General features: G+C 70.4%; 113 protein-coding genes and 2 pseudogenes (1 of these 115 only partly in view). 52 read left to right on the top strand and 63 right to left on the bottom strand.

Going from position 1 to position 111522, the window contains the following annotated elements; translation table 11 throughout:
• On the top strand, positions 1-562 hold the final stretch of the coding sequence (locus B2W79_RS02810; RefSeq protein ID WP_292786814.1) for an ROK family protein. The gene continues 653 nt to the left of window position 1, outside the view; 562 of the gene's 1215 nt are visible here — the last part of the coding sequence; the start codon falls outside the window, past its left edge; its stop codon occupies positions 560-562.
• A gap of 292 nt (positions 563-854) precedes the next feature.
• On the opposite strand, the gene B2W79_RS02805 is transcribed toward B2W79_RS02810, so the two are convergent.
• The 5 genes from B2W79_RS02805 to B2W79_RS02785 form a co-directional block, all read right to left on the bottom strand.
• Positions 855-4427, bottom strand: coding sequence for a DUF7507 domain-containing protein (locus B2W79_RS02805; RefSeq protein WP_292786811.1), 3573 nt, complete (start codon positions 4425-4427; stop codon positions 855-857).
• A gap of 249 nt (positions 4428-4676) precedes the next feature.
• A complete protein-coding gene (locus B2W79_RS02800) occupies positions 4677-6038 on the bottom strand; it encodes a dihydrolipoamide acetyltransferase family protein (RefSeq protein WP_292786808.1) in 1362 nt (453 codons plus the stop codon).
• A gap of 122 nt (positions 6039-6160) precedes the next feature.
• Positions 6161-7126 (bottom strand): alpha-ketoacid dehydrogenase subunit beta, encoded by a 966-nt coding sequence (locus tag B2W79_RS02795; protein WP_029989147.1) that lies wholly within the window; start codon positions 7124-7126, stop codon positions 6161-6163.
• Positions 7127-7137: 11 nt separating this feature from the next.
• Positions 7138-8265 carry a thiamine pyrophosphate-dependent dehydrogenase E1 component subunit alpha gene (locus tag B2W79_RS02790; RefSeq protein WP_292786805.1) on the bottom strand — a complete coding sequence of 376 codons (1128 nt, stop codon included), beginning with the start codon at positions 8263-8265 and terminating at the stop codon, positions 7138-7140.
• A 105-nt stretch (positions 8266-8370) separates the two neighbouring features.
• Positions 8371-9438, bottom strand: a complete 1068-nt coding sequence (locus tag B2W79_RS02785; protein ID WP_071329355.1) for a histidinol-phosphate transaminase — start codon at positions 9436-9438, stop codon at positions 8371-8373.
• A 67-nt stretch (positions 9439-9505) separates the two neighbouring features.
• Between B2W79_RS02785 and B2W79_RS02780 the strand changes: the two genes are divergently transcribed.
• From B2W79_RS02780 to B2W79_RS02770, 3 genes are read left to right on the top strand one after another with little or no spacing between them, the layout of a single operon-like run.
• Positions 9506-9712 carry a hypothetical protein gene (locus tag B2W79_RS02780; RefSeq protein ID WP_292786800.1) on the top strand — a complete coding sequence of 69 codons (207 nt, stop codon included), beginning with the start codon at positions 9506-9508 and terminating at the stop codon, positions 9710-9712.
• Positions 9709-10089: a type II toxin-antitoxin system death-on-curing family toxin gene (locus B2W79_RS02775; protein ID WP_187662696.1), complete on the top strand. Its 381-nt coding sequence runs from the start codon at positions 9709-9711 to the stop codon at positions 10087-10089. Before B2W79_RS02780 ends, B2W79_RS02775 begins: the two co-directional genes overlap by 4 nt.
• A gap of 34 nt (positions 10090-10123) precedes the next feature.
• Positions 10124-10528 carry a phage holin family protein gene (locus B2W79_RS02770; RefSeq protein ID WP_060922580.1) on the top strand — a complete coding sequence of 135 codons (405 nt, stop codon included), beginning with the start codon at positions 10124-10126 and terminating at the stop codon, positions 10526-10528.
• 25 nt (positions 10529-10553) lie between these two features.
• On the opposite strand, the gene B2W79_RS02765 is transcribed toward B2W79_RS02770, so the two are convergent.
• The gene (locus tag B2W79_RS02765; protein ID WP_292786793.1) at positions 10554-11849 is read right to left on the bottom strand and encodes a hypothetical protein; all 1296 of its coding nucleotides are present in this window, start codon (positions 11847-11849) and stop codon (positions 10554-10556) included.
• Positions 11846-12100, bottom strand: a complete 255-nt coding sequence (locus B2W79_RS02760) for a hypothetical protein (RefSeq protein ID WP_071329359.1) — start codon at positions 12098-12100, stop codon at positions 11846-11848. The genes B2W79_RS02765 and B2W79_RS02760 overlap by 4 nt, the downstream gene beginning before the upstream one ends.
• Before the next feature lie 227 nt (positions 12101-12327).
• Here B2W79_RS02760 and B2W79_RS02755 point away from each other — a divergent pair, with 227 nt between their 5' ends.
• On the top strand, positions 12328-12786 hold the full coding sequence (locus B2W79_RS02755) for a low molecular weight protein-tyrosine-phosphatase (protein ID WP_371259847.1): 459 nt from the start codon (positions 12328-12330) through the stop codon (positions 12784-12786).
• Positions 12786-14183, top strand: coding sequence for an adenylosuccinate lyase (gene purB, locus B2W79_RS02750; RefSeq protein WP_396654755.1), 1398 nt, complete (start codon positions 12786-12788; stop codon positions 14181-14183). The genes B2W79_RS02755 and purB overlap by 1 nt, the downstream gene beginning before the upstream one ends.
• A 12-nt stretch (positions 14184-14195) precedes the next feature.
• Here purB and B2W79_RS02745 read toward each other — a convergent pair whose 3' ends face one another.
• From B2W79_RS02745 to B2W79_RS02735, 3 genes are read right to left on the bottom strand one after another with little or no spacing between them, the layout of a single operon-like run.
• Positions 14196-15629, bottom strand: coding sequence for an MFS transporter (locus B2W79_RS02745; RefSeq protein WP_292786787.1), 1434 nt, complete (start codon positions 15627-15629; stop codon positions 14196-14198).
• A gap of 49 nt (positions 15630-15678) precedes the next feature.
• The gene (locus tag B2W79_RS02740) at positions 15679-16038 is read right to left on the bottom strand and encodes a hypothetical protein (protein ID WP_071329362.1); all 360 of its coding nucleotides are present in this window, start codon (positions 16036-16038) and stop codon (positions 15679-15681) included.
• The gene (locus tag B2W79_RS02735; protein WP_292786784.1) at positions 16035-16685 is read right to left on the bottom strand and encodes an acyl-CoA synthetase; all 651 of its coding nucleotides are present in this window, start codon (positions 16683-16685) and stop codon (positions 16035-16037) included. Before B2W79_RS02735 ends, B2W79_RS02740 begins: the two co-directional genes overlap by 4 nt.
• Before the next feature lie 290 nt (positions 16686-16975).
• Here B2W79_RS02735 and B2W79_RS02730 point away from each other — a divergent pair, with 290 nt between their 5' ends.
• Entirely contained in the window at positions 16976-17902 is a 927-nt protein-coding gene (locus tag B2W79_RS02730; protein ID WP_292786781.1) for a hypothetical protein, read from the top strand.
• Here B2W79_RS02730 and B2W79_RS02725 read toward each other — a convergent pair.
• Complete coding sequence (locus B2W79_RS02725; protein ID WP_071329365.1) at positions 17890-18729, bottom strand: sulfurtransferase; 840 nt, start codon at positions 18727-18729, stop codon at positions 17890-17892. The genes B2W79_RS02730 and B2W79_RS02725 overlap by 13 nt on opposite strands.
• 107 nt (positions 18730-18836) lie before the next feature.
• Between B2W79_RS02725 and B2W79_RS02720 the strand changes: the two genes are divergently transcribed.
• The 3 genes from B2W79_RS02720 to B2W79_RS02710 all read left to right on the top strand — a co-directional run bounded on the left by B2W79_RS02720 (position 18837) and on the right by B2W79_RS02710 (position 20388).
• Positions 18837-19487 carry a GTP cyclohydrolase II gene (locus B2W79_RS02720; protein WP_071329366.1) on the top strand — a complete coding sequence of 217 codons (651 nt, stop codon included), beginning with the start codon at positions 18837-18839 and terminating at the stop codon, positions 19485-19487.
• Positions 19488-19504: 17 nt separating this feature from the next.
• Positions 19505-19975, top strand: coding sequence for a MarR family winged helix-turn-helix transcriptional regulator (locus B2W79_RS02715; protein ID WP_071329367.1), 471 nt, complete (start codon positions 19505-19507; stop codon positions 19973-19975).
• A gap of 62 nt (positions 19976-20037) precedes the next feature.
• Positions 20038-20388 carry a helix-turn-helix domain-containing protein gene (locus tag B2W79_RS02710; protein WP_071329368.1) on the top strand — a complete coding sequence of 117 codons (351 nt, stop codon included), beginning with the start codon at positions 20038-20040 and terminating at the stop codon, positions 20386-20388.
• Between the two features lie 70 nt (positions 20389-20458).
• Here B2W79_RS02710 and B2W79_RS02705 read toward each other — a convergent pair whose 3' ends face one another.
• Positions 20459-21061 carry a ClpP family protease gene (locus B2W79_RS02705; protein WP_292786774.1) on the bottom strand — a complete coding sequence of 201 codons (603 nt, stop codon included), beginning with the start codon at positions 21059-21061 and terminating at the stop codon, positions 20459-20461.
• Positions 21058-21672 carry a ClpP family protease gene (locus tag B2W79_RS02700; RefSeq protein ID WP_071329370.1) on the bottom strand — a complete coding sequence of 205 codons (615 nt, stop codon included), beginning with the start codon at positions 21670-21672 and terminating at the stop codon, positions 21058-21060. The genes B2W79_RS02705 and B2W79_RS02700 overlap by 4 nt, the downstream gene beginning before the upstream one ends.
• A 136-nt stretch (positions 21673-21808) precedes the next feature.
• On the opposite strand from B2W79_RS02700, the gene B2W79_RS02695 reads away from it, so the two are divergent.
• Positions 21809-22279, top strand: coding sequence for an acyl-CoA thioesterase (locus B2W79_RS02695; protein WP_081811533.1), 471 nt, complete (start codon positions 21809-21811; stop codon positions 22277-22279).
• A 94-nt stretch (positions 22280-22373) separates the two neighbouring features.
• On the opposite strand, the gene B2W79_RS02690 is transcribed toward B2W79_RS02695, so the two are convergent.
• The gene (locus B2W79_RS02690) at positions 22374-23801 is read right to left on the bottom strand and encodes a hypothetical protein (RefSeq protein WP_083391771.1); all 1428 of its coding nucleotides are present in this window, start codon (positions 23799-23801) and stop codon (positions 22374-22376) included.
• A 150-nt stretch (positions 23802-23951) separates the two neighbouring features.
• Positions 23952-25190 carry a trans-sulfuration enzyme family protein gene (locus tag B2W79_RS02685; protein ID WP_292786765.1) on the bottom strand — a complete coding sequence of 413 codons (1239 nt, stop codon included), beginning with the start codon at positions 25188-25190 and terminating at the stop codon, positions 23952-23954.
• A 112-nt stretch (positions 25191-25302) separates the two neighbouring features.
• On the opposite strand from B2W79_RS02685, the gene B2W79_RS02680 reads away from it, so the two are divergent.
• Both B2W79_RS02680 and B2W79_RS02675 read left to right on the top strand, forming a co-directional pair.
• Positions 25303-25770 carry an Lrp/AsnC family transcriptional regulator gene (locus B2W79_RS02680; RefSeq protein WP_292786763.1) on the top strand — a complete coding sequence of 156 codons (468 nt, stop codon included), beginning with the start codon at positions 25303-25305 and terminating at the stop codon, positions 25768-25770.
• Positions 25771-25812: 42 nt separating this feature from the next.
• Positions 25813-27522: an AMP-binding protein gene (locus B2W79_RS02675; protein WP_292786760.1), complete on the top strand. Its 1710-nt coding sequence runs from the start codon at positions 25813-25815 to the stop codon at positions 27520-27522.
• Between the two features lie 3 nt (positions 27523-27525).
• On the opposite strand, the gene B2W79_RS02670 is transcribed toward B2W79_RS02675, so the two are convergent.
• On the bottom strand, positions 27526-27927 hold the full coding sequence (locus tag B2W79_RS02670; RefSeq protein WP_143049293.1) for a hypothetical protein: 402 nt from the start codon (positions 27925-27927) through the stop codon (positions 27526-27528).
• Between the two features lie 114 nt (positions 27928-28041).
• Positions 28042-29514: an MATE family efflux transporter gene (locus B2W79_RS02665; RefSeq protein WP_025102772.1), complete on the bottom strand. Its 1473-nt coding sequence runs from the start codon at positions 29512-29514 to the stop codon at positions 28042-28044.
• Between the two features lie 171 nt (positions 29515-29685).
• Here B2W79_RS02665 and cycA point away from each other — a divergent pair, with 171 nt between their 5' ends.
• Positions 29686-31155 (top strand): D-serine/D-alanine/glycine transporter, encoded by a 1470-nt coding sequence (gene cycA, locus B2W79_RS02660; protein WP_071329376.1) that lies wholly within the window; start codon positions 29686-29688, stop codon positions 31153-31155.
• Positions 31156-31158: 3 nt separating this feature from the next.
• Here the strand turns inward: cycA and B2W79_RS02655 are convergent, their stop codons facing one another.
• The 3 genes from B2W79_RS02655 to B2W79_RS02645 form a co-directional block, all read right to left on the bottom strand.
• Positions 31159-31611, bottom strand: coding sequence for a DUF2871 domain-containing protein (locus B2W79_RS02655; protein WP_025102774.1), 453 nt, complete (start codon positions 31609-31611; stop codon positions 31159-31161).
• A 78-nt stretch (positions 31612-31689) separates the two neighbouring features.
• Entirely contained in the window at positions 31690-32313 is a 624-nt protein-coding gene (locus B2W79_RS02650) for a response regulator (RefSeq protein WP_071329377.1), read from the bottom strand.
• Positions 32310-33554, bottom strand: coding sequence for a sensor histidine kinase (locus B2W79_RS02645; RefSeq protein WP_292786751.1), 1245 nt, complete (start codon positions 33552-33554; stop codon positions 32310-32312). Before B2W79_RS02645 ends, B2W79_RS02650 begins: the two co-directional genes overlap by 4 nt.
• Before the next feature lie 133 nt (positions 33555-33687).
• Here B2W79_RS02645 and B2W79_RS02640 point away from each other — a divergent pair, with 133 nt between their 5' ends.
• The 5 genes from B2W79_RS02640 to B2W79_RS02620 all read left to right on the top strand — a co-directional run bounded on the left by B2W79_RS02640 (position 33688) and on the right by B2W79_RS02620 (position 38265).
• On the top strand, positions 33688-34341 hold the full coding sequence (locus tag B2W79_RS02640; protein WP_071329378.1) for an IMPACT family protein: 654 nt from the start codon (positions 33688-33690) through the stop codon (positions 34339-34341).
• Between the two features lie 65 nt (positions 34342-34406).
• Positions 34407-35324 (top strand): J domain-containing protein, encoded by a 918-nt coding sequence (locus tag B2W79_RS02635; protein ID WP_292786747.1) that lies wholly within the window; start codon positions 34407-34409, stop codon positions 35322-35324.
• A gap of 69 nt (positions 35325-35393) precedes the next feature.
• The gene (locus B2W79_RS02630) at positions 35394-35813 is read left to right on the top strand and encodes a Fur family transcriptional regulator (protein WP_025102779.1); all 420 of its coding nucleotides are present in this window, start codon (positions 35394-35396) and stop codon (positions 35811-35813) included.
• Between the two features lie 64 nt (positions 35814-35877).
• On the top strand, positions 35878-37347 hold the full coding sequence (locus B2W79_RS02625; RefSeq protein WP_071329380.1) for a catalase: 1470 nt from the start codon (positions 35878-35880) through the stop codon (positions 37345-37347).
• A 117-nt stretch (positions 37348-37464) separates the two neighbouring features.
• Positions 37465-38265, top strand: a complete 801-nt coding sequence (locus B2W79_RS02620) for an alpha/beta fold hydrolase (RefSeq protein ID WP_292786740.1) — start codon at positions 37465-37467, stop codon at positions 38263-38265.
• Positions 38266-38353: 88 nt separating this feature from the next.
• On the opposite strand, the gene msrA is transcribed toward B2W79_RS02620, so the two are convergent.
• From msrA to B2W79_RS02570, 10 genes and pseudogenes are all read right to left on the bottom strand, one after another.
• Positions 38354-38896, bottom strand: a complete 543-nt coding sequence (msrA, locus tag B2W79_RS02615; protein ID WP_025102782.1) for a peptide-methionine (S)-S-oxide reductase MsrA — start codon at positions 38894-38896, stop codon at positions 38354-38356.
• Entirely contained in the window at positions 38893-39360 is a 468-nt protein-coding gene (gene msrB / locus B2W79_RS02610; protein WP_062637836.1) for a peptide-methionine (R)-S-oxide reductase MsrB, read from the bottom strand. Before msrB ends, msrA begins: the two co-directional genes overlap by 4 nt.
• Positions 39361-39467: 107 nt before the next feature.
• Positions 39468-40375, bottom strand: a pseudogene (locus B2W79_RS02605) (DUF4862 family protein).
• Positions 40376-40380: 5 nt separating this feature from the next.
• A complete protein-coding gene (locus B2W79_RS02600) occupies positions 40381-41067 on the bottom strand; it encodes an N-acetylmannosamine-6-phosphate 2-epimerase (protein ID WP_071329382.1) in 687 nt (228 codons plus the stop codon).
• Positions 41064-41996, bottom strand: a complete 933-nt coding sequence (locus B2W79_RS02595) for an ROK family protein (protein WP_292786732.1) — start codon at positions 41994-41996, stop codon at positions 41064-41066. Before B2W79_RS02595 ends, B2W79_RS02600 begins: the two co-directional genes overlap by 4 nt.
• Positions 41996-42940 (bottom strand): dihydrodipicolinate synthase family protein, encoded by a 945-nt coding sequence (locus tag B2W79_RS02590; protein WP_292786729.1) that lies wholly within the window; start codon positions 42938-42940, stop codon positions 41996-41998. Before B2W79_RS02590 ends, B2W79_RS02595 begins: the two co-directional genes overlap by 1 nt.
• A 15-nt stretch (positions 42941-42955) precedes the next feature.
• Positions 42956-43756: an ABC transporter ATP-binding protein gene (locus tag B2W79_RS02585; protein WP_292786726.1), complete on the bottom strand. Its 801-nt coding sequence runs from the start codon at positions 43754-43756 to the stop codon at positions 42956-42958.
• Complete coding sequence (locus B2W79_RS02580) at positions 43753-45804, bottom strand: dipeptide/oligopeptide/nickel ABC transporter permease/ATP-binding protein (protein ID WP_292786723.1); 2052 nt, start codon at positions 45802-45804, stop codon at positions 43753-43755. Before B2W79_RS02580 ends, B2W79_RS02585 begins: the two co-directional genes overlap by 4 nt.
• 1 nt (position 45805) lies before the next feature.
• Positions 45806-46762: an ABC transporter permease gene (locus B2W79_RS02575; protein WP_151458430.1), complete on the bottom strand. Its 957-nt coding sequence runs from the start codon at positions 46760-46762 to the stop codon at positions 45806-45808.
• Between the two features lie 76 nt (positions 46763-46838).
• Positions 46839-48434, bottom strand: a complete 1596-nt coding sequence (locus tag B2W79_RS02570; protein ID WP_151458429.1) for an ABC transporter substrate-binding protein — start codon at positions 48432-48434, stop codon at positions 46839-46841.
• Between the two features lie 128 nt (positions 48435-48562).
• Here B2W79_RS02570 and B2W79_RS02565 point away from each other — a divergent pair, with 128 nt between their 5' ends.
• From B2W79_RS02565 to B2W79_RS02545, 5 genes are all read left to right on the top strand, one after another.
• Entirely contained in the window at positions 48563-49285 is a 723-nt protein-coding gene (locus B2W79_RS02565; protein ID WP_292786712.1) for a FadR/GntR family transcriptional regulator, read from the top strand.
• 48 nt (positions 49286-49333) lie between these two features.
• Entirely contained in the window at positions 49334-50251 is a 918-nt protein-coding gene (locus tag B2W79_RS02560; RefSeq protein WP_071329389.1) for a DUF808 domain-containing protein, read from the top strand.
• A 2-nt stretch (positions 50252-50253) separates the two neighbouring features.
• Positions 50254-50781 (top strand): GNAT family N-acetyltransferase, encoded by a 528-nt coding sequence (locus tag B2W79_RS02555; protein WP_143049294.1) that lies wholly within the window; start codon positions 50254-50256, stop codon positions 50779-50781.
• A gap of 2 nt (positions 50782-50783) precedes the next feature.
• Positions 50784-51491: a nicotinamide riboside transporter PnuC gene (pnuC, locus tag B2W79_RS02550; RefSeq protein WP_071329390.1), complete on the top strand. Its 708-nt coding sequence runs from the start codon at positions 50784-50786 to the stop codon at positions 51489-51491.
• Positions 51492-51565: 74 nt separating this feature from the next.
• The gene (locus B2W79_RS02545) at positions 51566-52930 is read left to right on the top strand and encodes an LLM class flavin-dependent oxidoreductase (RefSeq protein ID WP_292786703.1); all 1365 of its coding nucleotides are present in this window, start codon (positions 51566-51568) and stop codon (positions 52928-52930) included.
• Positions 52931-53000: 70 nt separating this feature from the next.
• Here the strand turns inward: B2W79_RS02545 and B2W79_RS02540 are convergent, their stop codons facing one another.
• Both B2W79_RS02540 and B2W79_RS02535 read right to left on the bottom strand, forming a co-directional pair.
• Entirely contained in the window at positions 53001-53177 is a 177-nt protein-coding gene (locus B2W79_RS02540; RefSeq protein WP_177173840.1) for a hypothetical protein, read from the bottom strand.
• 9 nt (positions 53178-53186) lie between these two features.
• A complete protein-coding gene (locus B2W79_RS02535; RefSeq protein WP_292786698.1) occupies positions 53187-53552 on the bottom strand; it encodes a DUF4406 domain-containing protein in 366 nt (121 codons plus the stop codon).
• Between the two features lie 54 nt (positions 53553-53606).
• Between B2W79_RS02535 and B2W79_RS02530 the strand changes: the two genes are divergently transcribed.
• On the top strand, positions 53607-54356 hold the full coding sequence (locus B2W79_RS02530; RefSeq protein ID WP_292786695.1) for a DeoR/GlpR family DNA-binding transcription regulator: 750 nt from the start codon (positions 53607-53609) through the stop codon (positions 54354-54356).
• On the opposite strand, the gene B2W79_RS02525 is transcribed toward B2W79_RS02530, so the two are convergent.
• Positions 54289-55089 carry a MerR family transcriptional regulator gene (locus B2W79_RS02525; RefSeq protein ID WP_292786692.1) on the bottom strand — a complete coding sequence of 267 codons (801 nt, stop codon included), beginning with the start codon at positions 55087-55089 and terminating at the stop codon, positions 54289-54291. The genes B2W79_RS02530 and B2W79_RS02525 overlap by 68 nt on opposite strands.
• Before the next feature lie 61 nt (positions 55090-55150).
• Here B2W79_RS02525 and B2W79_RS02520 point away from each other — a divergent pair, with 61 nt between their 5' ends.
• The 6 genes from B2W79_RS02520 (at position 55151) to B2W79_RS02495 (ending at position 59617) form a co-directional block, all read left to right on the top strand.
• Entirely contained in the window at positions 55151-55609 is a 459-nt protein-coding gene (locus B2W79_RS02520; protein WP_292786689.1) for a DUF6194 family protein, read from the top strand.
• Positions 55610-55614: 5 nt separating this feature from the next.
• Positions 55615-56172, top strand: a complete 558-nt coding sequence (locus B2W79_RS02515; RefSeq protein WP_292786686.1) for a putative immunity protein — start codon at positions 55615-55617, stop codon at positions 56170-56172.
• 120 nt (positions 56173-56292) lie between these two features.
• A complete protein-coding gene (locus B2W79_RS02510; protein ID WP_292786683.1) occupies positions 56293-56970 on the top strand; it encodes a response regulator transcription factor in 678 nt (225 codons plus the stop codon).
• The gene (locus B2W79_RS02505) at positions 56963-58288 is read left to right on the top strand and encodes a sensor histidine kinase (RefSeq protein ID WP_292786680.1); all 1326 of its coding nucleotides are present in this window, start codon (positions 56963-56965) and stop codon (positions 58286-58288) included. Before B2W79_RS02510 ends, B2W79_RS02505 begins: the two co-directional genes overlap by 8 nt.
• Positions 58289-58458: 170 nt before the next feature.
• Complete coding sequence (locus tag B2W79_RS02500; protein WP_292786677.1) at positions 58459-59361, top strand: hypothetical protein; 903 nt, start codon at positions 58459-58461, stop codon at positions 59359-59361.
• Between the two features lie 28 nt (positions 59362-59389).
• The gene (locus B2W79_RS02495) at positions 59390-59617 is read left to right on the top strand and encodes an RNA-binding S4 domain-containing protein (protein WP_025102805.1); all 228 of its coding nucleotides are present in this window, start codon (positions 59390-59392) and stop codon (positions 59615-59617) included.
• Here the strand turns inward: B2W79_RS02495 and B2W79_RS02490 are convergent.
• Positions 59557-60549 carry a DMT family transporter gene (locus B2W79_RS02490; protein ID WP_292786672.1) on the bottom strand — a complete coding sequence of 331 codons (993 nt, stop codon included), beginning with the start codon at positions 60547-60549 and terminating at the stop codon, positions 59557-59559. The genes B2W79_RS02495 and B2W79_RS02490 overlap by 61 nt on opposite strands.
• A 32-nt stretch (positions 60550-60581) precedes the next feature.
• On the opposite strand from B2W79_RS02490, the gene B2W79_RS02485 reads away from it, so the two are divergent.
• Entirely contained in the window at positions 60582-61187 is a 606-nt protein-coding gene (locus B2W79_RS02485; RefSeq protein ID WP_292786669.1) for a TetR/AcrR family transcriptional regulator, read from the top strand.
• Here B2W79_RS02485 and B2W79_RS02480 read toward each other — a convergent pair.
• Positions 61184-61660 carry a hypothetical protein gene (locus B2W79_RS02480; protein ID WP_292786666.1) on the bottom strand — a complete coding sequence of 159 codons (477 nt, stop codon included), beginning with the start codon at positions 61658-61660 and terminating at the stop codon, positions 61184-61186. The two genes, B2W79_RS02485 and B2W79_RS02480, sit on opposite strands and share 4 nt — an antisense overlap.
• Positions 61661-61751: 91 nt before the next feature.
• Here B2W79_RS02480 and B2W79_RS02475 point away from each other — a divergent pair, with 91 nt between their 5' ends.
• On the top strand, positions 61752-62384 hold the full coding sequence (locus B2W79_RS02475) for a winged helix-turn-helix transcriptional regulator (RefSeq protein WP_143049295.1): 633 nt from the start codon (positions 61752-61754) through the stop codon (positions 62382-62384).
• 9 nt (positions 62385-62393) lie between these two features.
• Here the strand turns inward: B2W79_RS02475 and dnaB are convergent, their stop codons facing one another.
• Positions 62394-63767 carry a replicative DNA helicase gene (gene dnaB, locus B2W79_RS02470; protein ID WP_025102810.1) on the bottom strand — a complete coding sequence of 458 codons (1374 nt, stop codon included), beginning with the start codon at positions 63765-63767 and terminating at the stop codon, positions 62394-62396.
• Between the two features lie 516 nt (positions 63768-64283).
• Here dnaB and B2W79_RS02465 point away from each other — a divergent pair.
• Together B2W79_RS02465 and B2W79_RS02460 are read left to right on the top strand one after the other, a co-directional pair.
• On the top strand, positions 64284-65348 hold the full coding sequence (locus B2W79_RS02465) for a hypothetical protein (protein WP_292786663.1): 1065 nt from the start codon (positions 64284-64286) through the stop codon (positions 65346-65348).
• Positions 65349-65450: 102 nt separating this feature from the next.
• Positions 65451-67121 (top strand): hypothetical protein, encoded by a 1671-nt coding sequence (locus tag B2W79_RS02460; protein ID WP_292786660.1) that lies wholly within the window; start codon positions 65451-65453, stop codon positions 67119-67121.
• A gap of 254 nt (positions 67122-67375) precedes the next feature.
• On the opposite strand, the gene B2W79_RS02455 is transcribed toward B2W79_RS02460, so the two are convergent.
• Positions 67376-67759, bottom strand: coding sequence for a hypothetical protein (locus B2W79_RS02455; RefSeq protein ID WP_292786657.1), 384 nt, complete (start codon positions 67757-67759; stop codon positions 67376-67378).
• Positions 67760-68081: 322 nt separating this feature from the next.
• Complete coding sequence (locus B2W79_RS02450) at positions 68082-68855, bottom strand: hypothetical protein (RefSeq protein ID WP_292786655.1); 774 nt, start codon at positions 68853-68855, stop codon at positions 68082-68084.
• A 331-nt stretch (positions 68856-69186) separates the two neighbouring features.
• Between B2W79_RS02450 and cmtR the strand changes: the two genes are divergently transcribed.
• Genes cmtR through B2W79_RS02425 form a run of 5 tightly spaced genes read left to right on the top strand, consistent with a single transcriptional unit; the run spans position 69187 to position 72923 of the window.
• Positions 69187-69546 carry a Cd(II)/Pb(II)-sensing metalloregulatory transcriptional regulator CmtR gene (gene cmtR / locus B2W79_RS02445; RefSeq protein WP_036297877.1) on the top strand — a complete coding sequence of 120 codons (360 nt, stop codon included), beginning with the start codon at positions 69187-69189 and terminating at the stop codon, positions 69544-69546.
• Positions 69543-71459: a heavy metal translocating P-type ATPase gene (locus B2W79_RS02440; RefSeq protein WP_374206603.1), complete on the top strand. Its 1917-nt coding sequence runs from the start codon at positions 69543-69545 to the stop codon at positions 71457-71459. Before cmtR ends, B2W79_RS02440 begins: the two co-directional genes overlap by 4 nt.
• Positions 71459-72067 carry a cadmium resistance transporter gene (locus tag B2W79_RS02435; protein ID WP_036297875.1) on the top strand — a complete coding sequence of 203 codons (609 nt, stop codon included), beginning with the start codon at positions 71459-71461 and terminating at the stop codon, positions 72065-72067. Before B2W79_RS02440 ends, B2W79_RS02435 begins: the two co-directional genes overlap by 1 nt.
• Positions 72064-72594, top strand: a complete 531-nt coding sequence (locus tag B2W79_RS02430) for a signal peptidase II (protein ID WP_036297873.1) — start codon at positions 72064-72066, stop codon at positions 72592-72594. Before B2W79_RS02435 ends, B2W79_RS02430 begins: the two co-directional genes overlap by 4 nt.
• An 11-nt stretch (positions 72595-72605) precedes the next feature.
• Positions 72606-72923, top strand: coding sequence for a hypothetical protein (locus B2W79_RS02425; protein WP_058631820.1), 318 nt, complete (start codon positions 72606-72608; stop codon positions 72921-72923).
• On the opposite strand, the gene B2W79_RS02420 is transcribed toward B2W79_RS02425, so the two are convergent.
• From B2W79_RS02420 to rpsF, 9 genes are all read right to left on the bottom strand, one after another.
• Positions 72924-74873 carry a hypothetical protein gene (locus B2W79_RS02420; RefSeq protein WP_292786635.1) on the bottom strand — a complete coding sequence of 650 codons (1950 nt, stop codon included), beginning with the start codon at positions 74871-74873 and terminating at the stop codon, positions 72924-72926.
• Positions 74874-74878: 5 nt separating this feature from the next.
• The gene (locus B2W79_RS02415) at positions 74879-75214 is read right to left on the bottom strand and encodes a helix-turn-helix domain-containing protein (RefSeq protein ID WP_058631822.1); all 336 of its coding nucleotides are present in this window, start codon (positions 75212-75214) and stop codon (positions 74879-74881) included.
• Positions 75204-76322: a tyrosine-type recombinase/integrase gene (locus tag B2W79_RS02410; protein ID WP_292786628.1), complete on the bottom strand. Its 1119-nt coding sequence runs from the start codon at positions 76320-76322 to the stop codon at positions 75204-75206. Before B2W79_RS02410 ends, B2W79_RS02415 begins: the two co-directional genes overlap by 11 nt.
• A gap of 348 nt (positions 76323-76670) precedes the next feature.
• On the bottom strand, positions 76671-77036 hold the full coding sequence (locus tag B2W79_RS02405; protein ID WP_071329808.1) for a cupin domain-containing protein: 366 nt from the start codon (positions 77034-77036) through the stop codon (positions 76671-76673).
• Positions 77037-77052: 16 nt separating this feature from the next.
• A complete protein-coding gene (locus B2W79_RS02400; RefSeq protein ID WP_177173852.1) occupies positions 77053-79188 on the bottom strand; it encodes a CapA family protein in 2136 nt (711 codons plus the stop codon).
• Positions 79189-79325: 137 nt separating this feature from the next.
• On the bottom strand, positions 79326-79778 hold the full coding sequence (gene rplI / locus B2W79_RS02395; protein WP_025102814.1) for a 50S ribosomal protein L9: 453 nt from the start codon (positions 79776-79778) through the stop codon (positions 79326-79328).
• An 11-nt stretch (positions 79779-79789) separates the two neighbouring features.
• Positions 79790-80044, bottom strand: a complete 255-nt coding sequence (rpsR, locus tag B2W79_RS02390; protein ID WP_017203799.1) for a 30S ribosomal protein S18 — start codon at positions 80042-80044, stop codon at positions 79790-79792.
• Positions 80045-80115: 71 nt separating this feature from the next.
• On the bottom strand, positions 80116-80619 hold the full coding sequence (locus tag B2W79_RS02385; RefSeq protein WP_025102815.1) for a single-stranded DNA-binding protein: 504 nt from the start codon (positions 80617-80619) through the stop codon (positions 80116-80118).
• Between the two features lie 5 nt (positions 80620-80624).
• Positions 80625-80993, bottom strand: a complete 369-nt coding sequence (gene rpsF / locus B2W79_RS02380) for a 30S ribosomal protein S6 (protein ID WP_021201450.1) — start codon at positions 80991-80993, stop codon at positions 80625-80627.
• A gap of 225 nt (positions 80994-81218) precedes the next feature.
• Here rpsF and B2W79_RS02375 point away from each other — a divergent pair, with 225 nt between their 5' ends.
• A complete protein-coding gene (locus B2W79_RS02375; protein WP_292786618.1) occupies positions 81219-81923 on the top strand; it encodes a hypothetical protein in 705 nt (234 codons plus the stop codon).
• Between the two features lie 59 nt (positions 81924-81982).
• On the opposite strand, the gene B2W79_RS02370 is transcribed toward B2W79_RS02375, so the two are convergent.
• Genes B2W79_RS02370 through B2W79_RS02350 form a run of 5 tightly spaced genes read right to left on the bottom strand, consistent with a single transcriptional unit; the run spans position 81983 to position 87190 of the window.
• Entirely contained in the window at positions 81983-82822 is an 840-nt protein-coding gene (locus B2W79_RS02370) for an ABC transporter ATP-binding protein (protein ID WP_136051264.1), read from the bottom strand.
• Entirely contained in the window at positions 82815-83630 is an 816-nt protein-coding gene (locus B2W79_RS02365; protein ID WP_292786613.1) for an ABC transporter ATP-binding protein, read from the bottom strand. Before B2W79_RS02365 ends, B2W79_RS02370 begins: the two co-directional genes overlap by 8 nt.
• Positions 83627-84538, bottom strand: coding sequence for an ABC transporter permease (locus B2W79_RS02360; protein ID WP_025102819.1), 912 nt, complete (start codon positions 84536-84538; stop codon positions 83627-83629). The genes B2W79_RS02365 and B2W79_RS02360 overlap by 4 nt, the downstream gene beginning before the upstream one ends.
• The gene (locus tag B2W79_RS02355; RefSeq protein WP_058631931.1) at positions 84535-85596 is read right to left on the bottom strand and encodes an ABC transporter permease; all 1062 of its coding nucleotides are present in this window, start codon (positions 85594-85596) and stop codon (positions 84535-84537) included. The genes B2W79_RS02360 and B2W79_RS02355 overlap by 4 nt, the downstream gene beginning before the upstream one ends.
• A 10-nt stretch (positions 85597-85606) precedes the next feature.
• Positions 85607-87190, bottom strand: coding sequence for an ABC transporter substrate-binding protein (locus tag B2W79_RS02350; RefSeq protein WP_292786607.1), 1584 nt, complete (start codon positions 87188-87190; stop codon positions 85607-85609).
• Positions 87191-87341: 151 nt separating this feature from the next.
• Here B2W79_RS02350 and B2W79_RS02345 point away from each other — a divergent pair, with 151 nt between their 5' ends.
• Positions 87342-87929, top strand: coding sequence for an Lrp/AsnC family transcriptional regulator (locus B2W79_RS02345; RefSeq protein ID WP_234024180.1), 588 nt, complete (start codon positions 87342-87344; stop codon positions 87927-87929).
• A 1-nt stretch (position 87930) separates the two neighbouring features.
• On the opposite strand, the gene B2W79_RS02340 is transcribed toward B2W79_RS02345, so the two are convergent.
• On the bottom strand, positions 87931-88290 hold the full coding sequence (locus tag B2W79_RS02340; protein ID WP_256209484.1) for a hypothetical protein: 360 nt from the start codon (positions 88288-88290) through the stop codon (positions 87931-87933).
• Between the two features lie 109 nt (positions 88291-88399).
• Between B2W79_RS02340 and B2W79_RS02335 the strand changes: the two genes are divergently transcribed.
• The 3 genes from B2W79_RS02335 to B2W79_RS02325 all read left to right on the top strand — a co-directional run bounded on the left by B2W79_RS02335 (position 88400) and on the right by B2W79_RS02325 (position 91245).
• Positions 88400-89176: a VOC family protein gene (locus tag B2W79_RS02335; protein ID WP_071329801.1), complete on the top strand. Its 777-nt coding sequence runs from the start codon at positions 88400-88402 to the stop codon at positions 89174-89176.
• A 78-nt stretch (positions 89177-89254) separates the two neighbouring features.
• Positions 89255-90160, top strand: a complete 906-nt coding sequence (locus B2W79_RS02330; protein WP_071329800.1) for a hypothetical protein — start codon at positions 89255-89257, stop codon at positions 90158-90160.
• Positions 90157-91245, top strand: coding sequence for a hypothetical protein (locus tag B2W79_RS02325; protein WP_071329799.1), 1089 nt, complete (start codon positions 90157-90159; stop codon positions 91243-91245). Before B2W79_RS02330 ends, B2W79_RS02325 begins: the two co-directional genes overlap by 4 nt.
• A gap of 10 nt (positions 91246-91255) precedes the next feature.
• Here the strand turns inward: B2W79_RS02325 and B2W79_RS02320 are convergent, their stop codons facing one another.
• Together B2W79_RS02320 and B2W79_RS02315 are read right to left on the bottom strand one after the other, a co-directional pair.
• Complete coding sequence (locus B2W79_RS02320; protein WP_143049324.1) at positions 91256-92758, bottom strand: hypothetical protein; 1503 nt, start codon at positions 92756-92758, stop codon at positions 91256-91258.
• A gap of 720 nt (positions 92759-93478) precedes the next feature.
• Complete coding sequence (locus tag B2W79_RS02315; protein WP_071329797.1) at positions 93479-94792, bottom strand: glycosyltransferase; 1314 nt, start codon at positions 94790-94792, stop codon at positions 93479-93481.
• A gap of 63 nt (positions 94793-94855) precedes the next feature.
• On the opposite strand from B2W79_RS02315, the gene B2W79_RS02310 reads away from it, so the two are divergent.
• Positions 94856-95494 carry a TetR/AcrR family transcriptional regulator gene (locus B2W79_RS02310; RefSeq protein WP_071329796.1) on the top strand — a complete coding sequence of 213 codons (639 nt, stop codon included), beginning with the start codon at positions 94856-94858 and terminating at the stop codon, positions 95492-95494.
• Between the two features lie 4 nt (positions 95495-95498).
• On the opposite strand, the gene B2W79_RS02305 is transcribed toward B2W79_RS02310, so the two are convergent.
• Both B2W79_RS02305 and B2W79_RS02300 read right to left on the bottom strand, forming a co-directional pair.
• Positions 95499-96245: a 3-hydroxybutyrate dehydrogenase gene (locus tag B2W79_RS02305; protein ID WP_292786592.1), complete on the bottom strand. Its 747-nt coding sequence runs from the start codon at positions 96243-96245 to the stop codon at positions 95499-95501.
• Positions 96242-97627: an MFS transporter gene (locus tag B2W79_RS02300; RefSeq protein ID WP_071329794.1), complete on the bottom strand. Its 1386-nt coding sequence runs from the start codon at positions 97625-97627 to the stop codon at positions 96242-96244. Before B2W79_RS02300 ends, B2W79_RS02305 begins: the two co-directional genes overlap by 4 nt.
• A 103-nt stretch (positions 97628-97730) precedes the next feature.
• Between B2W79_RS02300 and B2W79_RS02295 the strand changes: the two genes are divergently transcribed.
• Positions 97731-98642, top strand: a complete 912-nt coding sequence (locus B2W79_RS02295; RefSeq protein ID WP_071329793.1) for a LysR family transcriptional regulator — start codon at positions 97731-97733, stop codon at positions 98640-98642.
• A 7-nt stretch (positions 98643-98649) separates the two neighbouring features.
• Here the strand turns inward: B2W79_RS02295 and B2W79_RS02290 are convergent, their stop codons facing one another.
• The 6 genes and pseudogenes from B2W79_RS02290 to B2W79_RS02265 form a co-directional block, all read right to left on the bottom strand.
• Positions 98650-99042, bottom strand: a complete 393-nt coding sequence (locus B2W79_RS02290; protein ID WP_292786588.1) for an arsenate reductase ArsC — start codon at positions 99040-99042, stop codon at positions 98650-98652.
• 78 nt (positions 99043-99120) lie between these two features.
• On the bottom strand, positions 99121-99819 hold the full coding sequence (locus tag B2W79_RS02285; RefSeq protein WP_292786586.1) for a hypothetical protein: 699 nt from the start codon (positions 99817-99819) through the stop codon (positions 99121-99123).
• A 184-nt stretch (positions 99820-100003) separates the two neighbouring features.
• Positions 100004-100393 (bottom strand): DUF779 domain-containing protein, encoded by a 390-nt coding sequence (locus tag B2W79_RS02280; RefSeq protein WP_292786583.1) that lies wholly within the window; start codon positions 100391-100393, stop codon positions 100004-100006.
• A 71-nt stretch (positions 100394-100464) separates the two neighbouring features.
• Positions 100465-102015: pseudogene (locus B2W79_RS02275) on the bottom strand (aldehyde dehydrogenase family protein).
• A 171-nt stretch (positions 102016-102186) separates the two neighbouring features.
• Positions 102187-103509, bottom strand: a complete 1323-nt coding sequence (locus B2W79_RS02270) for a GAF domain-containing protein (RefSeq protein WP_292786580.1) — start codon at positions 103507-103509, stop codon at positions 102187-102189.
• Between the two features lie 80 nt (positions 103510-103589).
• On the bottom strand, positions 103590-104156 hold the full coding sequence (locus tag B2W79_RS02265; protein ID WP_071329788.1) for a TetR/AcrR family transcriptional regulator: 567 nt from the start codon (positions 104154-104156) through the stop codon (positions 103590-103592).
• Positions 104157-104226: 70 nt separating this feature from the next.
• On the opposite strand from B2W79_RS02265, the gene B2W79_RS02260 reads away from it, so the two are divergent.
• The 5 genes from B2W79_RS02260 to treZ all read left to right on the top strand — a co-directional run.
• Positions 104227-104796 (top strand): dihydrofolate reductase family protein, encoded by a 570-nt coding sequence (locus B2W79_RS02260; protein ID WP_071329787.1) that lies wholly within the window; start codon positions 104227-104229, stop codon positions 104794-104796.
• Between the two features lie 104 nt (positions 104797-104900).
• Positions 104901-105185 carry a hypothetical protein gene (locus tag B2W79_RS02255; protein WP_071329786.1) on the top strand — a complete coding sequence of 95 codons (285 nt, stop codon included), beginning with the start codon at positions 104901-104903 and terminating at the stop codon, positions 105183-105185.
• Complete coding sequence (gene glgX, locus B2W79_RS02250; protein WP_071329785.1) at positions 105182-107356, top strand: glycogen debranching protein GlgX; 2175 nt, start codon at positions 105182-105184, stop codon at positions 107354-107356. Before B2W79_RS02255 ends, glgX begins: the two co-directional genes overlap by 4 nt.
• Positions 107353-109701, top strand: a complete 2349-nt coding sequence (treY, locus tag B2W79_RS02245; protein WP_292786566.1) for a malto-oligosyltrehalose synthase — start codon at positions 107353-107355, stop codon at positions 109699-109701. Before glgX ends, treY begins: the two co-directional genes overlap by 4 nt.
• On the top strand, positions 109698-111522 hold a 1825-nt coding region (treZ, locus tag B2W79_RS02240), incomplete at its 3' end, for a malto-oligosyltrehalose trehalohydrolase (protein ID WP_292786563.1). The genes treY and treZ, both read left to right, overlap by 4 nt.

The following is a 111522-nucleotide window of genomic DNA, read 5'->3' as shown; positions in this document are numbered from 1 at the left end:
GCTCGCCAGCGAGCGCTTCGGCGGCGGCGTGGTCGTCGACGGGCACGTGCTCCACGGCGCCCACGGCGGCGTCGGCGAGGGCGTGGTGTTCGATCACATCATCGGCGTCGGCTCGGCGGTCGGGCTGCGGTACGCGCTGGAAGAGCAGGCCCGGGCCGCCGTCGCGGAGGGCGAGGCCCCCGCCGACGGAGCCCTCGGCCGGCTCGTGGCGGACGGGCCGGTCGACCCCCGACTGGTGCTGACGCTCGCCGCCTCCGGAGACCCCGACGCCCTCCACGTCGCCGAGCGCGTGGGCGCCACGCTCGCCCGGGTCGTCGGCGTGCTCGGCAGCATGTACGACCCCGCGCGCGTGATCATCTGCGGGGCCGTGGCGGAGAGCATCGAACCCGTGCTGGCCACCGCCCGCCGGATACTCCCGGACGAGCTGCACCTGCCCGCACCGGAGATCCTCGCCTCGACGCTCGGCGCGGAGGTCGTGTCGGCCGGGGCCATCGCGACCGCCCGGAAGGCCGCTCGGGAACGTGCCGTCCCGCGCCTCGCGGAACAGCGTCTCACCGCCTGACCTCCTCCCCTGGCGAGAACAGGCACGCGCGCGAGTTCAGGCCCCTCCCTCCCTGGCAGCCTGCTCTCGCGCGAACGCCTGGGTCCACCACCCGAGTGCGATGTACGGCCCTCCGTGAGGGGGAGCACGGCCGCAGAGTCGACCTGCCTGGTCCCCTCCCGCCCTCCCGCCAGAACAGGCGCACGCGCGACATCAGCAGCTCCCCCGCTCTCCTGCCTGATCTCGCGCGATTGCCTGTTGGTCGCCACTCTCTAGCTGGTCAACCCGAGGACTCAATCCCGGTCCCCGTGATCTAGTGATCTTGGTTCCGCGTGACCTTCCTCCGTCGAGCTGCGACAGCAAGCCCGCTGCCGACGACAAGAAGGCACACGGCGGCAGCCAGGGCGACGAGCGGCACGGTCCCTCCGGTGTCGGAGAGCCCGCCCGTGCTCGGCGCCGGGGTCGGGCTCGGTGTCGGCTCCGGGGTCACGACGAGGTCGGTCGTCGTCGTCGCGGGGTCGGATTCGATGGGGTCCCCTGTCGGGGGTGTGCCGGTGGCCGTCGCGTTGTTCGTGACTGTGCCCCGGGCGATGTCGGCGGCGGTGATCGCGTAGGTGCTGGTGGCGGTGGCCTCCTCGCCGGGGAGCAGCACCCCCTCCGCCGCGGGCCAGGTGTAGGTCAAGGCAGGCAGCCCTGCCAGCTCGTCCACGATGATGACGTCCGTGAGAGTGGTGTTGCCGGTGTTCGTGACCGTGAAGGTGTAGACGATGGGCTGTCCGACCTCGGCGGGGTCCGTGATCCCGGATCCATCCGCGCTCTTACGGAGCTCCAGTGCAGACTCCTGCTCGAGCGGTGTGGTGGTCGACTGCGGATCGGACTCGAGGGGGTCGCCCGTCGGGGGCCGCCCGGTGGCTGTCGCGTTGTTGGTCACGCTGCCCCTGTCGATGTCGGCGGTCGTGATCGGGTAGGAGCTCGTCGCGGTGGCTTCCTCGCCGGCACGCAGCACTCCCGCCTCGCCGGGCCAGGTGTACCGCAGCGGCGGGAGGCCCGCGAGTTCGTCGGAGACGGCGACGTCGGTGAGGGTCGTGTTTCCGGTATTGGTCACGGTGAAGGAATAGACGATGGGCTGTCCGGCTTCTGCCGGATCAGTGATCCCGCTCGCGTCAGCGGTCTTGACGAGGCTGAGTGACGAGGCCTGCGTCAATGGCGTGGTCGTGGTCGCGGGGTCCGAATCGATGGGGTCGCCGGCCGGTGGTTGCCCGGTGGCGGTGGCGTTGTTGGTGACCTCTCCGTTGTCGATGTCGGCGGCGGTGGTGGAGTAGGTGCTGGTGGCGGTGGCTTCCTGGCCCGGCAGGAGGACGCCGTCTGCCGCGGGCCAGGTGTAGGTCAACGGCGGCAGGCCGGAGAGCTGGTCCGTGATGGCCACCGCGGTGAGGGTCGTGTTCCCCGAGTTGGTCACCGTGAACGAGTAGACGATGGGCTGCCCCGGCTCGGCGGGGTCGGTGATCCCGGCTCCGTCGGCTGTCTTCACGAGGGTGAGGGCCGGTGCCCGTTCCAGGGGAGTAGAGGTGTCGGCCTCGTTGGAGGGGACGTTGGCTCCTGCTTCCGTGGTGCCGTTCGCGACGGCGGTGTTCGCCACGACACCGGCGTCGATATCGGCCTGTGTGATCGCGTAGGTGGCCGTCCCCGTGCCTTCCTGGCCGGGGAACAGCACCCCGGCGTCGCCCGGCCATGTGTAGGTGATGGCGGACAGGCCCGGAAGCCGGTCGGTGATCGCCACCTCGCGGAGGTCGAGGTTCCCGGTGTTGCTGACGGTGAACGAGAACGTGATGAGGTCGCCGGGTGCCGGCGGCGTGCTGAGCGCCGGGGACGCGGACTTGACCAGCGCGAGGGCCGGAGCCTGGTCCAGCGGCGTCGTCGTGGATTGCGGCCCGGCCGGCACCTCGGCGCCGTTGGGGTCGCGAGAGGTGGCGGTGGCGGTGTTCGTCACCGCGCCGGTCTCGATGTCGAGGGCGGTGACCTCGTGCGTTCCGGTGGCTGTCGCGCTCTGCCCGGGCGCAAGGGTGCCCGCCGCCCCCGGCCAGGTATACGTGATGGCGCTTCCGAGGAGCGTGTCGGTGACGGCGACGTCGGTGAGCGTGACGTTGCCGGTGTTCGTCACGAGGATCGTGTAGGCGATGGGATCGCCGACGCGAGTCGGGGATTGCACGCCGCTCGCGTCAGCCGTCTTCACGAGGGAGAGCTGCGGTGCCTCGCTCCCGGAGATAACGGCATCGTCCGTCGCAGTGACCGGATCCCCCTCCGGTGGAGTGCCGGTCGCCTGAGCGGTGTTGGTCACCTCTCCCGCGTCGATGTCTGCTTGCGTGAGCGTGTACTCAGCCGTGCACGTCGTCGATTCCCCTGGTGCAAGCGTGGTCTGCGGACACGCGGCGACCGGTGGGCTCCCCGTGCCGCTGAAGGCCGTCTCGGAGACGGCGACCGCGGTCAGGTCGACGTTTCCGGTGTTGGTGACCAGGAACGAGTACGTCACCGGGGCGTTCAGTACGTACTGCGCCGGGTCGGTGAGGCTCGAAGACTTCACGAGGCTGATCGCGGGCGCGTCCGCGGCGGTAAAGACCACCGTGCTGTTGCCCGGCTCGAGCAGACCGCTGATCGGGCCGATGTTCGACGGGCCGTTCGTGTAGGAACCCTCGGTGTCGGAGGTGATCGGAACCGTGAATGTGCACGAGACCGTGCCCGCGTCCATGTTCCCGGTCCCGCTGATGCGCGTCCCGTCGACCGTCGCCGCTCCCGCCGGGCAGTCGGTGGTGGGATCGCCCGCGAAACGCAGCCCCGCCGGGAGGGTGTCGGTGAACGACCATCCGTTCTTCGCCTCGAGATCGTCCGTGTTGGTGATGGTGAACGTCAGCGTGGAGGTCTGCCCGACCTTCACCGTCGTCGGACTGAACACCTTGTCGAGCTGCGGTGTCGCGTCGACGATCTGCGGGTCGTCGAAACCGCTGTCGTTCCCACGGAACCCGCCCGCCGCGTTGAACAGCTGCACGCCGAGCGAGGTGGTCGTGGCGTCGGCGCGGAATCCCGCGGACTGCAGCTCCGCGACATGGAAGAGCCTCCCGCCCACCGTGATCTCTCGCGCTGCCGGATCAGTGCATGGATTGAGGCCGCTGGCGAGGGTGGTGACCGTGCCCCCACCCGTACCGGGCGCGGGCCCGCTGCCGGTCTGGTTCACGATCAGGTTGAAGCTCAGCCGCGGATCCACACGGTTCAACGTCGGCCCCTCGGACACGCAGTTCGCGGCACCGTACACCGCGCTGATGAGGTAGAAGTGCCCGGGAACGATCCCTGCGGTGATGGGCTTGGCGGTCTGGAACTCGACGCCGGGGCCGGGCGCGGAGCCGCCGTTGGTGTACTCCGACAGGATCTGGTTCTGCTGAGCCGCCGCCAGCGGTTGACCCTTGTACAGACCGATGGCTGTCGCCATCCCCTGGAGATACGCCCAGGCCGTGGCGTCGCAGCCCGAGTCCACGCCGGTCACCACCGCGTTCCGCGGTGTCGTCGAGCGCAGGACCCAGCCGTTGCACTGGTCGGCGACCGGAGCCCAGTTCGGGCTCGTCACGTAGGTCTCCGTGTTCGCCGCCGCCCCGCCGGTGTACTGACCGATCCGGATGCCGTTGGTCGCCGTCTGGTTCTCGAAGGTCTCCAGGTAGACCGCGGTCGCCGGCGCCTGCGGCACCCCGGGGCTCCCCGGTGCCGCCACCGCGGCGGACGCGCCCACGAGGCCCGCGACGCCGAGGAGCGCCGCCAACGCTGCCGAGAGCAGCAGACGCGCGCGACGACGAGCGCCCTGCGTGTTTCGGACCAGCACCTGCGATGTACGACTGGACATCTCGACTCATCTCGGTCGGATATCTCCCCCAGCCGGAGAGTAGACCCGGGCCGGAACACCAGGCAAGAGGTCTCACCCGTCCCGGGCGAGCGTGCGTCCCGACCGAAGAGTGACCTTTGGCCCTGATTCGTCTCGAGCGCATGGCGCAGGTGCCACTCGAACACCGGGGATGATGCCGACGCGCGGGAGCAGGCTCTCCCCCACGCCAGAGCCTGATCTCGCGCGATTGCCTGTTGCGGCGCAGGGACCTCAGTCCACCAGCAGCGCGGGCTCCTCGAGGATGGAGGCGACGTCGGCGATGAAGCGGCTCATGCCGTCGCCGTCGATCACGCGGTGGTCGAACGAGCCGGCGACCGTGGTCACCCAGCGCGGGCGCACCTCGCCGTCGACGACCCAGGGCTTCTGGCTGATCGTGCCCATGGCGACGATGCCGGCCTCGCCCGGGTTGATGATTGGAGTGCCGGCGTCCATCCCGAATACGCCGATGTTCGTGATGGTGATCGTGCCGTTCTGCTGGTCGGCCGGCGGGGTCTTGCCCTCACGCGCCGTGAGCGTGAGCCGGTTCAGGGCGCGGGCGAGGTCCTTCATGCTGAGGTCCTGCGCGTCCTTGATGTTCGGCACGAGCAGGCCGCGGGGCGTGGCGGCGGCGATGCCGAGGTTCACGTAGTGGCGCACGGCGATCTCGGCCCCGGCCTCGGTGTCGATCCAGGCCGCGTTGACCATCGGCGTCCGGCGCACCGCCCAGATCACCGCGCGGGCCATGATGAGCAGCGGCGAGACCTTGATGTCGGCGTAGTCGGGCGAGGCCTTGAGGCGCTTGACGAGCTCCATCGTGCGGGTGGCGTCGATCTCCTTCCACACCGTCACGTGCGGGGCGGAGTACGCGCTCTGCACCATCGCCGACGACGTCGCCTTGCGCACGCCCTTCACCGGGATGGACTCGGTGCGGTCGTCGCCGGCCGCCGACGGGCGCACGGGCGCGAGGCCACGCGCCAGGCCGGACGGGGCCTGCGGCGCCGGCACCGTCTCCTCCCGCACGCTCCCCCACTCCGGGGTCTCGATGTTGCGGAAGACGCTGGCCTGGGAGGCGTGCTTCATCACGTCGTCGCGGGTGACCTCGCCGTCGGCGCCCGTGGGCGTCACGCTCGTGAGGTCGACGCCGAGGTCGCGGGCGAGCTTGCGGATCGGCGGCTTCGCGATCACGCCGACCGACGACCGCACCGGGCGCTCGGCCGGGCGCTTGCGTCGCGAGGTCGCGCCGCTTCCGGAGCCGTAGCCGACGAGCACCGACCCGCCGCCCTCCTCGGGCGCGGGCGCCTCGGCCGTCGCAACGGTGCCGGGCGCGACCGCACCGGTCCCCGAGCCGGCCGCGTCGGTCACAAAGGTGATGATCGGGGTGCCGACCTCGACCGTCGCCCCCTCGTCGACGAGCAGCTCGCCGACCACGCCCGCATGCGGGGAGGGCAGCTCGACGAGGGACTTCGCGGTCTCGATCTCGCAGATGACGTCGTTGATGGCGACCCGGTCGCCCGGGGCCACCTTCCAGGCGACGATCTCGGCCTCGGTCAGCCCTTCGCCGACGTCCGGAAGGGGGAAGTTCTGCGTGCTCATGCGGAGTCCTTTCGTGGGCCGCGTTCATAACTCAGGAGACTCGAACCGGTGCGCGCCCCTGCGCCCGCGCTGGACGGGTGAAGGGGGCGATTGTCCTGAGTTGTGAACATGGAACGTCGGTGTCAGTAGGCCAGGGAGCGGTCGACGGCTTCGAGGATGCGATCGGCATCCGGCAGGTAGGCGCCCTCGAGCTTCGCGGGCGGGAACGGGGTGTCGTACCCCGAGACCCGCAGCACCGGAGCCTCGAGGGCGTAGAACGCGCGCTCCATGACGGTCGCGGCGATCTCGCTGCCGAGGCTCGTGAACCCCGGAGCCTCCTGCGCGTAGACCATGCGTCCGGTCTTGCGCACCGACCCGAGGATCGGCTCGTAATCCACCGGCGACAGCGAGCGCACGTCGACGACCTCGCAGCTCGTGCCCTCGGCCTCGGCGAGCGCGGCGGCCTGGAGCAGAGTCGTGACCATGGCGCCGTGTCCGACGAGCGTCACGTCGGTCCCGGTCCGCACCACCCGCGAGGAGTGCAGCGGGACGGCGGGCGCGTCGAGCTCGACCTCGCCCTTCGGCCAGTACCGGCTCTTCGGCTCCAGGAAGATCACCGGGTCGTCCGACGCGATGGCCTCCTGGATCATCCAGTAGGCGTCGTTCGCGGTGGACGGCGACACCACGCGCAGACCGGGGGTGTGGGTGAAGTAGGCCTCCGGGCTCTCCTGGTGGTGCTCGACCGCGCCGATGTGCCCGCCGTACGGGATGCGGATCACGACGGGCAGCCGCAGCGACCCCTCGTGCCGGTTGGTGAGCTTGGCGAGCTGGGTGGTGATCTGGTCGAACGCGGGGAAGACGAAGCCGTCGAACTGGATCTCGACGACGGGACGGAACCCGGCCATCGCGAGGCCGATCGCGGTTCCCACGAGGGCCGACTCCGCGAGCGGGGTGTCCAGCACGCGCTGCTCCCCGAAGTCGCGCTGCAGGTGCTCGGTGATGCGGAAGACGCCGCCGAGCTTGCCGATGTCCTCGCCCATGAGGAGGACCTTCGGGTCGTCCTCCATCGCCTTGCGCATTCCGGCGTTCAGCGCCTTGCCCAGCGGCATGGTCTCCCGGGTCACTGGCCCTCTCCTTCGAACGACGCCTCGTAGCGGGCGCGCCACGCTTTCTGCTCCTCAATCAGCGGATGCGGCTCGCTGTACACGTGGTCGAACATGAGGTCGGCGCGGGGCGGGCCGAGCTGCACGGTGCGGGCGCGGAGGTCTTCCGCGGCATCGGCGGCCTCGGCGTCGACCTCGGCGAAGAAGCTCTCCTCGGCGCCGCGGTTCTCCAGGAAGGCGCGCATGCGGACGATCGGGTCGCGCCCGGCCCACGCGAGCTCCTCGTCGTCGCCGCGGTACTTCGTGGGATCGTCGCTGGTCGTGTGCGCGCCGAGCCGGTAGGTCACGGCCTCGATGGCGCGAGGGCCGCCGCCGGCGCGCGCATCGTCGAGGGCCACGCGGGACACCGCGTAGCTGGCGAGGACGTCGTTGCCGTCCACGCGGACGCTCGGGATGCCGTACCCGGCGCTGCGCTGCACGAGCGGCACCCGCGACTGCGTGGTGACGGGGACCGAGATCGCCCAGTGGTTGTTCTGCAGGAAGAACAGCGTCGGGGCCTGGTAGCTCGCCGCGAACACCATGGCCTCGTGCACGTCACCCTGGCTGGAGGCGCCGTCGCCGTAGTACACGACGACGGCCTCGTCGCGCTCGGGGTCGCCGGTGCCGGTGCGGCCGTCGAACGTGAGGCCCATCGCGTAGCCCGCGGCGTGGAGCACCTGGGAGCCGAGGACGAGCGTGTAGAGCCGGGTGTTGCCGTTCTTCGGGTCGGTCGGGTCCCAGCCGCCGTGGGAGACGCCGCGCATGAGCTTGATGATGTCGACCGGGTCCACGCCGCGGATCCGGGTGACGGCGTGCTCGCGGTACGAGGGGAAGATCGTGTCCTGCGCGCGGGCGGCACGGCCGGAGCCGACCTGCGCCGCCTCCTGTCCGCGGCTCGGCGGCCACAGGGCGAGCTGGCCCTGCCGCTGCAGGTTGGTGGCCTGGGTGTCGATCGCGCGGATGCCCACCATGTCGCGGTAGAACTGCGCGAGCTCGTCGTCGGGGATGGCCTCGATGAGCGGCAGGTACTGCTCCGCGGCCGGCGTCGGGGCGACCTTTCCGGTCTCGTCCAGAACGCGCACGAGGGGGGTCTCAGAGGTGCTCACGGCCCCCACGCTACCCGCGCCGGCATGCCGGGTCACGCATACCTAGGACGCCCTCGTATCTCCCCGGAACCCCGAGATTCCGCGGTTCGTGGGGCGAGGGCGCGCTCAGCGGAGGGTCGCTGCGACCTCGAGCACGCGGGCGACGGCCTCCTCCTCGCCGACGGAGATCCGGATGCCGTCGCCGGAGAACGGGCGCACGATCAGGTCGGCGTCGACGAAGGCCGCCGCGACCTCGTCGGTGCGCGCACCGGTCGGCAGCCAGACGAAGTTGCCCTGGGCGTCCGGCACCTCCCAGCCCTGCGCTCGGAGCCCCTCGACGAGACGGGCGCGGCGCTCGACGATCACGGCGACGCGCTCCAGGAGCTCGGCTTCCGCATCGAGGCTCGCGATGGCGGCGTTCTCGGCCGCGGAGGTGACCGACAGCGGGATCCCGGTCGTCCGTGCCGCGTCGAGCACCTTCTCGTGACCGATCGCATAGCCGACCCGGAGGCCGGCCAGACCGTAGGCCTTGGAGAACGTGCGGAGGACGACCACGTTCGGGTGCGCCTCGAAGACGCGCCCGGCCAGGCCGTCGACGGCGTCGGGGGCGGTGACGAACTCGGCGTAGGCCTCGTCGAGGATGATGAGCACGTCGGACGGCACACGGTCCACGAACGCCGCGAACTCGGCGGAGGTGACGATGGGTCCGGTCGGGTTGTTCGGCGTGCAGACGATGATCGCCCGCGTGCGGTCGGTCACGGCGTCGGCCATCGCATCGAGGTCGTGACGGGCGTCGGCCGTCAGCGGCACCTGCACCCCTGTCGCCCCGGCGACGAGCGGCAGGCTGGGGTACGCCTCGAACGATCGCCAGGCGTAGACGACCTCGTCGCCGACGGACGCCGTGGCGAGCACGAGCTGGTGCAGGATCGCGACGCTGCCGGAGGCGACATGGACCCGCTCGGGCTCGACCCCGTAGCGGGCGCCGAGCCGTGCGCGGAGACGGCCAGCCGTGGCGTCGGGATACCGGTTCATCGGGGTCGTGTGCTGCAGCGCGTCGAGGACCGAGGGCAGCGGGTCGAACGGGTTCTCGTTGCTGGAGAGCTTGAAGGCTTCGGGACCGGCCTGCTTACCCTGGCGGTACGGCGCGAGGGAGGCGATGGCGGGACGGATGCGGGGCAGGGTCGGCTCGGTCACGCGTCGAGTCTAGGACGTGCGGCCCGCCACCCTTTCGGGGCCGAGGGTGCGGTGATACCATTCTGGTATGGCTATGACGGTGCGACTCCCTGCGGAACTCGATGCGCGGCTGGGCGAGGTCGCCGCCCAGCGACACACGTCCAAGCATGCGCTGCTCATCGAGGCGGCCGACCGCTTCGTCGCGGACACTCATCGGTCGGCCCTCGTCGACGCCGCCGTCGACTTCGTGTTCGACAACGACAAGGTCCTCCTCGAGCGACTCGAAGACGCGTGACCGAGTATCTGACTCTGGAGGACGGCCTCCGCATCGTCGGCCGCCTGGGGTTCCACGTCCGGGACGCCGGACTCCTGGCGTCAGCTCTCGCGCGCCCTGCCGCGTCGCTGTTCGGGGAGGACGCCTACGGCACGCTGGACCGGAAGGCGGCCGCCCTCCTCGAGTCTCTGGCCCGCAACCATCCCCTGTTCGACGGGAACAAGCGCACGGCGTGGACGAGTTTCGTGGCATTCCTCTGGATCAACGGATGGAAGCACCGCTTCACGACGGACGATGCCTTCGATCTGGTCATCGGCGTCGCATCAGGCAGCATCGACCTCGACGAGTCGGAGCGACGCATCCGCGAGAACCGGATCCCCGTGGACGACCGCGGCTGACACCGCGAGCCCCGCGTGGGAGACTGAACGCATCATGCGCTTCATCATCCGGGTCGTCGTCAACGCGTTCGCCATCTGGGTCGTCACGCTCATCCCCGTGCTCCAGGTCACGGTGCGCGCCTTCCCGCCGGGCGAGACGCTGCAGCTCGTCCTGACGCTGCTCGCGGTCGGAGCCCTCTTCGCGCTGGTGAACACCATCATCGGCACGGTCGTGAAGATCGTCGCCTTCCCGCTGTACATCCTCACGTTCGGCCTCATCGGCTTCCTCATCAACGGCTTCCTGCTCTGGCTGACCGCCTGGATCACCAGCAGCTTCGGGTGGGGCCTGACGGTCGAGTCGTTCTGGTGGGGCGTTCTCGCCGCCCTGATCATCTCGATCATCAACGGCATCTTCGGCTTCATCCTGCGCCCGCAGAACAAGCGCTCCCGCCGCGACTGACCCGTCTGCCGGCGGCGCGTACGGCTCACGGATCGGGGAGCACACGCTCCGCGCGGTACTCGGTGCGTTCGACGGTGACGGCGCGATCGAGGTCCGCCCAGTAGGCGTCGAGAGCCACCGCCCGCGGGTCGGTGGAGGCGTCTACCATCGCCGCGGTCTCGACATAGCTCTCCAGCGAATGCGTCGCGAGTGCGAGGTCCTGGCGCCCGGGGTCGGGGTCACCCACCCGACGGGCGGTGAAGCTGTCGGCGGACCCCGTGCCCTCCCTCGCCCCTCCTGCGGCGAGCGCGGACACCACGTCGTCGGTGTGCCGGAGCTGCACGAGCGTCTGGTCGGCGGACAGCGTCGGCTCGACCGGGCTCCCGGCGGTGATCTGGGTCGTCACCGTGAACGCGCTCTCCATCGCCAGGTGCGCCGCGATCATTCCGCCCTGCGAGTGGGCGACGACGTCCACCCGATCGCCGGGTCTCGCGCCCGCCGCGGCCAGCGCGTCGAGAGTCGCCTGATACGACGCGGACCGGCCCCCGGTGTAGAGCTCGATGTTCGACTTCATGTCCCAGGCCTCGACACCGCCGCCTTCCCGGAGGGACATCGAGCGGCTGCCCGAGACGTAGGCGACGTAGCGCGGGGACTCGCCCGGAACCGTGTACTTCTCGATCGCCACCTGTGCACCGGAAGCGGAGGGCATGCGGCGGAAGGCGCTCGCCAAGCCGCTCGGCGCCCCGGCCGGACGCGAGTGGGAGGCCGCGGAGACGCGCACCGGATCCGCCGTCGCACCGAGGAGCATCCCGGGCCGCACACGCCCCAGCCCCGACGTCACGCCGACGACAGCGCCGCCCAGGAACATCGGCGGGAGCAGCCCTCCGGCGTCGAACTGATCGCCCAAGCCCCGGAAGCGCCGCTCGTCCGCGGTCCGTTCCTGCAGGTCTGCGAGCGGGGCCAGACGCTCGTCGGCGGCGAGGAGCAGCCGCAACCGCGCCTCCACTGCGGCAGCCGCAGCGGCATCGGTGTGCGACAGCACCTCCGCCCGCGCCCGCAGCTCGACCACCTCGTAGACCTCGGCCATGAGGTCGAGATCGGCGGCCGTCTCGTGGACGCGGGCCGTCAGCGTCTGCACCGCCATCACGGCGGAGCGGAGGGACCAGGCCGCGGAGGCCAGCGGGGTCCACGCTGCCGAGCCGAGCAGCGCCTCGACCCGCTCCACCGATTCCTCCACCTCCGCGCAGACCGGCACGACAGCCCGCACCCGCTCCGCGAGCTCGCGGAGCTGCGTCGTATCCACCGCGATCGCGCCGCCGTGATCGATGTTGAGCCCGCTCATGCGCCCTCGACCTCCCCGCGGCACGCCTGCAGCGTCCGGTGCACCGTCGCCGTGTCGTCCGACAGCCGCCAGAGGGCCCACCGCAGCGCCTCGACGCCGTCGGACTCCCAGGCGCACGCGTCACGCAGCGCCGTCAGCGTGGAAGCGAGATCGTCGAGCCCCGCGAGAGCGGCGTCCAGCTCGGACAGCGCTCCGGCCCGCAGCGCAGGATCGACGCCGGGAGAGAGCGCGGTGAGGACGAAGGACGGCATGAACTCAGCCTTCCGCCGGGCGGCGTCCGGTGGGGCCAGGGCCCCTCGGGCGGCAACGACCGGTGGACAGCCGGACCGGGCACGCGACGGTGCAGGGAGGGTCGAGGGCCGGCCGCGAACCGGCCCCGCTGTGCAGGAACGGCATCGACCGGCAGAATGGATCCGTGACAGCCCGAGATCCCTTCCGTGTGATCTTCGTCTGCACGGGGAACATCTGCCGCTCTCCGATGGCGGAGGTCGTGTTCCGGGACCTCGCTGAGCGGCAGGGTCTCGGCTCTCAGATCGTCTCGCGCAGCGCGGGCACCGGGGACTGGCACCTCGGAGAGCGCGCCGACCACCGCACCATCGACGCCCTCGCCCGCCGCGGGTACGACGGCTCCCTGCATCGCGCCCGCCAGTTCACCGCCGCCTCCTTCGCCGAGAACGACCTCGTGGTGGCCCTGGACCGCACGCATGAGCGCATCCTCCGCGAATGGGCCAGGGACGAGGATGAGGACGGCAAGGTGACCCTCCTCCTCGCGTTCGACCCGGACGCCTCGACCCATGACGTCCCCGACCCGTACTACGCCGGCCCGGAGATGTTCGATTCGGTGCTCGGTATGATCGAGACGGCGACTCGCGGCTTGTTCCGCCAGCTCGAACCCGCCCTGCGCCTGCCCCGCACGCCCCGAATCCTCGGGGCCTGATCAGGAGGACTCCCCTGACTTTCCAGCCCTCGCTTCCGCCTCAGCCCCTCAGCCCCCTCGACGGCCGTTACCGCGCCGCCGTCACCGGGCTCGCCGACTTCCTCTCCGAGGCCGGGCTCAACCGCGCCAGGGTCGAGGTGGAGGTCGAGTGGCTGATCGCCCTCACCGACCGCTCGCTGTTCGAGACGAGCCCGCTGTCGGACGGCGACAAGGAGCGCCTTCGCGCGCTGTACCGCGACTTCGGGCAGGCCGAGGTCGACTGGCTCGCCGAGAAGGAAGCCGTCACGCAGCACGACGTGAAGGCGATCGAGTACCTCGTGCGCGACCGGCTCTCGACGCTCGGCCTCGACCGCATCGCCGAACTCACGCACTTCGCCGCGACGAGCGAGGACATCAACTCCGCGTCCTACGCCCTCACCGTCAAGCGCGCGGTCGAGGAGGTCTGGCTCCCGGCCCTCGACACCGTGATCGCGAAGCTGCGCGAGCTCGCGGTCGAGCACGCCGACGCCGCGATGCTCTCGCGCACGCACGGCCAGCCCGCCACACCCTCGACCATGGGCAAGGAGCTCGCGGTCTTCGCCTGGCGCCTGGAGCGCGTGCGTGCGCAGATCGCCGGCTCCGAGTACCTCGCGAAGTTCTCCGGCGCGACCGGCACGTGGTCCGCCCACCTCGCGGCCGACCCGGACGCCGACTGGCCGACCATCGCCCGCGAGTACATCGAGGGACTGGGCCTGGGCTTCAACCCGCTCACGACGCAGATCGAGTCGCACGACTGGCAGGTCGAGCTCTACGACCGCGTGCGTCACGCCGGCGGGATCCTGCACAACCTCGCGACGGACATCTGGACCTACATCTCGCTCGGCTACTTCGCGCAGATCCCGGTCGCCGGCGCCACCGGCTCGTCGACCATGCCGCACAAGATCAACCCGATCCGCTTCGAGAACGCCGAGGCCAACCTCGAGATCTCGGGCGCCCTGCTCGCGTCGCTGGGCCAGACGCTGGTCACGAGCCGCCTGCAGCGCGACCTCACCGACTCCACGACGCAGCGCAACATCGGCGTCGCGTTCGGGCACTCGCTGCTCGCTCTCGACAACCTGCGCCGCGGCCTGAACGCGATCTCGCTCTCGCGCGATGTGCTGCTCGCCGACCTCGACGTGAACTGGGAGGTGCTGGCCGAGGCGATCCAGACGGTGATCCGCGCCGAGGTCGTCGCCGGCCGGTCGAGCATCCAGGACCCGTACGCGCTCCTCAAGGAACTCACGCGCGGTCACCGGGTCGGCGCCGCCGACCTCGCCGAGTTCGTGGAGGGTCTGGAGATCGGGGACGCGGCCAAGCAGCGCCTGCTCGCGCTGACCCCGGCGACCTACACGGGCATCGCGGCGCGCCTCGCCCGCTGAATCCGGCAGGAGCTAGGAGCCCGACTCCCCGGAGTGCTCCTCGACTCTGTCCTTCGGCATGAACGACGCCGCCAGGAGCGTGAGCGCGGCGGTCACCGCGACCGCCACGAACACCCACACCGAGGCGTGGACGATCGTGGTGGGGTCGTCCGGTCCCGCCCCCTGCGCGATGACCGCGTTCGAGATCGCCCCGAACACCGCCACGCCCACGGCGCTTCCCGCAGACCGTGCGAAGGCGTTCATCCCGGTCACCGCGCCGCGCTCGCCCCAGCCCACCGAGGCCTGCGCAGCGATGAGGGTCGGGGCCGCACTCCACCCGAGTCCGAAGCCGAGGAGGAACGCGATGCCGGCGACGACGAACGGGTTGGGCCAGGAGGCGACGGCGGCGAGCGCGATGGCGGCGACGGTCGTGATGCTCATACCGATGAGCGTGGTGCGTCGGAAGCCGATGCGCAGGTACAGCCGTCCGGCGTTCGCGGCGGCGAGCGGCCAGCCGAGGGTCAGGGCCGCGACCGCGAGACCCGACAGCAGCGGAGCGATGCCGATGGACCCCTCGAGGTAGGCCGGGGCGAAGCTGGTCACTCCGAGCATCAGCGCGCCGATGCCGAGGGAAACCAACGTGGTCGTGAGGATGAGCCGACGGGTCACGAGGCGCAGATCGACGATCGGCTCCGCCACCCGGCGCTCGACGAACCCGAAGGCCACCAGCGCGACCACCCCGATCCCGAAGCAGAGGGCACTCTGCACGGACAGCCAGGCCCAGGCGTTCCCACCCTCCAGCATGCCGAGGATGAGCGCTGTGAGCCCGATGGTCAGCAGCACCGCTCCCCCGTAGTCGATGCTGTGCCGCTGGGTCTGCTTCTGCTCCGTGTAGGTGCGTAGCAGCATCCATCCGGCGATCAGACACAGGGGCACGTTGATCCAGAAGATCCAGCGCCAGGCGTCGAGCTGGGCGAAGATGCCGCCGAGCGCCGGTCCGACGACCGAGGAGATGGCCCACACGCTGGCGACGTATCCCTGCACCTTCGCGCGTTCGGCGACTGTGTAGATGTCACCGACGATGGTCATCGACATCGGCGCGACGGCCCCGGCGCCGATCCCCTGGATGATGCGGAACACGATCAGTGCCGGCATGCTCCAGGCGAAGCCGCAGAGGATGGACCCGAGCAGGAACAGGGCGATGCCGAGCAGGATGATCGGCTTGCGGCCCACCGTGTCGGCGAACCGCGAGTAGATCGGCACGCTCACGGCCTGGGCCAGGAGATACACCGAGAACAGCCACGGGAACTGCTGATAGCTGCCGAGGTCGCGCACGATGCTCGGCACCGCGGTGGCGAGGATCGTCGCGTCGATGGCGATGAGGCCGGTGGCGAGCATGAGCGCGCCGAGGATGGGTCCCCGCTCCGACCGGAGTCCGATGGAGGCGCGGTCGACGGAGGCAGTCACTCCAGGGACAAGCGGAACGACCCCACCGATATTCCGCCGGGTGTCTCCGTCACGACGAGGCGGGGCGTCCCTGCTCGTCGGTGGTGCCGTCGCTCGCAGCGTCGTCCTCCGCGTCGTACAGCACGGGGCGGTCGACGGGCTTGGTGACGTCGGCGGGATCGACGGCGAGCATGAGCATCGCGAGGATCAGGAGGGTCGCGATGAAGGCGCCACCACCCACGACGAGGCTCAGCGCCACCGGGGTGAGGCCCTCATAGGTCCCGTTCGCGATGGCGGTGTTCACGCGGAGGGTGAAGGCGCCGGTGGAGACGAGGGTGACGACCATGGCGAACACGCCGCAGCCGAGCGCGATGCCGAGCAGGTGCAGGGGCCGCAGGATGTCCCGTCGAGTGGGCTTGTCGTCGCTCATCGCTCTCCTCCGTGCTCCACAGGAGCCGCATCGTTCTCGGGGGCGGCAGCGACGTCGTCGGCGTCCGCGCGCTTCGGGGTGAGGCCGGCGATGCCGAGGAAGACCGCGACGATGGCCGCATACCCTCCGAACATCCCCACGCCGAGGATGATGCCGGACAGCTCGAACGTGCCCGCCTTCTCGATCGTGTACTCCTGGACGAAGCCCGACGGGATCAGCAGCAGGACGACGGCGAGGAGCACGCCCAGCGCTCCGACGGTGATCGCGTCGGTGGCGAGCGCTCCCCCGGTGCGGCGGGCGCGGATGCCTGCGAGCAGTTCCAGGCCGCCGCTGAGCACGCCCCAGGTGATGAGCACGATGAAGAACATGTCGTCCGTGCGCCAGGCCGGCACGCCGCCGGCCATGCCGGCGATCACGCTCACGACCGCGAGGAGGATCGCCGACCAGCGCGACCCCGCCGGGAGGACGAGCCACGCGGCGAGGATGTGCACGAGGGCGGTGACCAGCGCGAAACCGCTGAAGACGGCGAGACCGACCGCCGCGGAGTGATCCGAGGAGAAGGTGATCATCAGGGCGGCGACGGCGGCGAACAGCGCGCGCAGCAATTGCACGTGGCGCATGGTGAACGCGCGAGCAGGGACAGACATGACGGCCAGATCCTCCGGGGTTTCCCTACCAGTCTACGCGGGGCCAGGAGCCGGAAGCGCCCGGGGATGCTCGTGAAGCCCGGCGGATCTCCCCAGATCGATTGCCGGGCTTCACGACATACGCAGCAAGGGGGGCATCACTGCGTCGGGCCACTGCCGCAGGGTCGGGCACCCTCCCCGCGACATCGCAGCCCCGTGACCCACTTGCTCACCTGGTCCCCTGAGGTGTGCGCGTGCGGTCGTATGCTCACTCTAGAGATGTGTTCTTCACATACCGGGTGGGGGCTGTGATGGGTTTTGGGGACGGCGAGAACAGAGGGGCGACGCCGGATGCGTTCGCCGCGGCACTGCGCGACGCGATCAACGCGAGACCCGTGACGCTGTCGTGGTTGCAGCGGCAGCTCCGCGACCGGGGCAACCGCGTCTCGATGGCCACGCTGAGCTACTGGCGGTCCGGGGCCCGCCGCCCGGAAGGACCGCAGTCGCTCGCCGCTCTCGCCGACATCGAGGATCTGCTGGGCCTCGATACCGGGGCGTTGAGCCGGCTCCTGCGCCCGCATCGCACGGGGCCGCTGGGCCCGCAGGGGTTCCCGCTGGAGCAGGTCGACATGGAGCGGGCGGTCCGTGAGGTCTACGCCGCCCTCGGCGCCACCTATCCGGACACGTCGCGGGAGCTCACCGTCCACTCGGTCACGGACGTGGACGCCGACGGCGAGGTGTCCTCCTGCCTCACCCGCAGCATCGTGCAGTCCACCACCGGGGTCATCACGGCCATCCCCGTCCTCGACCTCACCCCCGGCGTCCCCGGACCTCCGCCGCTCCTGACGGCCGTGGCGGGCGGACGGGTCACCGCCCGCTACTCCCACCCGAACGGCGAGGCGCACGGTGCGCTGATCGAGCTCGACGAGCCCCTCACGGCCCCGGACACCGCGGTGGTCGAGTGGTCGGTGCAATACGCGCCCGGACATCCCTCGGATCGGGAGACCGGGCACGCCTTGTCCCGCCAGGCGCGGGAGCTGCTCGTGTGGACGCGCTTCCACCCGGATGCCGTGCCGGACTGGTGCGACGAGCTCGTCGAGACCGCCGGGGGCACCGTCGTCACCGCGCTCCCCCGGCCTCGGGGCACGTCGGTGCATCAGGTCCGCCGGGCGTTCGGTCCCGGCGCCCTCGGCCTGCGCTGGGGGTACGGACCTCGCGAGGGTGCTCAGCCCGGCTGATCGCCCGTCGCGACCGGCCGGCCCGGCGTGTTCGACCACTGGCTCCAGGAGCCGGGGAAGACCCTCGCGGGGATGCCCACCTCGTGCAGGACCAGAGCCGTGTGCGCCGCCGTGATGCCGGACCCGCAGTAGGCCGCGACCGGCGTCTCCGCGGTGATCCCGATCTCTGCGAGCGTCGCCCGCACCGTGTCGTGATCGCGGATGCGCCCGCTCTCGTCGAGGTGCCGCGTGGTGGGGAGGTTGCGGGCACCGGGGATGTGGCCGGCGATCGGGTCGAGCGGTTCGGTGTCGCCGCGGTAGCGCTCGGGGGCGCGCACGTCGAGCAGGACCCCGGTCTCCGGGAACGCCGCCGCCTCGTCGATCGAGAGGGCGTCCTGGCCGGGATCCGCGAGCACGACGTCACCGGTCTCCGGCACGACGTCGTCGGTCGCCAGGTCGTATCCGGCCGCGGTCCAGGCGCGCAGCCCGCCGTCGAGCACGCGGACCTCGACCCCCGCCTGCCGCAGCAGCCACCACGCCCGGGCCGCCGCGAGACCCTTGGTGTCGTCGTAGGCCACGACGGCGTCGCCCTGCCGCACGCCCCAGCGCCGGGCCGCCGCCTGCAGGGTCTCCGTCGACGGGAGCGGGTGCCGCCCCTCGATGGGCGCTCCGGGCGTGGAGAGCTCCTGATCCAACGACGCGAACACGGCGCCGGGGATGTGACCCGAGCGGTAGTCGCCCGGGCCCGCCTCGGGACGATCGAGGCGCCAGCGCACGTCGACGACCCGGATCCGGGCGCCGCCGTCGAGGAGGTCGTGGAGTTCGGTCGCGGAGACGAAGTGACTCATGGTGCGAGGCTACCGAGTGCGCGACGCCGCGCGTGGCGTCGCCGTCACGGACGGACACGGTTCTCGCTGCCCGGGAATAGCCACGCGTCCCCGGTGTTTCTCCTCACATGATTGAAACTTCAACGGTCGCCGCGGAGCGCACCCGCGTGCGGGTGCCCCTGCGCTTCGCGGACGGCTTCACCACGACGGCCGACGTGGTGACCTTCGATGGACTCGTGGACGGACGCGAGCATCTGCTGCTCGGCCTCGGTGACTGGCAGGCCGCCCTCGCCCGCTCCGCCGGCGGTGGGGATGACCCTCTCGTCCGCCCGCACAGCGAGTGCCTCACGGGAGACGTGTTCGGCTCCGAGCGCTGCGACTGCGGACCGCAGCTGCGGGAGGCCGTCGAGCGGATCGCCGCCGAGGGCGGCTTCCTGCTCTATCTGCGGCAGGAAGGCCGCGGCATCGGGCTCTACGCCAAGCTCGACGCGTACGCCCTGCAGGATGCGGGCCTGGACACCTACGAGGCGAACGTGGCCCTCGGGCGCGGCGAGGACGAGCGGGACTACACCGTCGCGGCGCAGATGCTGCGCGCGCTGGGCGTGGACCGCATCCGTCTGCTCAGCAACAACCCCGACAAGGCCGCACAGCTCGACGCCCTCGGCATCCACGTCACCGAGCGGGTGCGCACCGAGGTGCACCTGTCCGAGGCGAACTCGCGCTACCTCCAGGCGAAGCGCGACCACACGGCGCACACGATCGACCTGACCGCGGCGTGACCTCCGAGGAGCACGATATGAGCGAGACGCGGCACCCGCGGCGACTCGACAACGACGAGCTCGCGACGTGGCTCCCGATCATCCGGTTCGTCCAGCTGCTGCCCCAGGTCCTCGACCGGGCGCTGAAGGACGAGGTGGGCCTGAACCACGCCCGCTACGCGATCCTCGTCACGCTGGCCGGTCAGGGGGCGGACGCCATCACCATGAGCGAGCTCGCGCGCATCGCGGGACTCAGCCGGTCGCGGCTGAGCCACGCCCTGGACTCCCTGGAGGAGCGCGGGTGGGTGGAGCGGACGTCGTGCAGCACGGACAAGCGCACCCTCTCCGCGACGCTGACCCCGGAGGGCCGGGAGATGCTCCGGGCAGCCGCGCCCGTCCACGTGGCCCAGATCCGCGAGCTCATCCTCGACCCGCTGTCCGCGGAGGACCGGCAGCGGCTGCAGGACATCCTGGGCGCGCTGCTGCCGGGCGTCACGGCGGCGCTGTGAGCCGCGTTCTGCTCTGAGCAGAACCTCTCGATCGCCGCACAGGCTGCGGCCTATCGTGAGGCATGGCCGACATCGTCCCGTTCCCCCTCGCCCCGCATCCCGTCCGTCCGCCGTCGAACGGCCCCGAGCCGCTGTGGCGTGACCTGCTCGGGGATCAGCTCCGGCGGCGGCGTCATGACCGCGGGGAGACGCTCAGCGAGACCGCGGAGAAGGCCGGGGTCTCGCCGCAGTACCTCTCCGAGGTCGAGCGCGGACGGAAGGAGCCGTCCAGCGAGATGATCGCCGCGATCGCCGGGGCCCTGGATGCCACTCTCGTGGAGCTCACGAGCGCGGTCGCCGAGGAGCTTCGTCAGGCCACCCCCGCTGCGGCGGCGGTGTCGGCCTCCCGCGGCGCCTTCGCCCTGGCCGCCTGACCCGTTTCACCTGCACGACCGGTCCCCGGGTGCACGACGGAACCCGGGGACCCGTCGTGCACCCGTCACCTCATCGTGCCTCCGGATCACGGGGACCGAGCACGGTGTCGATGAGGCCGTAGTCGAGGGCGGCGGCGGCGGTGAAGACCCGGTCCCGGTCGGTGTCGGCACGGAGCTCCGCGAGGGAGCGGCCGGTGTGCCGACCCAGGATCGTCTCCATGTCCGCGCGCACCCGCACGACCTCGTCGGCCGCGAGGATGAGGTCCGGGATGGCTCCGCGCGACTGACCGGCCGGCTGATGCAGCACGATGCGCGCGTGGGCGAGGGCCGCCCGCTCCCCCGGCGCTCCCGCCGCGACGAGGAGCGCCGCCGGACCGATGGCCTGCCCGACGCACGTCGTCGCGATCCGCGGACGGATGTGCTGCATGGTGTCGTAGATCGCCAGCGCGGCACCGGGATCGCCGCCCTCGCTGTTGATGTAGAACTGCACGCCGGTCTCCGGGCCGTCCGCGTCGAGGTGCAGGAGCTGCGCGATGAGGGCGTTGGCCACCCCCGCGTCGATGCCGGTGCCGAGATAGATGACGCGCTCGGCGAGCAGATGCGAGTACACGTCCATGACCCGCTCCCCCCGAGGATGCTGGGCGATGACGTTCGGGATCGTGTAGCCGCTCATGCGTCCGCCCCCAGTCCCACCCGCGCACGACGGCGCGGCATGATCTCCGCCGTCGACCGCACGATCTCGTCGACGAACCCGTAGTCCTGCGCCTCGGCCGCCGTGTACCAGCGGTCGTGCAGGGAGTCCTCGAAGATCCGGGCGACGGGCTGACCGGTGTCGTCGGCGATGAGGCCGAGGACCGTGTCGCGCATGTGCCGGAGGTCGTCGGCCTGCGCCTCGATCTCCACCGCCGAGCCGCCGATCCCCGCCGAGCCCTGGTGCATCAGTATCCGGGCGTGCGGGAGAGCGCGCCGCTTGCCCTTCGTCCCCGCGGAGAGCAGGAACTGCCCGGCGCTGCAGGCGAGACCGAGGGCGAGGGTGGAGACGTCGTTCGGGATGAGGTGCATGAGGTCGCGGATCGCCAGCATCGACGGCACGGACCCGCCGGGCGAGTGGATCCAGAGGGCGATGTCGGCCGCCGGATCCTCGGCGGAGAGGCCGAGGAGCTGCGTCATCAGGAGAGTGCCGTTGTCGTCGTCGAGGGCGCCGTCGAGGACGAGCACCCGTTCGTGGAACAGGGCGCGCCGGGCCTCGGGGCCGAACTGCGGGAGGGGCTTTTCTTCGCTCATGTCCCCAGCCTCCGGCTCCGGCTGCGGCCGCGGAGGCGAATCCGCTCGGAGCAGATCCGCTCTGGGCGGCGGCGTGTGCACCCGCCGGAAAACGCGACGTAACACCGCCGACGCACGACCCGCCTAGCCTCGGGGCATGGCGAAACAGAAAGCACCCGCATGGCAGTCCGAGGACGGCCTGAACTTCCGCACCCGCAAGTGGGTGCGCCCGGAAGACCTCAACGCGAACGGCACGCTGTTCGGCGGAAGCCTGCTGAAGTGGATCGACGAGGAGGCCGCGATCTACGCGATCGTGCAGCTCGGCAACTACCGCGTCGTCACCCGGCACATCTCCGCGATCACGTTCGAGGCGTCGGCGGTGCAGGGCGACCTCATCGAGATCGGGCTGCAGGCCACCCGATTCGGCACCACGTCGCTCACCATGCGGGCCGTCGCGCGCAACATGATCACCCGCAAGCGCATCCTCACCATCGACGAGATCGTGTTCGTCAGCATCGGCGAGGACGGTCTGCCCACTCCGCACGGCTACGACGAGATCACCTACGATCGCGACCGCATGCCCACCGAGCGCATCGCCACCGGCACGATCCCCCTCCCGAAGCGCTGACCTTCACTCGCCGACCCACCCCCTTGAGGGCGACCCACCCCCGAAAGTGACGTACTTTCGGGGGTGGGTCGCACGGAAGGGGGTGGGTCGACGGTCAGGCGAGGGCGAGGACCGCGCGACGGTGGGAGACGCGGTGGCCGATCCAGAAGCCGACCGCGATCAGGCCGACGAGACCGATCCCGAGGATCCACGGGAGCAGAGAGGGCGCGGCGCCCGCCGTGGCCGTCGCGAGGGTGCCGGAGCCGTCGGCGATGCGCCCGTTGCCGGCCGCGAGGTCCGCGGCGCCAGCGTCGAGCTTCGCGCTTCCGGCCGCGAGGGTGCCGGACCCCTCGGCGACCGCGTCGGCGCCGGTGCGGAGTTCGGTCATCCCGGACCGGAGGTCGCCGGCACCCGACTGGAGCGCGCCGATGCCCGTGGCCAGAGTCCCGGCACCCTCGTCGAGCCGCGCCGCGCCCGCGCTCAGCTCCGCGGTGCCGGAGTACAGCGACGATGCTCCGGTCGAGAGGGTCTGCAGCCCGGACGAGAGATCCGCCGCGCCCGCCGCGAGCCGGGAAGTGCCGTCCTGCAGCGTCTGCGCTCCGGCGACCAGGGCGGGAGCGCCCTTCGGGGAGACCAGCGCCGCGGTCCCCGGCCAGCCCTTCGAGGGGTCCCCGTTGATGAGCGCGCCGACGCCGGCCGTGACGCGAGCGGAGCCGTCGGCGGCGCCGATGAGTCCCTGTGCGAGGCCCGGAGCAGCCGCGGCGGGGGCCGCCAGCGCGCCGACCTGCTTCTCGACGCCGGCGGCGAGCGCCGCGAGCTGCTGGAGCTGCACATCGGCAGGGTTCGCGGCGAGGAGGCCCTGCAGACCGGCGGCGAGCGTCCGCGCATTGCCGGGAGCGTTCGTGGCGACGCCCGTCAGCAGCGTCTGCGTGTCCGGATGGGCGAGCTTCTGCACATCGGCGCTCACTCCGGCGCGCAGCGTGGTGCTCAGCGTCGTCGCGCCCTCGAGCACGCCGTTCGCGTACCGGTGTGCGCCGTCGACACCGGCGGCGAGAGTGGTCGCGCCGTCGACGAGCTGTCGGGCTCCGGCATCTGCCGCCGCCATCTTGGCCGCGAGCTCCTGCGACCCGGCGAGCGCCGTCTGCGCTCCACCGCTCACCCGTCCGGCACCGTCGAGAGCGGTGGCGGCTCCCGCCGCGAGAGTTCCGGCGCCCTCGGCGAGTGTCGTGGCGCCCGCGGCGGCCGTCGTCGCCCCGTCGCTCAGCTTCTCGGAACCCTGCTGCGCCGTCGCGGTGCCTGCCGCCAGATCCTGCGTGCCCGCGGCCAACTCGTCGGCTCCCGCGGCGAGGTCGGCGGCACCCGCGGCGAGGTCCGAGGATCCCCCCTGCGCGGTGGTCGTGCCGTCCGCGAGCTCCGAGGCGCCCGCGGACACCTTGCTCATCGTGGCGAAGAACAACAGCACCATCGCCGCCAGCAGAAGGCTGAGGACGGTCACGGCGATGCGCATGCCGAGGCCGTGCGCGTGGGTCTTTTCACTCGTCATTGAGGACTCCCGAGGTCAGTGGCGTCGTTGCCACCCGCGACTGTAGGCCCCGCCCTGTCCACCACCCCCGGTTTTGCCGTCAGGTACCAAGTCCCACCTCAGACGATACTCAGTTTCTTGTCACTCTCACACAATCGCCGACCCGGCCCCCTACGTACGAGCCACCCCCATATGTGACGCACTTTCCGGGGTGGGAGGCACGGAAAGGGGTGGATCGGCGAGAGTGGCGAAGGCGTTCGCGAGGTCGGCGAGGAGATCGTCGACGTTCTCGAGGCCGATGGACAGGCGCAGGACGTCGGCAGCGGGACGCGCCTCCGCGGGGACCGGGCGGTGCGTGAGCGCGGCGGGGTGCTGGATGAGGGAGTCGACGCCTCCGAGCGACACGGCGTGCGTGAAGAGGCGGGTCGCCCCGGCCACCGCCGCGGCCGCTGCATAGCCGCCGCGCAGCCGCAGGGCGATCATCGCCCCCGGCCCGCGGAGCTGCCGTTCCAGGATGCCGCGCGGATCCCCGTCGAGCCCGGGATAGAAGACCTCGGCGACCTCGGGTCGATCGACCAGCCACTGCACGATGCGACGAGCGCTCTCCTGCTGGTGCCGCACGCGGACCGGCAGGGTCGTGAGACCGCGGTGCAGCAGGTACGCGCCGAGCGGGTGCAGGAGCCCCCCGGTCACCGCACGCACGCGACGCAGCGCCTCCGCGGTCCTCTCGTCACAGGCGACGACGCCGGCGATGACATCACCGTGGCCGCCGAGGTATTTGGTGGCGCTGTGCAGCGACATCGCCGCGCCGTGGTCGATCGGGTTCTGCAGCACGGGGGTCGCGAACGTGTTGTCGACCACGACCGGCACGCCCCCCGCCTGCCGCACGACCTCGGCGATGTCCGCGACCTCGAGGGTCGGGTTCGCCGGCGTCTCCACGACGACGAGTCCGGTGTCGGGCCGGAGGGCGGCGGCGACCTCATCGGGCCCGCAGTACGTCGTCTCCACACCGAGCAGGCCGGACCCCAGCAGGTGGTCGGTCCCTCCGTAGAGCGGACGCACCGCGACGACGTGCCGCGCTTCCGTGGCACCGGTGTGCGCGAGGATCACGGCGGTCATGGCCGCCATCCCGGAACCGAACGCGACGGCGGCCTCGGCGTGCTCGAGCTCGGCGAGGGCGTCCTCGAAGCGCGCGACCGTCGGATTCCAGAGGCGGGCGTAGACCATGCTGCCGTCCTGCGGCGGCCGCCCCCCGGTGGCCATCGCCTCGTACGAGTCGCCGCCGCGCTCGACGTCGGGCAGCGGATTCGTCGTGGAGAGGTCGATCGGCAGCGCGTGGACCCCGAGTGCCTCGAGGTCGGCACGGCCGCTGTGGACGGCGAGGGTGTCGGGATGCAGCGGTGCAGTCATCCCTCCACGCTGGCCGAATCGCGACGTTTCCGCAGATCATCGACAGAACACGTCGTGAAGTCGAGGATCGCCGCTATTCTCTGCAACATCCGGTGGCAGCAAGGAGGGCACGTTGGCGAAAGCACAACTCGACGAGATCGACCTGGAGCTGCTCGCGGCCTTGAGCCGAGATGCGGCCATCACCAACAAGGCTCTGGCCCACCGCCTCGGACTCGCGGAATCCACCTGCGCCCACCGGATCCGAGGCCTGCGCGAGCGCGGAGTCATCCGCGACACACGCGTCCGCCTCGACGGCTCCGCACTCGGCTACCCGCTGCAGGCGATCATCAAGGTCCGTCTCGCGCATCACACCGGACCCAAGGTCACGGCACTCTTCGACGCGCTCGTCGCGATCCCCCGCGTGCTCCAGGTGTTCCACGTCGCCGGCGTCGACGACTTCCTCGTGCACGTGGCCGTCCAGGACGCGACCGCTCTGCGCGACATCGTGCTCGAGCACATCACCGTCCACCCCGTCGTCCGCGGCACCGAGACCCAGCTCGTATTCGAACTCCGCGACGGCACGGGTTTCCTCCCCCGCTGAACGAGGGGGCAGGATGGAGGGACGCCGTTGCAAAGGAGCACCATGAGCCGTCGTGCCACCCCCGCCACCGAAGCGATCCGCGGGATGAGGGACCTCCTCTTCACGCACGCCACGGACTACGACGCCGCACGCCGCGAGTTCGCCTGGCCGGACCTGACCGCCTTCAACTTCGCGCTCGAGTGGTTCGACGTCATCGCGGGGGAGAACCCCGACCGTCCGGCCGTGCAGATCGTCGAGGCCGACCTCAGCCTCCGCTCCTGGACGTACGGCGAGCTCTCCGCCCGCTCCGACCAGGTCGCCGCCTGGTTGCGCGGCCTCGGCATCGGCCGCGGCGACCACGTGATCGTCATGCTCAACAACACGATCGAGCTGTGGGAGGTGATGCTCGCGATCACGAAGCTGGGCGCGGTGTCGATCCCGACCTCGACACTGCTGTCGGCCTCCGACCTCGCGTACCGCATCGAACACGGCCGCGCCGGCGCCGTCGTCACCCTCGGCGCCCTGGCCGACCGCCTCGAGGGGATCGACCCCGACGTGCTGCGCATCGGCGTGGGTGCGTCGTCACCTGCCGACTGGAAGCGGTTCGCGGATGCCGCCACCACCACGGGGGAGTTCGTCCCGGACGGCCCGACGCCCGCCGGCGACACGGCCCTGCTGTACTTCACCTCCGGCACGACGAACCGCCCGAAGCTCGTGCAGCACACCCACGTCTCCTACCCGGTCGGCCACCTCTCCACGATGTGGTGGCTCGGCGTACGCCCGGACGACGTGCACCTCAACATCTCCTCCCCCGGGTGGGCCAAGCACGCCTGGTCGAGCTTCTACTCGCCGTTCCTGGCCGAGGCGACCGTGTTCGTCTACAACTACGCCCGCTTCGACGCGAACACGCTCATGGAGGTCATGGACACCCACCACGTCTCGACGTTCTGCGCCCCGCCCACGGTCTGGCGCATGCTCCTCCAGGCCGACCTCTCGCGGCTCGCGCACCCTCCGCGCGAGCTCGTCGGCGCCGGCGAACCGCTGAACCCCGAGGTCATCGACCGGGTGCGCGAGGCGTGGGGCGGCACCATCCGCGACGGCTTCGGCCAGACTGAGATGACCGCCTGCATCGGCAACTCCCCCGGGCAGACCGTCAAGGTCGGGTCGATGGGCCGTCCGCTGCCCGGCTACCCGGTCGTGCTGCTCGACCCGTCGACGGGCGAGGTCGTGGAGGACGAGGGCGAGATCGCGCTCGACCTCGCGCAGCCGCCGCTCGGCCTCATGGCGGGGTACTACGACGATCCGGAGAAGACCGCGGAGTCGCGGGCCGGAGGCTTCCACCACACCGGGGACATCGCCGTGCGCGACGCCGACGGCTACCTGACCTACATCGGACGCTCCGACGACGTGTTCAAGGCCTCCGACTACAAGATCTCGCCGTTCGAGCTCGAGTCCGTGCTGCTGGAGCACGACCTCGTCGTCGAAGCAGCCGTCATCCCCAGCCCCGACCCCACGCGCCTGGCGGTCCCGAAGGCGTACGTGTGCCTGACGCCGGACGCGGGCGCGGACGAGGCGGCCGCCGCGCGCGCCGTGTTCGGCTACGCGCACGAACGGCTCTCCTCGCACCTGTGGGTGCGGATCATCGAGTTCGTGCCCGAGCTGCCGAAGACGATCTCCGGGAAGATCCGCCGCGTCGAGCTGCGGGCGCGCGAGAGCGCCCGCGTGGCCGCGGGCGACGAGGCGCGGCAGCACCGCGACCGCGACTACCGCTGAGCGCTAGGAGACGACGGCGACCGGCGCCGTGGGCGTCGCGGTCGAGCCGGTCTTGAGCGTGGCCGTCGTCGTGGTCGCCGGCGCCGGCTTCACGCGCGCGGCCCGGCGTCGCGACTCGAAGCCGCCGGCCGTGAGCATCGCGCGCACGATCCCGCCGATCACGAGCATGCCCGCGAGCGACGCGCCCGCCGCGATCAGCGGAAGCCACTGGTTCGCGAAGCTCGCGGTGAAGCTCATCAGCGCGCACACGATCCACAGTCCGACCGCGCCGCCCGCGAGCCCCCCGGCTCCGCGGATGATCGCGATCGCGGCCACGATCGCGCAGACCGCGGCCAGCGCCGCGCCCACGTATCCGATCGGTACCAGAATGGCGGCCAGGTCTCTGGCCACTCCCAATGTCGTCATGACGACCCCCCGTCCGGCGGAACCCCTCCGCACCTTCGACACTAGAAGTGTCTCTCCGGAAGGCCATCCGTCTCAAGTCCGATCCGGGTCATCCTTCCGGTGGATATCCGCGGATCAGCGCCGGACCGGCCACCGCAGTCGCCGCGGGCGCACGACGCGGACGGGGCGGGTGACGACCGCGTCGACCACCATCGAGCCGTCGGTGGGGCCGACGATCGCGATCGCGGAGGTCTCGGTGGCCTCGGCCGGGGCCACCGGCTGGGTCGCGAGCGCGCGATGCGCCTTGACGTAGGCCGGCACGAGGAGCACGATCGCACCCACCCAGGCGAGCGGGTTGCTGAGGGCCACGCCGTCGAACCCGATCATCGCCCCGAGGACCACCGCGGCGACGACGCGCATCACGAGTTCGATCACGCCGGTGACCGTCGGCACCAGCGTGTGGCCGAGTCCCTGCAGCGCGCCGCGGAGCACGAAGAGCATGCCGAGCGCCCAGTAGCCGCAGCCGTTGATGATGAGCATGCGGTGCGCCATGTCGACGACGTCGTCCGAACCGTCACCGACGAACAGCCGGACCATCGGCGCGCCGAACGCGATGAGCAGCCCGCCGAGGACGATCGCCGCGGCGACCGCCATCCAGGTGGCCTCGACCACACCGCGCCGGATGCGGTCGGGGCGGCGGCCACCGTGGTTCTGGGCCGCGTACATCGACACGGCGAGCCCGAGCGAGGAGAGCAGGGCGACCGCCAGGCTGTCCACGCGGGACGCCGTCGTGTAGGCCGCGACCGCGTCGGCGCCGAGCGTGTTGAGGGCGACCTGCACCGTGAGGGTCCCGATCGCGATGATCGAGGCCTGGAAGCCCATGGGGAGGCCGAGGCGCAGGTGGTCGGCGATGTCCGTGCGGGAGATGCGCCAGTCGGAGCGCCGCAGGTGCAGCATGGGCAGCCGCCGGCGCACGAACTCCAGGCACAGGATCACGGAGACGGCCTGTGCGACCACGGTGGCGAGCGCGGCACCCGCGACGCCCCACTCCAGCGGACCGACCATGAGCACGACGAGGCCGACGTTGAGCGCGCAGGAGACCGTGAGGAACACGAGCGGGGTCTTCGAGTCGCCGATGGCGCGGATGATGGCGGAGAGGTAGTTGAAGAACATCGTCGCGCCCGCGCCGAGGAAGCTGATCTGCGTGAACACCGTCGCCTCGGCCATGAGCTCGGGCGGCGTCTGCAGCAGCGCCAGGATCGGGCCGGCGATGAGGGGGGCGACCACCGTGAGGACGACGCTCGTGATGCCGCTGAGGAGCACACCCGTCGCGACCGAGCGGCGCACGGCGGCGTCGTCGCGCGCACCGAAGGCCTGGGCGATGGGGATGGCGAAGCCGCTCGTCAGCCCCCAGGCGAAGCCGAGGAGCAGGAAGAGCAGGCTGCCCGTCGCGCCGACGGCGGCGAGGGACTGGACGCCGAGGTGGCGTCCGACGACGATCGCGTCGGCGAACTGATAGAGCTGCTGCACGACGTTGCCGAGCAGGAGCGGGATCGAGAACGCGAGGATGACGCGCCACGGACGGCCCGTGGTGAGGGTGGTGGCCATGAAGGAAGGGGCTCGCAGGGAAGGAGGGGATGGATCGAGGGTGCGCCCAGTTTATCGAATCGTTTCGGGCGAACGGAACACCTCGAGCCGGATTGCCGTCGCGGGAGCCGTCGATTTCGGACGAGCGGGCCGCGGTGGTTACTCTGCATCAGTCGACGACGACCGGAGGAGATGAGCGTGACGAAGCAAGACACGGGGGCCATCCGCCAGGGGCAGAACGGAGCCGGAGGCGAGGAGCACCTGCGGCGCGCGCTCAGCAACCGGCACATCCAGCTGCTCGCGATCGGCGGCGCGATCGGCACGGGCCTGTTCATGGGCAGCGGCAAGACGATCTCGGTCGCCGGCCCCTCCGTGATCTTCGTCTACATGATCATCGGGTTCATGCTGTTCTTCGTCATGCGGGCGATGGGCGAGCTGCTGCTGTCGAACCTCAAGTACAAGTCGTTCAGCGACTTCGCGAGCGACCTGCTCGGCCCGTGGGCAGGCTTCTTCACGGGCTGGACGTACTGGTTCTGCTGGGTGGTCACGGGCGTGGCCGACGTGATCGCGATCGCCGGGTACACCGACGCGCTCATCCCCGGCGTCCCGCTGTGGATCCCGGGCCTCCTCGTGGTCGTGATCCTCCTGGCGCTCAACCTGCCGACCGTCGCCGCCTTCGGGGAGATGGAGTTCTGGTTCGCGCTCATCAAGATCGTCGCGATCGTCGCCCTCATCGTGACCGGCCTGGTGATGATCCTCACCGGGTTCTCCCACGACGCCGGCACCGCGAGCTTCGCGAACCTATGGGAGCACGGCGGCATGTTCCCGCACGGCTTCCTCGGCTTCGTCGCCGGCTTCCAGATCGCGGTGTTCGCGTTCGTCGGCATCGAGCTCGTCGGCACCGCCGCCGCGGAGACCAAGGACCCAAAGCGCAACCTCCCGAAGGCCATCAACGCCATCCCGATCCGGGTCCTGCTGTTCTACGTGGGCGCGCTCATCATCCTCATGTCCGTCACGCCGTGGACCGAGTACGTCGCCGGCGAGAGCCCCTTCATCGCGATGTTCGCCCTCGCCGGACTCGGCATCGCCGCCACCGTCGTCAACCTCGTGGTGCTCACCTCCGCGATGTCCAGCGCGAACTCCGGCATCTACTCCACCTCGCGCATGGTCTTCGGGCTGGCGCAGGACGGCGACGCCCCCCGGCTCTTCGGCCGGCTCTCGAAGCGCCGCGTGCCGCAGAACGCCCTGTTCCTGTCCTGCATCCTGCTGCTGTCCGGCGTCGTGCTGCTCTACGCGGGCAAGGACATCGGCACGGCGTTCGAGATGGTCACCACGGTGTCGGCCGTGTGCTTCATGTTCGTGTGGACGATCTTCCTCTGCAGCTACCTCGTGTACCGGCGCCGTCGTCCGGAGAAGGCGGCGACCTCGGCGTTCAAGATGCCGGGCGGCGTGTTCATGGTGTTCGTGGTGCTCGCGTTCTTCCTGTTCATCCTCTGGGCGCTGACCACCCAGCCGGACACCCTGATCGCCCTGCTGGTGACACCGATCTGGTTCGCGATCCTCATCGTCGCCTGGCTGTTCGTGCGGAAGTCGCCGCACCACCTGGAGCGCCACGCCGCGCACATCGCGTACCTGCGCGACGACACGATCCCGGCCGACTGAGCGTCAGGCGACCGACTCGAGGGTCGCGGGCCGTGCGGCCGCGACCTTCGGGGCGAAGACGCGGGGGCGGAGCGCGAGGAACAGCAGCACCATGCCGGCGGCGAGCAACATGTGCCCCACGCCCGCGATGCCGGCGATCATCTTCGTCGACTCCTGGCCGAGCACCGTGAGGCAGCCGTGCCAGACGAGCATCGCCGAGGTCAGCACGAGCCCGGCGGTGTAGGTCCAGAAGAACCAGCCGAACAGCCGGCTCTCGGAGAGCGCAAACGCCTTCTCCAGGAGCATCACCACGAGGAAGACGACGAAGCCCAGCACGAGCAGATGCGTGTGCACGAGTCCGAGCTGTGTCGGCGCCCCCTCGGGGAAGCCGTTGATCTTGGTGAACTCGCGGTAGAAGAGTCCGGAGGCGACGCCCACCAGCATGGAGGCGAACGCGGCGGTGAAGAGCCTGCGCATGGGAGTCCTTTCTGTCTGCCTCCAGCCTCGCCGGGGAGCCGTCGCCGCGGATCCATCGAATGGTTGAGACCGCGGGCGTCAAAGCAGACCGGACTCCCTGGCGATCGCGACCGCCTTCGCGCGGCTGTCGGCCCCGAGCTTCTCGAAGACGTGCACGAGGTGGGTCTTCACCGTCGCCTCCGTGACGAACAGCGCCTTCGCGATCTCCCGGTTCGAGGCCCCGGTGTCGAGCAGCCGCAGCACGTCGAGCTCGCGCCCCGTGAGCTGCACCCGCGGGGCGCGGAGGGCGCGGCCGACGCGCGCCGTGAGCTCCGGCGTCAGCGCCTGCCCGCCCGACGCGGCCTGCCGAACGGCCCGGACGATGTCCTCCGGATCGATGTCCTTGAGCAGATACCCCGCCGCCCCCGCCTCGATCGCGCCGAGGATCTGGGCGTCGCGGTCGAATGTCGTGAGGATGAGCACCGCCGGCGCCGGGTCGAGCGCCCGGAGCGCCGCCGTCGTCTGCACGCCGTCCATGCCCGCCCCCAGCCGCAGATCGCAGAGGACGACGTCGGGACGGAGGTGCCGGGCAAGCATGACCGCCTCCTCCCCCGACGCGGCCTCGCCCACGACCTCGGCGTCATCGCGGCGGTCGAACAGCGAGCGCACACCGGCGCGCACGATGGGATGGTCGTCGACGAGCAGGATCCGCACGGGGGTCACGACCGGCCTCCGAGGGGCAGGTGGGCGGACAGCGCGGTGCCGTCGCCCGGGGCGCTCTCCACGTCGAGACCGCCGCCGAGCTCACGCAGCCGAGCGCGCATCGCCCGCAGACCGTAGCCGCCGCCGGGCCCCGTCGACTCCAGCCGCGACGGGTCGAAGCCGCGACCGTCGTCGACCACGTCCAGCCGCACCGCGTCGCCGGCGTCCGCGAGCGTCACCACGACACGAGTGGCGCCGGCATGGCTGCGCACGTTGGCGAGCGCGGACTGGGCCGTCCGCAGCAGGGCGACCTCGGCGTCGAGGCCGAGCGCCGGCAGATCCTCGTCGGCATGGAAGGTGGCCGCGATCCCGGTCTCGGCGGTCAGGCGCTCCAGCATCCGGGCGAGGGCGTCGCTCAGCGCGGAGCCGTCCAGCTCGGCGGGCATGAGGTCGTCGACGATGCGTCGGGCGTCGGCGAGCCCTTCCGCGGCGAGCGCCCCGATCTGTCCGAGCGCCCGATCGCGGCCGTCCTCGTGCTCGGCCGCCGACCGCGCCAGCAGGACGATGGACGACAGGCTCTGGGCGACCGTGTCGTGGATGTCGCGCGACACCCGGGTGCGCTCGGCGGCGGCGCCGGACTCCCGCTGGGTCCGGGCGAGCTCGTCCTGGAGGGCCGCCATCTCCTGCTGCGTCGCGACGAGGGATGCGATCAGTCGCCGCCGCTCCCGCCCGTCGCGGACGAGCTCCAGGTAGCCGCGGGAGATCCCGAGGGCGAAGATGCCGCCCACCAGCGGCCCGATCACGTTCGCGTAGGTGGTCGTCCCGGTGTGCAGCAGCGGCGCGACGATCACGACGGCGAGGATGAGGATGCTGAGCAGCACGGCCCATCGCCGTCGCAGCAGGAAGCCGGCGAGCAGCCACAACGAGAACGCGAGCCAGACGAACTCCGGCGACAACGCCACCGCCCCCAGCCAGATGGCCGTGAGCCCCAGCAGCCAGCCGGCGGCGAGCGCCCGGTCGTGCGTACGGGAGGAGAGCAGGAGTCCGCCGCCGTACCAGCCGAGGAAGGCGAGGGCGGTCGCGAGCAGCCACGGCACCGGGACCCCGTCGGCGAGGGAGCGGACGACGCCGACGACGGTGAGCACGACGGTGATGACGGCCTGGCCGATACGGAGCGACGTGACCAGGCGCCCCCAGGAGCGCGTGCGTGCTCCCGTCCGCCCTCCGGGGTGGTCGGTCTCGGCGATGTCTCCGGTCGGCATGCTGACATTCTCGTCCGCCAGGCCGCGGCGCGCCTCCATCGTTCGGTCGACCCGGTTCGAATCGCCCGATTGGCGGCATCCGGCCCGGATTCGGGACCAATCGGGCGATTCGAACGGAGGTATCGTGGGGCCGATGTCGACACCGCCCCCGTTCCCCGCGACGATCGCGGCGGCCGTCGACCACGAGCTCGTCATCCGGAAGTCGCGCTTCCTCACGCACGTCGCGCCCGTGTCTTCGGTGGCCGAAGCCGAAGCCGTCATCGCGACGATCCGGAAGCGCGCCTGGGACGCGAACCACAACTGCACCGCGATGGTGACCGGCCTGCACGGGGATCAGGCCCGCTCCTCGGACGACGGCGAGCCCTCCGGCACGGCCGGCGTTCCGATGCTCGAGGTCCTCCGGCGTCGCGGCCTCACGGACGTCGTCGCGGTGGTCACCCGCTACTTCGGCGGGGTGAAGCTCGGGGCGGGCGGCCTCATCCGCGCCTACTCCACGGCGGTGTCCGAGACGCTCGACCGTGCCGCACTCGTCCGTCGCGCGGCGCTCACCCAGGCGACCGTCGAGGTCCCGCACGCCGAGGCCGGCCGCTACGACAACCTGCTCCGTGACTGGGCGGCGTCGCACGGGGCCACGCTCGGCACGCCGGCCTACGGAGCCTCCGCACAGCTGGAGCTGTGGGTGCCCGCTGCCGCGCTTCCGCGTCTGAGCGCCGACCTCGCCGCCGCGTCCGGGGGCGCGGTGGCCCCGGTCGTCGGGATCGAGCGGATCGTCGACGTCGCGGATTGAGGCCTCCCGGCGGTCGCACACCGTCCGACGGATATCCTGGACGCCGCGGTCGCGGAAGGAGAGCGATGTTCGACAGTCCGCTCTCGGCCTCGCCGTACGAGATCCTCGGCGTGGATCCGGCCATCGACGACGTCGAGCTCCGGCGGGCGTATCGGCTGCGGCTGCGGCAGACCCATCCCGACACCGGCGGCGACGCGGCCGTGTTCATCCAGGTCCAGCGCGCGTGGGAGCTCATCGGCACCGCGGAGGACCGCGCCGCGTACGACCGCCGCGCGGGCCTGACCGACGATGGCGGCGAATGGAGCGGCTGGCGTCCGCAGACCGTGCGCACCGACACCCGGCCGCGCGCCCGCTCCTACGGACACCCCGGCGGCTGGCGCCGCGAACGCTACCTCTCCCTGATCCGCGAGTGGGCGGGTCACGGGGTCGAGGTCCCCGATCCGTACGCCCCGGCCCTCGTCCGCGCCGCCCCGCGGGAGCTCCGGCGGCTGCTCGCCGACGCGCTCGCAGAGGAGGCCACGGCCCGCACGGTCTCCGACCTCGGCATGGGCTTCACGGTCTGGCACGACGTCGCCGCAGGACAGACCGCCGAGGACAAGCTCGACCACGTGGTGCTCAGCCCCTCCGGCCTCTACGGCGTCATGTCCGAGGACTTCGGCGGGATCGTGGGATTCCGCCGCGGGGAGATCACCGGCCCGAGCCTCGGCACACGAGCCCCGGTCACGGCGGCTCTCGCCCGGATGCGCGCGGTGGCGAAGGCCGCGAAGGTGAAGTTCGGCGGGGCGATCGTGGTGCTCCCCGACGACGACCTCGCCCAGGCGGTCACCCCGCTCGGCAGCACTCGCGGGGTCCCGGTCGTGGTGGTGCGGCGCAGCGCGCTGGCGATGGTGCTGCGGCAGGGCGTCCCCGGGGCGCGGGCCATCGGCGGCAACGAGCTGTTCGATATCCGCACCCGGCTGCAGCAGACGGTCCGCTTCGTCTGACGGCGGCGACGCGCCCGGCATCCCGGCATGCTCTTTTGAATCACTCAAAACACGTGTAGAGTCGAGCGTATGGAGACGGAACTCGACTCGGCGTTGCGCGACGCCGGGCTGCGTGCGACTGCGGGCCGCGTCGCCGTTCTCGAGGCTCTCGGCTCCATGGCCCATACGGATGCGGAGCGGGTCTACCGCGCTGTGTCCGACGTGCTTCCGACCACGTCGATCCAGTCGGTGCACAACATCCTCGCGGACCTGACGACGGCGGGCCTCATCCGCCGGATCGAACCGGCAGGCTCCGCGGCGCTGTACGAACGGCGCATCGACGACAACCACCACCACGTCGTCTGCACCTCTTGCGGTGCGGTCGGCGATGTGGACTGCGTCGTCGGCGAGGCGCCGTGTCTCACTCCGTCCTCGACGGGGGGCTTCACCGTGCAGACAGCCGAAGTCACCTTCTGGGGCCTCTGCCCCAGCTGCCAGAACGCCGCGTAGGCGCATCCACCGATCCCCTCCCCGAGGGTCCGTTCGGCATGTCCGCGCGGAGAAGGAGAAGACCATGACCAACCCCACCGACGCGGGCCGTCCGGCCACGACGACACAGGCCGGAGCGCCGATCGCGAGCGACGCTCACTCGCTGACGGTGGGCCCCGACGGCCCCACCGTGCTGCACGACCACTACCTGGTGGAGAAGATCGCCTCCTTCAATCGCGAGCGGGTGCCGGAGCGCAATCCGCACGCCAAGGGCGGCGGCGCGTTCGGCGAGTTCGTCGTCACCGAGGACGTCTCGAAGTACACCAGGGCGGCCGTGTTCCAGCCGGGCGCGACCTCCGAGACGCTCATCCGCTTCTCCTCCGTCGCCGGCGAGCAGGGCTCCCCCGACACCTGGCGCGACGTGCGCGGGTTCTCGCTGCGCTTCTACACGACCGAGGGCAACTTCGATATCGTCGGCAACAACACCCCGACGTTCTTCCTCCGCGACGCCATCAAGTTCCCGGACTTCATCCATTCCCAGAAGCGCCTCGGCGACTCCGGCCTGCGCGACGCGGACATGCAGTGGGACTTCTGGACGCTCTCGCCCGAGACCGCCCACCAGGTCACCTATCTGATGGGCGAGCGCGGTCTGCCCCGCAGCTGGCGTCACATGAACGGCTACGGCTCGCACACCTACTCGTGGGTCAACGCCGAGGGCGAGGTGTTCTGGGTCCGGTATCACTTCGTCTCCCACCAGGGTGTCGAGGCGATGAGCCCGGAGGAGGCCGAGCAGCTGGCCGGTTCCGACGCAGACCACTACCGTCGCGACCTGTTCCAGTCGATCGCCGAGGGCGACTTCCCGAAGTGGGACCTCTACGTGCAGATCATGCCGTACGAGGAGGCGAAGGACTACCGCTTCAACCCCTTCGACCTCACCAAGACGATCTCGAAGAAGGACTACCCGCGCATCAAGGTCGGCACGCTGACCCTGAACCGCAACCCGGAGAACTTCTTCGCACAGATCGAGCAGGCCGGCTTCACGCCCGGGAACCAGGTGCCCGGCACGGGCCTCTCGCCCGACAAGATGCTCATGGGCCGGATCTTCGCCTACCCGGACGCCCAGCGGCACCGCATCGGCGCGAACTACAACCAGCTGCCGGTGAACCAGCCGCACGCCGCCGAGACCCGTAACTACCAGCACGAGGGCTCGATGCGGTACCAGTACAACGACGCCGCGCACCGCACCTACCAGCCGAACTCCTTCGGGACCCCCGGTGGCCCCGAGGCCGACCCGGCCAAGGGCATCGAGGTGAACTGGTCGGCGGACGGCGAGCTCACCCGCTCCGCCGCGACGCTGCACGCCGAGGACGACGACTTCGGTCAGGCAGGCACGCTGTACCGCGAGGTCTTCGACGGCCCGCAGCGCGCCCGCTTCCTGGAGGTCCTGACCGGTCAGGGCCGTTCGATCACGGTCGACGCCATCCGCGAGCGCTTCTTCCAGTACTGGACGAATGTGGACGCCGAGCTCGGCGCCGCCCTGCGCGACCGCGTCTGATCCGAGACCCCGGGTTCTCCTCGAAACCCCCTCTCCGCGACACCGCGGGGAGGGGGTTTCGGCGCATAACCGGGGTCTCGGCGCCACGGAAGGCAGGAGTGGGGGGAGGATGGTGGGGTGGCTGTTCCCCTCTCCGACCTCACCGAGATGCCCGCCCCGCAGCACGTCTACGCGGCGGACGGCACGCGACTGGCGACGTATACGTGGGGCGAGCTCGACGCTCCCGTCGTGGTGGCCGTGCACGGCTTCGCCTCGGGCGCCCGCGACAACTGGGTGCTGACCGGCTGGGTGCGCGAGCTGACCAGGGCCGGGTACCGCGTGCTCGCTCTCGACCAGCGCGGCCACGGGAAGAGCGACAAGCCGCACGAGTCCGACGCGTACGCCATCCGGAACCTCGTGACCGACGTCGAGACCGTCATGGACACGTACCTCGTCGACGACGCGTTCTACCTCGGCTACTCGCTCGGAGCCCGGGTGGGGTGGGAGGTGGCCCGCGAGCTCCCGCATCGGATCGGCCGGGCGGTCCTGGGCGGTGTCCCCGACGGCATCCCCCTCGCGCGTCTCGACCTCGACCAGGTGCGCGCGTACATCGCGGACGGCACCCCGGTGGAGGACCGCACGACGCAGAACTACATCGCGCTGACCGAGCGGGTGCCCGGGAACGATCTGCGCGCGCTCATCGCCCTGGCCGAGGGACTTCGGGGCTCCGGCACGATCGATCCCGATCCCGCGGACGCCCCGGTCGTGCCGCTGCTGTTCGCGACAGGATCGAAGGACGCGATCATCGAGGGCTCCCGGGCACTGGCGGCCGCGGCTCCCGATGCCCGCTTCGTCGAGCTCCCGAACCGCCACCACTTCAACGCCCCCGGCTCCCGCGACTTCAAGGAGGCCGCGCTCGGTTTCTTCGCCGGGTCCTGAGCGCGCCGAGACCCCGTCTATGCGCCGAGACCCCCTCCTGCATGCGTGTGCAGGAGGGGGTCTCGGCGCGAAAGCGGGGTCTCGGGGATCAGGCGGTGGCGTCCTCGCGCTTCGGCAGGACCCAGCCGGCGCGGGGGAAGTGGCACGTGTAGCCGTTCGGGTACTTGATGAGGTAGTCCTGGTGCTCGGGCTCGGCCTCCCAGAACGGACCGGCGGGCTCGATCGTCGTGACGGCCTTCCCCGGCCACAGCCCGGAGGCGTCGACGTCGGCGATCGTGTCGCGGGCGACCTGCTCCTGCTCGGGGGTGAGCGGGAAGATCGCCGACCGGTAGCTCGACCCGATGTCGTTGCCCTGACGGTTCAGCGTCGACGGGTCGTGGATCTGGAAGAAGAAGGCCAGGATGTCGCGATAGGTCGTCGCACTCGGGTCGAACACGATCTCCACGGCCTCCGCGTGACCGGGGTGGTTGCGGTAGGTCGCGTGGTCGTTCTCCCCGCCGGTGTAGCCCACCCGGGTGTCGATCACCCCGGGCTGGCGGCGGATGAGATCTTCCATGCCCCAGAAGCAGCCGCCCGCGAGGACGGCCGTCTCGGTCCCGGGGGTGCGGGTGATGGTTCCGGTGTCGGTCATGACTGCTCCTCAGAGGTGTGGGTGGTGAAGAGGGGGCTGTAGCGACCGTACCCCTCCTTCTCGAGATCCTCCGCCGGGATGAAGCGGAGGGCCGCCGAGTTCATGCAGTAGCGGAGGCCGCCCTCGGCGCGGGGCCCGTCGTCGAAGACGTGCCCCAGGTGGCTGTCGGCCCCGGACGACCGCGCCTCGGTGCGGGTCATCCACAGCGTGCGGTCGGTCTTCGTGGTCACGGCGTCGGCGTCGATCGGGCGCGTGAAGCTCGGCCAGCCGGTGCCGCTGTCGTACTTGTCCCGGGAGGAGAACAGCGGCTGCCCGGAGACGACGTCGACGTAGATGCCGTCGTCGTGATTGTTCCAGTAGGCGTTGCGGAAGGGCGGCTCGGTGGCGTCCTGCTGCGTGACCTCGTACTGCAGGTTCGTGAGACCGCTGACGGCCTCGGGGGTCCTGCCGTAGTCGTTCGACATGAGTGGCTCCTTGTCCGACGCCGCTGGCTGCGGCGTCACTGAGGAGAACCAGGGACGAGCCCGTTTTGGTCCCGCGGGGCTGGGAGCGGGCTGAGAGTTTCTCGCGCTCAGCCCGCGTCTCGGACGACGGCGAGGTTCCGTTCCGCGGTGCGGACGATCTCCGCGACCGTGCGATCCTCCGGCCGTCGCGCGACCTTGAGGCCGAGCCAGGGCACGGCGCCCGCGACGCGGAGCCCCGCGCGGACGTGTGCCGCGTCGAGCAGCGAGGCGGACGCGGGATGGGTCTCCGCGATGGGCAGGTGCGCGTCCACCCAGGCGGGGCCGTACGGGCTCTCGACCGGCGCGGCCCCGGAGAACGCGAGCCCGGTCAGCAGCCCCGAGGCCCGGCGTCGGCGATCTGCGCGGTCACCGCGTCCGCGTCTCGCAGCTCGATCGCCGACCGCCCCCAGTTGAGCCAGAGGCCGACCAGGGAACCGGTGGACCGGATGGCCGCGATCTCGGCAGCGAGCGGGAGGAACCCCTTCTCCGGCGTCTGACCGGGAACGGCGGCGTCGCAGTGCTCGATGACGAGCCGGGCTCCGCTCCAGTCGAACGCCGCGACCTCCTCCAGGGACCGGGCGAGCGCGTCCCCGTCTCCCCTCCCGCGGGGCGCGGTGTGCAGCATCACCACCGCGACCGATGCGGCGCTCTCGGCGGTGAGCCGCGCGACATCGTCCGCCACGCGCCGCAGATCCGCCACCGCCGCAGCTCTCCCGTCCGCCTGCGGTGAGGCGAGGCCGTACGACGAATCCTCCCCGAGCCGCCGCATCACGAACGGCACTGCGGTGACCGCAAGGGGCACGGCCGGCACGTGGTCGAGGAGCCAGGACGGGTCGTGCGGATGCACCGCCCCCATCCACGGCACCTCGAGCCCGGCCACCCCGGGGAGCGCGCAGAGCTCCGGCAGCAGCGCGGCCTCGAGTGCCGGATCCCACCGGGCGTGCGCGGGGGACAGCGGATAGGCGCTGAGGAGCACGGGGGTCACTGACGGGCCTCGGCGAGACTCCGCGCGAACCACGACGTGATGGTGGCCGGATGGGTGATGGCCGTGCCGACGCAGACCGCGGAGGCCCCCGCGGCGATCGCGGCGGCGGCGTGCGCCGGGGTGTGGATGCGGCCCTCTGCGACGACCGGGCGCGTGCAGCGTGCCGCGATGAGGCCGATGAGCTCGAGGTCGGGGCCGTCGCCCTTCGGCCGCTCCCCGGTGTAGCCGGACAGGGTCGTGCCGATGATGTCGGCGCCCGCGGCTTCGGCGGCGATCGCGTCGTCGAGCGAACCACAGTCGGCCATGATGAGCGCGTCGGAATGCGCACGCAGCCCGACGATGGTCTCCGCGAGCGTCCGGCCGTCGGGCCGGGGGCGTCGGGTGCCGTCGATCGCCACGATGTCGGCGCCCGCATCGGCGACGGCCACGGCATGCTCCAGCGTCGGCGTGATGAAGACGTCGGCGTCGCCGTCCTTCCACAGCCCGATGATCGGCACCGGGAGGTCCGCAACCGCGCGGATGTCGTCGATGCCCTGCACGCGGATCCCGGCGGCACCGCCGACGAGGGCGGCGTCGGCGACCTGCGCCATGGTGCGCGGGTCGCGCATGGCCTCCCCGGGGTACGCCTGACAGGAGACGATCAGGCCGCCGTGAAGGCGTTCGAGGATGGGAGTGGATGTCATGGTCGCCTCCAGGCGGATGCCGCCGCTCCCCGCAGCGGCGCGTCGTCGCCGAGGGTTCCCGGCAGGATGGGGGTGTCGTGCAGGGCGTCGATGGCCTCGGCGTGGAAGGCCGCCCGCAGGGAGTCCCACCACAGCTCGCCGATGCGCGGCACGCCGCCGGTGACGACGATCCGCTCCGGATCGAGGAGGGTCGCGGCTCCCGCGAGTGCGCGGCCGACGGCGGCGGAGGAGTCCTGGACGGCGCGGACGGCGAGGGAGTCCCCCGTGCCGGCCGCGGCGGCGACCCCGCGCGCATCGCGCAGCGCCGGGTCACCGCCGAGCGAGAGGTAGTGCCGGTGCAGACCGATGCCGGAGCCGAGCGCTTCGAGGTGTCCGTTCCGGCCGCAAGGGCAGCGGAGGTGCGCGGCGCCCGGGATGGGAAGGTGCGCGAGCTCGCCGGCGACGTGATGGGCACCGCGCACCGGACGGCCGTCGAGGATGACGCCCGCGCCGACCCCGGTGCCGACGGCGACGACGAGGGCGCTCGCGGCTCCCGCGGCGGCCCCGTGCAGGTACTCCCCCGTGGCGTGCGCGTCGACGTCGTTCTGCACGGCGACCGGCGCGTCGGCGGGGAGCAGGTCCGCGAGCGCTTCCCGGATCAGGGCGGCCAGCGGAGTGCCCGGCCAGTCGGCGAAGGTGTCGGTCGCCGACACGATCGTCCCGGTGCGGGCGTCGACCACGCCAGCGGCGCCGACGCCGACCCCGGCGAGCACGGTCCCGTCGTCGATCAGGTCCTCCGCGAGCGCGGCGACGGTCGCCACGACGGCGGCGGGTCCCTCGCTCGCGGGGGTCGGCGCCGCGGTGGTTCGCAGCAGCGCGTCCGCCCGGTCGGCGAGGGCCGCGGCCGTCTTGGTGCCGCCGATGTCGACGGCGAGGACGACCTCGCGCATCAGACGGCGACCGGGAGCAGACCGAGCTCGTCGAGGATCGTGCGGATGCCGGCGACGGCCTCCGGCGTCAGCGGCTCCACCGTGTCGGCCATCGCCGCGTGGTCGATGATGCCGCGCGCGTGCATCGCCGCCTTGAACGCCCCGACGCCGGTGGCGTCGCCGGACAGCCCCTGGGGCTGGAACACGATGTCGAAGAGCCGGTTGATGCGCTCCTGCTCGGCCCGCGCGGTCGCCCAGTCACCGCGCTGCGCGGCCTCCCAGAGCCGCACGTAGCCCGCAGCCTCCACGTTCGCCAGGCCCGGGACGACACCGGCGGCACCGACGAGGGCCATCGCGTCGACGACGACCTCGTGTCCGGTGAGCAGCTGCAGCGGGCGACCGGCAGCCTCGTTCGCCGCGATCAGCCGGCGGAACCCGACGTCGTCGCCGGACGAGTCCTTCACCCCCTGGATCACGCCCTCCCGGCCGAGCTGAACGAGAAGGTCGATGCCGAGCTTGGCGTGCACGCGTACCGGCACGTCGTAGGCCCACAGCGGCACGTCGATCGCGGCGGCGATCGTGCGGAAGTGCGCGGCGACCTCGGCCGGCGAGTTCAACGTGTACAGCGGCGCGGTGGTCACGATCGCCTGCGCGCCCGCGGCGGCGAGTCGGCGGGCCGTCTCGATGATGCGCGGGGCCGTGAGCTCGATCGCCCCGGCGATGACGGGCACGCGTCCATCGTTCGCGGCGACGATCGTCTGCAGCAGCCCGACGCGCTGGTCATCGGTGAAGTAGGCGGTCTCGCCGGTGGAGCCGAGCGCGAACAGTCCGGAGACGCCCTCCCCGATCAGGCGCTCGACGAGGCGGGTGAGCGACGCGTGGTCGATCGTCCCGTCCGGGAGCAGCGGGGTGGCGACCGGCGGGACGACGCCGGAGAACGACAGGGCGGGAGCGGGGGAAGGCATAGGTGTTCCGTCTTTTCAGTGGTGGGGTTCGAGCAGCGAGGGCGCGGCCCCCAGCAGCGTGCGGGTGTAGGGGTCGGCGGGGTCGTCGAAGACCCGGGCGGCGTCGCCGTGCTCGACCACGCGGCCCTTGTTCATCACGGCGATCTCGTCGGAGAGGTAGCGGACCGTCTGGATGTCGTGGGAGATGAAGACCATGCCCAGCCCGAGCTGCTGCTTCAGGTCGGTCAGCAGGTTCAGGATCTGCGCGCGCACCGAGACGTCGAGGGCCGAGGTCGGCTCATCGGCGACGATGACCTGGGGGTCGAGGACGAGGGCTCTGGCGATCGCCACGCGCTGCCGCTGGCCGCCGGAGAGCTGACTGGGCAGCGCCTCCAGCGCCGACGACGGCAGCCCCACGAGCCCGATGAGGTCGCGGACCTTGCGGTCCCAGCTCGCCGGGGAGCCGAGGCGATGCACCTGCAGCGGATCCAGCAGTGCGTCCCGCACGGTCATGCGGGCGTTCAGAGCCGTCGCCGGGTCCTGGAAGACCACGGAGAGGATGCGCCCCAGGCGCTTGCGCACCGCGGGGGTGAAGGAGCGCACGGTCTCCCCGTCGAAGACGACCTGACCGCTCGTGGGCTTCTCGAGGCCGATCAGCACCTTCGCGGAGGTGGACTTGCCCGAGCCGGACTCGCCCACGATGCCCAGCGTCTGTCCGCGGCGGACCGTGAGCGAGACCCCGGCGAGCGCGTCGACGTAGTGCGGGCGGAACAACGACGAGCTGCGGGCCCGGTAGCGGACGTGCACGTCCTGCAGCTGGATGACGGTTTCGCTCATCGTCCTGCTCCGATCGGTTCGACGGGCGCATCGTCGGGATGCGCGGAGTAGTAGTGCTCGGTGCCGTCGATGTGCCGCCGCACGGGTTCCACGCCGGCGTACCGGGCGGGGTCCGCGGAGCGCGGCGCGAAGCGGTCGCCCTGCGGGAAGTCCCGCGGCGAGGGGACGACACCGGACACCTGATGCAGGCGGTCGGAGCCGGCCTCGATCGAGAGCACCGCCCCGAGCAGGCCCTGGGTGTACTCGTGGACGGGCTGCGTGAGCACCTCGCGGGTGGTGCCCTGCTCCACGACCTGGCCCGCGTACATCACCGTGATCCGGTGCGAGAGCTCGGCGACGAGGGCGAGGTCGTGCGAGACGAACACCAGTGCGAACCCGAGCTCCCGCTGCAGCCGCATCAGCAGCTCCACGACCTGCGCCTGCACCGTCACGTCGAGGGCCGTGGTGGGCTCGTCGGCGATCACCAGCCGCGGGTCGCGGGTCAGGGCCATCGCGATGAGCACGCGCTGCCGCTGGCCGCCCGAGAGCTCGTGCGGGTACGAGGCGAGCGTGCGCTTCGGATCGAGACCGACGAGCTCCAGCAGCTCCTCGGCCGTGCGGGTGCCGCCGCGGGACGTGAGCTGCTTCATCTGCGCGCGGATCAGCATCGCGGGGTTCAGCGAGCTCAGCGCGTCCTGGTAGATCATCGCGATGTCGTGGCCGCGCAGCGCGTTGCGCTCCTTCGGCGTCATCCGCAGCAGATCCTTGCCGTCGAACAGGATGCGCCCGCGGATGTCGGCCTTCGGATCGAGCAGCCCCATGATCGCCAGCGAGGTGATGGACTTGCCGCACCCCGACTCCCCCACGAGCGACATGGTCTCGCCGGGGCGCACGGTGAAGCTGACGTGGTCGACCACGTCGACGTCGCCGTGGCGCGGGAAGGAGATGCAGAGGTCCTGCACCTCGAGCAGCGGCGCGGCGTCTCCCGTGTATACCAGGCGATCGGTGCGGGCGCCTTCGCGGGCCCGCAGCTCGGCGAGGCGCTCCGCCAGCGGCACCGTCTCCGCGGTGGGCACGAGGACGTCGGGCACGCCGCTGGGCACCGAGAGGTTGACCGCGGTGTCGACCGTCGGGATGACGTGGGTGTCGTCCGGGGCGGCGGCCTCCTCCAGGTCGTGCGTCGACTCCTCCGTGTTCGCGGCATCGGCGGTGATCTTCCTGGCGCGCGGCGAGACCATGGCGTCGGTCATCCCCTCGGACAGGATGTTGAGGCACAGCACCGTGATCATGATGAGGATGCCGGGGAAGAACGTCGCCCACCAGGCTCCGCTCATGAGCAGGTTGCGGCCCGCGGCGATCACGTTGCCCCAGGACGGCTCGGGGTCGGGCACGCCGGCCTGGAGGAACGACAGCGAGGCCTCGAACACGATCGCGTCGGCGACGAGCACCGTGGCGAAGACGAGCACGGGTGCCATGGCGTTGCGGGCGACGTGCCGCACGATGATCCGCGGGGTCCCTGCGCCCATCACACGGACGGCCGAGACGTAGTCCTCGCCGTACTGGTCGAGGATGTTCGCCCGGACGATGCGCGTGAGCTGCGGCACGTAGAGGAACGCGATCGTGAGCACGAGCACCGGCAGCGACTTGCCGAACACCGCCACGAACACGGCGGCGAGCGCGATGCCGGGGAACGACATGATCACGTCCATGACGCGCATGAGGGTCTCGGAGATCCACTTCGGCGCGGTCGCCGCGATCGTGCCCAGCACGCAGGCGACGGCGAGGGCGACGAGGGTGGCCCCGAGCCCGATCACGAGGGAGTAGCGGGCGCCGTAGACCAGGCGGGAGAAGATGTCGCGACCCTGCCGGTCGGTGCCGAACCAGTGCTCCGCACTCGGCGGCTGCACCGGGGAGCCGGAGGCGAGCGGGTCGTACGGCGAGATCAGCGGAGCCAGGATCGCGGCGAGCGCGATGATCGCGAGCACGGCGAGGCAGATGATCGAGCCGAGGGAGAGGCGGCCCCAGCGGAGGCCGGGGACGGAGAGCCGTTCCGTGAGTCTGCGTCGCATGTCACACCGCCCGGATTCGAGGATTGATGAGCACGTACAGGAGGTCGACGATGATGTTGATCACGACGAACGCGAGCGCGACCGCGAGCGTCACGCCCTGCACGAGGTTCGGTTCGTTGTTGGTGACCCCGTTGAGGATGAGGGTGCCCATCCCGGGGATCGCGAAGATGATCTCGATCACCACGGCGCCGCCGAGCAGGTACCCGATGCGGAGACCGAGCACCGTCACGGGGGTGATGAGCGCGTTGCGCAGCACGTTGCGGCCGACGACGATCACCCGCGGGATGCCGGCGCCGAGGGCGGTGCGCACGTAGTCACGATCGAGCTCCTCGACCATCGAGGTGCGCACGACCCGGGAGAGCTGCCCGATCACGGGCACGGCGAGCGCGACCGCGGGAAGGGTCATCCGGGCGAGCCACCCGGACGGGTCGTCGGCGAAGGCCGGCAGCGGGCCCGAGGCCGGCAGCACGCCGAGCGCCAGGGTGAACACCTGGATGAGGAGGATCGCGAGCCAGAACGAGGGCGTGGACAGCGCGGCGACGCCGAAGACGCGGATGACCTGATCGGGCCAGCGGTCGCGGTAGACCGCGGCGAGGACGCCGATCACGAACGCGACGAGGACCGCGATCACCAGACCGAGAAAGGTCAGGGCCAGCGTCACCGGGAAAGCCCGGGCGACCTCGTCGACCACCGGCAGGCTGCGGGCGGAGTAGGTGCCCAGGTCGCCCTGGACGAGGCCGAACAGGAAGTTCACGTAGCGGACGAACAGCGGGAGGTTCAGTCCGTGGTCTTCGCGGTACGCCTCCAGCGCTTCGGGGGAGGCGGTCTCGCCGAGCGCGGTGCGTGCCGGGTCGACGGGCGAGAACGACATCACGAAGAAGACCAGGAACGTGATGCCGAGGATCATCAGCGGCAACTGCAGCAGTCGCCGGCCGACGAGGCGGAGCGTGTGGGACACGAGCCGCTCCTTCCGGGGGTGGGATGGCGGGGGCGCGCTCTTCGGGCGAGCGCGCCCCCGCCCTGTCGGGCAGGTGCTACTTCGCGGCCACGCCGACGTCGAGGAACGACAGTCCGGTCGTGGGGACCGGCTGGAAGCCGACCAGCTCCTGCGAGCTCCAGGCGGTGGGCAGCTTGCGGTGGAACAGCGGGTACAGCACGGCCTGGTCGGAGATCAGGTCGTACGCCTGGTTCCAGGACTCCTGCTGCTCCTCGCCCTCCTGGGTGACGGCGGTGTCGAGCAGCGTGCGCAGCTCGGCGTACTCCGGGGAGTCGGCCCAGGCGGTGCGCGTCTGGGTCCAGACGTTCTCGCCGTACCACCAGTTCATGAGCAGGTCGGGGTCCACGCCGAACACCGACGGGTCACCCGGGGCGATGGCGACGGTGTAGTCGCCGGAGTCGACCTTCTCGTACATCGACGCCGACTGGCTGATGTCGAGCGTGGTGTCGATCCCGATCGCGTCGAGGGACTCCTTGATGAGCGGGGCGACCTCCTTCACCCACCCGGTATCGGTCATGCGCAGCGTGATCGCGAGGTCGGAGACCCCGGCCTCCGCCAGCAGCTCCTCCGCCTTCTCCGGGTCGTAGGAGTAGACCGTGGAGGCCTCGTGGTAGTTCGGGTAGTCCTCGGGCAGGAACGACGTGGCCGGGGTGGCGTTGCCGAGCATGCCGGTCTCGATGATCTTGTCCATGTCGAGCGCGTAGTGCAGCGCCTGGCGGACGCGGACGTCGTCGAACGGCTCGGCCTTCGTGTTGAACATCATGAAGAGGAGGCCGAACGACTGCACGCTCTCGACCTCGGCCGAGGCCGCCAGTCCGTCGGCGTCGATGTACGGCACGTCCTCGATCGCCTGCACCGTGCCGGTCGACATCGCGGTGACGCGGGCCGAGGCGTCGGCCAGGAGGTTCCAGTTCATGCCCGCGGCGAGCGCGGGACGCGGGCCGTTGTAGTCGTCGTACCGCTCGAAGACGATCTTGTCCTCGGGAACGGCGGAGACGAGGGCGTAGGGGCCGGAGCCGATCGGGTTCGCCCCGAACTCCTCGGGATCGGCCTCGACCACGGCCTTCGGCACGATCTTGACGACGCCGAGTCGATCGTCGATGAGGGAGAACGGGTAGTCGGTGGTGATCCGGACGGTGTCCTCGTCGACGGCGGTGACGGTGTCGATGAACTCGACGAACGAGCGGAACAGCGAGTTGTTCGCCGGGTCGAGGACGCGCTCGTAGCTGAAGACCACGTCGTCGGCGGTGACCGGGTCTCCGTTCTGGAACGTCGCGCCTTCGCGGAGGTCGATGTCGTAGGTCGTCTCGTCGACCTGCGTCGGGAAGTCGGCGGCGAGGGCGGGGGCGGGCTCCTGCGTGACGGGGTCGAGGTCGATGAGTCCCTCGAAGATGTGCCAGTTCGCCGAGACCGTGACGGCACCGGAGGCGACCATCGGATCGAAGCTGCCGTTCAGGGTGTACGAGATCCCGGCCTCGATGATGCCGTCCGGGTCGATGTCGCTCGCGGCGGGGCTCTCGGCGGTGCTGGCGGCGCCGCCGCCGCAGCCGGCGAGGGCGAGGGACGCGGCGACCGTGCCGGCGACCGCCATCGCGAGACGACCCGCGCGGCGGCGAGTGCTGTGTCGGTTCATGTGTGCTCCAGGTGGTGGGGGGCGACGCCTTGAGGACATCTGACGTCTGATGTACTCTAAACACACGTTCGACCGGATCACAAGAGTGAGAGGATCGGAGCGTTTCCGGCAGGCAGGAGAGGGACCCTATGAAGTCCACCACGGGGAGGGCGTCGCGGATGCGGCGAGCCACGACGGCGGATCAGATCAAGCAGCTCATCCTCACGCGCGGACTCACCCCCGGCGATCCGCTGCCGACCGAGGCCGAACTCTGCGAAGAGCTCGACGTGTCGCGCTCCTCGGTCCGTGAGGCGATCCGCACGCTCTCCACCCTCGACATCGTCGACGTCCGGCACGGACACGGCACCTACGTGGGCTCGATGTCGCTGGACCCGATGGTCGAGGCGCTCGTCTTCCGCGGTGTGCTCTCCCCCGAGGGCTCGCTGCAGGCCCTGCGCGAGGTCGTCGAGGTGCGCCTCGCGCTCGACCTCTCCATGGCCGAGCGCGTGGTCGAGGCCGCTCAGGCGCAGGCGGACCCGGAGCTCGACGAGCTCGTCGCCGAGATGGTCGACAAGGCCGGCCGCGGCGAGTACTTCCTCGACGAGGACAGGGCGTTCCACACCCGACTCTTCGGCGCCATCGACAACCGCCTAGTCGGCCAGCTCGTCGGAGCGTTCTGGGACGTGCACACCGCCGTGCTCCCGCAGCTCGGCATCGCGCAGCCCGACGACATCCACAAGACCGCCAAGGCGCACGGCGACATGCTGGACGCCGCGCGCTCCGGCGACGTCGAGCGCTACCGCCAGGCCGTCATTGAGCACTATCAGCCGCTGCAGCGGGTGCTGGCGACCGCGGAGGACGTGCGGGCCTGAGCCCGGGAGTCGGTAGTCTGACTTTCCCACCACGGAAAGAGGACCCGCATGTCCGTTGGACTGCTCGCCGTCGTCGACGACATCCTGAGCGCCGCGATGAAGGCGTCGGCGAAGGCCGCCGGAGTCGTCATCGATGACGCCGCCGTGACCCCGCAGTACGTGCAGGGCCTCACCCCGGCCCGCGAGCTCCCCGTGGTCGGCAAGATCGCCCTCGGGTCGCTGGTGAACAAGTTCGTCATCATCATCCCGATCGCGCTGCTGCTCACGGCCTTCGCGCCGTGGGTGCTGCCCTACCTGCTGATCCTCGGCGGCTCGTACCTGTGCTTCGAGGGCGCGGAGAAGGTGCTCGAGTGGTTCGGCGTGCAGCACGGCCACGCCGACGAGGGCGCTCGCGACGAGAGGAGACTCGTGCTCGGCGCCGTCCGCACCGACCTCATCCTCTCGACCGAGATCATGCTCATCTCCCTCGCCAGCCTCGACAAGGGACTCGGCATCTGGTCCACTCTCGCGATCCTCGCCGTGATCGCGCTGGTCATGACCGTCGCGGTGTACGGGGCCGTGGCGCTCCTGGTGAAGATCGACGACATCGGCCTGAAGATGGCGAAGAACCCGGCCCAGCGCGTCCGGCACACCGGCACCCGCATCGTCCGCTCGATGCCCGCGGTCTTCCGCTTCATCAGCGTGCTCGGCACCGTCGCCATGCTCTGGGTGGGCGGGCACCTCGTCCTCATCAACCTCGGCGAGGTCGGGCTGCACGCCCCGGCCGACGTTCTCCATGCGGTCGAGCACGCGCTGGAGCCTCTCGGCGGCTTCGTGGTGTGGGTGGTCGACACGATCATCTCCGCGATCGCCGGTCTCGTCTGGGGCCTCGTGATCGTCGGCGTCGTCCTCGGCATCGCGAAGCTCTTCGGCAGGAAGCCGAGCTTCCACGAGGGCGAGGCCTCTCCCGCCGACATCCACGTCTGACGATGACCGCCGTGCACCTCAGGCCCGCCGAGAGCGCCGACCTCGACACGATCACCGAGATCCACAACCACGCCGTCCTGCACACGACCGCGATCTGGAACGAGGAGGCCGTGGATCGCGCCGACCGGGAGGCGTGGCTCGCCGACCGGACCGCGCGCGGCTGTCCCGTCATCGTCGCCGCCGACGAGAGCGGCGTCCTGGGCTATGCGTCCTACGCCCAGTGGCGCCCGCACAGCGGCTACCGCCTCACCGTGGAGCACTCCGTCTACGTGCGCGGCGATCAGCGCGGACGCGGCATCGGCATGCTCCTCATGACGGAGCTCATCGCCCGGGCCAGGGCAGCCGGGATGCACGTGATGATCGGCGGCGTGGAGAGCGGCAACACCGCCTCCCTCGCCCTCCACGACCGCCTCGGATTCCGGGAGGTGGGCCGCATGCCCCAGGTCGGCGCGAAGTTCGGCCGGTGGCTCGACCTCAGCATGCTGCAGCTCGTGCTCGACGAGCGTCCCACCCCCGACGCGGCGCTCTAGCGATGGGTTTCCTGCAGTGGCTCGTCGACGCCTTCTCCTCGTCCTGGGTGCTTCCGGGTGGGCAGACCCTCCTGGTGCGTGAGGTCGTCGGTAACGCGTTCGGACTCGCGAGCGCCCTCGGGGGCATGCGGCGCAAGGTCTGGGCGTGGCCGGTCGGCATCGTCGGAAACCTCCTGCTGCTCACGGTGTTCCTCGGCTCCGCACTGAGCCCCGACCCGTCGCTCCCGCATCTGCTCGGTCAGGCCGGGCGGCAGATCATGTTCATCGCCGTCGCGATCTACGGGTGGATGCGCTGGCGGAATGCCGACGGCGGTCGCATCGTGCCGCGGTGGGCGCCGACCGGTGCCCGCATCGGTCTGGTCGTGGTCCTCGTCGTCGGAACCGTGGCGCTCACCCCCCTGTTCCGCGCGCTCGGTTCGTGGGAACCGGTCTGGGCGGACGCCTGGACCTTCGTCGGGTCACTGCTGGCGACGTACGGCATGGCGAAGGGCTGGACCGAGTTCTGGCTCATCTGGATCGCCGTGGACGTGGTGGGGGTGCCACTGCTGTTCAGCTCCGGCTACTACGCGACCGGCCTCATGTACGTGTTCTACGGCGTGTTCACCGCGGTCGGGTTCGTGATCTGGTGGCGAGCGCAGCGACAAGCGGCGCGCCCGATCGAGATCCTCCCTCCCGACCCGAGTCCCCGCCGTCCGGAGGACGACGCCTGAGCCGCGCCGCGGATTGTTTCGGTGCGTGTCGAGCCCGCTCGCCCCGGCCCCGTCCGGTCCCGTTTCATGGGGGCATGACCCGGCAGATCCGCTTCAACGCCTTCGACATGAACTGCGTCGCCCACCAGTCGTCCGGCCTGTGGCGGCATCCGGACGACCGCTCGCGGCAGTACAACACCCTGTCGTACTGGACCGACCTGGCGAAGCTGCTGGAGAGCGCGACCTTCGACGGGATCTTCATCGCCGACGTCCTGGGCACCTACGACGTCTACGGCGGTACGAACGAGGCCGCCATCCGCAACGGCGCCCAGGTCCCGGTGAACGATCCGATCCTCCTGGTCAGCGCGATGGCCGCGGTGACCGAGCACCTCGGCTTCGGCGTCACGGCCGGCACCGCGTTCGAGCACCCCTATCCGTTCGCTCGACGACTCAGCACGCTCGACCACCTCACCCAGGGCCGCGTCGGCTGGAACGTGGTGACCGGGTATCTGCCCAGCGCCGCGCGCAACATGGGCCAGGACGACCAGCTCGCCCACGACGACCGCTACGACCACGCGGACGAGTACGTCGAGGTGCTCTACAAGCTCTGGGAGGGCTCGTGGGAGGACGACGCGGTGGTGGAGGACCGCGAGCGCGGCATCTTCACCGACCCGTCGAAGGTGCATCCGATCCGGCACGAGGGGAAGCGCTTCTCCGTGCCCGGCATCCACATCTCCGAACCGTCGCCGCAGCGGACTCCCGTGATCTACCAGGCCGGCGCGAGCCCGCGCGGGGTGCGGTTCGCGGCCGAGAACGCCGAGGCCATCTTCGTCGCGGCCCCCTCGAAGGAAGTGCTCGCCGGCACCGTGAAGCGCATCCGCGATGCTCTCGAGGCCGCGGGCCGTGATCGGCACGACGCCCGCATCTACACGCTGCTGACGGTCATCACGGCGGCGACGAGCGAGGAGGCGGCCGCGAAGCACGCCGAGTACCTCTCCTACGCGAGCCCGGAGGGGGCGCTCACCTTCATGTCGGGGTGGATGGGCGTCGATCTCTCGCAGTACGCCGAGGACGAGCCGGTCGGGAACGTCGAGTCGAACGCGATCCAGTCCGTGTTGCAGCATCTGAAGGAGGAGGCCGACCTCGGGCGCGAGTGGACGGTGGGCGACTTCGGTCGCCACAACGCGATCGGCGGGCTCGGCCCGACGATCGTCGGCTCGGGAGTCGAGATCGCCGACGAGCTGCAGTCCTGGGTCGAGGAGACCGACATCGACGGCTTCAACCTCGCCTACGCGGTCACTCCCGGCACGTGGCAGGACGTCATCGAGCACGTCATCCCGGTGCTGCGCGAGCGGGGCGCCTACCCCGAGGAATATGTGCCCGGCACGCTCCGTCACAAGCTGCACGGCCGCGGCGACCGGGTCCAGCCCACGCATCGCGCCGCCCAGTACCGCCTCTGACCCCGTTCGAGTCGCCCACTTTGCTGCAAAACCGGCCGTTATGCCGCAAAGTGAGCGATTCGAAGGCGGGTCAGTCGGCGTCGCGGCTGAAGATCCCTCGCAGCACGAGGAAGACCACCACGGCGACGACCGCGACGATGGCGAGCTTGGCGATGAACCAGAGCACCGAGAACAGCGCGCTGACGATCCACCACGCGATCACGACGGCGAGGATGACGCCGAGGACAGTCCAGATGTTCTTGGTCATGCCTCCAGCCTACGGAGTCGCGGCGACCGGGATCTCCTCCAGCGACCGGTACACGGGCAGCCCGAGCTCGTGGGCGATCTCGACGTCCTGGTCCGCGCCCGACGACTCCCCCGGCAGGCGGAGCACCGCATCGCAGTGCGTGAGCAGTCGGCGGGCGGTCTCGTACATGACGTCGCCCTCGCCGGAGTCGGCCGGCTCGAGCGTGCGCAGGACCGGCAAGGCGACCCACTCCCCGATCATCGGCACGTGGCCGAGGCGGAAGATCGGACCGGACGCCTCCTCCAGGCGCGCGAGATTGCGGGCGATCAGGGCAGGGTCGCCGTTCGTGCCCGAACGGTAGGGGCCGGCGATCAGGATCAGGAGTGGCTTCATCATGGGGATGACTGTAGTCTGAATCGTGCATAAACGTGCAACTTCGTGAGGAAACGTATGCTCGCTGCTCAGCGCAAAGACCACCTGCTCGACGTGCTCGCCCGCGAGGGACGGGTCGTGGCGAAGGCTGCGGCCGATGACCTCGGGGTATCGGAAGACGCCATCCGCCGCGACCTCCGCGAACTCGCCGAGGAAGGCAGGCTCCAGCGCGTGTACGGCGGCGCGCTGCCCATCGCCGCGGCCGATCGTCCGGTGCGGGAGCGCCACGACCTCGCGACCGAGAGCAAGGAACGGGTCGCCCGCCAGGCGGTCACGACCATCCTTCCCGGATCGACGATCGTGCTGGATGCCGGCACCACCACGCTCGCGATGGCACGGCTGCTGCCCTCCGGCACCGGCATCACGGTCATCACCCCGAGCCCGGCCGTCGCCCTCGTCGCCGCCGAGCACTCGGACGCGCGCGTCATCATGATCGGCGGCGAGCTCACCCGGCACTCCCTCGTCGCCGGCGGAGGGCTCGCGATGGAGGCCATCCAGCACCTCGCCGCCGACACGTTCTTCGTCGGCGTCACGGGCGTCGACCCGGGGCACGGTCTCACGACGGGAGAGCTCGACGATGCCGTCACCAAGCGGGCGATCGCCTCCCGATGCGCCGCGACGGTCGTGCTCGCGAGCGACGAGAAGATCGGCGCCGCCTCGCGCTACCCGGTGCTGCCGTTCGAGGCGGTCGCCGCGGTCATCACCGACCCGCTCGACGAGAATCCGCTGATCCCGGAGGTGCTGGCGCAGATCCCGGCGCGGGAGTGAGGGAGGATCCCTCCTCCTCCGCGAGGCGTTCCGCGAGCAGGGCGTGCAGGTGTCCTGCCGCCGCGAGAAGCGCGACGCTGCGGCGCGTGAGGTCGGCCAGCCGCTCCGCGAGGATGCGCTGCACCTGCTCGGTGTCGCCGTGCGCGCGCACCTCGTCGATGATCCGGGAGACCGCGGGGATGCCGTAGCCGCCCGAACGCAGGGCGGCGGCGATCCGCGCCTCGGTGATCGCGGCGGAGTCGTAGGAGCGGATCGATCCGGCACGCCGAAGGGGGCGCACGAGCCCTTCTCGTTCCCAGTGCCGCAGTGCGGAGGACCGGACGCCGAGCGCCTGGGCCAGTTCGCCGATGGCCATGGCATCGTCCTCGACGAACGGCTCGTCGGCCTCCGCCACCGCGTCCTCGAGTCCGCGCAGGGCCGCGCGCACCCGTGAGCGCTCGAGGGCGAGGTCCGCGTGCAGGGTGTCGATCCGCTCCGCCGCGTGCTCGACCGACCCGTCGATGAGAGCGGGCATCAGTCGACGCGCGGGCACCGGACCGAGCGCCGTCGCCAGCGCCCGATAGGCGCGCAGCGCCAGGGCATGCGGCATCCGATACCGCCGGTACCCGTTCGCACCGCGCTCCGCGGAGGGGAGGACACCGAGGCGCTCGAGGTCGCGCACCTGCTGCGTCGAGTAGCCGACCAGCCGTCCGAGCGCCGCAGTGGTCATCACCTGCTCTGGAGGGTTCTGCACGTGCTTCCTCGTCTTTCCGACCCTTGAGTCCACATAAGCACATCAGCCTCAGCATTGAAGGATGGAAACGCAGGAGATCATCGCAGAGGTCCGAACGTTCGACGGTGCCCTCGTCGTCGCCCCGGAAAGAGGCAGCGGCTTCCCCGAGCTGGCGTGGGGAGACGCGTACTTCTACCACGCCCCCGACGGCCGGATGCCGGAGCGCACGCAGCCGTACGGGACGATCATCACGAAGGACTACCCCGGCGACACGTCCTCCGCGCTGGACGCTCCAGGGCGCTTCCGGGTGAACATCCACGTCGGACGCGAACGCGCGGAGTCGATCATCGCGGCGGGGTCGCGCACAGGCGGCGATACCGACCCGACGGCGGTCGACGTCCTCCGCCCTCACCCGCTGTACGGCACCGCCGGCTGGGTGTGCGTGATCGACCCCGCGGAGGCGACGGAGGGTGCCGTGCTCGCCCTTCTCCGCGAGGCGCACGAGGCTGCACGTGCGCGCACCGGACGACGGGCGAGGTGACTCCCGTGTCGACTCCGCAGGGCATGACCGAGGCCGACCGTCGGATCGTCGCGGTGTGGGCCGCCGACTGCGCCGAGCGCGTGCTGCCGCTGTTCGAGAGCGAGGCCCCGGACGACGACCGTGCGCGTGATGCCATCGCCAGGACGCGCGCCTTCGCGCGGGGCGAGCTCACGGTTGCGGGCGAGATCCGTCGTCGCTTCGTCGCGGGCAGGGCCGCCCGCAGCGCCGTGACCCCTGCCGGGACAGCCGCCGCCCGCTCCGCGGCACAGGCCGCCGGGGTCGCGCACATGGGAGCGCATGCTCTCGGGGCAGCCGCCTACGCCGCATGGGCCGTCGAGCTGAAACACCCGGAGGCTCCCGACGCTCGTGCTGCAGACGCCCGCGCCGCGGAAGTGCGGTGGCAACTCGCACAGCTCTCCCCTGATGCCGCTGCAGCCCTGCGCACCCTCCCGCCCCTGGGTACCGACCCCGCCGGCCCCCTCGGCCCCGGTCTCCTCTCCTCCGGCCCCCTGGGCGAGGTGATCCGCGAGATCCAGGCGCACCTCTCGTCCGCCGTCGGCTAGGACCCTCCTTCGAATCGCGCAGCTGGCTGTATCTGAGCCGCAGATGGAACCAGGTGCGCGATTCGAAAGCGGCCCGACGGCTTCAGCCCCGATTCAGCGTCGACCGGCCACACTGGGGGGATGCGGATCCTGGTGGTGGACGACGAAGTGCGTCTGGCCGAGGGCGTGCGCCGCGGACTCGAGGCGGAGGGCTTCGCGGTCGACGTCGCCCACAATGGCGTCGATGGCCTCTGGCGGGCCCGCGAGACCCGGTACGACGCCATCGTGCTCGACCTGATGATGCCCGGCATGAGCGGTTGGAAGGTCTGCGAGGCCCTGCGCGCCGAAGAGAACTGGACTCCCGTGCTGATGCTCACCGCCAAGGACGGCGAATGGGATCAGGTGGAGGCGCTGGAGAGCGGCGCCGACGACTACGTCACCAAGCCCTTTTCGTTCGCGATCCTCGTGGCCCGGCTCCGGGCGCTCGTGCGCCGCGGTGCGGTGGCCCGACCGACGATCCTGGAGGCCGGCGACCTGCGGCTGGACCCCGCCGGACACCACGTGTGGCGCGGTGAGACCTCGATCTCCCTCACAGCTCGCGAGTTCGCGGTGCTCGAGCATCTGATGCGCCACCGCGGGCAGGTGCTGTCGAAGCGCGACCTCCTGGCCGGCGTCTGGGACGACGACTTCGACGGCGACCCGAACATCGTCGAGGTGTACATCGGCCACCTCCGCCGCAAGGTCGACAAGCCGTTCGGGCGCGAGGCGATCGAGACCATCCGCGGGGCGGGCTACCGGCTGGCGGCGAACGGTGGCTAGGCGGCTCTGGCGGTCGGTCCGCGGCCGGACGACCCTGGGCGCGACCCTCGTCGTCGCTGTCGCGCTGCTCCTCGGGGCCTTCTCCTTCTACGGGGTGCTGAGCGCGAGCATCCACGGCAGCACCGAACGCGCGGCGGAGCAGCGGCTGGAGGAGCTCGTCAGCCGATTCGACGGCCCGGGACGCCGCGGCCCCGACCAGCTCGACGACGACCTCGTGCAGCTGCTCGGGCGCGACGGAGTGGTGCGCGCGGCGAGCGAGGAGGCCGCCGATGCGCTCGGCGCCACTCCGCTGCCCGTCGACGACGATCCGCAGGTCGTCCGGATCGATGGCGAGCCGATGGTCGTGGTGTCGGAAGACGTCGACGGCGACCAGACCCTCGTCCTCGCGGTGCCGATGGACGAGGACGCGGAGACCCTGTCGACGGTGGCGACGCTCCTCGTGATCGCCGTCCCCGCGCTGCTGCTGCTCGTGGCCGTCACGACCTGGCTCGTCACGGGGCGCGCGCTGCGGCCAGTCACCCGTATCCGCCAGGAGGTCGAGGGCATCACCGCCGAGCGCCTCGATCATCGGGTGCCGGCCCCCGACACCGCGGACGAGATCCACTCCCTCGCCGTGACGATGAACGGCATGCTCGACCGGCTCGACGCGGCGGCGACCGCGCAGCGCCGCTTCGTGTCCGATGCCTCGCACGAGCTCCGCTCTCCCCTGGCCACGATCCGTCAGCATGCGGAGCTCGCCCAGGCGCACCCGGAGGTGACGAGCATCGACGAGCTCGCCGAGGTGGTGTCCGAGGAGGGGTTGCGGCTGCAGGGCATCGTGGAGTCGCTGCTGCTCCTCGCCCGCCTCGACGAGGGTGTCGCCGGGAGCACCGAACCGGTGGACCTGGACGACGTGGCCCTCGCGGAGGTGCGTCGGCTGCGGGCCACCGGGCTCGACGTCGACGGCTCCGGAATCCGTGCGGCCCGCACCGTCGGCGACCCCCGGCTGCTGGGCCAGCTGCTGCGGAACCTCGCCGACAACGCCGCGCGGCACAGCAACGGTCGCGTGGCGATCGGGGTGGAGCCGCAGGCGGCGCACGTCGTCCTCACGGTCGAAGACGACGGCGCCGGCATCCCGCCGGAGGAGAGGGACCGCATCTTCGAGCGCTTCGTCCGGCTCGATGAGGCCCGCAGTCGCGACGCTGGCGGCAGCGGGCTCGGTCTCGCGATCGCTCACGGCATCGCCACCGCCGCCCACGGCGCGATCACGGTGGACACGTCCCGGTGGGGCGGCGCCCGCTTCACCGTCACCCTCCCCCTGGCCGGCCCTCTCTCCTGACACCCCGCGCCGGGCACAGCTTCGGAGATCCCCGACGACACCCCGGTACTGGCCGCCGCACGGCGGCGTGTCGTTCCCGAGGTCCGAAGTCGTGCGCGAGATATCGGTTCCTGAACGGGGCTTCAGGAGGCTTCAGGGTGGCTTCAGCGGCGTCGGGAGACCATCGAGACATGAACGACAAGACTCCTGCTCCCGACCAGAACCCCACGCCGGACGAGAACGACGCCGCGGGTCAGAACTCGGCACCCGCCGGCCCGAGCGCAGGCCAGGACCAGAACGTCGGACCGGGCTCCCCCGCCGGCCACGGCGCGGCCGCCGACGCGACCCCCGATGCCCCGACGGTGCCGGTCGCGCCGACCCCCGGCCCTGCCGCCGCCCCGAACGCCGCCCCGGAGGCACCGGTCGCCGCGACCCCCGCCACGCCCGGACGTAAGCGCGCGCTCCTGATCGGTGGCGGGATCGCGGCCGCGGTGCTGCTCGCCGGCGGTGGCGTCGCGGTGGGTGCCGCGATCGGCGACGAGTTCGGTGACGACGACGACCGCCCCGCCATGGAGGGCCCCCGGCACGAGGGCGACCACGGCCCGCGCGGAGACCACCGCGGCGACGGGGGTGCCCGCCCGAGTGAAGACCGGGGCGACCGTGGCCCGGTGACCGGCATCGGCACCGACGACGTCGACGAGCTCCTCGCAATCGCCGCCGCCGCCCAGGACGCCGCCGAGGGCGAGGTCACCTCGATCGACGCGAAGCGCGACGGAACGTGGGAAGTGCAGCTCACCACGTCCGCCGGGGACGAGACCGAGGTGCGCGTGGACGACGACCTCGCCGCGACCGTGGTGTCGACCGACACCGCGGACGACGACGACAAGGGACCGACGCTCACGCTCGACGAGGAGACCATCCGCACTCTCGTCGACGCCGCCCTCGCGGAGGCCGAGGGGATGATCACCGACCTCGATGTGGACTCCGACGACGTGAGCCCCTACGACGCCTCCGTCCTCACGACGGACAACCGCTCGATCGACATCTCCTTCGACGCCTCGTTCGCGGTCGTCGGCACCGACGTCGACGAGTGACCGCGGCCCTGACGGCTAGCATGCAAGGATGACGAACTCCGATCCGATCGACGAGGTCTCCATCGGCGGCGAGGTCATCCGCCTCGGGCAGTTCCTCAAGTTCGCGGGACTGCTGGACTCGGGCGGCGACGCGAAAGAGGTCATCATCGACGGCTACGTCACCGTGAACGGCGAGGTGGACCGGCGCCGCGGGCGTCAGCTCCGCGACGGCGATGTGGTGACCTTCGAGGGCCGGGCGGTCCGCGTCCGGCCCTGACCCGGCGTCGCGGAGCCGTGCGCCGCCTCCGGGCCGCGGTTCCGCGCCTCGCTCACGAGCACCATGGTCACGCCGGCGCCGCACAGCACGAACCCGCCGAGCGTGATCGCGGTGAGGGGTTCACCGAGCAGCAGCGCCCCGCCGATCGCGGTCGCCGGGGCGACGAGGAAGAGCAGGGCCTGCAGCGCGGTGATGCCGACCCGGCGCAGCAGCCACCAGTACAGCCCATAGGCACCGAGCGTGGGGAAGACGGCGGTCAGGACCACGGCGATCCAGAACGAGGGTCGCGCCGGCGGCACGAGTGCCCCGGCGAGCGCGCCGATGACGAGGAGCAGCACGGCGGTCACGCTCACGTGGATGGTCAGGGTCAGCAGCACCCCCGTGCGCACGGCCGTCCGTCGCTGCACCAGCGTGCCGATCACGAGGCAGACCATCGCCGCCGCCGGAAGCAGGTAGGCGACGAGCGGCGCGGAGCCGGCGCCGAACTGCGACTGCACGACGAGCAGCACCCCGACCGCCCCGATCACCAGGCCCGCCACCTGGGCGCCGCGCACGCGGAGGCCCAGCACCGGCCCGACCAGCACGGCGACGAGCAGCGGCTGGACCGCGTCGATCAGCGCGACGGTGCCGGTGGCGATCCCCGCGGCGACGGCCGCGTACACGGCAGCGCAGTAGCCGAACTGGGCGAGCGCGCCGACGACCGCCTGGATGCCGAGTTCCCGCGCGGTCATCCCCTTCGCCGCTCCGGACACCGCGACAAGGATCACGAGCAGGACGGCGAGCGGCGTGAACCGCCAGACCAAGAGCGTCAGCGGGTCGACGTCCGCGGTGGCAACCGCGGGGATGAGGAATCCCGAGCTCCACGTGAGGACGAAAGCCACCGCCGCACCCGCGGTCACGACCCGGGAGAGTATACCGATCTGTTTACTCATCCCGTCACTATACAGGTAGGTATACTCGTCCCATGTCGACCGCCGTGCCGGAGCTCCCGCCGCTGACCCCCGGGGCGCGCCGCGTGCTCGATGCCGCCTCTGACCTCTTCTACGAGCGCGGCATCCACGCCGTCGGGGTCGACACCATCGCTGCTGCGGCCGGGGTGACGAAGAAGACCTTGTACGACCGGTTCGGGTCGAAGGAGGCGCTCGTCGTGTCGTACCTCCAGCACCGGGACGCCCGCTGGCGCGAGCACGTCGCCGCCCACCTCGCCCGAGTCCCGGAGGCGGGGCCAGCCCGCGTGCTCGCGATCTTCGATGCCGCCATCTCCTGGGTGCCGGGCCACAGCACCAAGGGATGCAGTGCCATCAACGCGCGCGCCGAGATCGACGGCCCCGGGGACGCCCCGCTGGTGCTCGCCGAGGCTCGTCGCGAGAAGGAGTGGCTGCTCGCGGTCTTCGCTGAGCTCTGCGGTGAGGCCGGGTTCCACGACCCGGACCGGCTCGCCGAGACGCTCATGCTCCTCTATGAAGGCGCGATCGTCACCGTCGGCATGGGGACCTTCGCGGAGCCGTTCGCGACCGCTCGGGACAGCGCGCGCCGACTGCTGGAATCCGCTGCGTCCGACGCGTCCTAGACGCCGGTCGTCGGTGACGACGCGCGCGGCGGCAGCACCGCGCGCACCGTGACCACGAGGAACGCCACGAGCAGCACCACCATCGTCACGTCCGCGACGATGTAGGCGTAGTGCGCGCCGTCGGTTCCCGGAGCCTCCTGCCCTGCGATGACGAGGTCGCTGCGCCGATTGAGGATCGGGCGGATGACGATGACCTCAACGAGGAACACCAGCCACAGCCCGCCGAGCAGCAGAGCCGAGGGACGTCCGGCCCTGGCGCGGATGCTGACCGCCGTCAGCACGAGGAGCACCGCCCCCGCGAGGACGTTGAGGGCGGTGAACACGAGGCGACCGATGCCGAGCCCCAGCGGGATCGTGATCCCGGGAGCCAGGAACTTCAGCGGCGCCTCCAGGAACGAGATCGCGACGATCGCTCCGAGCAGGAAAGCGGGCAGCAGCAGACGCAGCGCGGTCACCATTCGTCCAGCCCTCATGGCCTCAGGCTAACCGGGCGGTCCGCACCCCCTTCGGCGGGTGACCGTGGAAATCGGCCCCCCAACCCGCGCTCAGGGGATAATGGGTAACATGCCACGTCCTACCGACGCCTATCGCGGACTCATGCAGAGCAGCCGGCTGCGGGTTCTCGCCGCCTTGATGGACACTCCGGGGATCGGCCTCGCCGAGCTCTCCCTCCGCATGGGCCTCCACGTGAACACTTTGCGCGACCACCTCCGCGTGCTCGAGGGTGAGGGTCTCGCCCGGTCCGAGGTCGAGCACACCGGTCGACGCGGAAGACCGCGGCTGCGCTTCTCCCCCGTGCTGCCGAGTGAGCCGAATGAGATCGAGGAACGGCGGGTCCAGGAGGCGATCCGTCACGGGGACCTCATGCGCGCGGTGCTCCCGGCGACGCGATCCGGGCTCCCGGAGGCCGCGACGCATCAGCTCGACGCGCTGTTCCACCACCTCGACGATGTGGGCCTGCAGCCGGACATGGACGAGAAGGCGATGACCGTCGACCTCTCCCCCTGTCGCTTCCACACGCTGCTGACGGATGACCAGACCCTGGTCTGCCGCGTGCACGAGGAACTCATGAAGTCGGTGCTGGCGAGAGCGGGCGGCCCCGTGGAGATCGAACGCGTGATCCCGTTCACGAGCGCGCACTCCTGCCACGTCCGACTCAGCCTTCGCGAGGAGTCGACGTCCGACGCAGGACGCTGACGCCGGGGATCAGTTGAAGTCGCCGCCCGGGGCCATGTCGGCGAACCGGGAGTAGTGCCCCTGGAAGGCGACGGTGATGGTCGCGGTCGGACCGTTACGGTGCTTGGCCACGATGAGGTCGGCCTCGCCGGGACGGACGTCCTTGTCGTAGACCGAGTCGCGGTGCAGCAGGATGACCATGTCGGCGTCCTGCTCGATCGATCCGGACTCTCGCAGGTCGCTGATGGCGGGCTTCTTGTCCTGTCGCTGCTCGGGACCACGGTTCAGCTGCGACAACGCGATGACCGGCACCTGCAGCTCCTTGGCGATGAGCTTGAGGCTTCGGGAGAACTCCGAGACCTCCTGCTGACGGGACTCGACGCGCTTACCCGACGTCATGAGCTGGAGGTAGTCGATGATGACCATGCGCAGACCGGCGCGCTGCTTCAGCCGTCGGCACTTCGCCCGGATCTCGACGAGCGTCATGTTCGGGCTGTCGTCGATGTAGAGCGGGGCGTCGTTGATGCGGCCGCGGGTGGCGGCGACCGTCGTCCAGTCCCGCGGGTCGAGCGTTCCCTTGCGCATGTTCTGCAGCGGGATCGCCCCCTCGGCGCTGAGCAGACGCATCGCGATCTCGCTCTTGCCCATCTCGAGGGAGAAGAAGATCGAGGGGAAGTCGTGCCCGATCGAGGCCGCACGGGCGAAGTCGAGGGCGAGCGTGGACTTTCCCATCGCGGGTCGCGCGGCGACGACGATCATCTGCCCGCCGTGCAGGCCGTTGGTGAGCTCGTCGAGCTCGCGGAAGCCGGTGGGGATGCCGGTCATGGAACCGTCGCGGCCGTTGGCGGCCTCGATCTCCTCGACCGCGGCGTCGACCGCGACCGTGAGCGGCACGTAGTCCTCGGCCGTCTCCGAGCCGGTCACCGAGTAGATCTCGGCCTGCGCGTTGTTGACGATGTCGGTCGCGTCGCCCTGCCCGTCGTAGCCGAGCTGGACGATCCGCGTCCCGGCGTCGACGAGGCGGCGGAGGATCGCGCGCTCGGAGACGATGCCGGCGTAGTAGCCGGCGTTGGCCGCGGTCGGGACGATCGACGTGAGGGTGTGCAGGTAGTCGGCGCCGCCGGCCTTGTTCAGCTCCCCCGTCTTGATGAGCTCGTCGGTGACCGCGACGACGTCGGTCGGCTCACCGTGGGAGTACAGCGAGAGGATCGCCTCGAAGATGAGCTCGTGCTTGGGGATGTAGAAGTCGGCGCCCTTGAGCGTCTCGATCACATCGGCGACCGCGTCCTTCGACAGGAGCATGCCGCCCAGAGCGCTCTGCTCGGCGAGGAGGTCGTGCGGAGGGGTGCGCTCGGGCGGACGCTGCCCTCCCAGGCGCTCCTCGGAGATGTCGGCGATCGACACTGTGTTCCCTTCGATGCGACGGTTCTGAGGCGGGCCCCGCGCGCGCATCCGCGGATGCCGGTGCGGGGGACCGCGGCCGCGCGGCGGCCATCCCCAGACAAGCAGGTGCCCCCGACATTCGGTCGCTCGACCACGCTATGAGCGGTCTCCACACGGTGCAACACGGCCTGTGGATAACCATGTGGAGAGCGTGCGGAGAATCTCGGAGTGTCTGTGCAGAACGGGTGTGGATAACCCGGTGGACGGTGTGAGCACCGGACTTTTTTATCGCATCTGAACGGGGTTTTATCGTTTCCCCACCCTGTGGATGAAAACGAGTTTAAATTGCGCGTTGAAGGTTTCCCCTTGGGAGGGGCCATGTGTAGAACCTGGGGAAAGTCAAGCCGGAAATCCGCCGGGCGCGTCACGATCTGACACGAGACGAATCGGATGTAAACACCCCTGGACAGAGAGGGGGTCCGCGAGTATTGTGCCTCCCATCGACACACCCGTGGACCTTCGGAGGGGGAGGACGACGTGGACGCTCGGACCGCCCGACGCGGCGTACCCCACGCCGTCCTCTGGGGTGGAATCGGCGCGCTCGCCTGGGCGGCCCTGACCGTCCTCACCGGCGGCGGCTCCGCGCACGCGGACGAGCAGCCGAAGGGTCCGCTCGACGGCCTCACCTCTGTCGTGTCCGAGACCGTCACCGCCGTGACGAAGCCGGTCGTGAACAACGTCGTGGCTCCGGTGGTGAACCAGGTGGCGACGCCGGTGGTCCAGGAGGTCGTCGCGCCCGTGGTGCACGAGGTCGTCGCTCCGGTCGTGACTCACACCGTCGCTCCCGTCCAGGAGGCAGCTCCCGCCGTCGTCGAGACGGTGACCGAGACGGTGACGAAGATCCCGGTCGTCGGAGACACCGCGGCTCCTGTACTGCAGGCGGTCGCCGAGACCACCGAGACGGTCACCGAGCCCGTCACCGACGCGCTCGGCTCTGCACCGGTCTCGCAGATCACCGCGCCCGTGCTCGACCTCGTCGGCGGCCTTCCGCTGGTCGGCGGGATCGTCGTCGACTCCGGCGCCATCGACCTGGTCGATAACGTCGTCGGCATCGTCGATGGCACGACCGGCCTGATCGGCGGCGTCGTCGAAGAGACCGTTCCGCCGGTCGTCGAGGCGCTCACGCCACAAGAGCCGGCCGCACCGCAGACCCCGGAGGGCTCCGTCCCCTCGGGCGTCCCCCCTGTGCGCGAGGACATCGCCGCGCTTGCCGAGGCTGCGCCCGCCCCGTCGGCGTCGCCGAGCACAGGACAGGACTCTGTGCTGAGTACCTTGGCCCCCGTCGCGGCCGCGCTCTCCGCGCCCGACTCCTCGGACACCGGTGCCGGTGACACCGCTCCGGTGCCGTTCGGTGCTCCTCCGGTCGCTCCGGCCACCCCCACGTCTTCCTCCGCCGCCTCGGCCGGAGGTTCCACCAGCGCCCCCGCTCGCCTCAGCGAGACCGGCGCGACCCCGCTCCGTGCCTGGGAGCGGGCCGCCGGCGCACGGGACGACGCCCTTCCGGGCGCCCCCGTCGCCGACACCGACGTCTCTCCCGACTGACGGACTGTCACGTCATCCCACCCGGATGACAGATGCCGTGCTGCGCGCGCACTTCCTCGCGTGCATCCCATCAGACAGACCAGTCACGTCAGGAGAACCATCATGCGTACCTACGCGAAGCGCGTCCTCTGGGGCACGCTCATCGCCGGCGGGATCACCCTGCTCGGCGCGACGGCCGCCAATGCGGCCGAGACATCCGGAGACGACGGCTTGCTCTCCGGCACCCAGGCCGTAGCACCCATCACCGCCCCGATCACGGTCGTCGACAACGCGATCTCCGTGCTCGGCGACGCGGCATCCACGGCGCCTGCCCCGGCCCCGGCCCCTGCTCCGGCACCGGCTCCGGCTCCCGCCCCGGCGCCCGCTCCCGCTCCGCAGACGAGCGGCGAGGAGGGCACGGCATCCGGCACCCAAGCCGTGGTGACGGTTCACCTTCCCGTCACGGTGACGGACAACGCCATCAGTCTTACCGAAGACTCCACGACCAGCACCCCGGCCGCCGCTCCTCCCCAGAGCGCGGCTCCCCAGGCCCCTGACGCGGCCGGGGTGCTTTCCCTCGACACGGACGGCCTGGATGGTGTCCTCTCGGGCACGCAGGCTCTCGTGGCGGTCAACGCCCCGGTGACCGTGTCCGACAACGCCATCTCGCTGCTCGGTGATTCCGAGTCGGCCGCTGAGGGAGAGAGCGCCGCAGCACCGGCGCCTGCCGCGGCGATCGGGTCGAGCACCTCGGGCGAGGACGGCACCGCGAGCGGCACCCAGGTCGTCGCACCGGTGACGGCCCCGGTCACGGTCGGCGGCAACGCCATCTCGCTCCTCGGCGACAGCGAAGCCTCCGGCACCTCCGGCGGCATGTCCCCGACCGCACCCGCGGCCGGCGGGAGCACCACCGGCGGTGAGGACAGCATCCTCGGAGGCACGCAGGCCGTGGCACCCGTGACGGCGCCTGTCACCGTCGGCGGCAACGCCATCTCGCTCCTCGGCGACAGCGAAGCCACCGGCACCACCGGCGGTACTGCGGCACCGGCTGCACCCGCGATCGGGTCGAGCACTTCGGGCGAGGACGGCACCGCGAGCGGCACCCAGGTCGTCGCACCGGTGACGGCCCCGGTCACGGTCGGCGGCAACGCCATCTCGCTCCTCGGCGACAGCGAAGCCTCCGGCACCTCCGGCGGCACCGCAGCCCCGACCGCACCCGCGGCCGGCGGGAGCACCACCGGCGGTGACGACAGCATCCTCGGAGGCACCCAGGTGGTCGCACCCGTGACCGCCCCCATCGGCGTCACCGGCAACGCCATCTCCGTCACCGACGACGCCACCGTCACCGGCACCACCGGCGGCACCACGTTCCCGACCGCACCCGCGACCGGAGGCAGCACCACCGGCGGCGACGACAGCGTCCTCGGCGGGACTCAGCTGGAGCTCCCGGTGACGCTGCCCATCACGATCGGCGGGAATGCGATCTCCGTCGTCGGTGAGAGCACGGTGATCGATCCCGGCACGAACCCCGGCACGAACCCCGGCACGGACCCGGGCACGGACCCGGGCACGAACCCCGGCACCAACCCCGGCACCGACCCCGGAGTGAACCCGGGAACGACGCCGAGCACCGGAGCGGGCATGACCAGCATGCCGTGGGCTGCGGGTGCCGCCGCGACGGGTGAGGCCACCGGCCTCGCGATGACCGGTGGCGCCTCGGCCCCGTGGCTGTGGGCCCTCGCCGCTCTCCTGCTGCTGGGAGGTGCGGGCCTGCTGCGCCGTCGCACGGCGTAGGCGCTGAGCCCCGGCGGTGGCGATGTCCTCGGGGGAGGAGACTCGCCCCCGCCGGTGCGCGGCAGCGTCCGCCCGTGCGGTGCAGCCCTCGCTGCGCTTCCTCTGCCGAGCGTGACCGCCGCGCAAACGGCGGATGCCCCGTGGTCCCCCCACCGCGGGGCATCCGTGCGCCCGTTCGACGAGGCGCAGCTTCGTCACGTCGTCCTCGTGGGAAACGAGATGGCAGCCTCTACCCGCCCGGCACCTACGTCCGTCTAGTCCGGCTTCTCCTCCACGAGTCGATACTCGATACCCAGGACGTCATCCGGGTCATGGAAGCGGATGGCGCCAGAGCGGAACGGAACGACGATCCCGCTCGGCTCGACACTCCACTCCCCATCCGAGGCTTCTTCAAAGTCCAGAAGGAGATCATTGTTGTCGCGCACGATGCGCCAGGCCCCAGCGGCGTTGAAGTCGTTGTCAGCGTCCCTGTCTTCGAGGGGGTTGTATGACGCGCCGGTGATGGTGAAGGTGCCGTCAGGACGAATCGATAACGTGCCGTGATCGTCATCGACAGCGACCCACTCACCGACCGGAGATGTGACCTCCGGCCCCACACACCCGGTGAGAGAAATGACTGCGGCAATGATGACACTCACCCCTGCCAGGCGTCGGCGGGCGGAGGAGCCCGAATTCATGGGTACACCATTTCGGTCCAGACGATGGTTTGGTGATGTGTGGCCCACTCGCCATCCTTCGCATTCGCTTCTGACATAGCGCCGTATAGCCCAGGGATGTGAGCCCCGCCTGTTCCGGGAATGCGGGTGGCGGAGTCGATGGACGTATCGTTGTTGATCACATACGTCACTTCCACGCCACCATCCGGTCGGAGTTCGCCGGCTCGGACTTGAACGCGGTAGGAGCCGAGGAATGATTCGGGCAGGTTCTGTGCGCCGAGAACGGCATCAGGGACTGTGCCCATCAACGTGCTGGACACCGCATTGATCCCGTCAACGCTCCGCCGGGAACTAGCGTGCCATCTCGCAAGTCCGCGAGTACTTGCTCCCTCGTTGCAGCAATGTGGGCACTGCGTTTGAGAGCCTGCACGAAGATGTCGCGATCGGTGAGCACGGCTCCGCGCTCGTCACCTGTTCGAAAATGCTCGAACAGGTCCATCACCCGCGCATTCATGGCATCCCTCCGAGTCCCGGTGACCAGATCGATTGTGCAGTCCAAGTCGCCCCACCCGGCCGACGCAGCTGTCGCAAGCGAAACCGCGAGGTCTTCGTCAGCGGCGGCACGGTCAACCGCAAGTTTCTTCAACGCTGTTGCGGCTGTGCTAACCGCTATGAGGGCTTGCTGCTCGGCATCGATACGGCTCCCTGGGTGGCCGCCGAAGGACACGTCGTTGATCACTCCGTGCACGGCTGCCTGCGCAACTGCAAGCTCGTCCGTCAGAGGTGCGGCCCGCCGGGCGATCTCCGTTACGGCATCCCCATACGCGATGATCGCTTTCCGCGCGGTGGCGATCGCCTCAGTCGACTCCTCGAGACAGGCGCGAAACTCTTCGAGTCGTGCCCGGAACGCGTCCGCAGCGCGCCCGATCCACGCCCCGTCGAGATCATTCCGGATCGACGACACGGTGTCCTGCGCATTCGCGAGTTCAACCAACTGCTCATCGGCCCACGCTGCAGCGGCGACGCACGCCGCGATGTCTCCGACGCCAGGGTCACGGTCCGTCCAATGCGCGCTCACTTCTCCAGCGCTCCGATCGAAATCGTGAGCACGTCGAGGTGAGCCTGTTCCCCCGCCAGGAAGTCAGCCAATGCCGCATCCACCCCGCCGGCCAGCCCAGTGCTCGTGAACGCGAGGAAGCGTAGAGCATCCGACCATCCGCTGGCGAACGCCTGCGCCGCGGACGCGGCGAGATCGCTCCCGACCGACGAGAGATCAAAGCCAGAGACCTTTTACTGGTAGCGCCGACTGTTGTTGAGTTGCGTATTCAGCGGCTTCCGACTCTTCTCCCAATGAATGGTGGGGAACTGATCACCAATGATTGATCAGCGCTTGCTGTATAGTTCAGTACATGCTGACTATTGCTTCGCGCCTCGACGTCATGAACCGGCTCGGCCGGGCCATGGCGGACCCGACGCGCTCCCGGATCTTGATGACTCTGCTGAACGCCCCGAGCTATCCAGCCGTGCTCTCGCGCGAGCTGGAGCTGACCCGCTCGAACGTCTCGAACCACCTGACGTGCCTGCGTGACTGCGGGATCGTGGTCGCCGAGCCTGAGGGTCGCCAGACGCGCTACGAGATCGCTGACCCGCATCTTGCGGCTGCGCTCGTCGCGCTCGTGGATGTGACGCTGGCGGTCGATGAGCACGCGCCGTGTGTGGACTCGTCGTGCACGGTGCCGGGCTGCTGCGGTACAGGGGCGGACGCGTGAGCGCGGCGTGTAGCTGCGAGCACGAGCCTGCCACTGCGGCGGAGGATGAGACCGAAGAGGTGGAGCGGCCCTGGTGGAGGGACCGTGGGATCATGGTGCCGGTCTTCTCCGGTGTCGCGTTCCTGGCTGGTCTGATCCTTGAATGGTCCGGGCTCGAGATCCCGGCGCTCGTACTGTTCTGGATCGGCCTGCTGCTGGGCGCGTCGACGTTCACTCCTGGCGCGATTCGGAAGCTGTTCAAGGGCAAGCTCGGGATCGGGCTGCTGATGACGATCAGCGCGATCGGCGCGGTCATCCTCGGCTATGTGGAGGAGGCCGCTGCTCTGGCGTTCTTGTACTCGATTGCTGAGGCGCTTGAGGACAAGGCGATGGACCGTGCCCGTGGCGGCCTGCGGGCGCTGCTGAAGCTCGTGCCGGAGACGGCGACCGTGCTGCAGAGCGGCGTCTCTGCGCAGGTGCCGGCGAGGGAGTTGACGGTCGGCCAGGTCATGGTGGTCCGCCCGGGCGAACGGATCGCAACCGACGGGATCGTCCGCTCTGGCCGCTCAAGCCTGGACACCTCGGCGATCACCGGGGAGTCGATCCCCGTCGAGATCGAGCCCGGGGACGCGGTGTCGGCCGGCGCGATTAACAGCTCCGGCGTGCTGGAGGTCGAGGCGACCGCGGCCGGTACCGATAACTCGCTTACGACGATCGTGGAGTTGGTCGAGAAAGCGCAGACGGAGAAGGGCGAGCGTGCGCGTCTCGCGGACCGGATCGCCCGCCCGCTCGTACCCGGTGTGCTGATTCTCGCAGCGCTCGTCGCGATCATTGGGTCACTGCTGGGCGACCCGGAGGTATGGATCACTCGTGCGCTCGTCGTGCTGGTAGCGGCCTCTCCGTGCGCGCTGGCGATCTCGGTGCCGTTGACGGTCGTTGCCGCGATCGGCGCGGCGAGCAAGTTCGGCGTGATCATCAAGTCCGGCGCGGTCTTCGAGCGCTTCGGCACGGTCCGGCACGTCGCGGTCGACAAGACCGGCACCCTGACCCGTAACGAGCCCGCGGTCACCGCGGTCCTCACTGCGAACGGCATTGCCGAGGAGCAGGCGCTGGCTTGGGCGGCGGCTCTGGAGCAGCACAGCACGCATCCCCTTGCGGCGGCGATCACCGCTGCAGCCCCGGGTGTTCCCGTGGCCGCGGATGTGACCGAGCAGGCCGGGCACGGCATCGACGGCACCGTCGATGGCGCTCGTATCACGGTCGGCAGCCCCCGCTGGCTCGACGCCGGCGAGCTCGGCGACCGGGTTGCAGGGCTTGAGGAGCAGGGCATGACTGTCGTGATCGTGCACCGCGACGAGGCACCGGTCGCGGCGATCGGCGTCCGCGACGAGCTGCGTCCGGAAGTCCCCGAGGTGGTCCGCACGCTTGCGGATCAGGGCGTCGGCATGACGATGCTCACCGGGGACAACGCCCGCACCGCTCGTGCGCTGGCTGCGCAGGCCGGGATCGCTGATGTGCGCGCGGAGCTGCGCCCTGAGGACAAGGCGACCGCGATCGGCGAGTTGTCGAAGGCGGGATCGGTCGCGATGATCGGTGACGGCATCAACGACGCCCCGGCCCTGGCGTCCGCGGACATCGGCATCGCGATGGGAGCGACCGGCTCCGATGCGGCGATCGAGTCTGCGGACGTGGCCTTCACGGGTCATGATCTGCGGCTCATCCCGCGGGCGTTCGATCACGCGCGGCGGGGCCGGCGGATCATCAACCAGAACATCATCCTGTCCCTGCTGATCATCACCGCACTGCTCCCGCTCGCGCTCTTCGGGGTCCTGGGGCTCGCGGCTGTCGTCCTGGTCCACGAGGTCGCGGAGGTCATCGTGATCCTCAACGGCCTGCGCGCCGCACGCACCCGCACACCACGAATGGAAAGCTGATGCTCGCAACCATCGGGTCGGCGATCGGCCTGTTCGCGGCGACCAACATCGACGACATCGTCGTGCTCACCGTGCTGTTCCTCGCCTCCAGCCGGGGAAAGCCGCGACCGTGGCAGATCGTCGCAGGCCAGTACCTCGGGTTCATCACACTCGTCGTGATCAGCGTGATCGCCGCGCTCGGTCTCACGATCGTCCCGGACGAATGGGTCGGCTTCCTGGGTCTGATCCCGCTCGGCATCGGCATCTGGACGCTCATTCGCGGCCTGCGCCGTAACGGCGACGACGATGATGACGACTCCAAGATCACCGCGGTCGGACTATGGGGGGTCGCCGGGATCACGATCGCCAACGGGGCCGACAACATCTCCCTCTACACGCCGATCTTCCGCACCAGCTCGCCCGGCGACGTCGCGGTCATGATCGTCGTGTTCCTGATCCTCGTCGCCGTCTGGTGCGCTGCCGGGCGACTGATCGGCACCCACAAGGCCGTCACCGAAACGCTCGAACGTGTCGAGCACTGGCTCGTCCCCGTCGTGTTCATCGGCCTGGGCCTGTTCATCCTCATTGAATCCGGCGTTATCGTCCGTCTCTTCGAGGCCCTCGCATGACCCCGGACACGAATACCGACGTTGAGTCGGCATCGGCGTCGGGAGAGCGTCCGCAGAGAGGACGCTGGCGGCTCACTGCCTGGGCGCTTCTGATCGCCGTGGTCGTCGTCGTGATCGATCAGGGAACGAAAGTGTGGGCCGAGGCCACCCTGTCGGAGCACGAGCGCATCCCGCTGATCGGCGACCTGTTGGGCCTGCAGCTCGCGTACAACCCCGGCGCGGCGTTCTCCTTCGGGGAGAGCTTCACCTGGGTGTTCGCTCTCATCGCCGTCGCGGCCACGGCCACCGCGATCGTGTTCGCGTTCCGGGTCCGACGCCCCGGGTGGGCGATCGTGATCGGTGCGCTCGGCGGGGCCGCTGCTTCGCACGCCGGCGACCGGCTTTTCCGCCAACCAGGATTCGCCCGGGGGCACGTCGTCGACTTCCTCGCCTACGGCAACTGGTTCATCGGGAACCTCGCCGACATCGTGATCGTCACCGCTACGATTGCCGGAGCGCTCCTGATGCTCCGCGGCACCGAGAACTGAGAGGGCCAACCATGGAGATCACCCTGCAGTACTTCGACGGCTGCCCGAACTGGGAAGTACTCGACCGCCGGCTTGCTGAGCTGCTCGACGGTCGATCAGATATCCGCGTCACACGACAGTTGGTCGAGACCGCCGAGGACGCCGAGCGCCTCGGATTCCACGGGTCACCGACCGTCCTCGTCGACGGCGTCGATCCCTTCGCCGACGAGCACACGCCGGTCGGGCTCGCCTGCCGGGTGTTCCGTACCCCTGCCGGGCTGGGAGGCTCTCCGACCGTCGAGCAACTGCGCGAAGCGATTTCCGGCCCGGCTCTGACGGGTGATGCTTGATCAGGGGTGGGTGGAGCGGAGAGCCGGGTAATCGGACCACTCGCCACCGGCGAGACGCGACCATGGGGCAGCGGATGCCGTCGTGATGCCGAGGAGATCCGAGACGATCCGGGGATGCAGTTGCCGGGTGAGCTCGATGAGCGCTGTCGTGCGGGCGCTCCCGGCAAGCAGGCCTTCGGCGCGAAGGCGACGGCTGAGCGGCCCCGGGGTGAGGTGACGGCCCGGGTTCCGGCCGGGGAACAACCACCCTTCAGGATGGCCCTTTGTGGCATCGACGAGCTCGACGATGGCGTCGCCGAGGATCGCGGGGACCTCGATCGGCTCGGCCCCGACGGTGAGCGTCACGGGCCGCGAGCTCGTGTCGACCTGTGCCCGGGTGATCGTGACGATGCGGGTCAGCTGGATCCCGTAGAGCAGCACGAGGAGACCCGCGGCCCGGGTCTTCGGGTCCATGTCGGCATCGGACAGGAACCTGCGGGCCATCTGCCATCGGTGATCAGAGGCGTAGTCTCGCCCCTCGAGGCGATGGGCTCGAAACTCGACCCGAAGGGTGCTCAGCCGGTGTTTTCGCAGCCAGCGAGTGAACGGTGCCAGCGCGTCGCGTTGGCTAGGCGAATCGGTCAGATACGCGTCGAGTAGGCGCTGCGGGAACGTCGCCAGCGTCTCCTGCTGCGCCCGGATCTCCCCGAGGAACGCGGCGCAGTACTTCAGTGCAGCCCTCTGCCTCTGGAAGCCGGAAGCAGGGCTGGACGCGCTGCGCAGTGTCCGAGTGGATCGGAGGAGCTCCCAGGTGCAGTAGCGGCGCAGGATCAGCCGGTCCTCGGGATGGTCGATGCCACCGAGCCAGTCGTTGAGCCAGTGGTCGAAGCGCGTGCCCTCGACGTCGAGCTCCGGCAGCACGCCGGAACGGACCAGCAGTGAGAGGAGGAACGCGACCGACTGTCCCGACCGGGCTCGGGTGATGATCGCCTCGGCGGTGAGCGGCAGGGTCCCGTCCGCGAGCTCGCGGAGCACCATCGCGCACTTGCTCTTGTGCAGCCAGCGTTCGAGCGACGCCGCTTTGCCATGGTGCGTGAGCAGATAGTCAGCAAGCGGGTGGAGATCCTCACGGATCTCTCCCGCATCGTCGGCGAGCAGCTGTTGGATCGCGACGGGCCGGCGGCACTCGACGCAGAGGTGATGTTTGCGGATTTCCTCGATCGAGCCGCATCCAGGGCAGGCCATCGTGATCGGAGTGCCCGCGCAGTCGGCGCAGACCTTCTGGCCATTCATGAACCCGGTGAGGAACACTCTGCGCGCGCACTCGGGACAAGGTTGGGGTCTGCGCATCGCGTAGTAGCAGCGCGCGCATACTCGTCGTCCGTCGAGGTGCGAGGCGACGCGGCCAGGTTCTCCGCAAAGACCACAGGTCTTGATCGGTGCGGTGTAGCAGGCCAGGCAGACGAGTTCCGGGCGACGGACGACGATGGTCGCGTGCTGACCGCACCGCGAGCAGTCGCCGAACGATCGAGGGTCGGCTCGCCAACAGTCACGGCAGAAACGCTGTCCGTCGATGGTGCGCTGCACGGGCCGGACCCGGCCACAGGACGCGCAGGAGACGGACCGGGCCTTCCGCTCGCATCGGGAGCAGTGCCGACCACCGCCCGGCGTCTTGTGGGGCATTCTCACCGCGCGTCCGCAGGACTCACACGTCGGCAACACCACCCGGCTCGCCCCTTCTTTGACCAGCGCATGGGCCAGATTCTGAACGGTCGCTGGCACGTTCGCATGCTGCCCCTCCAGGACTCCGGGCTGCTTGATCAGCGCGAGCTCAAGAAGCCGCTGCGTGAGGGGTACTGGCGCGACCGTATGCACGATCTCAGTGAGTCGCTCGGGAGAGACCTCGGGAACGAGAGGGCGGACGAGAGCGACGACTTCAGCGACTCGCGGCAGCTGCGGAGGCTTGGCCACCGCGGCTACTTCGTACGCGGCCGACGGATCGCCGCGCGAACAGGACGGAGATCACCGATCGCCCCCCGTGTCGCCTCCTCACCCACCGCCACCGGGGTCGAGGCCTCCCGGCGAGTGATCGTCACGAGATCGTCGAGCGAGCACTCCAGCGCATCGCACAACGCCGCCAACACGTCGAGACGCACCCGCTGGGGCGGCTGAGTCACCAGCCGATACACCTGCTCCCGGGACAGGTCGATGCCGCGCTCTTCGAGTAGGGGTTTCAGTTTGGAGGTCTGGAAGATCCCGCGCGACGCCATCACGCTGCGCAGATTCCAGCCGGTGTCGAGCTCAACGGTCATCAGCTTCTCCTTCGATGAGGGCCTTCAGCGCTTCGGCGAGCACACGGTTCTTGTAGTCCGAGCTGACGGAGGCGTAGATCGAGGTCGTCGAGGCATGCATATGCCCGACCTGCTCTTGGACGAATCGATCGGCGTACCCGAACTCCAGAAGGTGTGTGACATAGGAGTGCCGGAGGCTGTGCAACGTCAGGTCCTTCGACAGGCCGGCTTCATCACGCAACTCTGCGAACCTCCGATCGAGATACCCAGCAGACAGACGCGTGCGGCGCTCGGTCACCCAGAGCGCGTCGAGGTCGTCTCCGGGCGCGAAACGGGCCCGGGCCTGCTCGAGCCATTGCTGCATGCCGGGGACCCACCAGTCGAATTCCGGCACCAGCAGCACCGTGCGACGTCGTGGCGCGCCACCGCCCGCCGCCTTCGCCCATCGCACGTGGACCGCGCCGTAGCGGCCCCACTGGCGCATCTTCGCGTTGTGGTGCAAATCGACGGTATCGAGCATCACCGCCTCAGTGCGGCGCAGACCGAACGCGTAGACCGTCTTCAGCAACTGGGCATCCCGCAACGCGCCGAGCGCACCCTTTCGCCCGGAACTCACGAGCAGCTCGACGCGGGCGTCGGCCGTATCGAACAGGCGCTCGACCTCGTCGTACGTGAACGGGCGACGCTTCCCATGGCCTTCGAACTCGAACCGGTGCGCCACGGTGTTCCACGGCAGGCACACCTGCGAAGGGACCTCCCCAAACTCGCGATCGCAGATCTCCATCCAGTCGTACAACGGGTTCGTGAGGTAGTCACAGAACCCACGGATAGACCCATGGTTGGCGCGCATCGTCGACAACGTCCGAGTGCGACCGCCAGACTGAGCAGTGAACTCATCCACATCCGCGACAGTCCACCTCCAAGGCGGTTTGTCCACGAAATCACGGAACCGTGTCACCGTCGCCGTCCGGTTCCGGATCGTCTGCTCACGGAGCCCGCGCGACAGCTGCTGGTTCCGCCAACCATCGATCATCGCACTGAAAACCTGCGCTTCCGGGTTCGCCAGTGCGACGTTCGATGCTGACGTGATCAGCCGAAGCGCCGCTGGAGAAGCCTCAAAATCTTGCATTAGATGCAACAAAGTATGGGACAGTGCATCACTGTGTCAACCCAGATCTCCGCATCCGCGAGATCACGCTGTTATGGTCGGAACACTTCGACACCGAAGGAGCCGAATAGGTATCGATTGCAAGCACGGACAGTTGCATTCACTGCAACATGCGAGGGTTCCCGCACCGACGCGAGATGCCGCAGCGACAAAGCCGCAGCCTCGACGGCCTGAAAATCGACGTGAATACGCGTGTGCATGAATCCCCCCGGATCACTGATCGCACAGCGATTGTATGTGGTCTTCTCACGTTCCCCCGTGACGCCACGGCTGGCCCTGACGCGCTCTCCGCAGACGCGATGCGGGGGCTTAGCCGAGCTCCTGGAGCTCCGCCGTCATGTCGCCGCCTGCGTCTCCGGTGTTGACCGTACCCTTCGGCTCGAAGAGGATCGCGTGCACCTCTTCCTCGGCTTTCGGGCAGTGCTCGACGCCCCGGGGCACCACGAACACGTCGTTCGGGTTCAGGACGACGTCGCGGTCGCGGAGCTGGATCGTCAGGCGTCCGCTCACCACGAAGAACAGTTCGTCGGTCTCGGGATGCGTGTGCCAGACGAACTCGCCCTGCAGCTTCACGACCTTGACGTCGTAGTCGTTGACGCTCGTCAGCCGGTGCGGCTGCCAGTGCTCGTGGATGGTGGACAGGGCCTCGTGCACGTTGCGAACGTCGTCCGTCATGGCCAGCAGCCTATCCTCACGGCAGGACGATCGACCCGTCGGCGTCGACGACGACAGCACTGCCCGGGAAGTCCCGCCGGCCGCGCTCGTCCATCAGGGCGCCGGCCCGACCGGTCGGATCGGGCTCCGGGGCGCCGCCGTCGGCCCCCAAGCGGATCGAGCGGACCTGTCCGCCGAGAAACGTTCCGTCGGCACGGAGACGGACCGACAGGTAGGCGCCGAAGCGCGTCTCCTCCTCGGCCCCGAAGACGCCCCCTCCCGCGAAGTTGCCCAGACTGTACGCGATGAGGCGGCCGCGGTAGAACTCCGCGCCCCGGAGGACGTGCGGGCCGTGCCCGACCACCAGATCGGCGCCGGCGTCGACGGCCGCGTGCGCGAACGCCTGCGGATCACCCCGGTTCTCTCCGAAGCTGTGCTCGGTCCCCCCGGTAACCGCGTCGGCCTCCGGTCCCTCGGCACCCATGTGCGCGTGGACGACGACGAGATCGGCCTGCTCCGCCGCCGCGCGCACCACCTGACCGACGTGACGGAGGTCGGTGACCCGGTTGAATCCCCCATAGGGCGCGAAACCGACCAGGGCCACGGTGGTCTCCCCTACCCTCGTCACGACGACCTCGTTCCGGTCACCAACGGCGTCGATGCCCTCCGCGCGCAAGACGGCCCTCGTCTCGTCGACGCCCTCCCGGCCGAAGTCGTGACTGTGGTTGTTCGCCTGATTGATCACGTCGAAGCCGCGTAGCGCCGCAGCGGCATCCGGCTCGCTGCGGAACGCGAGGCAGTGATCGCTTCCGCCGCACTTGTCGATGCCGGTGTCCGCCGCGATCACCTGCTCCAGGTTGCCGGTGACGATGTCCTCGGTGAACCAGGGGCGCACCTCGTCGAAGGTCGATCGCCCGCGGTCCGCCGGGATCCCGCGCGCCGCGTCGTACAGCAGGATGTCGCCCACGGCGCCGATGCTGACTTCTCCCGCGCGGGTGCCTGGGCGGTCGGCGATCGCGGCGGGGCGGGCGGGGATCGCCGCCGCGGCGCTGACGGCGAGGCCGACCCCCACCAGGCTCAGCACCGCGACCGGTGTCCGCCAGGGGACTCTGCGCGGCGCACCGACGACCGCGGCCCGCCGACGAGGGAGATCCCACAGCCAGGTGAGTCCGTCGCGAGCGGTGAGGCGATCGAGGCCGATGCACGCGGCGACGAGAGTCGCCGTGAGCACCACCGGGAGCAGGACGGCCGCGAGCAGCTGCACGGCCTGTCCCGCGTCGGACAGCACTCCCACGAGCGCGGCGTCGGCAAGGGCCAGCAGCGGCATGTGCAGGAGGTAGATGGGCAGGGTCCGGACGCCGAGCGCCTGCAGTCCCCGCCCGACCGGAGGGAGGCCGGCGAGGAGGGGCGCGACGGCGAGTCCCATGGCCACCCCGAGGACGGACACGGCCGGCCACACCCCGGGAACCGTCTCCGTGCCCGTCACGCGCATGACGGCGTAGGCAGCGAGGTAGCCGAGGATCAGGGCCCCGGCGAGTGCGGGTCGCGGCCGAGCGGTGAAGCGGCGGATGCGCGGCGCGAAGTACGCACCTCCGAGGAAGAAGAACAGGTTGTAGAGGAGCGATCCGCGGTTGCTCACCACGTCGACCAGTCCGGCGGCCACCGCCACCGAGAGCACGCCGGCGCCCGCCAGCAGGACGCCGCGCGGCAGTCGCTGCAGGCCCTTCGCGACGACGAAGTACAGCGCGAGCGCGTAGAGGTACCAGGTGTTCGGCGGGCTGATCGTCACCCCCTCCACGAACGCGGAGACGCTCCGGGGCACGAACGTCGGGAAGTCCGGAAACGCCCACATCGCGGCGGCGTGGATGAGGCTCCACAGCAGATACAGGTAGAGGAAGCGGACGACGCGGGGACGGAACACGACGGCCCACGGTCGGGCCAAAGCTGCCGAGGCGAAGTACCCGGACAGGAACAGGAACAACGGCATGAGGAACGGCCAGATGAGATCGGCCGCGAGACCCCAGGCTCCGGGGAGGGGGATGCCGAGCCGCCAGTCGACCTGCAGGTAGGTCTTCAGCACGACGTGCCAGAACACCACGAGGACGATCAGCAGCCCCTTCGCAGCATCGCCCCAGGGCGCTCTGGACGTCGGGGAGGAGAAGGGGGTCGCCATGCGGTCGAGCCAACAGCACGGCATGTTGCCGCAGCGTATGAGAAATGCCCATTGCTCGTCCTCGTCCCGACGCAGAACGCCCCCTGTCCCGGAGGACAGGGGGCGTTTCGTTCGACAGGCGTCGCCCGTCGGGTGCCTTACTTGGCGGCGACGACCTGCAGCGTGATGACGGCAGTGACGTCCTCGTGCAGACGCACGGTCGCCTCGTGCTCACCGGTCGCCTTGATGGGCGAGGGGATGTGCACCTTGCGCTTGTCGATCGAGCCGAGGCCCGCAGCCGTGACGGCCTCTGCGACGTCGGCGGTCTTCACCGAGCCGAACAGACGGCCTTCCTTGCCGGCCTTCACCGCGAGACGCACCTTGGTGCCCTCGAGGGTGTTCTTCAGGGCCACAGCCTCGTCGCGGTCGTGGATCGCGCGTGCCTGACGCGCAGCCTGGATCGACGCGACCTGCTTTTCGCCACCACGGGTCCACGCCGTAGCGAAGCCCTGGGGGATGAGGTAGTTGCGGGCGTACCCGTTCTTGACCTCGACCACGTCACCGGCGCTACCCAGCCCGGCGACCTCGTTCGTGAGAATCAGCTTTGCCATCTCAGTACCCCTTACCGGCCGGCGCCAGCGTAGGGCAGGAGCGCCATCTCGCGCGCGTTCTTGATCGCGGTGGCGATCAGACGCTGCTCCTGCACCGACACACCGGTGATGCGACGGGCGCGGATCTTGCCGCGCTCCGAGACGAACTTGCGGAGGGTGGCGACATCCTTGTAATCGATGACGCCGACCCGGATGGACTTCGCGGGGGCGGCGTTCTTCGCGCCCTTCCGCGGCTTGCGGCGGTCACCGCTCGACTTTCCAGCCATTGCTTTTCCTTAGTGATGAGCGGGGTGCGGTCCTTCGACAAGCTCAGGGACCCACCCGTGAAGAAGTGTTTTCAGAAGGGGGTGTCGTCGCCGAAGCTGCCCGGAGTGCTCCAGGCGTCGGCGCTGGTCGACGAGCCGGGCGTGGACCACGGCTCCTCCGACACCTGCTGCTGCTGCGCGGGACGGGACTGTCCCCCGCCGCCACCGCCCGAGGCCGCACGGGTGACCTGCGCGGTCGCGTACCGCAGCGAGGGGCCGATCTCGTCGACCTCCAGCTCGATCGCGGTGCGCTGGTTGCCCTCGCGGTCCTGGTAGGAACGCTGGCGCAGACGACCCTGCGCGATCACGCGCATGCCCTTGGTGAGCGAGCCCGCCACGTGCTCGGCGAACTCACGCCACACCGAGGCGCGGAGGAACAGCGCTTCGCCGTCCTTCCACTCGTTCGCGGCACGGTCGAAGTTGCGAGGCGTCGATGCGATGGTGAAGTTCGCCACCGGCAGCCCGTTCTGCGTGTAGCGCAGCTCGGGGTCGGCGGTGAGGTTGCCCACCACGGTGATGACGGTTTCGCCGGCCATGAGACTTAGGCCTTCGCAGCCTTGGCGGCCTTGCGGGCAGCCTTCTCTTCGGAGCGCTTGGCCTCGGAAGCGATCATCGCCTGAGCCTCTTCGGCGCGGAGCACCTTGGTGCGCATGATCTGCTCGTTCAGCTTGAGCTGACGGTCGAGCTCCTGCGTGGCGGCGCTGGTCGCGGTGAAGTTGACGACGGCGTAGATGCCCTCGGTCTTCTTCTGGATCTCGTAGGCGAGACGGCGCTTGCCCCAGATGTCGACGTTCTCGATAGAGCCGCCATCGTTGGTGATGACCTTCAGGAACTTGTCGAGCGTCGGGGCGACCTGGCGCTCGTCGATCTCGGGGGTCAGAATGACCATGAGTTCGTACTGGTGCGTCACTTACCCACCTCCTTCGGACTAGAACGGCTCTCGGGGATTTCCCGGGAGCAGGAGGGTGTGTGCACGTGCCCGCCCGTGAAATCCCGAATGGACGCCGCAAGGCAGACAACCTCGACAGTCTAGCGGAGTTTCCTCGGAACCGCCTCCCGCACATCCGCTCCGTCCTTGGCATGCTGGAGGGCGTGCCTGGTGACGGTCATCGGCACGGACCTGGAGGGGGGCGCCATGCGCGTCAACAAGTGGGGGGTCGGCGTCGTTCTCGCCGCCGCCGTCATGCTCACCGGATGCTCGGCGGGAGCGTCGGACAAGCCGGCCGAGTCGAAGCCGAGCGGGGCTGCATCGCAGGAGGCCGAAGCGCCGTCCTCCGACTGCCCCGAACTGGCCGACGGCGCCACCGTCGACGGCTCGGCCCTCGGCGCCTGCATCGCCGAGGCCATGACCGACACCGCCGGCTACGCCGCCAAGACCGTCGTGATGGGCATGGAGTCCACCACGCGCTTCAACCCGTCCGAGAAGGCGCTGGAGTCGCTCTCGCCGATGGGCTCGATCGTCGCGATCGGCGACGACGTCTGGGTGAAGTCGCCGTCCAGCGACTGGCAGGCCGCCGACCCGTCGTCGAGCGACCCCATCATCGCCGGCCTCAGCACCACCGCGAAGGACGTCACCGCGATGGACCCCGCCGAGACGGCGAAGGCCATCACGGGCGACTTCACCGTGACCGGCACCGGCGAGCGCCTCGGCCAGAAGGTCTACCTCGTCAGCGGCACCGTCGAGCAGGCGGGCACGCCGGTCGAGGTCGTGTTCGAGGTCACCGAGGACTACGTCAACCTCGCCTCGACCAGCTCCGCGACCGTCCAGGGACAGTCGGTCGACGTCGCCCTCGAGATCACCGAGTGGGACGTGAAGCAGGACATCGTCGCGCCGCTGTGATCGGACGAGACACACGGAAGGGCCGGAGCGCACGCTCCGGCCCTTCGCCGTATCCGGCGTCAGTAGGCGACGGGAGGCACCTCGGCCCAGACCGCGCGGTCGTCGGCGGAGGGGGCATCGGGGATCCGGCCCGTGCCGTCGGGCTCCGGGATCGCGGCGAGCAGCGCCTGCGTGTAGGGGTGCCGCGGCGCCGCCCAGAGCTCGTCGGTCGGTCCCGATTCGAGCACCCTCCCGCCGAACATCACGAACGTGCGGTCGGCGATGCGGCGCACGACGGCGAGATCGTGGGAGATGAAGAGCATCCCCGCGCCGGACTCGGCCACGAGATCGCGCATGAGTCCCGCGACACTCGTCTGGGTGGACGCGTCGAGAGCGGAGATGGGCTCGTCGGCGACGAGCAGCGAGGGACGCGCCGCAAGCGCCCGAGCGATCGCGATGCGCTGCTTCTGCCCGCCGGAGAACTGATGCGGGAAGCGGGTGCGCACCTCGGCGGGCAGTCCGACCCGCTCCAGCCACTCCTCCACGGTGGAACCGGCGGCACCGCGCGCGCGGGCGGTCGCGATGCCGTCGGAGATCTGGTCGCCGATCCGCCGGCGCGGGTTCAGCGAGGTCGCCGGGTCCTGGAAGACCATCTGGATGCCGGTGAGCGCCGTGTCACGACGACGGATCCCCAGCGGTGCGACGGGGGCGCCGCGGAACGACACCGTCCCGGCGGCGGTCTTCTCGATGCCGACGACGGCGCGGGCCAGGCTCGACTTGCCGCTGCCGGACTCGCCCACGAGGGCGACCGTCTCCCCTGCCGCCACGCTCAGCGAGACGCCGTTCACCGCGATCACGGGCGGGGTGCCCGGGTACCGCACCACCACGTCGCGGGCGTCGAGGACGCTGACCTCACTCATCCGCGGCCTCCTCGGGGCTCTCGTCGATGCGCGACCCCGGCAGGGCCGCGAGCAGCATGCGGGTGTACTCGTGCTGCGGGGCGCCGAAGAGCGTCTCCCGATCGGCGAGCTCGACGATGCGGCCGTCCTTCATGACGGCGACCGTATCCGCGATCGCGCTCATCACGCCCAGGTCGTGGGTCACGAGCAGCACGGCGAGGTTCCTCTCGGTCGCGAGGTCGCGCAGGAGCTTCAGGATCCCGGCCTGCACCGTCACGTCGAGGGCGGTCGTCGGCTCGTCCGCGAGCAGCACCTCCGGGTCGCACGCGAGGGCGCACGCGATCGCGATGCGCTGCCGCTGTCCGCCGGAGAACTGGTGGGGATACCGCTTCAGGGCCTCGGCCGGGTTCGGCACCTGCACGGTCTGGAGCAGCTCCACCGCCCGCTCGCGCGCAGCGGCGCCCTTGAGTCCGAGGTGCACGCGCATGTGGTCGGTGAGCTGACGGCCGACCGGCAGCTGCGGGTGCAGCGAGGCCGACGGGTCCTGGAAGACCATCGCGATGCGCTTCCCGCGGACGCGGTTGAGCCCGCGCCGGTTGCGACCGACGAGCTCCTCCCCCGCGAGCAGGATCGAGCCGCCGGTCTTCGCCTGTCGCGGCAGGAGGCCGAGCACCGCCAGGGAGGTGAGAGTCTTGCCGGAGCCCGACTCCCCCGCGAGACCGTGGATGCGCCCGGGTTCGAGCTCCAGGGACACGCCCTTCACGAGCGGACGGCCGATGTCGATCGTGAGGTCGCGGATGCTCAGCGTCGCCGTGCTCTGCGCGGTCATGCGGGCACCCCCGTCGCGGAGGCGGTGTGCTCCGCCTGCTTCTCGTGTGTGATCTCGGCGGTCGGGTCGAGCACGTCGCGCATCGCGTCGCCGAGGAAGTTGAACGCGAGCACCACGGTGAGGATCGCGAGGCCGGGGAAGACTCCGAGCCACCAGGCGTCGAAGTTCTGCATCGCCCCGGAGATCATCGACCCCCACTCCGCCGTCGGCGGCTGCGCGCCGAGACCGAGGAAGGAGAGCCCCGAGAGGAGCAGGATCGCCGCGCCGATGTCGAGCGTCGCGAGCACGAGGACCGGGCCGGCGATGTTCGGCAGGATGTCGACGAAGAGCGTGCGCAGCGGCGAGTGCCCGAGCAGGCGGCCCGCGATCACATAGTTCTGCCCGCGGAGACCGAGCACGATGCTGCGGGTGACACGGGCGTACTGCGGCCACGAGACCACGATCGCGGCGATGACGGCGTTGAACAGCGAGGGGCCGAGCGAGGCCGCGACCACCATGGCGAGGATCACGGTCGGGAACGCCATGAAGAGGTCGGTGATGCGCATGAGCGTCTCGTCGACGGCGCGCCCGAAGTACCCGGCGACCGCGCCGACGAGGGTGCCGATGATGAGGGCGGCGATCACGAGCATGAGCGCGAGCGGCAGACTCACCGTCGCGCCGGTCATCAACCGGGAGAAGATGTCGCGGCCGTTGCCGTCGGTACCGAGGATCGTGTCGATGCCCGGCGGCTGCAGACGGGGCAGCACCTGCGCGTTCGGCGGATAGGGCACCCACCACTGCGCGGTGAAGGCGACGATGATCCAGGCACCGGCGATGACGGTGCCGATGATGCCGAGCGGGGTGCGCCAGGCGCGCGGCCAGCGGAAGCGGAAGCGTCCGGCGGGGGTCGCTGCGGCGATGCGGCTCATGCGATCCTCACTCTCGGGTCGAGCACGCCGTAGAGCAGGTCCACGATGAAGTTGATGAGGAGGTAGATGACACCGACCACGAGACCCACGCCCATGATGCCGGGCAGGTCGAGGTTCGCGGCGGAGTTGTAGGCGTAGGTGCCCAGCCCCGGCCAGGCGAACACCGACTCGACGAGCACGGTTCCGGAGAGCAGGGCCCCGAACGCGACACCCACCACCGTGAGGATCGGGAGCGATGCTCCACGCAGCACGTAGTCGAGGATGACGCGCATGGCCGGTAGGCCCTTGGCACGTGCCGCGCGCACGTAGTCGCTGCCGAGGACCTCGAGCACCGAGGTGCGGATGAAGCGGGTGAGCAGTCCGATGGTCACCAGCGAGAGCACCATGACCGGCAGTGCGAGGTGTGCGAGGGCGTCGAAGAAGCCGACCGCGTCGCCGTTGAGGAGGTAGTCGACCGTGTAGAGCCCGGTCACGCGGGGTGGCGGGGTGATCGACGGCGAGATGCGTCCGGAACCCGGGGCGATCCGCAGCTCCAGGAAGAACACGTAGAAGCTGACCAGCGCGAGCCAGAAGGTCGGGACGCTGAGCCCGACGAGCGTCACGACGCGGATGACCTGGTCGGTGACGAGTCCGCGGCGGTAGGCCGCCAGGGTGCCGAGCACGATGCTGACCGCGAGGCTGACGATGATCGCGCCGATCGCGATCTCGATCGTCGCGGGCACGGCGGTGGCGAGGTCGCTGGTGACCGGGCGTCCGGTCACCAGCGACGTGCCGAGGTCCCCGCGGAGCAGGTTCCCCATGTAGATGAAGTACTGCACGAACAGTGGCTGGTCGAGTCCGTTCGCCTTGATGAACGCCTCGCGCGTCGCGGGGTTCTGCGACGCGCCCTCACCGAGCGCGGCCGAGACCGGGTCTCCCGGCACCAGGTTGGTGAGCGCGAACGTGACGATGGTCACGCCCACCAACAGGAGCAGAGAGGTCCCGGCCCGCCGCAGCAGGTATCCGACGAGAGGCGAGCGGCGCCGCTGCGCCTGCCTCTGCACGGCCACTGTCGTCATGGTGATCCGCTCAGCCGGCCGGCTGGATCTCGGCGATGTCCATCTCCCACACGGAGTTGTAGACGGCGCCGGACACGCTGGAGGCGGAGGAGATGTTGCGACCGGGGACGATCAGCGGCACGAACGGGCCCTCGGCCTGCATGGCCTCGGCGAACTCGGTGAAGGCCTCGGTGCGCTGCTCGGCGTCGGTCGCGGCGGCCGCACCGGCGGCGATGCCCGCGATCTCCGGGTTGGCCTCGGCCGCCCAGCCGGCGCGGAGACCGACCTTCAGACCCGGGGCGAAGGGCAGGAAGTTCGCGGAGTCGGCGTAGTCCGGACCCCAGAACCACAGGCCGAAGCCCTCGGTGCCGTTGACGTACGCGTCGAGCTCGGTCGCGAACGGTGCCGGAGCCAGGTCGACGGCGATGCCAGCGTCCTCGAGCTGCGCCTGGATGCGCTCCGCGAGCGGGGTGAACTCCACGCCGCCGACCGGGTAGTCGTTCGGGAACTGGAGTTTGAGGGTCTGACCGGTGTACCCGGCCTCCTCCAGCGCGGCCTTCGCCTTGTCGAGGTCCTGTTTCACGCCGCTGTCGAGGGCGCCCTCGAACCCGGGCGGGATGACGCCGGTCGCCTGGACGGCGCCGGCACCGGCGAGCTCGAGCAGCGCGTCGTAGTCGAGCGCGTAGCGGATGGCCTCCGCGATCTTCACGTTCGCGAGGTCACCGCCGGCCTCGCCCTGGTTGAGCAGCAGGAAGATGGTCTGGCCGGACGGGACCGAGTCGACGCTGATGTCATCGCCGAGACCGGCGACCTGGTCGCCGTTGAGGTCCATCGCGACCATCGAGTCGCCGCCCTTGAGGTTGGCGAGCTGGGTCGCGCTCTCCGAGACGTTGCGCACGACGACGCGGCTGTAGGCCGACTCCTCGTCGCCGTTGTACTCGTCGTTGCGCGTGAGCACGACCTGCGAGCTGAGGTCGAGGGTGTCCAGCACGAACGGGCCGGAGCCGGCGGACTCGCCGTCGAGGAAGCCCTGGGCGCTGTCCGAGCCGTCGGTGCTCCCGCCGTTCTCCGTGACGACGTCGGCGTTGACGATGCCGAGCGCCGGGTTCGCGAGGATCGCGGGGAGCTGCAGCAGCGGGGTCTCCGAGGTGAAGCGGATGGTCTTGTCGTCGACCTCCTCGATCGTCAGGCCGCCGAGCAGGAAGTTGGGCTTGGCGTCCGCCATCCCCTGGATCCGCTGCAGCGAGAACACGACGTCCTTCGCCTCGATGGGCGAGCCGTCGGAGAACACGCGGTCGCCTTCGAGCGTGAAGGTGAACTCGGTCGCCTCGTCGTTCTGCTCCCACGACGCGAGGCCGGGGACCGGAGTGGAGACGTCGGATCCCTCGAAGTCGACGAGGGTCTCGTACAGCGCCTTCGCGATCATGTTGCCGGTCGGGTCGTACGTGTGACCCGGGTCGGTCGTCTCGATCGAGAACGCGGTGTCGATGACGAGGGAGTCGGATCCCTGGGACGACTCGGAGTTGTTCGCGGAGTTCCCTCCCGAGCAACCTGCGAGCGCCAGGAGCGCGACGGCTCCGAGCGCGATGACCGGCGTGATACGGCGTGACGACATCAGGGCCTCCAAGGGCGAGGAGTACATTCGGGTGCGGCCGCCACCGATGTGGACGACCGGGGATCAGATTCGCATCATATGCGACGATGTGTCCAGCAAGTGCGCGTCACACAGGCACGCATTGTCGTGAAGCTCGGATGTGAGGAGCAATATGTCCAGCAAGGACGCGGATCCGTCGAAGCAATCTGGACGAAGTGCCGCCCCCTTGGATGAGACGGCGTACAGAATCCTCGATGTGCTGCGCGATAACGGTCGCGTCTCGATCGCCGCGCTGGCCGAGAAGGTCGGCATCTCCCGGGCCAGTGCGTACACGCGGGTCGAGTCGCTCGTGCACGACGGCGTCATCACCGGATTCAGCGCCCGCGTGGATCAGGCCAAGGCGGGGCTGTCGATCGGGGCCCTCGTCTTCGTGACGGTGATGCCGCAGGCCTGGGCCTCGTTCCGGGAGCGGATCATCGAGATGCCGGATGTCGAGTGGTGCGCGATCACGACCGGCGAGCACGATGCGATGCTGCTCATCCGCGCCGTCGACGTGAGCGGTGTGCACGAGTTCTCGACGGGGGTCATCGCGCAGCTTCCCGAGGTGCGGACGGTGGTCAGCGTCGTCGTGCTCGACGAAGTGATCCGGCGGCCCTACCTGCTTCCCGGAGACCTGCCCGAGCGGCAGACCGAGGTGCCGCTGGGGATGACCCGGTGGACGCCGGCCTCCCCCGGCCGGGATGCGCTCCCGCCGCGCTGAGTCAGGCGGCCGGGATCTCCTCGACGACGCTGAGCTGCGGGAGGCCGTGCATCTCGTAGTGCTCCACCAGGCGGATGCGGCCGTCCGCGGTCAGCTCCAGCTCGCTCTCGCCATCGCCGGTGACCACAGCGCCGTCGGCCTTGAGCACATGGACGAACGAGACCCAGATCGTGTCGCCGGTGCGCGTGCCGACGAACTTCCCGAAGGTGACCGTGTCGCCCTCGTAGCCGCCCCAGATCGCGCCGTCGCGTTCGAAGTACTCGAAGACGCTGGGGGCGTCGGGGTCGACGGCGGAGGTCGTGGACGAGACCATGCGGAAGCGTCGGCCGTCGAGGGAGGGGAGGGTGGCGGTGGCAGTCACCCCTCGATTATGGGGGATCACCGATCCGACGACCGCGCGTAATGAGATGGCTGATCGTGCGTCTCTCCGGTGCGCCCGATCCGGACGGCGCCTGAGAGAAGGAGATCCCATGACCATTCGCACCGATCCCTGGCCGGCCGGGACGCCCACCTGGGTCGACCTGGGCGCGGACGACGTGACGGCCGCGACGGCCTTCTACGCCGCCCTCTTCGGATGGGAGTACTCCTCCGGCGGAGAGGAGTCCGGCGGCTACCTGCTCGCCACCCTCGACGGGGCCGCCGTGGCCGGGATCGGCCCGAAGCAGGACCCGGGTACGCCCTCCGTGTGGACCACGTACCTCGCCACGGACGACGTGGATGCCTCCGCCCGTGCCGTCTCCGCGGCCGGCGGTCAGGTGATCGCGGAGCCGTTCGATGTGATGAGCTCGGGACGCATGGCGATCGTCGCCGATCCGGGTGGCGCCGCGCTCGGGCTGTGGCAGGCGGGCGACCACATCGGCGCGGGCCGCGTGAACGAGCCGGGCACCTTGGTGTGGAACGAGCTCCACGCGAGGGACGACGTCGCGGCGCGCGCCTTCTATGCGTCCGTTTTCGGCTACGAGTACCGCGACGTCGGCGGCGAGGGGTTCGTCTACGCGACCTTCACCCGCGCGGGCGACGGTGCCGAGGTCGGCGGCATCCTCCGCGACGCCGAGCTGCCGGCCGGCGCGCCCGACCACTGGCTCACCTGGTTCGCCACCGGGGACGTCGACGCCAGCGCTGCACGTGCCGAGGAGCTGGGCGGGAAGCTGCGGGTGCCCGTGTCGGACACCCCCTTCGGACGCGCTACCGTCGTACAGGGGCCGCAGGGCGAGGTCTTCGGCCTGATCGCCCTCGCCACCCGCTGAGCGACGCGGCACCGGTGCGGCGCGTGCCGCGCCGGTGCCTTGCAGCCGGCCGGGCATGCCCCCGGTAGCGTGTGTGCAATGGAATGGATCGCAGACCCCGGCGTCGGCGCATGGTTGCGCCAGACCCTCGACGACGGTCTGGGCAGCATGCACGCGGTCGTTCCCCGCGGCTTCCCCGCGTACGCCCGGGTGTTCCATCCCGCCACGGTGCGGGAGAGTCCCACGGCGGCGGATTCCGAGGTACGCGTCAGCTGGGCGGACACCGCCGCCGCCTTCGGCACGACGATGCACGCGGAGGCGCAGTGGCACCGGATCGTGCGCACTCCCGTCGACGCCGATTGGCGGACCCGCATCGCTCCGGACGGCCGTGAGTTCACGGCGCCGCTGGAGGGCGCGCTCGACAGCGACCTCGTGGCGGTCCTGGCCGGACACCTCGCCGCCCACACCGCGACGCCGCACGAAGGGGTCGTCGCGCTCTGGGAGGGGTTCGGCGGTCTGGTCGGCTTCTTCGGAGACGGGCCGTCCCGTGTCTTCCTCACGTTCACCGAAGACCCGCACCATCAGGCGATGCTCGACCGCAGCACGCACGACCCCTTCAACAACGTCTTCCGGAAGCCCACCTGGCAGGACGGCATCCTCTCGCGCGAGATCTCCGAAGGGCCCCGGCTGCAGCTCCCCGGGCGCGACTACGTGCTGTTCTCCGGAGGCGCCCAGGCCTTCGCGGATCCGGACTGGGTGCTCGGCGTGCCGTGGCGCGACCGGATCGGCGAGGAGCACGGCTTCCCGCCCGCCGCTCAGAGTCCGAACCTCCTCTGGCCCGCCGATCACGCCTGGGTGATGGTTTCGGAGATCGACTACGACTCCACGATCGTCGCGGGCTCGCCCGACCTCATCCGCGCGATCTGCACGGACGAGCGGCTGGAGGCGAAGGCCCTGCGCGAGGGCGCCGACCTCACGTGGGACGCCGACGAGGTCAACCGGTGACGTCTCCGCAGGCATCGGCGTCGTTCGATGCACGCCCGCTCACCGATCCGGTCGACCCGGCGGCCGTGCGTGCCTTCGCGGCGGAGCTCCGGTCCCGCCGGACGACAGGCATGACGGTGTCGTCGATCATCGGCATCGTAGCGGTGGCGATCGCCGGCCTCGTGCTGCTCCCGATCCTCGCCTCCGTGGTGGTGGCACTGGCGGCGAGCAGCGGCTCTCCCGCGTCGGCGGCGATCCCCCTCGTGCTCCTCCTGCTGGTGGCCGCGGGGGTGGGCGTGCTCATCTGGATGGGCGTCCGCAACGCGCGCACCGCCCGGTACCGCCTGCACCGGTTTGCCCAGGCCAACGGCATGACGTACGAGCCGCGCGTGGACGATCCGCCGCTCCCCGGCATGATCTTCCACCTCGGCCGCTCGCGCATGGCCACCGACCTGGTCCGCGGCACGAGTCCGCGGTTCGTGGAGTTCGGCAACTACCAGTACACGGTGCAGTCCGGGAAGAACTCGACGACGTATCGGTGGGGCTATGTGGCGGTGAAGCTGGATGTGCCGCTGCCGAACATCGTGCTCGACGCGAAGGGCAACAACGGCTTCGGCTCCAACCTGCCGGCCTCGTTCCGGCGGGCGCAGCGTCTCTCCCTCGAGGGTGACTTCGACCAGCACTTCACCCTGTACTGCCCGGAGGGCTACGAGCAGGACGCTCTCTACCTCTTCTCGCCCGACATCATGGCGCGCTTCATCGACAACGCCGCGCAGCTCGACGTGGAGATCGTCGACGACTGGCTGTTCCTCTACACGCCCCGCCGCGCCTCCACGCTCGACCCGGCGACCTGGGCGTGGCTGTTCGGGACGGTGGGGGCGCTGTTGACCAAGCTCGACCAGTGGGCGCGGTGGCGCGATGACCGCCTCGCCGCCGCCGCGACGCCCGGGGGGCACGCTCTCCCGTTCGCCCCGCCGGTCGGGATGATCACCCCACCGCCGGGGGTCGCGCCGCAGGGTCGGCGCCTCAAGCGCACGGGCGCCTGGGTGCCGATCCTCGTGGTGATCGGAGTCGCGGTCTTCTGGATGCTCAGCCGCTGGAACTGACGGGGCAGCCTCAGCCCGTTCCCGGCGGGGAGGTCACGAGCTCCATCCCGGTGATCAAGACCCCTCCCGCGCTTGTGTCCGATCCCAGCGTTACCGATGCACCCGCGGTGCCCGGGGGGAGGGGAACGCGGACGGTGGTCGTCTTCGCGCCGTCGTCTCCGACGCCCGGGATGCGAAGCCCCGGGGTGTCCGAGCCGAGTGCCACCCGGCTCGATGCGACGCGGATGTCGAGCTGCACGCCCGCCGGATCACTCTTCCGGAACGGCATCAGATGCAGGACAACCGTCCGGGCGGCTGTCGAGGGCTGACCCGTGGATACGGAGAGAGTGCCTCCGGGTTTCCAGTCGGCGAGGAGATAGGGGCCACCCGGGCGGGCCACGACATCACTGTCATCCGGGCAGGAAGTTGTTCCCGGTGCCACCGGCTCCATCAGATCGACGATGCGACATCGCTGAACACTCGCGTCTTCGGTCTTCAGCGCTCGGGCCGCCGGTTCCTGTGCGGCGTCCACGAGCACCCGTCGTGGTGCGAGGGTATGCACGAACCAGTCGGCTCGGTATCCCAGCCATTCGGACGGCACGGCGGTGGCCGCATCCGTCATGAACGAAGGGAAGGAGGCATCATCCACGGCTTTCGCCCACCCGACCGCGGTCGTGACCATCAGCGCGCGCGCCTCTTCTCCGGAGGGACAGGACGGGCTGGCCGGCTTGCTCCCGCAGTCCAACCGATCGTCGGCGAGCTCCGGGGCCGCGTTGAACTGGGTGTGGCCGAACGAGCCGACCGTCGCCACGGCCAACGGGCTGCGGCGATCGACGCCGAAGTGAGCGGCCGCCCACTGGACGGAATCGCTGGGGACATCGCGATCTCGTCCGCCCACGATCCCGAGGCTGGGGACGTCCAGGGGCGGGTCATCGAGCGACTCCCCTTCGTTGTTGCCGACGTCGTGCGCCGTCGCGAGATACAGCGCGCCGCGCGTGGTGATTCCCGCCTTCGCGGCTTCCTCGGCGGCGGCGCGAATCATCATCCCCGACCGTGAATGGGCGATCCAGAGGATCGACGAGGTATCCACCGCTCGGACCCGGGCGTCAGCCTCCGAATCCGATCCGACGAGCCGCTTCCTGGCCTCGCTTTGGTCAACCGCACGACTCAGCGACTCCACCTGGTCCAGCACGACACGACGCCAGGCCCGGGTCTGATCGTACGATCCCCCTCGCGCGAGCTGCCCGACGAAGACGGGGGCAAGATCGGGCGCGAGGACCGCGTAACCCTGGGCGGCGAGCTTCTCGGCGAGGTAGTCCATCCCGGCGTCATAGCGGATGGAATCGGCGCCTCCGCACGGGTAGCGGAAGCTCGAATCGGCACAGGTCGCCGCACGCAGATGGCCGATCACGATCAGACGCGCGCGGGTGGACGACGATCGGGCGGGCAGAGTGAGAGTGCCGCGGAGCGGGCTCATGAACTCCTCCGGCTGCGGCGGATCCCCGATGGCGACGTTGCCGAGATCGAAACGCACGCGCGTGACGCCGTTTCGAGTGCGGACCTCCGGCGGTACGATCTCGCGATCACCAGGCGCCTTCGGGCCATCGTCGGCGATTGCGGCAGGGTCTTCGCTGGACGGCGAGGGCGACGGCGACGGCGTGTCATCGGCGGCCGCGCACCCGGCGAGCACCGTCAGGAGGATGACAAGGAGCCCGGCCTTTCCGAGACGGGGGCGCTTTCGGTCGGCCTCAGGCCAGTATCGGGCCATCTCTCCCTTCCCGCGCTCCACCTGGCTCTGTATAGGGGAATGCGCAGGTAACATCTTACCTGCCAGACGCCAAGAACATCGGCGACCCGACTCCGGCGTCCCGCACCCTCGACAACACCCTGGTGACGACGATCCTGTTCGTCATCCTGGCCGTCGTGCTCATCGCCTTCGCTCGGACGTGGCTCGCCTTCTTCTCGCGCGGCACCCTCGAGATGCTCTGGACGCGCGGCTCTGCACTCCTCGCTCGCGAGAGAAAGGCCGGGCCGGAGACCGATGTGGGGGTGGGTGCCGTTCTGGGGAACCGACGCCCACCCCATCCCCCCTCGGGATCGAAAGGAATTCGACGTTCCCTCCGCATTGACGGTTGAACCGTCCCGCCCGTGGTCAGCTGGGGACTGACGCTGCGTGGCGATACCCGGATGGTATACCGGCGGACGTTGCACCCGGTTGCGTCCATGCACGGGAATGCACTATCCCGCGCGGCGCTCAGCGGTGCATCGAGCTGTCGGCCGCGGCCCCGCTCGCGGTGTCCGCGGCCAGGACCGCGTCGAGCGTCCGCCAGGCGTCCGCAGCGCGCATCGCTTCTCCGACGTGCCGTGCGCGGTCCCGGAACGTCGGGTCGGCCAGCACCCGGCGCACGGCTTCGGCCACCTGCCCGGGCTTCGGCGCATTCGTCCGCAGGTTGATGCCCACCCCGGTCCACCCGACTCGGGCGGAGACCTCGACCTTGTCCTCCGTCTGCCCCGCGACCACCAGCGGGACGCCCTCGGCAAGGGCCTGCTGCACCCCGCCGAAACCGCCGTTCGTGACGAACACGTCGACCTCCGGCAGCAGCCGGTCGTAGGGCAGGTACTCGGCGACCCGGACGTTGGCCGGGAGCTCCGCCGGGAGCGCGTCGACAGGACGTCCACCGGTGGAGACGACCACGAGGGCGTCCGTTGCCGCGAGCCCGGCGATCGTGGGAAGCACGAGCTGACCGAAGTCGGCGTTGGCGATGGTGCCCTGACTGACATGGATCACGGGCCGCCGGCCGTCCAGGTCGGACCACCATGCGGGCAGCGGCACGGCCGACGCCGCCGCGGGCAGGGGTCCGGCGAAGTGCACGGACGACGGGAGGTCGGAGCGCGGGTACTCGAACGCGGGCACGGAGAACTGCACGTACGCATCGGCGCGGCCCGCCCAGTCGAGCACGAAACCGCCGAGATCGCGGCCGACCGCCTCGCGCGCCATGGCGTCGGCCTCCTTCTGCACGCCGCCGAAGATCACGCGCTCCGCCACGGCACGGAGGAAGGCGTTGCGCACCCGCCCGAACAGCCCGCGCATCGGCGTGACTCCGAGCCCGAACGGGGCCGTGTCGACACTGCGGGCGCCGAGCGGGAAGATGCCGAGGACCACGACCGGGGGCCGTTCGGCCTTCGGCAGCCGCTGCAGCAGCGCCGCACCGACGAACAGCGGCTCGGTGAGGACGGCGTCGACGCGGTTCCGCGCCAGCTCGACGCGCACGGCCTCGAGCTGAGCCCGGCCCGGGCGGATGAAGAGAGTGCTCATGTCGAAGCGGAGGGCGGCCACCCCGGTGAGTCCTTCACGCTCGGGGAACGCGCCGTTCGCGTCGTCGAGATCGACGTCGGCCTCCGCCGGCAGCGGACGGAACCGCGCGCCCGCCGCGGTCACCTGCTCCTCGTAGCGGGTGCTCGTGAGGAAGAGGACGTCGTGCCCCCCTGCGACCAGGTGCCTGGCGACCTGCAGCAGCGGGAGCACATGCCCGTGGGCGGGGGTGCAGGTGAGGAGGTAACGGGACATGGCGGCTCTCTCGATAGGGTTGGTTGTACCGTTGAAGTATTCATAACCCTCAAAGGAAAGTCAATGACGTCGAGTGCACGCCCGTACCGCTCCGCCCTGCGGACCCGACAGGCGGAGGAGACCCGCGCGCGCATCGTCGCGGCGGCCGCCCGCCTGTTCGCCGCGCAGGGATACCAGGCGACGACGATCTCCGCGATCGCCAAGGAAGCCGGGGTCTCCGCGGAGACGGTGAAGACCACGGCGGCGAAGGCGGAGTTGCTCATCGCCGCCTTCGAGGTCACCTTCTCCGGCTCGGAGGCCGCCGAGACCCTCGCCGACACCGAGGCCGGCTCCGGGTTGACGACTCTGCCGGACGACGTCTTCCTCGACGCGGTCATCACGCAGATCGCCGCCGCGAACGAGCGGGGGCATGCCCTCTGGACGGTCCTCCTGGGCGCGGCGCTCTCCGATCCGGTCGTCGACGCCGCCCTTCAGCGCATCCTCGCGAACCGGGCGGCGGACTACCGGGGGTTCGCGGCGGAACTGCAGCGCCGGGGCATCGTCGACTCGGACCACGACGGCGACGCCCTCGCCGACGTGCTGTCGTTCCTGCTCTCACCGGAGAGCCACCAGCAGCTCGTCGGGCAGTCCGGCTGGTCGCCGGACCGCTACCGCTCCTGGCTGCGGAGTGCTGTGCTCGCCGCGGCCTCTCCGTCGGCGTGACGACTCACCGCGCGGACCAGCCGCCGTCCATCGTGTAGCTCGCGCCGGTCACCATCCCGGCGGCGTCGGCGGCGAGCCAGACGGCAAGGCCGGCGACCTCCTCCGGCTCCACGAGGCGTTTGATCGCGGCTTCGGTGAGGAGCACCTTCTCCAGGACCTCGTTCTCCGGGATGCCGTGGACCCGCGCCTGGTCGGCGATCTGGCGCTCCACGAGAGGCGTGCGCACGTATCCGGGATTGATGCAGTTGCTCGTGACGCCGTACGCGGCGCCCTCCAAGGCCGTCACCTTCGACAGCCCTTCCAGGCCGTGCTTGGCCGCCACGTAGGCCGCCTTGAACGGCGAGGCGCGAAGACCGTGGACGCTCGACATGTTGATGATCCGTCCGAAGCCGCGCTCATACATCGCCGGGAGTGCGGCGCGAGTCAGCAGGAACGGCGCCTCGAGCATCAACTGCAGAAGGAGCGAGAACTGGGCGGGGTCGAAGTCGTCGATCGGGCTGACGTGCTGCACGCCTGCGTTGTTGACGAGGATGTCGGTGTCGAGGCGGAGTGCGGCCAGTGCATCGCGGTCGGTGAGGTCGATCTGCCACGCCTCCCCGCCGATCTCGTCGGCGAGGGCTTCGCCCGCGTCGCCGTCGATGTCGGCGACCGTCACCCGGGCGCCCGCCTGCGCGAAGGCTCTCGCGCAGGCAGCACCGATCCCACTCGCTCCCCCCGTGACGAGAGCACGACGTCCGTGCAGATCCGTCATGCGGCACTCACAGCCGCGGTGCGGGCGTTCGTGCGGGCGGCATCCGCGTCGTCGATGGCCTGCAGAGAAACGCCCTTCGTCTCCCGCAGCGAGAGTACCGCGATCGCCGTGACGATGCAGGCGAACACGATGTAGAGAGCGATCGGCAGCCAAGAGCCGAAGTCCCGGAGCCACTGGATCGCCAGGATCGGCGCCAGCGACCCGGCGAGGATCGCCGTGACCTGCGACCCCAGCGAGACGCCGGAGTACCGCATCCGCGTCGGGAACAGCTCGGCCATGACCGCCGGCTGCGGCGCGTACATGAACGCGTGGAAGCAGAGGCCGATGGTGACGGCGAGGACGATGAGCACGGGGTTCAGGGTGTCGAACATCGGGAAGGCGAAGAAGGCCCAGGTCGCGCTGAGGATCGCGCCGGTCAGGTACACGGGCTTGCGGCCCCAGCGGTCGGCGAGCCGCCCCGCCTGCGGGATGACCGCGAAGTGCACGACGTGCGCGATGAGCAGAGCGAGCAGCAGCTGACTGGTGTCGTACTCGTGGACGGTCTTCAGGTAGACGATCGTGAAGCTGACGACGATGTAGTAGACGATGTTCTCGGCGAAACGGAGTCCCATCGCCTGCACGATCCCGACCGGATACCGGCGGAGCACCTCGACGACGCCGTAGGAGGTGGCCTTCTCGGCCTCGACCTGCGCCTTCGCCTCGAGGAAGATCGGGGCCTCCTCGACGTTGCGGCGGATGTAGTAGCCGACGAGCACGATCACCGCGGAGAGCCAGAACGCGATGCGCCAGCCCCACTCGAGGAACGCCGCCGAGCTCATCGCCCACGAGCTCACGAGGAGCACGAGCGTGGCGAGCAGGTTGCCGACGGGAACCGCGGCCTGGGGCCAGCTCGACCAGAACGCGCGCGACCGGTCGGGACTCTGCTCCGCGACCAGGAGGACCGCGCCACCCCACTCGCCGCCGACAGCGAAGCCCTGGATGAAGCGCAGCGCGACGAGCATCGCGGGCGCCCAGTAGCCGATGCTCTGGAAGCCAGGGAGGCACCCCATGAGGAAGGTCGCGGCACCGACGATGATGATCGTGGCCTGCAGCGTGGGCTTGCGGCCGAAGCGGTCGCCGATCTGACCGAAGACGATGCCGCCGAGCGGCCGCGCGATGAAGCCGACCGCATAGGTCACGAAAGCGGCGATGATGCCGTCGAGCGGCGATCCGGTAGCCGGGAAGAAGTAGGTCCCGAAAACGAGGCTGGCGGCGGTCGCGTAGAGGAAGAACTCGTACCACTCGACGACGGTGCCGGCCATGGAGGCGGCGACGACGCGCTTGAGCTTCGAGGAGGACGGGGCGGCGGCGGGGTGACCGGAGGCGCGGGTGGGGGCGGTCATTTCTCTCCTTCGGTGTCGACGGTGACACATCCGTTCCAGTGTCGGCAGGGGACCGACTTGCAGCAATGCCCAGCGCCGCGCAGCTGCTGTGCATAATTGCAGCATGGATGCGGCGAAGAGGCCACGTGCCGACGATCTGCTCGTACTACTCGCGGTCGCCCGTACCGGCCGGTACACGAGCGCCGCCGCCCACCTCGGTCTCGACCACACGACGGTGGCGCGCCGTATCGCCGCCCTGGAGGACGCGCTCGGCGGACGGGTCGTCGCGCAATCGGCCTCCGGGTGGGAGCTCACCGACCTCGGGCGCACCGCCGCCGAGACCGGAGGACGCATCGAGGCCGCGCTCTCCCAGCTCGACTCCGCCCCCGGCGAGACTCCCGATCCGATCGCCGGCGTCGTGCGCATGTCCGCCACCGACGGTTTCAGCGCCTACATCGCCGCCCCCGCGATCGCAGAGCTGCGCCGTGCGCACCCGCGGCTGACCGTCGAGATCGTCGCCGCCACGCGGAGGGCCGCCGAGCACCGCGCCGGGCTCGACCTGGAGGTGGTCGTGGGCGCGCCGCAGACCCGCCGCGCGCAGGCCGTGAAGCTCGGCACGTACACCCTCGGCATGTACGCCTCGCGGGACTACCTCGTCCGCACCGGCACCCCGGCATCGCGCGCCGAGGTGGAGCAGCACAGACTCGTGTACTTCGTCGACTCGATGCTCCAGGTGGACGCGCTCGACCTTCCGCGCCGCCTCGTCCCCGGCATGCAGGACGGCCTCACCTCGACCAACGTCTTCGTGCACGTCGAGGCCACCCGCGCGGGAGCCGGGATCGGCCTGCTCCCGTGCTTCGCCGCCGACCGGCACCCGGACCTGGTGCGCCTGCTGCCCGAGGTCTTCGCCGAGAAACTGCCGTACTACATGGTCGCGCGGCCCGAGTCGCTGCGGCTCCCCGCGGTCGCGGCCCTCGCCGAGGCCCTGCGCACCCGCACACGTGCCGCGAAGGCGATGCTCGACGGGGCGGGCTGAGCGCCGGTCAGAGCAGCTCGGCCACGAGGGTCTCGATGCGGCCGCGGATGTCGTCGCGGATCGGCCGGACGGCATCGATCCCCTGGCCGGCGGGGTCGTCGAGCACCCAGTCCTCGTAGCGCTTGCCGGGGAAGAACGGGCACGCGTCACCGCAGCCCATCGTGATCACGACGTCCGACGCCTGCACGGCCTCGGTCGTGAGCACCTTCGGCTGCTCGGCTGTGATGTCTATGCCGACCTCCCCCATCGCCGCCACTGCGACGGGGTTGATCTCCGCGGCGGGCATCGACCCGGCGGAGCGCACCTCGATGCGGTCGCCGGCGAGGTGCCGGAGGAAGCCGGCGGCCATCTGCGAGCGCCCCGCGTTGTGGACGCAGACGAAGAGGACGGAGGGTCGCACGGGCCCAGCTTAACCCGTTCGAGTCGCTCGATTGGCTGCATCTCCGGCCGAAATGGGACCAATCGGGCGATTCGAAAGTCAGTACCCGCGCTCGACGGCGAAGTCACGCAGGACGCCGTCGGTGCCGCCGCCGAGGAAGGTCGAGGTCTGCAGGGTCACCGTGTCGGTGAAGCCGTCGGGGCCGGGGACCGTGATCTCCAGCGGATACGTACCGCCGAACGCGGGGATCCGCGGCACCTCATCGCCATCCGCGAGAGCCCGGGCCGCGAGGAACGCCGCGCTGACGTCCACATCGTGGATGCGGTACACGGTGTCGGCCGGCAGCAGCTCGACGCCGCTCGCGTCCAGCCCGAAATCGTCGTCCGAGATCACGATGGCGTAGTCGTCCGCCCCAGGCTCGTCCTCGCCGATCCGTCGGAGCTCGACCGTGTCGGTGTGCTCGGCGCCCGACATCTCGTAGGTGACCGTCGCGGTGCCGGTCTCCCCGTCCTCTGCCGCCGTCACGTCATCGACGGAGAGGATCTTCGGCCGGTCCTCGATCTGGGGGTAGACGCCACTCGGCGTGAGCAGCAACGCCAACGGCTGCTCGAGATCCATGGCGGGGTGGAGCTCGTCGGCTGCGCCCTTCTCGTCTCCCGCGGCGAGGAGAGCGAAGACGAGTTCCGTGGAGGACCGCACGCCGTCCGCGGCCGAGAAGAGCTCGACATCGGTCGACGACGGCGTCGGAGACGGCGGGGCGGCAGGCAGACAACCGACCAGCACCAGGGCCAGAACCATGGCCGGGGCCAGGACGATCGGCAGACGCCTCCGGGGAGATCGGGACGAGCTCATGTGCACCTCGGATCGGTCTCGGCGTCGTGGCCGGCCTTCCGCGGCACGGCTCCCCCAGCCTACGGAACGGGATCGGCGCCGATCGACAACGCGCCCATCGCTCCCCGGCGAACCGGCCGGCAGGGGCGTCTCAGGCGAGGCCGAGGCCCGCCAGCTCCGCGGGGTCGAGCATGCGCGACCGGATGAGGAACCGCATTCCCGTGGGACCTTCGACGCTGAATCCGGCGCCGCGTCCCGGCACGACATCGATCGTCAGGTGCGTGAACTTCCAGTACTCGAACTGCGAGGCCGACATGAAGACCTCGACGGGATCGTCGAGGCCGACGTCGAGGGCGCCGAGGAGCACGTCGCCGGGCCCGGTGAGGAACATCCCCACCGGATAGCACATGGGTGCGGAGCCGTCGCAGCAGCCGCCGGACTGGTGGAACATGAGCGGCCCGTGCTGCGCGGTGAGCTCGCGGACGAGCGCGGCGGCGGGCTCGGTCACCGCGACACGGGCGGGCGGGGATGGGTCGGCCACAGCCACTCCTTCCGGGGTGCCGGGTGCCGGACAACGCGGCGAGCGCCGTCCGACACCCGGGCGCGGGCGGATCAGAAGAAGCCCATCGGGCCGTCCGCGTACGAGACGAGGAGGTTCTTCGTCTGCTGGTAGTGGTCGAGCATCATCTTGTGGTTCTCGCGACCCACCCCCGACTGCTTGTACCCGCCGAACGCGGCATGCGCCGGGTACTGGTGGTAGGTGTTCGTCCAGACGCGGCCCGCCTCGATCGCCCGGCCCGCGCGGTACGCCGTGTCGCCGCTGCGACTCCACACCCCGGCGCCCAGGCCGTACAGGGTGTCGTTCGCGATCGAGATCGCGTCGTCGAAGTCATCGAACGACGTCACGGAGAGCACGGGGCCGAAGATCTCCTCCTGAAAGATCCGCATGTCGTTCGTCCCCTCGAACACGGTCGGCTGCACGTAGAAGCCCTCGCTGAGGTCGCCGCCGAGGTCGGCGCGCTCGCCTCCCGTGAGCAGCCGGGCGCCGCCCTGCTTCCCGATGTCGATGTAGCTGAGGATCTTCTCGAGCTGATCGTTCGATGCCTGCGCGCCGATCATGGTCGCGGGGTCGAGCGGATTGCCCTGCACGACCTTCTTCACGCGCTCCAGGCCGTCGGCGAGGAAGCCGTCGTAGATCGAGCGCTGGATGAGCGCCCGCGACGGGCAGGTGCAGACCTCACCCTGGTTGAGCGCGAACATCGTGAAGCCCTCGAGCGCCTTGTCGTAGAACAGGTCGCTCGTGGAGCGGGCGACGTCCTCGAAGAAGACGTTCGGGCTCTTGCCCCCGAGTTCCAGGGTGACGGGGATGAGGTTCTGCGAGGCGTACTGCATGATGAGTCGGCCGGTCGTGGTCTCCCCGGTGAAGGCGACCTTGCGGATGCGCTTGTGCTGGGCGAGCGGGGCGCCGGCCTCGATGCCGAAGCCGTTCACGATGTTGACGACCCCGGCCGGCAGCAGGTCGCCGATGATGTCGAACAGGAACAGGATCGACGCGGGCGTCTGCTCCGCGGGTTTGATGACGATGCAGTTGCCCGCGGCGAGCGCCGGCGCCAGCTTCCACACGGCCATGAGGATCGGGAAGTTCCAGGGGATGATCTGCCCCACGACGCCGAGGGGCTCGTGGAAGTGGTACGCGACGGTGTTCTCGTCGAGCTGGCTGATGCCGCCCTCCTGCGCGCGGAGCACCCCGGCGAAGTAGCGGAAGTGGTCGATCGCGAGCGGGATGTCGGCGGCGAGGGTCTCCCGCACGGGCTTGCCGTTCTCCCACGTCTCGGCGACCGCGATCTCCTCCAGGTGCTGCTCCATCCGGTCGGCGATGCGGTTCAGGATCACGGAACGTTCCGCGGGGCTCGTCTTGCCCCAGGCGGCGAAGGCCTTTCAGGCGACGTCGACGGCGCGGTCGATGTCCTCGACCGTCCCGCGCCCGACCTCGGTGAACGGCTTGCCGTTGACGGGACTGATGTTCTCGAAGTACTGGCCCTTGGCGGGTTCGACGAACTCGCCGCCGATGTAGTGGCCGTAGCGGGGCCGATAGTCCGCGAGGGCTCCGGGCTGCCCGGGCGCCGCGTAGGCGAGGGACACGTCTTCTTCGACGATGGTCATGGGGGTCTCCTTCGACGGGGCGCCGCGGCATCGGTGCCGCGGTGTTCCCTCGACGCTAGGCCGCTCCCCGTTGCACTCCCGGTGCGCAACGTTGCAGCCGGTTGCACCCCCGTTCGAATCGCGCACTGTGCTGCATCCGCGGCCGGAATGGGACCAATCGGGCGATTCGAATCAGGTGAGGCGCTCGATCCGGGTCACGAGGCCGGCACGACGCGGCGAGCGCGCCGGAAGCATCTCCAACGCGAGCCGCAGCACCTCCGCGTCCTCGCTCCCCTCGGGGGTGTCGGCGTAGGCGAGCAGCACGTCCAGACTCGCCCCCGACAGCATGACCTCCCGCAGCGCCGCACGGACCGAGTCACGGAACTCCTCGACGCCGGGCGAGGCCGACTCCGGCAGCACCGGACCCCGATACGCCGTCAGAGCGACCCGGTGAGCCCCGCGGTCGAGCAGGGACAGCACGTCGTGGGCGTCGGTCTCCAGCGGCACCGGAAGACGATAGGGGCGGGACTCCGGCACGAGGTCGGGGGCCGCCCGCTCCAGCACCTTCCGCAGGCGCACCATCTCCGGCCGCAGCGTGTCCGGAGAGACGCCGGGACCGTAGACGAGCTCGGCGAGCCGGTCGGCGGAGAGGCCCTGACGGTGCACAGCCAGCATCAGGAGGATGGCGGCATGCCGGGCGCTGAGCTCGGTGACCGCCTCCTCATGCGCCGACGTGGTCTCCAGCCGGGCGCGGTCGCGTCCGAGCACGTGCAGTCGTGCGCGTGCGAGGGCGTCCGGTGTCGTCCTGTTCGGCGATCGACGGGCCGGAGGCTCCGCCCTCCGCTGCAGTCGCGCCACGAGGAGCTCGGATTCGACCGCTCGCGCCGTCGCGTCGACGAGCAGCCGCGCCTGCGGGGTCACCACCTCCGGCCCCCCGGTGATGTCGATCACGCCCAGGACCCGCTGCGTCTCCGGGTCGCGCACGGGAGCGGCGCTGCACGACCACGGGTGCACCAGCCGGTTGTAGTGCTCGGCCCCGCGGATCTGCACCGACCGCTCCAGGGCGAGAGCGGTACCGGGGGCGCTCGTGCCCACGGCGTCCTCCGCCCAGTTCGCGCCGGCGACGAACCCCATGCCCTCGGTGAGGGACCGCAGCTGCGCGTCGCCCTCGATCCACAGCAGGCGCCCGGCCTGGTCCCCGACGGCGATCACGACCCCCGAGTCCTCGGAGTCACCGGGAAGCAGCAGCGCGCGGATCATCTCCATCGCGGAGGCGAGCGGATGGGCCAGGCGATAGGCGTCGAGCTCGTCCTCGTGCAGATCGAGCGGCGGCAGCCCCTCCGGGCCGACGCGACGACGCCACGACCGCTCCCACGACTCGCGCACGAGCGGACGCACCTCGCGGAGACGGTGATCGTCGAGATTGCCGGCGATGAGCTCCTCGTGCGCACGCTCGACGAGGAGGCGAGACGCCGTCGGCGACGCCTCCCGCGGATCGTGCCACGTCGCAGACACGCGTTCTCCGTTCCTGGCGCCGGGAGCGTGCCCTCAGTGTACGAGCAGGATCGACCCGGGGGAACAGCGGGCGGCGGCGGTCAGGGCAGCAGCCCGGCCACGAGATCGTCGATCACGTCGTCAGTCGAGGTCTCCGGGTCGATCGGGGTGGTGAGCCGGTCGAGCAGCAGACCATCGATCGCGTAGTGGAACAGGGCGATCTCGCGGCGTCCTCCCGGGAGGCCCGCCGCGACGTTGAAGGCCACGTCCGCCTCGAAGCCGGCGCGTTGCCAGGCCCCGAGCACGGCGGCGAGCTCCGGACGACGAGCGCTCTCGAGCCGCAAGGCGAACAGGGCGAGGGTCACATCGCGATCGACGGTGAGGCGGCGCACGATGTCCCGGAGGTAGTCGGCGAACAGCTCCCGGCTGGGCGTGATCTCCGCCCTCCGCTCCAGGTCCGCAGGCGACGGAGCCAGGCGTTCCCCGATGCGGTCGACGAGTCCCTCGATCAGCGCCTCCCTGCTGCGGAAGTAGTTCGACGTCGTGCCCGCGGGGACCTCCGCCTCGGCGTCGACCGCGCGGTGTGTGAGCCCCCGGGATCCCTCGCGGGCGAGCACCGCCAGCCCCGCATCCGCGATCTGCCGTCGTCGCGGCTCGTTCCTCGCCATGCCGCCACCCTAGCGCAATCACTACGACTGTTGTACTCTCAACCGCAACAGATGTAGTGATTGGAGAACCATGCGTGAGCTCGTGTACTACGCCGCGGTGACCCTGGACGGGTTCATCGCCGGTCCGAACGGAGAGTTCGACGCCTTCCTCGTCGAGGGCGACCACATGGACGGCATCAACGCCCGCTTCGCCGACACCCTGCCGACCGTGGCCGCCGAAGCCCTCGGCATCCCGCAGCGCAACGACGTGTTCGACACCGTGCTGATGGGCAGCAACACCTACGAGGTGGGCGGGCTCGCGAGCCCGTACAGGCATCTGCGTCAGATCGTCTTCAGCCGCACCCGCACCGCCGAGGCCGAGAACCTCGAGGTGACGGCAGAGGACCCGGTGCAGGTCGTGCGACGGCTCAAGCGTGAGGAGGGCGGCGCGATCTGGCTGTGCGGCGGCGGGGCTCTCGCGGCGACGCTGGCCGACGAGATCGACCGGCTCATCCTGAAACGGCAGCCGCTGCTCTTCGGATCCGGCATCCCGCTCTTCGGGGACCGCCCCTATCGTCCGGAACGGTTCGAGGCTGGGGAGACGACCCCCTACGGATCGGGCGTCGTGGTGACGGAGTACGTGCGACGGCGCGGGGAGTGATCCTGCCGTCGGGGGTGCGTAGCCGGTCGAGGCCCGGATGGCAATACCGTTCTCGAATCCGTTCCCGGTTCCTATCGTGGTCCCATCACGAGTCAGGAGGCGCCATGAACGTCCACATCCCCACCAGCACTGGCTCCTCGCAGCGCGCCGACGCGGCCCACCCCGCCGCGACCGAGCCGGCCTGCGAGCGGATAGACTTCGACCGGTACGTCGTCGCGCACGACGCTCCCGTCGGGTACATCGAGGTCGTGCCGCCGCTCTATGTCTGCTACCTCGGACACCCGTATCCTCGGGCTGTGGAGATCGCTCAGGTGTACGACTACGACCATGCCGTCAGCATCGTCAGTGCCATGGCCGCGGGTTCGCGCGACCACGCCCTCGCCGGATGAGCCGCGAGGTCTGGCCCGGGTCCGCGTACCCGCTGGGGGCCACCTTCGACGGTCAGGGCACCAATTTCGCCCTCTTCAGCGAGGGCGCGGAGCGCGTAGAGCTCTGCCTCTTCGACGCGGACGGCACGGAGACACGGGTGCCGCTCACCGAGGTCGACGCGTTCGTCTGGCACGGCTACCTGCCCACGGTGCAGCCGGGACAGCGCTACGGCTACCGGGTGCACGGTCCCTACGACCCGGCCCAGGGGCAGCGGTTCAACCCGAACAAGCTGCTCCTCGACCCGTACGCGAAGGCCGTCGCCGGCGAGATCGACTGGGGACAGTCCCTGTTCGGCTACGACTTCGGCGACCCCGACTCCCGCAACGACGACGACTCCGCGGCCGCGATGGCGAAGGGCGTCGTCGTCAGCCCGTTCTTCGAGTGGGGCGGCGACCGGCCGCTGAAGACGCCGTACGCCGAGACGGTGATCTACGAGGCCCATGTGAAGGGGCTCACCCAGCGGCATCCCGAGGTGCCGGAGGAGCTGCGCGGGACCTACGCCGGCATCGCGCACCCGGCGGTCATCGAGCACCTCCAGCGCCTCGGCGTGACCGCGCTGGAGCTGATGCCCGTGCACCAGTTCGTCAACGACTCGGTGCTGCAGGACAAGGGCCTGTCGAACTACTGGGGCTACAACACCCTCGGGTTCTTCGCCCCCCACAACGCGTACGCCGCCGGCGGCCAGGACGGCCAGCAGGTGCAGGAGTTCCGCGCCATGGTGCGCGCGCTCCACGAGGCCGGCATCGAGGTCATCCTCGACGTCGTCTACAACCACACCGCGGAGGGCAACCACCTCGGTCCGACTCTCTCGATGCGCGGGATCGACAACGAGGCGTACTACCGGCTCGAAGAGGACAAGCGCTACTACACGGACTACACCGGCACGGGCAACAGCCTGAACGCGGGCAACCCGCACGCCCTGCAGCTGCTCATGGACTCGCTGCGCTACTGGGTGACCGAGATGCACGTCGACGGCTTCCGCTTCGACCTCGCGGCGACCCTCGCCCGCGAGTTCTACGACGTCGACCGCCTCGCCGCGTTCTTCGAGCTCGTGCAGCAGGATCCGATCGTCTCGCAGGTGAAGCTCATCGCCGAGCCGTGGGACATCGGCCCCGGGGGCTATCAGGTGGGCAACTTCCCGCCGCAGTGGACGGAGTGGAACGGCAAGTACCGCGACACCGTCCGCGACTTCTGGCGCGGCGAGCCGCAGGCCCTCGGCGAGTTCGCCTCGCGCCTCACCGGCTCCGCCGACCTGTACGAGCACTCCGGCCGACGACCCGTCGCCTCCATCAACTTCGTCACCGCGCACGACGGCTTCACGCTGCGCGACCTCGTCTCCTACAACGAGAAGCACAACGAGGACAACGGCGAGGACAACAACGACGGCGAATCCCACAACCGCTCCGACAACATGGGCGCGGAGGGGCCGACCGACGACATCGACATCAATCGCCGCCGCGCACGCCAGCAGCGGAACTTCCTCGCGACGCTGCTGCTCTCGCAGGGCGTGCCGATGATCTCCCACGGCGACGAGCTCGGCCGCACGCAGCACGGCAACAACAACGGCTACGCACAGGACAACGAGCTCACCTGGATCGACTGGGAGGCCGCCGACCTGCCGCTCGTGGAGTTCACCGCGGCGGTGGCACGGCTCCGGCACGAGCATCCGACCTTCCGCCGCAGCCGCTTCTTCGACGGACGCCCGGTGGCGGATGAGGACGGCGAGCGCATCCCCGACGTGGTGTGGCTGCGCCCGGACGGAGCGCGCATGACGCCGGAGGACTGGGACTCGGGCTTCGGCCGCTCTGTCGGCATGTTCCTGAACGGCCGCGGGATCCGCGAGAACGACCGGCGAGGGCGACCCGTGGAGGACGTGAACTTCCTCGTCTACTTCAACAGCGGCGACGAGCCCGTCGACCTCGCCCTACCGGACGATCGCCACGGTGCGGAATGGCTCGTCGCGGTGGACACCGCCGGCGAGCTGGGCGACCGGAACCTCCGGGCGCGCGACACCGTGCCGCTCGAGGGCAAGGCCATGCTCGTGCTGCAGGAGATCGACGGCGAGCCGGTCGACACCGACGACTCCGTCGACGCCTCGCTCCGCGCGCAGAGCGAGCAGGCCGCCTCGTGACCGACAGGCCGCTGTCGACCTATCGCCTTCAGATCAGCGGCAGCTTCCCCCTCGAAGCGGCGGCCGATGTGGTCGGCTACCTCGCCGAGCTGGGGGCGTCGTGGGCTTATCTGTCGCCGCTGCTGGCGGCGACCCGCGGTTCGAACCACGGCTACGACGTGGTCGACCACGGGCGCGTCGACCCCGACCGCGGGGGCGAGGAGGGCCTCGTGCGCTTCGCCTCGGCGGCGCGCACGGCCGGCCTCGGCATCCTCGCCGACATCGTGCCCAACCATGTGGGCGTCGCGGTGCCGCGGCAGAATCCATGGTGGTGGGAGGTGCTGCGGCTCGGGCGGGAGACCCGCCGCGCCGCGGCGTTCGACATCGACTGGGCGGCGGGCGGCGGACGCCTCCTGCTCCCGCTGCTGGGCGGGACCCCGGAGGAGGTCGTCGCGAAGGGCGAGCTGGTCGTCGACACGACACCGGCCGCCGATGCACCGGACGGCGTGCTGCGCTACTTCGAGCACGAACTCCCGCTCGCCCCCGGCACCGCGGCGCTGGCCGACGACCTCCCGGCACTCCTGGCCGCCCAGAACTACGAGCTGCGGTTCTGGCAGGACCAGAACACCGATCTCACCTACCGCCGGTTCTTCGCGGTCTCCGAGCTCGCCGGCATCCGGGTCGAGCGCCCCGACGTCTTCGCCGAGTCGCACCGGGAGATCCTTCGCTGGCTCCGGACCGGACTCGCGGACGGTCTACGGGTGGACCACCCGGACGGCCTCGTCGACCCCGGCGCGTACCTGGAGCAGCTCGCCGACGCGACCGGACGCGCGTACACGCTGGTGGAGAAGATCCTGGAGCCCGGCGAGGCTCTGCCGGCCTGGTGGCGGACCGACGGCACGACCGGATACGACGCGCTGGCCGAGCTCGACCGTCTGTTCGTCGACGCGGAGGGCGTGGCGGCGCTGGACCGGCTGGACGCCCGGCTCCGTGCGGAGACCGGCCTCCCGGACGCGCTCCCCTGGCACGACCTCATCCACGACACGAAGCGGATGATCGCCGACACGCTCCTGGCCGCCGAGGTGCGCCGACTCGTCCGCACGCTTCCCCACGGGATCGTGCACGCGGACGACGCCCTGGCCGAACTCCTCGCCTGCTTCCCCGTGTACCGCTCCTATCTCCCGGAGGGCCGCGAGCACCTGCGCGCCGCCTTCGCGGACGCTCGGCGGCGGCGCCCGGATCTCTCCGCCGCTTTCAGCGCGCTCGAACCGCTCCTGGTCGACCCCGCCCTCGAGGTCGCGCAGCGGTTCCCCCAGGTGAGCGGCGCCGTGATGGCGAAGGGCGTTGAGGACACCGCGTTCTACCGGTTCACGCGCCTCGGAACGCTGACCGAGGTCGGCGCCGATCCGTCGATCCCCGCCCTGTCGGTCGAGGAGTTCCACGACGCGCAGCGGGCACGACTGGCGGCCTGGCCGCACTCGATGACGACCCTCTCCACGCACGACACGAAGCGCTCGGAGGACGTACGGGCACGCCTGTCGGTGCTCTCGGAGATCCCGGAGCGGTGGGGCGAGGTGCTGGCGGAGCTGCGCGCCGTCGCGACCACCGGACACGGTCCTCTCGACGCGCTGATCTGGCAGGCCGCCGTCGGAGCCTGGCCGCTCCCCTCCGACCGGCTCCTCGCCTATGCCACGAAGGCCGCCCGCGAGGCCGCCGAGCGGACCACCTGGCAGCATCCGGACGCGACCTTCGAGGAGGGCCTGGCCGCGATCGCCCGGTCCGTCGAGGGCGACGCCGCGCCGATCCTCGACCGTTTCGTGGCGGAGATCGTCGATGCGGGCCGTTCCAACTCCCTCTCCGCCAAACTGCTGCAGCTCACCGGTCCCGGCGTGCCGGACGTCTACCAGGGCACCGAGCTGTGGGACCTCTCGCTCGTCGACCCCGACAACCGTCGACCCGTCGACTTCGCTCTGCGCGCCCGGATGCTGCGGGAGCTCGACGCGGACCACGCCCGCGGTGTGCTCCCGCCGATCGACGACTCCGGTGCCGCGAAGCTGCTGGTGACCTCGCGGGCCCTGCGGCTGCGGCGGGACAATCCGGAGCTGTTCCGCTTCTACCGGCCGGCCGTCGTCGAGGGCGCGGCCGCCGACCACGCCGTCGCCGTGCACCGCGGCGGCGCGACCGCCGTGGCCACGCGGCTGCCGGTGACGCTGGCGCGCCGCGGCGGCTGGGGCGACACCGTCCTGATGCGCCCGGAGCTGCCGGGGACGGATCTCCTCACCGGTCGGCGGATCCCGCCCGGACCGGTGCGGCTGGCGGAACTGCTCGACACGTATCCGGTCGCGCTGATCGAGCTGGCCCGATGATCTCGGTGTGGGCGCCGAGGGCGAGGCGTGTGCGAGTGCGACGCCTCGACGACGCGGGCGCGACCGTGGAGGAGCGGGAACTCACGGCGACCGCTGAGGGGCACTGGACCGCCGACCTCGTCCTCGCGGACGGGGAGCGCTATGGCTTCCTGCTGGACGACGGCGACGACCTCCGCCCGGACCCTCGGTCGCGTCGTCAGCCGGACGGCGTGCACGGGGCCTCGGCGACGTTCGACCCCGCGGCCTTCGCCTGGACCGACGCCTCCTGGACCGGACGGCAGCTCGCGGGCGGGCTGATCTACGAACTGCACCTCGGCACCTTCACGCCGGAGGGCACGCTCGACGCGGCGATCGGCCGCCTGGCGCACCTCGTCGACCTCGGCGTCACCCACGTCGAGCTGCTCCCGGTCAACGCCTTCAACGGGCGCTGGAACTGGGGATACGACGGCGTGCTCTGGTACGCGGTGCAGGAGGAGTACGGCGGTCCGGCGGCCTACCAGCGGTTCGTCGACGCCGCCCACGCACACGGGCTCGCCGTCGTGCAGGACGTGGTCTACAACCACCTCGGTCCGAGCGGGAACTACCTCCCCCTCTTCGGTCCGTACCTGCGCGAGGGCGAGAGCAACACCTGGGGCGACTCGGTGAACCTCGACGAGGACGCGGTGCGCGAGTACATCCTCGACAACGCCCTGATGTGGCTGCGCGACTTCCACGTCGATGGACTGCGGCTCGACGCCGTGCACGCCCTGCACGACCGGCGGCCCGTGCACCTGCTGCGCGAGCTCTCCGAACGCGTGGACGCCCTCTCCGCGCAGCAGAATCGGCCGCTGACCCTCATCGCGGAGTCGGACCTCAACGATCCGACGCTCATCCTGCCGCGGGAAGCCGGGGGCTACGGACTCACGGCGCAGTGGTCGGACGACTGGCACCACGCCGCGCACGTCGCGCTCACCGGGGAGACCGCCGGGTACTACGCCGACTTCGCCGCAGCCGACGCGGTGACCAAGGTGACGGAGGGCGGCTTCTTCCACGACGGCACCTTCTCGTCCTTCCGCGACCGTCCGCACGGGTCCCCGATCCCGGCCGAGGTGCCGAGCTGGCGGCTGGTGACCTTCGCGCAGGACCACGACCAGATCGGGAACCGCGCCGCCGGGGACCGGTTCTCCGCCGCTCTGTCCCCCGACCGGCTCGCGGTGGCCGCCGTGCTCACCCTGACGGCCCCGGGCACCCCGATGCTCTTCATGGGCGAGGAGTGGGGCGCGACGACACCGTGGCAGTTCTTCACCGCCCACCCCGAGCCCGAACTCGGCCGCGCGGTCGCGGAGGGGCGCACGGCGGAGTTCGCCCGCATGGGCTGGGATCCGGATGCGGTCCCCGACCCCCAGGACCCCGCCACCTTCCACCGCTCGCGCCTCGACTGGGCGGAGGCCGAGGCGCCGGTGCACGCCCGGCTGCTGGCGCTGTACCGCGACCTGGCGCGACTGCGGCGAGCGCGACCGGAGCTCACCGACCCGGACTCCGCGCACGCGGCGGTCGAGGTCCGGGAGACGGACGGCCGCCCCGAGCACCGCGTCTACCGCATCGATCGCGGAGGAGTGTCGGTGCTCGTGAACCTCTCCCCCACCCCCGCCTCGTTCCCCGTCCCCCCCCCGTCCCAGATCCTCCCCACAACCCTCCCCCCATCGCGCACCCCCACGCCCCCCCCCACCCCCCCCACCCCCCCCCCCGGCGCCGGCCCGAGGGATTCCTGCCCTGGGGGCGCCCCCCCCCCACGGGGGGGCGGCCCCGTCGTGGGCAGCTCTCCCCGGCCCCCGGGGCCGG

Source organism: Microbacterium sp. UBA7513 (genome assembly GCF_002478345.1).
In the GTDB taxonomy this organism is placed as follows: domain Bacteria; phylum Actinomycetota; class Actinomycetes; order Actinomycetales; family Microbacteriaceae; genus Microbacterium.
The sequence above is the reverse complement of the archived record's forward strand: the minus strand, read 5'-3'. Positions and strand labels throughout refer to the sequence as shown.

What these genes read in the sequence shown, in the direction of transcription:
- B2W79_RS02805 (WP_292786811.1), bottom strand. Translation starts at nt 4,427, where the DNA reads ATGTCCAGTCGTACATCGCAGGTGCTGGTCCGAAACACGCAGGGCGCT.
- B2W79_RS02800 (WP_292786808.1), bottom strand. Translation starts at nt 6,038, where the DNA reads ATGAGCACGCAGAACTTCCCCCTTCCGGACGTCGGCGAAGGGCTGACC.
- B2W79_RS02795 (WP_029989147.1), bottom strand. Translation starts at nt 7,126, where the DNA reads ATGCCGCTGGGCAAGGCGCTGAACGCCGGAATGCGCAAGGCGATGGAG.
- B2W79_RS02780 (WP_292786800.1), top strand. Translation starts at nt 9,506, where the DNA reads ATGGCTATGACGGTGCGACTCCCTGCGGAACTCGATGCGCGGCTGGGC.
- B2W79_RS02770 (WP_060922580.1), top strand. Translation starts at nt 10,124, where the DNA reads ATGCGCTTCATCATCCGGGTCGTCGTCAACGCGTTCGCCATCTGGGTC.
- B2W79_RS02765 (WP_292786793.1), bottom strand. Translation starts at nt 11,849, where the DNA reads ATGAGCGGGCTCAACATCGATCACGGCGGCGCGATCGCGGTGGATACG.
- B2W79_RS02760 (WP_071329359.1), bottom strand. Translation starts at nt 12,100, where the DNA reads ATGCCGTCCTTCGTCCTCACCGCGCTCTCTCCCGGCGTCGATCCTGCG.
- B2W79_RS02755 (WP_371259847.1), top strand. Translation starts at nt 12,328, where the DNA reads ATGGCGGAGGTCGTGTTCCGGGACCTCGCTGAGCGGCAGGGTCTCGGC.
- B2W79_RS02740 (WP_071329362.1), bottom strand. Translation starts at nt 16,038, where the DNA reads ATGAGCGACGACAAGCCCACTCGACGGGACATCCTGCGGCCCCTGCAC.
- B2W79_RS02735 (WP_292786784.1), bottom strand. Translation starts at nt 16,685, where the DNA reads ATGTCTGTCCCTGCTCGCGCGTTCACCATGCGCCACGTGCAATTGCTG.
- B2W79_RS02730 (WP_292786781.1), top strand. Translation starts at nt 16,976, where the DNA reads ATGGGTTTTGGGGACGGCGAGAACAGAGGGGCGACGCCGGATGCGTTC.
- B2W79_RS02725 (WP_071329365.1), bottom strand. Translation starts at nt 18,729, where the DNA reads ATGAGTCACTTCGTCTCCGCGACCGAACTCCACGACCTCCTCGACGGC.
- B2W79_RS02720 (WP_071329366.1), top strand. Translation starts at nt 18,837, where the DNA reads ATGATTGAAACTTCAACGGTCGCCGCGGAGCGCACCCGCGTGCGGGTG.
- B2W79_RS02715 (WP_071329367.1), top strand. Translation starts at nt 19,505, where the DNA reads ATGAGCGAGACGCGGCACCCGCGGCGACTCGACAACGACGAGCTCGCG.
- B2W79_RS02710 (WP_071329368.1), top strand. Translation starts at nt 20,038, where the DNA reads ATGGCCGACATCGTCCCGTTCCCCCTCGCCCCGCATCCCGTCCGTCCG.
- B2W79_RS02705 (WP_292786774.1), bottom strand. Translation starts at nt 21,061, where the DNA reads ATGAGCGGCTACACGATCCCGAACGTCATCGCCCAGCATCCTCGGGGG.
- B2W79_RS02700 (WP_071329370.1), bottom strand. Translation starts at nt 21,672, where the DNA reads ATGAGCGAAGAAAAGCCCCTCCCGCAGTTCGGCCCCGAGGCCCGGCGC.
- B2W79_RS02695 (WP_081811533.1), top strand. Translation starts at nt 21,809, where the DNA reads ATGGCGAAACAGAAAGCACCCGCATGGCAGTCCGAGGACGGCCTGAAC.
- B2W79_RS02690 (WP_083391771.1), bottom strand. Translation starts at nt 23,801, where the DNA reads ATGACGAGTGAAAAGACCCACGCGCACGGCCTCGGCATGCGCATCGCC.
- B2W79_RS02685 (WP_292786765.1), bottom strand. Translation starts at nt 25,190, where the DNA reads ATGACTGCACCGCTGCATCCCGACACCCTCGCCGTCCACAGCGGCCGT.
- B2W79_RS02675 (WP_292786760.1), top strand. Translation starts at nt 25,813, where the DNA reads ATGAGCCGTCGTGCCACCCCCGCCACCGAAGCGATCCGCGGGATGAGG.
- B2W79_RS02670 (WP_143049293.1), bottom strand. Translation starts at nt 27,927, where the DNA reads ATGACGACATTGGGAGTGGCCAGAGACCTGGCCGCCATTCTGGTACCG.
- B2W79_RS02665 (WP_025102772.1), bottom strand. Translation starts at nt 29,514, where the DNA reads ATGGCCACCACCCTCACCACGGGCCGTCCGTGGCGCGTCATCCTCGCG.
- cycA (WP_071329376.1), top strand. Translation starts at nt 29,686, where the DNA reads ATGAGCGTGACGAAGCAAGACACGGGGGCCATCCGCCAGGGGCAGAAC.
- B2W79_RS02655 (WP_025102774.1), bottom strand. Translation starts at nt 31,611, where the DNA reads ATGCGCAGGCTCTTCACCGCCGCGTTCGCCTCCATGCTGGTGGGCGTC.
- B2W79_RS02645 (WP_292786751.1), bottom strand. Translation starts at nt 33,554, where the DNA reads ATGCCGACCGGAGACATCGCCGAGACCGACCACCCCGGAGGGCGGACG.
- B2W79_RS02640 (WP_071329378.1), top strand. Translation starts at nt 33,688, where the DNA reads ATGTCGACACCGCCCCCGTTCCCCGCGACGATCGCGGCGGCCGTCGAC.
- B2W79_RS02635 (WP_292786747.1), top strand. Translation starts at nt 34,407, where the DNA reads ATGTTCGACAGTCCGCTCTCGGCCTCGCCGTACGAGATCCTCGGCGTG.
- B2W79_RS02630 (WP_025102779.1), top strand. Translation starts at nt 35,394, where the DNA reads ATGGAGACGGAACTCGACTCGGCGTTGCGCGACGCCGGGCTGCGTGCG.
- B2W79_RS02625 (WP_071329380.1), top strand. Translation starts at nt 35,878, where the DNA reads ATGACCAACCCCACCGACGCGGGCCGTCCGGCCACGACGACACAGGCC.
- msrA (WP_025102782.1), bottom strand. Translation starts at nt 38,896, where the DNA reads ATGACCGACACCGGAACCATCACCCGCACCCCCGGGACCGAGACGGCC.
- msrB (WP_062637836.1), bottom strand. Translation starts at nt 39,360, where the DNA reads ATGTCGAACGACTACGGCAGGACCCCCGAGGCCGTCAGCGGTCTCACG.
- B2W79_RS02600 (WP_071329382.1), bottom strand. Translation starts at nt 41,067, where the DNA reads ATGACATCCACTCCCATCCTCGAACGCCTTCACGGCGGCCTGATCGTC.
- B2W79_RS02595 (WP_292786732.1), bottom strand. Translation starts at nt 41,996, where the DNA reads ATGCGCGAGGTCGTCCTCGCCGTCGACATCGGCGGCACCAAGACGGCC.
- B2W79_RS02590 (WP_292786729.1), bottom strand. Translation starts at nt 42,940, where the DNA reads ATGCCTTCCCCCGCTCCCGCCCTGTCGTTCTCCGGCGTCGTCCCGCCG.
- B2W79_RS02585 (WP_292786726.1), bottom strand. Translation starts at nt 43,756, where the DNA reads ATGAGCGAAACCGTCATCCAGCTGCAGGACGTGCACGTCCGCTACCGG.
- B2W79_RS02580 (WP_292786723.1), bottom strand. Translation starts at nt 45,804, where the DNA reads ATGCGACGCAGACTCACGGAACGGCTCTCCGTCCCCGGCCTCCGCTGG.
- B2W79_RS02570 (WP_151458429.1), bottom strand. Translation starts at nt 48,434, where the DNA reads ATGAACCGACACAGCACTCGCCGCCGCGCGGGTCGTCTCGCGATGGCG.
- B2W79_RS02565 (WP_292786712.1), top strand. Translation starts at nt 48,563, where the DNA reads ATGAAGTCCACCACGGGGAGGGCGTCGCGGATGCGGCGAGCCACGACG.
- B2W79_RS02560 (WP_071329389.1), top strand. Translation starts at nt 49,334, where the DNA reads ATGTCCGTTGGACTGCTCGCCGTCGTCGACGACATCCTGAGCGCCGCG.
- B2W79_RS02555 (WP_143049294.1), top strand. Translation starts at nt 50,254, where the DNA reads ATGACCGCCGTGCACCTCAGGCCCGCCGAGAGCGCCGACCTCGACACG.
- pnuC (WP_071329390.1), top strand. Translation starts at nt 50,784, where the DNA reads ATGGGTTTCCTGCAGTGGCTCGTCGACGCCTTCTCCTCGTCCTGGGTG.
- B2W79_RS02545 (WP_292786703.1), top strand. Translation starts at nt 51,566, where the DNA reads ATGACCCGGCAGATCCGCTTCAACGCCTTCGACATGAACTGCGTCGCC.
- B2W79_RS02540 (WP_177173840.1), bottom strand. Translation starts at nt 53,177, where the DNA reads ATGACCAAGAACATCTGGACTGTCCTCGGCGTCATCCTCGCCGTCGTG.
- B2W79_RS02535 (WP_292786698.1), bottom strand. Translation starts at nt 53,552, where the DNA reads ATGATGAAGCCACTCCTGATCCTGATCGCCGGCCCCTACCGTTCGGGC.
- B2W79_RS02530 (WP_292786695.1), top strand. Translation starts at nt 53,607, where the DNA reads ATGCTCGCTGCTCAGCGCAAAGACCACCTGCTCGACGTGCTCGCCCGC.
- B2W79_RS02520 (WP_292786689.1), top strand. Translation starts at nt 55,151, where the DNA reads ATGGAAACGCAGGAGATCATCGCAGAGGTCCGAACGTTCGACGGTGCC.
- B2W79_RS02510 (WP_292786683.1), top strand. Translation starts at nt 56,293, where the DNA reads ATGCGGATCCTGGTGGTGGACGACGAAGTGCGTCTGGCCGAGGGCGTG.
- B2W79_RS02500 (WP_292786677.1), top strand. Translation starts at nt 58,459, where the DNA reads ATGAACGACAAGACTCCTGCTCCCGACCAGAACCCCACGCCGGACGAG.
- B2W79_RS02495 (WP_025102805.1), top strand. Translation starts at nt 59,390, where the DNA reads ATGACGAACTCCGATCCGATCGACGAGGTCTCCATCGGCGGCGAGGTC.
- B2W79_RS02490 (WP_292786672.1), bottom strand. Translation starts at nt 60,549, where the DNA reads ATGAGTAAACAGATCGGTATACTCTCCCGGGTCGTGACCGCGGGTGCG.
- B2W79_RS02485 (WP_292786669.1), top strand. Translation starts at nt 60,582, where the DNA reads ATGTCGACCGCCGTGCCGGAGCTCCCGCCGCTGACCCCCGGGGCGCGC.
- B2W79_RS02480 (WP_292786666.1), bottom strand. Translation starts at nt 61,660, where the DNA reads ATGAGGGCTGGACGAATGGTGACCGCGCTGCGTCTGCTGCTGCCCGCT.
- B2W79_RS02475 (WP_143049295.1), top strand. Translation starts at nt 61,752, where the DNA reads ATGCCACGTCCTACCGACGCCTATCGCGGACTCATGCAGAGCAGCCGG.
- B2W79_RS02460 (WP_292786660.1), top strand. Translation starts at nt 65,451, where the DNA reads ATGCGTACCTACGCGAAGCGCGTCCTCTGGGGCACGCTCATCGCCGGC.
- cmtR (WP_036297877.1), top strand. Translation starts at nt 69,187, where the DNA reads ATGCTGACTATTGCTTCGCGCCTCGACGTCATGAACCGGCTCGGCCGG.
- B2W79_RS02435 (WP_036297875.1), top strand. Translation starts at nt 71,459, where the DNA reads ATGCTCGCAACCATCGGGTCGGCGATCGGCCTGTTCGCGGCGACCAAC.
- B2W79_RS02430 (WP_036297873.1), top strand. Translation starts at nt 72,064, where the DNA reads ATGACCCCGGACACGAATACCGACGTTGAGTCGGCATCGGCGTCGGGA.
- B2W79_RS02425 (WP_058631820.1), top strand. Translation starts at nt 72,606, where the DNA reads ATGGAGATCACCCTGCAGTACTTCGACGGCTGCCCGAACTGGGAAGTA.
- B2W79_RS02415 (WP_058631822.1), bottom strand. Translation starts at nt 75,214, where the DNA reads ATGACCGTTGAGCTCGACACCGGCTGGAATCTGCGCAGCGTGATGGCG.
- B2W79_RS02410 (WP_292786628.1), bottom strand. Translation starts at nt 76,322, where the DNA reads ATGCAAGATTTTGAGGCTTCTCCAGCGGCGCTTCGGCTGATCACGTCA.
- B2W79_RS02405 (WP_071329808.1), bottom strand. Translation starts at nt 77,036, where the DNA reads ATGACGGACGACGTTCGCAACGTGCACGAGGCCCTGTCCACCATCCAC.
- B2W79_RS02400 (WP_177173852.1), bottom strand. Translation starts at nt 79,188, where the DNA reads ATGGCGACCCCCTTCTCCTCCCCGACGTCCAGAGCGCCCTGGGGCGAT.
- rplI (WP_025102814.1), bottom strand. Translation starts at nt 79,778, where the DNA reads ATGGCAAAGCTGATTCTCACGAACGAGGTCGCCGGGCTGGGTAGCGCC.
- rpsR (WP_017203799.1), bottom strand. Translation starts at nt 80,044, where the DNA reads ATGGCTGGAAAGTCGAGCGGTGACCGCCGCAAGCCGCGGAAGGGCGCG.
- B2W79_RS02385 (WP_025102815.1), bottom strand. Translation starts at nt 80,619, where the DNA reads ATGGCCGGCGAAACCGTCATCACCGTGGTGGGCAACCTCACCGCCGAC.
- B2W79_RS02375 (WP_292786618.1), top strand. Translation starts at nt 81,219, where the DNA reads ATGCGCGTCAACAAGTGGGGGGTCGGCGTCGTTCTCGCCGCCGCCGTC.
- B2W79_RS02370 (WP_136051264.1), bottom strand. Translation starts at nt 82,822, where the DNA reads ATGAGTGAGGTCAGCGTCCTCGACGCCCGCGACGTGGTGGTGCGGTAC.
- B2W79_RS02365 (WP_292786613.1), bottom strand. Translation starts at nt 83,630, where the DNA reads ATGACCGCGCAGAGCACGGCGACGCTGAGCATCCGCGACCTCACGATC.
- B2W79_RS02360 (WP_025102819.1), bottom strand. Translation starts at nt 84,538, where the DNA reads ATGAGCCGCATCGCCGCAGCGACCCCCGCCGGACGCTTCCGCTTCCGC.
- B2W79_RS02355 (WP_058631931.1), bottom strand. Translation starts at nt 85,596, where the DNA reads ATGACGACAGTGGCCGTGCAGAGGCAGGCGCAGCGGCGCCGCTCGCCT.
- B2W79_RS02350 (WP_292786607.1), bottom strand. Translation starts at nt 87,190, where the DNA reads ATGTCGTCACGCCGTATCACGCCGGTCATCGCGCTCGGAGCCGTCGCG.
- B2W79_RS02345 (WP_234024180.1), top strand. Translation starts at nt 87,342, where the DNA reads ATGTCCAGCAAGGACGCGGATCCGTCGAAGCAATCTGGACGAAGTGCC.
- B2W79_RS02335 (WP_071329801.1), top strand. Translation starts at nt 88,400, where the DNA reads ATGACCATTCGCACCGATCCCTGGCCGGCCGGGACGCCCACCTGGGTC.
- B2W79_RS02330 (WP_071329800.1), top strand. Translation starts at nt 89,255, where the DNA reads ATGGAATGGATCGCAGACCCCGGCGTCGGCGCATGGTTGCGCCAGACC.
- B2W79_RS02315 (WP_071329797.1), bottom strand. Translation starts at nt 94,792, where the DNA reads ATGTCCCGTTACCTCCTCACCTGCACCCCCGCCCACGGGCATGTGCTC.
- B2W79_RS02310 (WP_071329796.1), top strand. Translation starts at nt 94,856, where the DNA reads ATGACGTCGAGTGCACGCCCGTACCGCTCCGCCCTGCGGACCCGACAG.
- B2W79_RS02305 (WP_292786592.1), bottom strand. Translation starts at nt 96,245, where the DNA reads ATGACGGATCTGCACGGACGTCGTGCTCTCGTCACGGGGGGAGCGAGT.
- B2W79_RS02300 (WP_071329794.1), bottom strand. Translation starts at nt 97,627, where the DNA reads ATGACCGCCCCCACCCGCGCCTCCGGTCACCCCGCCGCCGCCCCGTCC.
- B2W79_RS02295 (WP_071329793.1), top strand. Translation starts at nt 97,731, where the DNA reads ATGGATGCGGCGAAGAGGCCACGTGCCGACGATCTGCTCGTACTACTC.
- B2W79_RS02285 (WP_292786586.1), bottom strand. Translation starts at nt 99,819, where the DNA reads ATGGTTCTGGCCCTGGTGCTGGTCGGTTGTCTGCCTGCCGCCCCGCCG.
- B2W79_RS02265 (WP_071329788.1), bottom strand. Translation starts at nt 104,156, where the DNA reads ATGGCGAGGAACGAGCCGCGACGACGGCAGATCGCGGATGCGGGGCTG.
- B2W79_RS02260 (WP_071329787.1), top strand. Translation starts at nt 104,227, where the DNA reads ATGCGTGAGCTCGTGTACTACGCCGCGGTGACCCTGGACGGGTTCATC.
- B2W79_RS02255 (WP_071329786.1), top strand. Translation starts at nt 104,901, where the DNA reads ATGAACGTCCACATCCCCACCAGCACTGGCTCCTCGCAGCGCGCCGAC.
- glgX (WP_071329785.1), top strand. Translation starts at nt 105,182, where the DNA reads ATGAGCCGCGAGGTCTGGCCCGGGTCCGCGTACCCGCTGGGGGCCACC.